Source organism: Jatrophihabitans endophyticus (assembly GCF_900129455.1).
GTDB lineage: Bacteria > Actinomycetota > Actinomycetes > Mycobacteriales > Jatrophihabitantaceae > Jatrophihabitans > Jatrophihabitans endophyticus.
The window spans coordinates 1-114876 of record NZ_FQVU01000002.1 but is presented as its reverse complement, the minus strand read 5'-3'; the positions used below and the strand labels follow the sequence as shown (position 1 = coordinate 114876).

Below are 114876 nucleotides of genomic sequence, written 5' to 3'. Positions count from 1 at the left end.
GTCACGATCACGACGGTCTGGCCGAGCTGGTCCACGGCCTCGCGCAGCATCCGCAGCACCTCGCCGCTCGAACGCGAGTCCAGGTTGCCGGTGGGCTCGTCGCCGAACACGATCTCGGGACGTCCCGCGAGCGCCCGGCCGACCGCGACCCGCTGCTGCTGGCCGCCCGACAGCTCGCTCGGCCGGTGGGTGAGGCGGTCGCGCAGCCGCAGCGTGTCGATGACGACGTCGAGCCACTGCGGGTCGGGCGCGCGGTTCGCGATGTCCATCGGCAGGGTGATGTTCTCGAGCGCGGTCAGCGTCGGGACGAGGTTGAAGGACTGGAACACGAAGCCGATCCGGTCGCGCCGCAGCGTGGTCATCCTCCGGTCCGAGAGCCCGCGCAACTCGACGTCGCCGATCGCGACGCTGCCCAAGTCGATCGAGTCGAGGCCGGCGAGGCAGTGCATCAGGGTCGACTTCCCCGAACCGGAGGGCCCCATGATCGCGGTGAGCTCGCCCCGGCGCAGCTCCACGTCGACGTGGTCGAGCGCGACGACGGCGGTCTGGCCGCTGCCGTAGCTCTTCACCACGTCGACGCCGCGCGCGGCGACCGTGTCCGACGGTGCGGGGTGCGGGGCGGCGCTGGTGGACGACATGGCGCAAAGGCTCCCGCCCGGGGCGCCGCCGCACCATGGGGTGCGCCCCGGAGCGGACCCTGAACCGCCCCCCGAGGGGTCGCTGGGTCGACGTACGATGGAGCCTCAGCGAGCGCAAGGAGTGTCGATCGTGCCCGACGTCTCGTCCGACGACCTGTCCGCGGGCCTGCCGGCCAAGTTCGCGCCCATCGGGCTGACCTACGACGACGTGCTGTTGGTGCCCGGCGAGACCGACGTGGTGCCGGCCGAGGTCGACACCCGCGCCCGGCTCACCCGCGAGATCGACATCGCCGTCCCGCTGCTGTCGGCGGCCATGGACACGGTCACCGAGTCGCGGATGGCGATCGCGATGGCCCGTCAGGGGGGCATCGGGGTGCTGCACCGCAACCTGTCGATCGAGGACCAGGCGCGGCAGGTCGACCTCGTCAAGCGCACCCAGACCGGCCTCATCCCGAACCCGGTCACCATCGGCCCCGACGCGACGCTCGAACAGCTCGACGAGGTCTGCGGCGAGTACCGCATCTCCGGCCTGCCCGTGGTCGACGCCGACGAGCGGCTGCTCGGCATCATCACCAACCGCGACCTGCGCTTCGTCCCGGTCGGCGAGTGGGCGACGACCAAGGTCGACGAGGTCATGACGCCGATGCCGCTCATCACCGCACCGGTCGGCATCTCGCACGAGGACGCCACCGCCATCCTGCGCCAGCACAAGCGGGAGCGGCTGCCGCTCGTCGACGAGGGCGGCCGGCTCGCCGGGCTCATCACCGTCAAGGACTTCGTGAAGTCCGAGCAGTATCCGAACGCCGCCAAGGACGCCCACGGCCGGTTGCTCGTCGGCGCGGCCGTCGGGTACTTCGGCGACGCGTGGGAGCGTGCCACGACGCTCGTCGAGGCCGGTGTGGACGTCCTCGTGGCCGACACCGCGCACGGTCACGTCCGATTGCTGCTCGACATGGTGCGCCGGCTCAAGACCGACCCCGCGACCCGCCACGTCCAGGTGATCGGCGGCAACGTCGCCACCCGGTCCGGTGCGCAGGCCTTCGTCGACGCCGGCGCTGACGCCGTCAAGGTGGGCGTGGGGCCGGGCTCGATCTGCACCACGCGCGTGGTCACGGGCGTCGGCGCGCCGCAGGTCACCGCCGTCTACGAGGCGTCGCTCGCCTGCAAGCCGGCCGGCATCCCCGTCATCGCCGACGGCGGCCTGCAGTACTCCGGCGACATCGCCAAGGCCATCGTGGCCGGTGCCGACACCGTCATGGTGGGCTCGCTGCTCGCCGGTTGCGACGAGTCGCCCGGCGACCTGATCTTCGTCAACGGCAAGCAGTACAAGAGCTACCGCGGCATGGGCTCGCTGGCGGCGATGAGCTCACGCGGCAAGAAGTCCTACTCGAAGGACCGCTACTTCCAGGCCGAGGTCACGAGCGACGACAAGATCGTGCCCGAGGGCATCGAGGGACGTGTCGCGTACCGCGGCCCGCTCGCCGCCGTCGTGCACCAGCTCGTGGGCGGGTTGCGGCAGTCGATGTTCTACGTCGGCGCGCGCACCACCGCCGAGCTGGCCGAGCGGGGTCAGTTCATGCGAATCACGCAGGCCAGCCTCAAGGAGTCGCACCCCCACGACATCCAGATGACGGCCGAGGCGCCCAACTACACCGGCTGACGCCGGCCCGCGTGGATCTTCCTGCGCGGCAACCGACGGGCGGTGCGGGCTAGAACGAGTCGCCGTCGTCGCGCAGGTTGGCGCCGAAGACGGCGGCCTGGGTGCGGCGCTGCATGCCGAGCTTGGCGAGCAGGCTCGACACGTTGTTCTTGACCGTCTTCTCGGCGAGGAAGAGCCGCTCGCCGATCTGGCGGTTGGTGAGCCCCTCGGCGATGAGTGCGAGGATCTTGCGCTCCTGGGCGTTGAGGGAGGCGAGGCGGGCGTCCTCCTGCTTGCCCTCGCGGATGCGGCGCAGGACGCGGTCGGTCACCGACGGGTCCAGCAGCGACTGCCCGGCCGCGACCTGCCGGACGGCGTCGATCAGGTTCGAGCCGCGGATCTGCTTGAGCACGTACCCGGCCGCGCCGGCGAGGACGGCGGCGAAGATCGCCTCGTCGTCGTCGTAGGAGGTCAGGATCAGGCAGCGGACGTGCGGCTGCTCCTCGCGCACGACCCGGCACACCTCGATGCCGCTGCCGTCGGGGAGGCGACCGTCCAGGATGGCGACGTCGGGGTTGACGGCGGGGATGCGACGCAGCGCCTCGGCCACGGTGCCGGCCTCGCCGACCACGTCGAAGTCCTCCACGCCGTTGAGCAGTTCGGCCAGCCCGCGGCGGACGATCTCGTGGTCGTCGAGCAGGAAGATGCGGGTGATCGACGCGGGCGTCTCCGCTGCCGTCATGGGCTCGAACCCTTTCGTGGAACGTCGGGCACGGCGACGACGGTGCGGCGGGGCCCGGGTGCAGTACGAAAGTAGCCAAGCCGCGTACCTGCTGTCGATTCGGACACTCGCACGGATTGCGTCGGGGGCACGCCGGCCGCGGGACGGGGCGGTGGCTCGGCGGGACGCGGGGGGTGGGGCAGACTCGACGTCATGCCCGAGACAGTCGAGATAGGCCTGGGTCGCAGCGCCCGGCGCGGCTTCCACCTGGGCGAGATCGCCCTCGTGCCGACGCGGCGCACCCGCGGGTCGGCGATGGTGTCGACCGCCTGGCAGATGGACGCCCACTCCTTCGACCTGCCGTTCGTCGCCGCCCCGTCCGACGCCGTCGTCTCACCCGGGACGGCCGCCGAGATCGAGCGGCTGGGCGGGCTGGCGGTCCTCGACGGCGAGGGGCTGTGGACGCGGTACGAGGACGCCGCGGTCGAGCTCGACCGGCTCGACAGCGAGACCACGGACCTGCAGCGGGTCTACGCCGCGCCGGTCGTCCCGGAGCTGCTGCGCGCGCGCATCAAGGAGCTGCGCGCCGGGGGCGGGCGGGTCGCGGTGCGGCTCTCGCCGCAGCACACCGCCGAGCTCGCCCCGCACGCGCTCGCCGAGGGCGTCGACCTGCTGGTCATCCAGGGGACCGTCATCTCCGCCGAGCACGTGCTCGCCGAGGACGTCCCCGGGTTGAACCTCAAGACGTTCATCGCCGACCTCGACGTGCCCGTCCTCGTCGGCGGGGTGTCGAACTACCAGACCGCGTTGCACCTGATGCGCACCGGCGCGGCCGGCGTGATCATCGGCTACGGCGCGCACCTCGGCTCGACGACGCACTCCGTGCTCGGCATCGACGTCCCCATGGCCACGGCGCTGATCGACGCCGCGGCCGCGCGACGCGACTACCTGGACGAGACCGGCGGTCGCTACGTCCACCTGGTCGCCTACGGCGATCTCGCGACCGGCGGCGACATCGCCAAGGCGCTGGCGTGCGGCGCCGACGCGGTCATGCTCGGCGAACCGCTCGCGGTGGCGTCCGACGCCCCCGGCCGGGGGCGCTACTGGGACGCCACGGCGGCCCACCCGCGCGTGCCCCGCTCCCGCGTCACCGAGCTCGCGTTCGACGGCGACGACGAGCGCCGCCCGACGCTCGAGGAGCTGCTGCTCGGCCCCACCGCCGACCCGTCCGGCGAACGGAACCTCTTCGGCGCGGTGCGCAGGGTCATGGGCAAGTGCGGGTACTCCACCCTCAAGGAATTCCAGAAGGCCGAGCTGATCGTCACAGGGGAGCGCTGAAGCGCATCGTGAGCAGGGAACTCAAGCTGGGGTACAAGGCGTCGAACGAGCAGTTCCCGCCGCAGGAGCTGCTGCGCTACGGCGTGCTGGCCGAGCAGAACGGGTTCGACTCGGTCTTCGTGTCCGACCACCTGCAGCCGTGGCGTCACGACGGCGGGCACGCGCCGTTCGCGATGACGTGGCTGGGCGCGCTCGGCGCGAGCACCGAGCGGATCACGATCGGGACGTCCGTGCTCACCCCGACGTTCCGCTACCACCCGGCGATCGTCGCGCAGGCGTTCGCCACGCTGGGCTGCCTCTACCCGGGCCGGGTCGTGCTCGGCATGGGATCGGGCGAGTCGATGAACGAGGTGCCGCTCGGGGTCGAGTGGCCCGACGGCAAGGAGCGCTTCGCCCGCTTCCGCGAGGCCGTGAAGCTCATCCGCGAGCTCTGGAACGGCGAGCGCGTGACGTTCGAGGGTGACTTCTACTCCACGGACAAGGCGACGATCTACGACCGGCCCGAGCAGGACGTCCCGATCTGGCTGGCGTCCTCGGGCCCGGCGGCCACCCGCTTCGCCGGACGGCAGGGCGACGGCTGGATCACCACCTCGGGCAAGGACCCGGAGCTCTACACCGACACCCTCATGCCGGCGATCGCCGAGGGCGCGGAGAAGGCCGGTCGCGACGTCGGCGACATCGACATGATGATCGAGGTCAAGGTGTCCTTCGACCACGACCGCGACAAGGCCATGGACGCGACCCGGTTCTGGGGTGCGCTGGGGCTCACGGCCGAGCAGAAGTCCGGTGTCGAGGACCCGGTCGAGATGCAGCGCCTCGCCGACGACCTGTCCGTCGAGCAGACCGCGAAGCGCTTCATCGTCTCGACCGACCCCGACGAGCACGTCGAGAAGATCAAGACCTACCTCGACCTGGGCTTCAACCACCTGGTCTTCCACGCGCCCGGCCCGGACCAAGCGACGTTCCTCGAGCTCTACGGCAAGGAGATCCTGCCCCGGCTCCGCGCGCTGTAGGTCTCGCCGGCGCGAAGCGCGGGGTCGGTCGGCCCCAGGTGCGCGTGCCTACTGCGTCGGTTGGCCCCATGCGAGCGCGGCTGTCGACGCGTTCCCACCGCGCGGGGATGGGGCCAACCCGAGAGGCTCAGGCGGCGACGGCGAGGGCGGGCAGGGTGAGCGTGAACGTCGCGCCCTGCCCCGGCCGCGAGCGGACGTCGACGGCTCCGCCGTGCTGGGCGACGAGCTCGCGGACGATGGCGAGGCCCAGGCCACTGCCCGGGACACGACCGGCGCGGGCGGCGTCGGCCCGGTAGTAGCGCTCGAAGATGCGGTGCTGCTCGCGGGCCGGGATGCCCGCGCCGGTGTCGGTGACCTCGACGACGACGCTGCCGCCCTCGGCACGGCCGTGCACCGTGACCGACCCGCCCTCGGGGGTGAACTTGACCGCGTTCGAGAGCAGGTTCGTGAGCACCCGGTCGAGCTGGACGGCGTTGCCGGTGACCCGCGCGCCGTCGAGCCGCGCGTCGACGGCGAGCGTCAGACCGCGACGCCGGGCGCTCGGCCCGATGGAGCGGACGGCTCGGGCGAGGACGTCCTCGACCAGGACGGCCTCGCGGGCGTGGCTGTCGGCACCGCGCAGCTCGATCAGGTCGTCGGCGATCGCGTAGGCGCGCTGGACGTTCTCCTCCACGACGTCGAGCATCTGGCGCTGCTCGCCGCTGAGCTCGCCGGCGTCGCCGGCCTCGAGCAGTTCCACGTAGGCGCCGATCGTCGCGAGCGGGGTGCGCAGGTCGTGCGACACCGCGGCGATCAGGTCGGTGCGCGCCGGCGCGGCCTCGGGACGCGTGGTCACCGCCGCGGGCCGCGTGCTGGCGGCGCCGAGGCGCCACGCCGCGACGACGGTGACCGCGACGGCCGCGGCCACGGCGACGACGGTCGGCCACCAGCCCGGGGTGCCCACGGCGGCCACGGCGGCGGCGACGGCCACGACCGCGAGCAGCAGCACGAGCGGCCCGGGCCGTGCCGGGCTCACCGCCCGTCCCGGGCCGTCGCTGCGGGCAGCAGCAGAACGCTGCCCCGTCGCCTGCCGAATCATCGCCCCCGCGTCCCCGGCGTCGTGCGTACTGGTCTCACACCAGTGTTACACGCCGGCGAGGGTGATGTCCGCGACGCGCTACAACCAGTCGCGCTTCTTGAACGACACGTAGAGCACGGCCGCCATCACCACGATGACGATGACGCTCACCCAGAAGCCCCAGGGCTGGTCGAAACCCGGGTAGGGGACGTTCTGCCCGTACCAGCCCGTCACCGCCGTGGGGACGGCGATGATGGCGGCCCAGCCGGTCAGCTTCTTCATGATCTGGTTCATGCGGTTGTCCGACAGCTGCATGTTGGTGTCGAAGACGGACGTGATCTCGTCGCGCAGCGTGTCGGTCCAGTCGACTGCGCGCAGGACGTGGTCGGAGAGGTCCTCGTAGTAGGGCTGCAGCTCGGCGGTGCCGTCGTCGGCGAGTGTCCGCCGCACCACGGTGCCGACGACCTCGCGCATCGGCAGGATCGCCCGCCGCGCCTGCACCAGCGAGCGGCGCAGCTCGTACACCGTGCGCGAGACGTCCTTCGCCGCGGCGGCGTCCTCGTCGAACAGGACGTCCTCGATCGACTCGATCTCGTCGTCGAGCACCTGCAGTGCGTCGAAGTAGTCGTCGACCATCTGGTCGAGCACGCCGTGCAGCAGGGCGCGGGTGCCGAACTTGAGCAGATCGGCGTTCTCGTCCCACCGTCGCGTCACCGCCGTCATGTCGATCGCGTCGTCCAGGCGGACGGTCACGAGCGCGTGCCGCGTGAAGAAGATCGAGATGCGGCCGACGGTGAGGTCGCCGTCGGCGTCGCGCCGCAGCGAGTACGCGGTGAGGAACAGGTGGCTCTGGTAGCGCGTCGCCTTGGGGCGCTCGCTCTCGGCCAGCGCGTCCTCGACGGCGTGCGGGTCCAGCCCGAGCTCCTCGGCGAGGCTCCCCACGGTGGCGGAGTCGGGCGAGACGAGATCGGCCCACACGAGGGTGTCGGGCTCGGCGAGGTAGTCCGAGACCTGCTCGAAGGGGAAGTCCTCGCGCTCGAGCGTGGCGTTGCGCCAGACCCGGGTGCGGATCGGTGGAGGAGGTGCCATCTGTGCATTGTCGCGTGCCGCTCGCCTGCGCCTGCAGGCGCGCGTAGCGTCGATGCCGTGTCGTGGACGGCTGACGCGCTGCCGGACCTCGCCGGTCGCGTCGCCGTGGTCACCGGTGCCAACTCGGGCATCGGGCTGCAGACCGCGACGTCCCTCGCCGGCCACGGTGCGACGGTCGTGCTCGCCGGGCGCAACCCGAGCGCCGTCCGGGACGCCGCCGCCCGGGTCGGCGACGCGGTGCGCGGGACGGTCCGGCCGGCGGAGCTCGACCTCGCGTCGACGGCGTCGGTCCGGTCCTTCGCCGAGAGCTGGCGCGGGCCGCTGGACCTGCTCGTGAACAACGCCGGCGTGATGGCGCCGCCCCGCCCGACGACCACCACCGACGGCTTCGAGCTGCAGTTCGGCACGAACCACCTGGGGCACTTCGTGCTCACCGGTCTGCTGCTGCCCGCCTTGGCCGCGGCCGAGGGGGGCCGGGTGGTGACGGTGTCGTCGGTCGCGCACCACTCCGGCGACGAGAGCGTGCTCGACGCCAACGCCGGCACCGCCTACAACGCGCAGCGCACCTACGGGAACTCGAAACTGGCCAACCTGCTCTTCGCGATGCAGCTGCACCGCGAGCTCACCGCCCGCGGCTCGTCGGTGACCTCGACCGCAGCCCATCCGGGCGTGGCGGCCACGCGGCTGTTCAGCAGCCGGCAGGGCATGGGGGCGAAGGTGGCGGTGCGGCTGCTCGCGCCGCCGCTGCTCAAGCTCACCACGCAGTCGCCGGCGACCGGTGCCCGCGCCGTCCTCTACGCGTCCTGCGTGGCCGAGCCGGGTTCCTACACCGGCCCGCAGCGCCTGGGCGAGACCCGCGGGCCGCTCGGGCCGGCGCGGCTCTCGGCGTACGCGGACGACGAGCGCCTGGCGCGCCGCCTCTGGCACGTCAGCGAGGAGCTCACCGGGTACAGCTACGACTGGCGGCCGAGGCCCACCGCCTAGACTTCCGCCGTGGACCAAGACCTCGTCCTCGTCGTCGACTACGGCGCGCAGTACGCCCAGCTGATCGCCCGCCGCGTCCGCGAGGCGCACGTGTACTCCGAGATCGTGCCGAGCTCGATGCCGGTGGCGCAGATGCTGGCCCGTCGGCCGAAGGCGATCATCCTGTCCGGTGGCCCGTCGTCGGTCTACGTCGAGCACGCGCCGCGCACCGATCCCGCGCTCTTCGACGCCGGGGTGCCGGTGTTCGGCATCTGCTACGGCTTCCAGTCGATGGCGCTGGCGCTGGGCGGCGAGGTCGCGCACACCGGTGGCTCGGAGTTCGGCCGCACCGCCCTCTCGGCCACCGGCTCGGGCGTGCTGCTGCACGGGTTGCCGCAGGCGCAGCAGGTGTGGATGAGCCACGGCGACGCCGTGACCCGGCCGCCGGCCGGCTTCGTCGTCACCGCGGCGACCGCCGGGGCGCCCGTCGCCGCCTTCGAGGACGTCGCACGGGGGCTGGCGGGCGTCCAGTTCCATCCCGAGGTCCTGCACACCGAGCACGGCCAGACCGTGCTGCGACGCTTCCTGCACGACGTCGCGGGGCTGCGGCCGTCGTGGACCGAGGCCAACATCATCGACGACCAGGTCGACGCGATCCGCGCGCAGATCGGCGGCAAGCAGGTCGTCTGCGGGCTGTCCGGCGGGGTCGATTCGGCCGTCGCGGCGGCGCTCGTGCAGCGTGCGGTCGGCGACCAGCTCACCTGCGTCTTCGTCGACCACGGGCTGCTGCGCGAGGGTGAGGCCGAGCAGGTCGAGCGTGACTTCGTCGCCGCGACCGGTGTGAAGCTCAAGGTCGTCGACGCCACCGACCAGTTCCTCGCCGCGCTCGCCGGGGTCAGCGACCCCGAGCAGAAGCGCAAGATCATCGGTCGCGAGTTCATCCGCTGCTTCGAGGCGGCGGCCCGCGAGATCGTGGCCGAGGGCGAGGCCGTCGAGTTCCTGGTCCAGGGCACCCTCTACCCCGACGTCGTCGAGTCCGGTGGCGGCACGGGCACCGCCAACATCAAGAGCCACCACAACGTGGGCGGCCTGCCCGACGACCTGCAGTTCGCGCTCGTCGAACCGCTGCGCACGCTGTTCAAGGACGAGGTGCGCCGCGTGGGCGAGCAGCTCGGCCTGCCCGCGGACATGGTGTGGCGCCAGCCCTTCCCCGGCCCCGGGCTCGGCATCCGGATCGTCGGCGCGGTGACCGCCGACCGGCTCGACATCCTGCGCCGCGCGGACGCGATCGCCCGGGCCGAGCTGTCGGCCGCCGGCCTCGACCGCGACATCTGGCAGTGCCCCGTCGTGCTGCTCGCCGACGTGCGGTCGGTGGGCGTGCAGGGCGACGGTCGCACCTACGGCCACCCGGTCGTGCTGCGGCCGGTGTCCAGCGAGGACGCCATGACCGCCGACTGGACCCGCGTCCCCTACGAGGTGCTCGAGACAATCTCGACCCGCATCACCAACGAGGTGCGCGAGGTCAACCGGGTCGTCCTGGACGTCACGTCCAAGCCGCCGGGCACCATCGAGTGGGAGTGAGCAGGGTGCGCGCGCCCGAACGTTTGGGTCGTGGTCGTTGCCCTATGGGTTTGGTCGGTTAGAGGGCACGCTTCTAGCGACCGAGCTCGGCGGTTAGAGGTGCGACACTGACTATCAGGAGCCGTAGGAGCCAGGCTGTCGCAAATGCTTGCCAGGAAGGACAGCGTGGAGCCAGGGCAGCTACGGACAGAGCTCCAAATCCGCGGCGTGCTCGAGTTGCTGATAACCCCGGAGGGGCGTAAGACTGCCCCATGTCAGGCTCGCCGATGCTCGAAGTCAAGAAGTCCTACGAGGATATCCGATTTTCTAGTTCGATATTTTCGGCCCTATTCGTTCAGTTTCAAGACTTGATGCGAAGGTGGGAAGATGAAGGTCTTGAGAAGGCTGCCCGCGGTGAAAGACGTCTAAGTTTTCGCGAGGAGGCCGAGCTGGATACCCACCTCTCTGTGACCCGAGACGGTGAGTACTGGGACTACGACTCTATCGACGAGTACGTGGCGGCCTATAAGGCCGGCTTCAGTCAATACATATTCGGCCTATATTGGCGTTCATCACTTCCAGATTTTAGTCTCCGCGCTCCTCGATTGGTCATGCAGACGTCGATCGGACCTGCATCTACAATCGTCAATATTGAAGTCGCCGAACGGGTTCACGGTCTGAGACTACTGCAAACGCTCGATAACGATGCGCGTCTTCCGGGAAGCCAGGTTCCGAAGAAGCGCGCGAAGTCAAAGATCTTCCTCGGCCACGGCGGGGCACCCGACTGGCGCGAGTTGCAAGCCGATCTTCGCGACAAACACGATATCGACATAATCGCTTTTGAGTCGGGTGCGCGTGAAGGGCACGCGGTTCGCGATGTAATCTCCGAAATGCTTCAATCAGCTGATTTCGCATTGCTCGTAATGACGGCAGAAGACGAACAATCCGACCATACATTCCGGGCTCGGCAGAACGTCATTCACGAAGCGGGCCTTTTTCAGGGACGCCTCGGGTACCACCGGGCAATTCTAATGGTAGAAGAAGGTGTAGAGCATTTCTCAAACGTAGCGGGAATCGTCTATATGTCATTTGAGCGGGGGCGGATATTGGCAAGAACGGGCGACATTCTCGCCGTATTGCGACGCGAGGGCCTCTATCCGTAACGTCGCCGCGGTGGGTGCGTTCCAAGGTCTTGAGATGCGGTAGACGGTGGGCCATGGTCCTGCAGAAGGCGCTGGTCGGTGCGCCGATCTGGCGCCGTCCTCACCCGCGCGGGCTGACCGGCCTCGGATCCTCGCGGCGGCGCTCCGGCCGCCGCGAGGGGTCGGCCGGGGTGGCGGCAAGGCGGTCGCGTCCGGTGGTCTCGTGCAGGCTCCACCACCGGACGACGTCGTTGAGACTGGTGGGCACGCGCAACGCCCTTCCGAGCAGCACCGCACGTGTTGTGTCGACCGGTCCCGGCGCTACGTCGCCCGTTCCGTGCCGGGCAACGGGCCTTTCGGTTCGGGGACGGCGCGATCAGTCCCTGACCACGATCAGTCCCTGACCACGATCAGTCCCTGACCACGATCAGTCCCTGACCACGATCAGTCCCGAATCACGTCGACCTGCCCGTCGGCGAGGTGGACGTCGACGGTGGTCCGCGCGCCGGTCGCGCCGGCCGGCGGCAGCACGCTCTGCCGCAGCCCGACGCCCTCCACGTCGTCGTCGTAGTAGCCGTCGCGCCGCCCGTCGTCGGGCGTGCTGACGCGACCGAGGTGGACGTTGGCCACGACCTCCACGTTCGCGGTGCGGGGGAGGAGCACCCGGATCCGTCCCGCGGCGGCGGTGACGCGCACCGTGCGCGCCGTGGTCTGGGCGGGCAGCGAGCGCAGGTCCAGCACGCCCTGCCCGAAGGCGAGCCGGTACTCGCGGACGGGGACGTCCGTGGGACGCCAGACCCGGTCGCCGGCACCGTCGTGCAGGCTCGCGTGGCTGCCGGCGAAGGCGACGAGACCGGCCACGGTGACCGGCAGCAACGCGGCGATCGACCACGGTGCCCGACGCAACGCCGCCCCCACCAGCAGCCCGGCGCCGACGAAGCCCAGCGCCGTCCAGAAGTAGACGGGCAGGGCGATGCCCGACGCGGCGTCGACGATGCCGAGGACGACGAGGGACGCGGCGAGGCCGCCGAGCGCGGCGATCTTCACCGGCAGCGCCCGGCGCCGTCGCCGGCGTGACGCCTCGCGGGACTCGTCCCACCACGACCGGACGTCACCCACCCAGGTCGGTGTCGACGGGCTCATCGGCGTGGCGGGCGGCGTGGTCGGTGTCGTCGGCGTGGCAGGGCTCGCGGGAGCCGCGGCTCCCGCGGTGACGTGCTTGGTCAGGTCGACCGTCGCGCCGGCGGCGGGATCGGCACCGGCCGGGGCGACCGGGGCGGCAGCCGACCGGCCCTGCAGGTCCCGCCGGCCGAAGAGCACGACGATCACGACGACGACCGCGACGACCGGGACGAACGGCCCCGGCGCCCACCAGCTGAACGCCACCGCCCACACGAGCAGGCCGATCGCGACCGCGACGGCCCACGGCGGCACCCGCCGGCGGCGCAGCTCGGCGAGCATGCCGTCGATCGGTGCCCGTGCGGTCCCCTGCTCGGGGATGGCCGCCCAGGCGAGCAGGTAGGCGAGGATCCCCGCGCCGCCGAAGAAGGCGGACGTCGCGAAGAGCACCCGGAACAGCACCGGGTCGACGCCGAAGTACTCGCCCAACCCGCCGGCGACGCCCGCCCCGACGCGACCGGCGCGGCTGCGGCGCAGCACGCGTCCCGACGGCGGTGTCGTCGGGGTCTCGGGCACGTCAGTCGTGGTCATGGCACCGAGGCTGCCCCGGCGCGGCCGCCGTGCGCATCGGGCGCGGCCCTGACGCCGACCCTGAAATCGGCCCCGGGGGCGTCACCTGATGCGCGGGCACGAGCACGCCCGCAATCATGGTCCGGTGACCACCGCCGCCGCACCACCGGCCCGACGCCTGACGCGGCGGCCCGGCGGGGGCCGCGTGCTCGGCGTCGCCGCCGCGATCGCCGACCACGTCGGCATCCCGACGTGGGCGATCCGGCTGGCCTTCGTGGCCCTGGCCCCGGCCGGCGGGCTGGGGGTCGCGCTGTACGGCGTCTACTACATCGTCCTGCCCGTGGCGGGCCGGCCCGACCGGCCGCGCGTGGCCCGGTGGCTCGAGCACGTCCTCGCGGTCGTCATCGGCCTGGTGTGCGTGGGCATCGCCGGCGAGTCGCTGCCGCAGGCCGGCGTGGTGGTGCCGGTGATGCTGGCCTGCATCGGCGGCGCGCTGATCTGGCGGCAGGCCTCCGAGACCGACCGCACCCGGATGATCTCGCTGTCGCGCCACTCGCTGGTCGCGGGCTCGGGCGACCGGGTGGGTCGCGCCCGCCTCGCCGCCGGTGCCGGCCTCGTCGTGGCGGGTGGCGTCCTGGTGCTGGCCCGGGCCGACGTCACCGCGGTACGGGACGGCACCATCGCCGTCCTCGTCACCGTGGTGGGCGTCGCCCTGATCACCGGGCCGTGGTGGGTGCGGCTCGTCGGGCAGCTCTCGACCGAACGCGAGGAGCGCATCCGGACTCAGGAACGCGCCGACATCGCCGCGCGGCTGCACGACTCGGTGTTGCAGACCCTCGCCCTGATCCAGCGCAACGCCGAGTCCCCGCGCGAGGTGCTCCGGCTCGCGCGGGGCCAGGAGCGCGACCTGCGGGGGATGCTGTACGACTCGCCGTCGACGCACGGGCAGTTCGGCGAGCGGCTGCGCGCGGTCGCGGCCGAGGTCGAGGACGCCTACGCCGTCTCGGTCGAGGTCGTGGTGGTGGGCGACGTGCGCCTCGACGACCGGTTGCGGGCCGCGGCCGACGCGACGCGCGAGGCGCTCGTGAACGCCGCGAAGCACTCCGGCGTCGAGAGCATGTCGCTGTACGCCGAGATCGAGGACCGCGAGGCCGCGGTGTTCGTCAAGGACCGCGGCTCGGGCTTCGAGATGGCCGACGTCGCCGAGGACAGGCAGGGCGTGCGTGGTTCGATCATCGGCCGGGTGGAACGACACGGTGGGACGGTGCGGCTGCGATCCGTGCAGGGCACCGGTACCGAGGTCGTGATCCGGATGCCGGTCGGGAACGAGGAGGACTCATGAGCGCCACGGTGGTGCTGGTCGACGACCACGCGATGTTCCGCGCCGGGGTGCGTGCCGAGCTGGGTGGACGCGTCTCGGTGCTGGGCGAGGCCGGTTCGGTGGCCGAGGCGCTGGCAGCCATCGCGCAGCATCGTCCCGACGTCGTGCTGCTCGACGTCCACATGCCCGACGGGGGTGGGCTCGCGGTGCTCGAGGCGGTGCGCGACTCCGCGCCCGCCACGCGATTCCTGGCGCTGTCGGTGTCCGACGCGGCCGAGGACGTGATCGCGGTGATCCGGGCGGGCGCCCGCGGGTACGTGACCAAGACGATCTCGGCCGGCGAGCTCGCCGACGCGGTCGAGCGGGTCGCCGACGGCGACGTCGTCTTCAGCCCCCGGCTCGCCGGATTCGTGCTGGACGCCTTCCGCGACGCGCCGGTCGCGCCGTCGATCGACCCGGAGATCGACCAGCTGACGCCGCGCGAGCGCGAGGTGCTCCGCCTGCTCGCGCGCGGTTACGCCTACAAGGAGATCGCGGCGGAGCTGTTCATCTCGATCAAGACCGTCGAGACCCACGCCTCGAACGTCCTGCGCAAGCTGCAGCTCAGCAACCGTCACCAGCTCACGCGCTGGGCTGCGGACCGCCGGATGCTCTAGCGGGTGCCGCGGCAGACGCGCAGGACGGCGTCGGCGAGCTCGGGCCCGTGCGCACCGAGGCCGGTGCGGTAGGCGTCCATGATCACGCGTTCGCGGCCGAGCTGGACGCGGGTCCCGCCGGCGCTCATGCGAGCGGTCTGGACCCGCGTCGAGAGCTTCGCCCGCTCCGCGACCAACCGCATGATGGCCTCGTCGAGGCTGTCGATCTGGCGGCGCAGCACGGGGATGGTGTCGAGCTCGGCCTCGGCGCTCATCTCGGTCACGGACATCGGTGTTCCTTAATCTGGTGGGCGGGCCGGCCCGGACATGCGAAACGCCCCGGGCTCGGGCCCGGGGCGTCGGTTGGTCGATCGATCAGCCAGCAGCGACGGGCACCGGACGGTGGTACCCGTAGGAAAATCGGACGGTGCTGGACACGAGACCATCCTGACACGCGCGCGCGGCGGTCGGCAAGCCGCACGCTGACGGTGCCCCGCCGTAGGCTGGAGACGCGATGAGCCAGCCCGCCCTGTTCACCCCGACGAAGCCGAGTGCCCTGCTCGACGGCCTCAACCCGCAGCAGCGGGCCGCGGTCGTTCACGAGGGCGGCCCGCTGTTGATCGTGGCCGGCGCCGGATCGGGCAAGACCCGCGTCCTCACCCACCGCGTCGCCTATCTGCTCGCCGAGCGCGGCGCCACTCCGGGGCAGATCCTCGCGATCACCTTCACCAACAAGGCCGCAGGGGAGATGAAGCATCGCGTGGGGGCGCTGGTCGGCAGCCGCGCGAAGGCGATGTGGGTGTCGACGTTCCACTCGATGTGCGTCCGCCTGCTGCGCGCCGAGGCGAGGCATCTCGAGCTCAAGACGTCGTTCTCCATCTACGACGCCGACGACTCGCGCCGGCTGATGACCATGGTGGCGCGCGAGCTCGACCTCGACACGAAGCGCTACCCGGCCCGCTCCCTCGCCGCGCAGGTGAGCAATCTGAAGAACGAGCTGGTCACGCCCGTGGCCTGGGCCGACAAGGCGACCAACGCCACCGAGAAGGTGCTCGCCGACGTCTACACCCGCTATCAGGCCCGGTTGCGTGACTCGCACGCGTTGGACTTCGACGACCTGATCATGACGTCGGTGCACCTGCTGCAGAACTTCCCCGACGTGGCCGACCACTACCGGCGGCGGTTCCGGCACGTGCTCGTCGACGAGTACCAGGACACCAACCACGCGCAGTACACGTTGGTGCGCGAGCTGACCATGCCCGAGCCGAAGGCGCCGTACGAGCCGGCCGAGCTCGCCGTCGTGGGTGACGCCGACCAGTCGATCTACGCCTTCCGTGGCGCGTCGATCCGCAACATCCTCGAGTTCGAGCGCGACTACCCCGAGGCCACGACGATCCTGCTCGAGCAGAACTACCGCTCCACGCAGACGATCCTCAACGCGGCCAACGCCGTCATCAGCCGCAACGCCGACCGGCGGCCGAAGAACCTCTGGTCCGACGCCGGCCAGGGCGAGAAGATCGCGGGCTACGTCGCCGAGAACGAGCACGACGAGGCCGCGTGGGTGGCGCAGCGAATAGACGAGCTGGCCGACGCCGGCGACGCCAAGTCGCAGGACGTCGCCGTCTTTTATCGCACCAACGCGCAAAGTCGTGTGTTCGAGGAGGTGTTCATCCGGGTCGGCCTGCCGTACCGCGTGGTCGGTGGCGTCCGCTTCTACGAACGCAAGGAGATCCGCGACGCGCTGGCCTACCTGCGGGTCATCTCGAACCCCGACGACGTCGTCTCGTTGCGCCGCATCCTCAACACCCCGCGGCGTGGCATCGGCGACCGGGCCGAGGCGTGCGTCGAGATCTTCGCCGAGCAGGAGCGCATCTCGTTCGGTGCCGCGCTCGAGCGGGCCGACGTCGTGCCCGGCCTCGCGCCGCGCTCGCTCAATGCCATCCAGGACTTCACGGCGCTCATGACGGAGTTCCGCGGCATCGCCGCCGGGCCGGACGGCGTCCCCGGTGCGATCCTCGAGGCCGTGCTCGACCGCACGGGCTACCTGCGCGAGCTCGAGGCGTCGCGCGACCCCCAGGACGAGTCGCGTGTCGACAACCTGCGCGAGCTCATCAACGTGGCGCGCGAGTTCGAGGAGCAGCGCGCGGCGGCTGACGAGGAGCCCACCCTCGACGCGTTCCTGGAGCAGGTGTCGCTCGTCGCCGACGCCGACTCCATCCCCGACGCAGACGGCGGCGTCGTCACCTTGATGACGCTGCACACCGCGAAGGGGCTCGAGTTCCCGGTCGTGTTCCTGACCGGCCTCGAGGACGGCGTCTTCCCGCACATGCGCACGCTCGGCGACCCGGGCGAGATGGCCGAGGAGCGCCGCCTCGCCTACGTCGGCATCACCCGCGCGCAGTCGCGGCTGTACCTGTCCCGGGCGCTGTCGCGCTCGGCGTGGGGCGCGCCGCAGTGGAACCCGCCGTCGCGCTTCCTCGACGAGGTGCCCCCCGAGCTCGCTGCCTGGACCGGCGCCGTCGACCGCGCCCCGTTCGTCAACAGCTACGGCGACGAGCGGGAGAGCCCGTCGCGGTACGGCGACCACGGCTACCGCGCCCGCCCGCGCCGTCCCTCGGCGCAGGAGCAGCTGGCCGCCTCCGGCCGGGCCCGTGGCGGTGTCGGCAACCGGGCGATTCCGTCGCTCGACGCCGGCGACCGGGTCACGCACGACTCGTTCGGCATGGGCACCGTCGTCGCGACCCGCGGCACGGGTGAGGGCTCGCAGGCCCAGATCGACTTCGGTGGCGACACCGGCCTGAAGTGGTTGATGCTGCGCTACGCACCCGTCCAGAAGCTCTGACGCGAGGTTGTCCACAGGCTCCTACGGCATCGGCCGGGAGTAGCCAGGATGGCGCGGTGCCGGTCAGACTGGAGCCGAAGGGGCGGTGGTGCGCATGTCAGCGGTGTTCGACCTCATCGAGCGGCGGGAGTGGACGCCCGAGACCCTGCACGCGCTGCTCGCCGAGCCGCGCGACCACGATCTCGACTGGCGTCGCTTCGAGATCGTCGACGGGGTTCTTCTCGTGAGCCCGCAGTCGACGCCGCGCCACGAGCTCGTCGTCGCGAAGCTGATCGTCGCGTTGGGTGCGGCGGTTCCCGCCGGGCATCGGGCCATCGGTGCCGTGGGCATCGGCATCGGCCGCTCGTACCGCGTCACCGACGTCACCGTCGTCGCCGATCGGGTCTTCGGCCGCCACGACGCCACGACGCAGCCGGGCGACGTCCTGCTCGCCGTCGAGGTCGAGTCGCCGAGTTCCGTCACCACCGACCGGATCACCAAGCCCGCGCAGTACGCGGCCGCCGGCATCCCGCACTTCTGGCGCATCGAGACCTCGCCGCTCGTGCTGCACGCCTACCGGCTGGTCGACGGGGTGTACGCACCGGCCGGCTCCTGGCGGGCCGGCGAGACCGCACGCGTCACCGAGCCGTTCGCCGTCGACCTCGATGTCGCGGGGCTGCTGCCGGCCTGACGCGCGCTCAGCGGCGGGTGATGCCGAGCCGCCGTGCCTCGGGCAGCCAGCTGCCGAAGAACTCGCCGATGATGTCGTCGAAGAACTGCTGGTCGGTCATCTCGAGGGTGTCCTCGTACTCGGTCAGACCGACGTTGTCGACGACCCGGTTGCCCATGTCGTCGAGCTTTCGCAGGAACGAGGGCGAGTAGCCGAGCCCGACGAACTGCCAGAAGACGGGCCGGCCGGCCGCCTCGACGAGCAGCCGGGTGGTCTCGCCACGGTCGCTCGGCGCGCCGTCGGTGACGAACAGGACGAACTTCGGCGGCGCGTCCTTCTCCGCCTCCAGCGCGTCGGTGTCCGGGCGGGAGCGGCCGAACAGCCGCTTCTTCTTCGCGGTGCCGTCGAGGACGGCGCGGATCGTCGGGGCGTAGGCGGTGCCGCCCATCCGGTGCCGGCCCGCCCACGCGTCCACGAAGCCCTGGTAGTTGTCCCGGTCGACCAGCTCGGGCGGGAAGCCGCTGCTGTGGAAGAAGTGGACGGGCACCACGCCGTCGTCGTCCAGGCCCGACAGGCTCAGCGCCAGAGCGCGCTCGACGACGGCCTGCACCTCGCCGTTCTTGTAGCGCCTGTTCATCGAGCCGGAGAAGTCGATCGCGATCTCGACCTGAGCGACGAGCTCGCCCAGGTCGGTGCCGCGGTCCTGTTCCTTCTTCAACAGGCTGATCAGCGAGGCCTCGGCGTCCGACGTCCGCTTCTCCAGAGAGATCGTCATGGCCGGTGATCATGCCCGACGACCCGGGTGACGTCACCCGGGCGCGGGAATACGCTGCGGCGGTGGCAGTCAGTGCGCACCGTCTGCGCATCGTCGTCGCGCACGCGGGTGCCGAGGACCAGGATCGCGGGGCGACGGCCATGGCGCACGCGCTGCGGGACGCGGGCACCGAGGTCGTCTACACCGGTGGTGGGCAGACCGCCGCGCAGATCGTGCGCACCGTGATCCAGGAGGACGCGGCGGCGCTCGGGCTCGCCGTGCCCGCCGCGGCGTCGCTGCCCGCCGAGATCGTCACGCTGCTCGCCGAGGAGGGGGCCGAGGACGTGGTGGTCTTCGTCGGCGCCGACCCCGCGGGCGTCGCCGGACCTGCGGATCCCGGCGCCGCGGCGGTGTTCGTGCCCGGCGGCGCCGACCGCGACGACGTCGTCGACTGGATACGCCGGAACCTCGTGTCGGCGGAGCCCGGCTGACGGGGCGCGTGAATCGAGTCTCAGCCGCCGACCCCGCCTCGCGGGCGGTGGCTAGGGTCGGAAAGTTGGCTTCGATATCGACTGTCGTGGATGAGGACGTGTCAGCGTGGATCTGTTCGAGTACCAGGCCAAGCAGTTGTTCCAGGAGCACGGGGTACCCGTGAGCCTCGGCGAGGTCGCCACGACGCCGGACGAGGCGCAGGCGATCGCCGAGCGCATCGGCGGCGTCACCGTCGTCAAGGCACAGGTGAAGATCGGCGGACGCGGCAAGGCCGGCGGCGTCAAGGTCGCGAAGACCGCCGACGACGCACGCGCCAACGCCGAGCAGATCCTCGGCATGGACATCAAGGGCCACACCGTGCACCGGGTGCTCGTCGACCCCGGCGCGGACATCCAGGAGGAGTACTACGTCTCCTACCTGCTCGACCGCTCGAACCGCACCTTCCTGGCCATGGCGTCCTACGAGGGCGGCATGGAGATCGAGCAGCTCGCCGTCGAGCGGCCGGACGCGCTCGCCAAGGTGCCCGTCGACGCGCTGCAGGGTGTCGACCTCGCCAAGGGTCAGGAGATCGCCCGCGCCGCGAAGTTCCCCGCCGAGCTCGTCGACCAGGTCGCCGACGTGCTCGTGAAGCTGTGGGACGTCTTCGTCAAGCAGGACGCGACCCTCGTCGAGGTCAACCCGCTGGCCAAGGTCGGCGACGGCAGCATCGTCGCGCTCGACGGCAAGGTGAGCCTGGACGACAACGCCGACTTCCGGCAGCCGAAGAACACCGAGTTCGCCGACCTGAGCGCCACGGACCCGCTCGAGCTGAAGGCCAAGGAGAAGCACCTCAACTACGTCAAGCTCGACGGCGCGGTCGGCATCATCGGCAACGGCGCCGGCCTGGTCATGAGCACGCTCGACGTCGTCGCGTACGCCGGCGAGAAGCACGACGGGGTGAAGCCCGCGAACTTCCTCGACATCGGCGGCGGCGCCAACGCGCAGGTGATGGCCGACGGGCTGGACGTCATCCTCGGCGACACGCAGGTCAAGAGCGTCTTCGTCAACGTCTTCGGCGGCATCACCGCCTGCGACGAGGTCGCCAACGGCATCAAGGGCGCGCTGGAGATCCTCGGCGACCAGGCGACCAAGCCGCTCGTCGTGCGGCTGGACGGCAACAACGTCGACAAGGGCCGGGCCATCCTGGACGAGTTGAACCATCCGCTCGTCACCCAGGTCGACACCATGGACGGCGCGGCCGACAAGGCCGCCGAGCTGGCTGCGAAGGGCTGAACCGATGTCGATCTACCTGAACAAGGACTCCAAGATCATCGTCCAGGGCATCACCGGCGGGATGGGCTCGAAGCACACCACGCTGATGCTCGACGCCGGCTCGAACATCGTCGGCGGCGTCAATGCGCGCAAGGCCGGCACGAGCGTCGAGCTGGGCGGCAAGGACCTGCCGGTGTACGGGACGGTGAAGGAGGCGATCGCCGAGACCGGCGCCGACGTCTCCGTCGTCTTCGTGCCGCCGGCCTTCACCAAGGACGCCTGCATCGAGGCCATCGACGCCGGCATCGGCCTGCTCGTCGTCATCACCGAGGGCGTTCCCGTGCAGGACACCGCCGAGGTGTGGTCCTACCTGCAGGGCAAGGACACCCGCATGATCGGCCCGAACTGTCCCGGCATCATCACGCCCGGCGAGTCGCTCGCCGGAATCACGCCGCACACGATCGCGGGCAAGGGCCCCATCGGCCTCGTGTCGAAGTCCGGCACGCTGACCTACCAGATGATGTACGAGCTGAAGGACCACGGCTTCTCGACCGCCATCGGCATCGGCGGCGACCCGATCATCGGCACCACGCACATCGACGCGCTCGAGGCGTTCGAGAACGACCCCGACACGCAGGCGATCGTCATGATCGGCGAGATCGGGGGCGACGCCGAGGAACGCGCCGCGGCCTACATCAAGGAGCACGTGACGAAGCCCGTCGTCGGCTACGTCGCCGGATTCACCGCGCCCGAGGGCAAGACGATGGGGCACGCCGGCGCGATCGTCTCCGGCTCGTCGGGCACCGCGGCGGCCAAGAAGGAGGCGCTGGAGGCGGCCGGGGTCAAGGTCGGCAAGACGCCGAGCGAGACCGCGGCGCTCATGCGCGAACTGCTGGGCTGACCCGTCCGGCCCGGCGGCTCCGGCCGCCGGGCCGGGCCGATCGACGAGGTGCGGCGGCCCGCGGCGGCCCGCGGCGGCCCGCGGCGGCCTTCGCCCGGTTCGTCCCGCTTCGACCGTCGGTGCGATCGGCGACTTCGCCACGCGGACGTTCCCGGCGCGGCGTGGCCGGTTTCGTTCGGCGGTCAGGGGCGCTAGCTTCCGTTCAGGAAATCGCCAGGTTCCGCCGTCGAGGAGAACGTCATGACCTACCAGTCACCCCCACCGCCGCCCGGGGGCACACCGCCGCCCCCGCCCGCCGGCCGGCCGGCCGGGTTCGACCCGAAGTCGGTGAACCCGCTCGACTGGGGGATCATCGGCGCCGGGGTGCTCGCCTTCATCTTCTCGTTCATCAGCTTCTTCACCTACTCCTCGAAGGCGGGGCTGGGGGAGTCGTTGAGCGAGAGTGCGTGGAGCGGGTTCGTCAGCCTCCTCGCGATCCTGCTCATCATCGCCGGCACCGCGGCGACCGCGCTCGTGCTCTTCGCGCCGCAGGTGTCGCTGCCCGTCCCGGGCCGGCTGATCGCGCTTGGCGCCTTCGCGCTGGCCGTGGTGCTGCTCGTCATCCAGCTGTTCTACGTCCCGAACTACGCCGGTGTGGGTGGGGCGGGGTACGACGCAGCCGTCGACGAGGGTCACGGTTTCGGCTACTGGGCCACGCTCGTCCTCGCGATCGCCGGCACGGCGCTCGCCCTGATGCGCTTCCAGGCCACCGGGGGCCAGCTGCCGGCCAACCTGCAGGGCAGGGTCCCGAACATCGGCGGCTACGGACCGCAGGGCGGCATCGCCGGCGGCACCGCCACGCCGCCGCAGGGTGGCGCCGCCACGCCGCCGCCCGGTGGCGTGACGCCGCCCCCGTCCGGGTACGGGCCGCCGGCCGGCGGTGGCACCCCGCCGCCGCCCGCGGGGGGCACCCCGCCCCCGCCTGCCGGTGGCACCCCGCCGCCGCCCCCGCCGGGATACGGCCCGCCCCGCTGATCGGGGCTCCCCGAACGTCCGCGAAGCCGGAGCGCCGCCACGCGCTCCGGCTTCGCGTCTTCCGCGCGTGTGGCCGCGTGTGGGAACCACTCCCCACGGGTAAGTCGGACAGGTCCGCCCCGTTGCCCTAGGGTCGGTCGAACGTGTTCAGGCGTTCTCACGCTGCAGAGAGGAACCGGTCCGATGACCTACGGTCCCCCCGGCAACCCGCCCCCCGGCCCGCCGTCGGGCGGTGGGTACGGCCCGCCGCAGGGCGGCTACGGCCCGCCGCCGCAGTCGCCGCAGTCGCCGCCCGGCGGGTACGGGCAGCCGCCCCAGGGCCCGCCGCAGCAGGGCGGCGGGCATGGCCAGCCGCAGCAGGGCGGTGGCTATGGCCAACCGCAGCAGGGTGGCTATGGCCAGCCGCAGCAGGGCGGCTATGGCCAGCCGCAGCAGGGCGGTGGCTATGGCCAGCCGCAGCAGGGCGGCTATGGCCAGCCGCAGCAGGGTGGCGGCTATGGCCAGCCGCAGCAGGGCGGCTACGGCCAGCCGCAGCAGGGCGGCGGGTACGGCCAGCCGGCGAGGCGGTCGGGGGGTGTCGACCTCGCGGCGGTCAACCCGCTCGACTGGGCCGCGATCGGCGCGGGTCTGCTCGCCTTCATCTTCTCCTTCTTCGCCTACTACTCCTACTCGGGCAAGGGCTCCTACTCCGGTGAGAGCGAGACCGAGGGTGCCTGGAACGGCTTCTTCGGCTGGTTCGGCGTGCTGCTCGCCCTGGTGGGTGCTGCGGCCGTCGCGGTCGCCGTCTTCGCCCCGCACGTCCGCCTCCCCGTCCCGGCACGATTGATCGCACTGGGTGCGTTCGTCCTGGCCGTGATCTCCACCGTGCTGGCGCTCTTCCTCGTCCCCGACCTCAACGGCGGCGGCGGCGCGTACGACGAGGTCGTCGACGAGGGTCACGGCTTCTCGTACTGGGTCGTGCTGGCCCTGCTCGTGATCGGCGCGGTGGTCTCCTTCCTGGGCTTCCAGCAGACCGGCGGCGACATCTCCAAGGTGCTCAGCGGCGACCTCGGCGCCGGTGGCGCGGGCGGGAGCGGCTACGGCCCGCCGCCCGGTTACGGCGCGCAGGGCGGGTACGGCGGCGGCTCGCAGGGTCAGCCGCAGGGTCAGCAGCCCGGGTACGGCCAGCCGCAGCAGGGCGGCTACGGCCAGCCGCAGCAGGGCGGTTACGGCCAGTCCTCGCAGGGCGGCGGCTTCGGTCAGCCCGCGCAGCAGGGCGGCGGCTACGGTCAGCCGCCCTCGGGTTACGGCCCGCCCCCGTCTGGCCCGCAGGGATCGTCGTCGCAGCAGCAGGGGCAGCAGGGCCCGCCGTCGGGTTACGGCCCGCCGCCGGGGCAGCAGGGTGCGCCGTCGGGTTACGGCCCGCCGCAGGGCTCCTCGACTCAGGGCTCCGCCGCGCAGGGCCAGCCGTCGGGGTACGGCCAGCCGCAGTCGGCGCCGCAGGGACCGCCGGCGGGTTACGGCTCCTCGTCGCAGCAGTCCGGTGCCGCAGCCGCACCGCCCTCGCCCGGCGCGAGCCGGCCGGGGAGCGAGTCGTTCGGCCCGAGCGAGCATTTCGGCCGCGGCGAGTCGGCCGAGTCGGGCGAGCGCTCCGGATCGTCGGCGATCTCGCCGTCCGGTGGGCAGGACGCCGCCGCCCCCGACGCCGCTCCCGACGACGAGACCCGCTTCTCGCGACCGGAGGGCTTCGACCAGGGCCGCCAGTACGATCGCGGCCACGACGAGGGACCCCACCAGCCCGGGCAGAACCCGCCGCCGCCCCCGCCGGGGTACGGCAGCTGACACCACCGACCGATGCCGGGACGCGGAACACGCGTCCCGGCATCGGCGCGTCTGCGGCCGTTCACCCGTGCCGTTTGCCAGCCTGGGACGATGCCCGTCCCGCGCCCGTCCGACCCGCGCGGCACCCGACATCCTGATCGCGCCGGTCGGGCTGGTCGGGGTGGACGGTTCGGACCGGCCGGCCGGGACGCGACGCCGCGGCCGCTTTCGCTCACCGCGGCCTGGGCCGGCGTCGCGAGCGCGCTCGTCGCGGCCGTCGTCGTCGTCGCCGGTGTCGCGGTGGTCTGGTTGCCCGCCTCGGGCGGCTCCGGCAGTGCCGGATCGGCAATCCGGGCGGGGGCGCTCACGTTCCTCGCCGCCGTGCACGGCGGGGTGACGGTCGACGGTCTGCCGACGTCCTTCGTCCCCCTCGGGCTGACCGCCCTGGCGGCGGTGTTCGTCTGGCGTGCGGCCACCGCGGTGGCCGGCGCGGCCGAGGAGGCCGGCGAGAACCGTCCCGTCGCGCTGCTGGTCGCGCTCGCGACCCAGTGCGGGAGCTTCGCGGTCACCTGCGCGCTGCTCGCCGCGGCCTCGACGCTGGGCTCGAGCAGCGCGTCCGTCCCGGGCGCGTTCGTCGCCGGCTTCGTGCTCAGCGCGGTCATCGCGGGGCCCGCGCTCCTCCGTCACAGCGCGCTCGGCGACGGGCTGGTCGCGGTCGTCCCGCCGTGGCTCATCACCGCGGCGCGCGTCGCCGGCGCGACGCTCGCCGTGCACCTCAGCGCCGGCGCCCTGCTCGTGGGCGGCGCCCTGGTGCTGCACCACGACCGGGTGACCGCGCTGTCACACGAGGTCGGCGGAGGCTGGTCGGGCGTGCCGGTGCTCCTGCTCGGCGTCCTCGCCGCACCCAACGCGACCGTGGCCGGCGCGGGCTACCTCTCCGGCGCCGGCTTCGCGGTCGGCACCGGGACGACGGCGGGCCTCACCGGGACGACCACCGGCCTCGTGCCCGCATTCCCCGTCCTCGGCGCACTGCCCACGGGGGACGGTGCCGCCGCGCCCGTCTGGATCCTCGCCGCCGTCACCCCGCTGGCCGCCGGCGCGTGCCTCGCCGCCCTCGCCGGCCGCGCGACCACGCCGTCGCAGCGTTGGCGGGACGCCGCGGGCGCGGTGGCCGGCGTCGCCGTCCTCGGTGCCGCCGTCGCCTGGCTGGCCGGCGGGGGCGTCGGGACCGCCCGGTTGCAGACCCTCGGCGTCCCGCCGCTGCGCTTCGGCCTGCTGCTCGCGCTGTGGACCGGAGCCGTCGCGGCCGCGCTGCTCGCCGCCCGGGCCGCGGTGGCGGCACTGCGTCGACACGAGGGGCCGCAGCGGCCGGGGCTGCGGGCCACGTTCGCCGCGCTCGCCTCGGTCGAGCAGTACGACGACGCCGACTCCGACGACGACATCGACGACATCGACGACACCGACACCGACCACGAGGACGATGCGAACGGCGCCACCGACCCGGCGGCCGCCGCCGGGGCCGGCCGGACCGCGCCGCGCCGCGGCGACGGCGAGGCCCAGGGCGAGCGCCGGGAGGGGACCGCGCGCGGACGCGGGCGCGGCGACCTCGCCGGGTAGTGTTGCCCGGTGCCCAGCACGCCCGAGCGCTCCCGCATCGTCGTCCTCGCCTCGGGCAGTGGCACCACCGTCCAGGCCCTGCTCGACGCGCCAGAACTGCGTCGGCACATCGTCGCGGTCGGCACCGACCGACCGGGGTGCCGCGCCGTCGACCGGGCCCGCGCGGCGGGGGTCGACACGTTCGCCGTGGCGCTGCCCGACCAGCCCGACCGGGCGGCGTGGAATCGTGCGCTCGAGGCCGCGATCGCCGCGCACGAGCCGGACCTCGTCGTGCTCGCGGGGTTCATGCGCATCCTCGACGTCGGCGTGGTGCAGCGGTTCCGCATCGTCAACACCCATCCGGCGTTGCTGCCCGCCTTCCCCGGCGCCCACGCGCTGCGTGACGCGCTGGCCGCCGGGGTGTCGCACACCGGGGTGACCGTGCACTGGGTCGACGAGGGCGTCGACACCGGGCCGATCCTCGCCCAGGTCGCCGTACCGGTGGAGCCGGGCGACGACGAGGACTCCCTGCGCGCGCGGGTGCAGGCCGCCGAACGACCGCTCTACGTCCGTACCGTCACCGGGTTGGTCGCGCGGGCCGCGACCGCCGCCACGACCCAGAAAGGCGCCCGCACATGACCAGGATCGCCGTCCGCCGCGCGCTCGTCAGCGTGTACGACAAGACCGGCCTCGACGAGCTCGCGCGCGGCCTGCACGCCGCCGGTGTCGAGATCGTGTCGACCGGGTCGACCGCGGCGCGCATCCGCGAGCTGGGCGTGCCGGTGACGGCGGTCGACGAGGTCACCGGTTTCCCGGAGATCCTCGGCGGTCGCGTCAAGACGCTGCACCCGCACGTCCACGCCGGCCTGCTCGCCGACCAGACGGACGACACCCACGTCGAGACGATCACCGAGCTCGGCATCGACGCCTTCCAGCTCCTGGTCGTCAACCTCTACCCGTTCGCGCAGACCGTCGCGTCGGGTGCCGCGCAGCCCGAGGTCATCGAGCAGATCGACATCGGCGGTCCGGCCATGGTGCGCGCGAGCGCGAAGAACCACGGCTCGGTCGCCGTCGTCACCGACCCGTCCCGCTACGCCGACGTCCTCGACGCCGTGACGGCCGGGGGGTTCGACCTGCCGGCGCGGCAGCGGCTCGCGCTGGCGGCGTTCCGCCACACGGCCTCCTACGACATCGCGGTCGCCTCGTGGCTGGGCAGTGTCGTCGCCCCGGACGACGAGCACGCCGGCGAGCCGAGCGGCTTCCCCGGCTGGGTGGCGAGCAACTACGAGCGGGCGGCGGTGCTGCGCTACGGCGAGAACCCGCACCAGCGGGCCGCGCTCTACGTGACGCCCGGCGGCGGTGGCGTGGCCGGAGCGGAGCAGCTGCAGGGCAAGGAGATGAGCTACAACAACTACGTCGACGCCGACGCCGCATGGCGCGCCGCCTACGACTTCGCCGACCCCTGCGTGGCGATCATCAAGCATGCGAACCCGTGCGGCATCGCCGTCGGCGCCGACATCGCCGAGGCGCACCGCAAGGCACACGCGTGCGACCCGGTGAGCGCCTACGGCGGTGTCGTCGCGACGAACCGGCCGGCGACCCTGGCCCTGGCCGAGCAGCTCGCCGACATCTTCACCGAGGTCGTCGTCGCGCCGTCCTTCGAGCCCGAGGCGCTGGAACGCTTCGGACGCAAGAAGAACCTGCGCCTGCTCGTCGCCGCGCCGCGGCCGGACGCCGAGGTGGTCGAGCAGCGTCCGGTCTCGGGTGGGCTGCTGCTGCAGACCGCCGACCGGATCGACGCGCCCGGCGACGATCCCGCGGCGTGGACGCTGCAGGCGGGCGAGCCGGCCGACCCCGCGACGCTCGCCGACCTCGCCTTCGCGTGGCGGGCCGTCCGGGCCGTCAAGTCCAACGCGATCCTGCTGGCCGCCGACGGCGCCACCGTCGGCGCCGGCATGGGGCAGGTCAACCGCGTCGACTCCTGCCGCCTCGCCGTGGCGCGGGCGGGGGAGCGGGCGGCCGGAGCCGTCGCGGCCTCCGACGCGTTCTTCCCGTTCGCCGACGGCGCGCAGGTGCTGCTGGACGCGGGCGTCAAGGCGATCGTCGAACCCGGCGGCTCGATCCGCGACGAGGACGTCGTCGCGGCGGCGAAGGCGGCCGGCGTGACGCTGTACTTCACCGGGACGCGGCACTTCGCGCACTGAGCGGCGCGCCGGCGGCCGGGCGACTTGGCAGCGGATGTTGATGTTGCGTAAAGTCCGCGCCCGTACGCCCATCCGAGAGACCGGAGTTCCGTCGTGAGCGTCGCCCCCGGCCCGTCCGACCAGGCCGCCTACCCTCCCGCGCCGACCGGCGAGTACGGCGCACCCGCTGCCCAGGGCCCGAAGGTGTCGGTCACCTGGACCGATGCCCTGCTCGTGCTCGGGGCGCTCGTCGCCGCGGTCGGGAGCTTCCTGCCCTTCGAGAAGCTGACGTACCACGGCGGCTCGTACTCGGTCACCGGCTTCGGCTCGGCGTCGACGTCGGGCTCGAAGGAGATCGCGCAGGGCTACACCACGGACCTCCTGACGCCGGGGCACGGCGGCGTGATCGTGCTCGTCGGCGCCCTCGTGGTGCTGCTCGCGGGCCTGCTCGTCCTCGCCGGCAAGGGGCGGCTGTGGGTCAGCATCGTCTCGCTCGTCGTCAGCGTCGTCGCCGGCTTCATCGCGCTCGTGGCGCTCGGCGTGCCGGCGAGCGACGCCAAGGACCTCAACAACCTGCGCGACGACTTCGACGTGTCCGGTTCGGTCCAGATCGGAGCCGTGCTCTGCGCGATCGGGATGATCGTCGCGCTCGCCTTCTCCATCGTCGCGCTCTGCGTCCGGCGCCGCCGGGGCTGACCCCGTCCCGCCGGCGCCCGACCGGCGGGGAGTTCTCCACCTCGCCGAGATCGGTCGCGGCCCGTTACGGTCGTCCGGCTCGGCTCGATCCTCGACTGCGAAAGGCCCTCGTGACCTCCTCCACACCGCCGCCCCCTCCGCCCGGACCCGCCGGCTCGCCGGTCCCGCCGCCCCCTCCGTTGCGGCCTCACGAGAACGAGGAGAAGGCGCACGTGGTTGCCTGGCTCGTGCCGGTGGCGGCTGCGCTCGCCGTGATCGGGGCATTCACGCCATGGTTCAAGCCGCAGGTGTCGGCCACGATCGGCGGCACGACGCGCTCCGCGGACGCCGTGGACGACGCCCTCTACTCCTGGAAGGAAGGCAAGCTCGGCCTCGTCGCGCCGATCGTGCTGGTGCTGCTCGCGATCGGTGTCGTGAGCCTGCTGCGCGGCGGATCGAACACCCGCTTCCACCGCGGTTCGTCGAGCCCGGTCGCGAACGCGGCGAAGGGGGCCCTCATCGCCGGCGTCGTGGCCATCGCCGCCGTCGTCGTCACTTACTTCCTGCTTCCCTCGCAGTACACCTTCACCGACGGGTCGAGGAAGTACTCCTGGGACGAGGCGCTCAAGCTGTTCAAGTCGCAGACCGGCGCGTCCGACACCGAGCTGAGTCAGGGTCCCCAGATCGGCTTCTGGCTGACCGCTGCTGCCGGCGTCGTCGCCGTCGTCGCCGGCATCCTGATGCTCGTGTTGCGGTCCAAGCAGTCGGCCGCTCCGAGCGGGCAGCAGCCGCCGGCGGGGTACGGGCAGCAGCAGCCGCCGGCGGGGTACGGGCAGCAGCAGCCGCCGGCGGGGTACGGCCAGCAGCAGCCGCCGGCGGGGTACGGCCAGCAGCAGCCGCCCGCCGGGTACGGCCAGCAGCAGCCGCCCGCCGGGTACGGCCAGCAGCAGCCGCCGGCCAACCCGCCGCATGGCTGATCGGTCGTGCCGGGGTGTCCCTGGCAAGATGACCAGCCGTGGTAGCCAATGTCCTCGACGGTGCCGCGACGCTCGCGGCGATCAAGTCCGAGCTCGCGGTCCGCGTCGCCGCGCTCGCCGAGCGCGGCGCGCGGCCGGGCCTCGGCACGGTCCTCGTCGGTGACGATCCCGGCAGCCGGTGGTACGTCAACGCCAAGCACAAGGACTGCGCCGAGATCGGCGTCGCGAGCATCCGGCACGACCTGCCCGCGACCGCGACGCAGGACGAGGTCGAGGCGCTCGTCGGCGAGCTCAACGCCGACCCGGCCTGCACCGCGTTCCTCGTGCAGCAGCCGACCGGTCTCGACGAGTTCGCGATCCTGTCTGCCGTCGACCCGGCCAAGGACGTCGACGGCCTCCACCCGGTGAACCTCGGCGCGCTGGTCCTCGGCCGGCGTGCACCCCTGCCGTGCACGCCCACCGGCATCATCGAGCTGCTGCGCCGTTACGAGGTCCCCATCGCCGGGGCGCACGTCGTGATCGTGGGTCGCGGCATCACCGTCGGCCGACCGCTCGCGCTCATGCTCACGCGCCGCTCCGAGAACGCGACCGTGACCGTGTGCCACACCGGCACCCGCGACCTCGCCACCCACGTGCGCAGCGCGGACATCGTGGTCGCCGCCGCCGGGTCGGCGTCGCTCGTCACCGCCGACATGGTCAAACCCGGCGCGGCCGTGCTCGATGCCGGGGTGAGCCGGGTGGACGGCAAGATCGCCGGCGACATCGCACCCGAGGTCGCCGAGGTGGCGGGCTGGCTCTCGCCCAACCCCGGCGGCGTCGGCCCGATGACCCGGGCGATGCTGCTCACCAACGTCGTCGAGGCCGCGGAGCGACGGCTCGCAGAACGGGCGTGACGTGCTCGCTCGCTCCTGGCGCTGGATCCGCGAGCAGCTCGCCTTCCTGATCGTCCTGGCCGGGGTCGTGGCCGCCTTCGGCTACCTGCTGGTCGAGCCCGGCCACTGGCGTCGCGGCACCATGGCGCTCGGCGTCGTCGTGCTGGTCGCCGGGGTGCTCCGGCTGACGATGCCCACCGCGCGGGTGGGCCTGCTCGCCGTCCGCAGCCGGTGGCTGGACACCGTCGTCTACCTCGTCCTCGGTGGGCTGATCCTCGCCGTCGACATCCGCCTGCATCCCTGAGGCCCGGCCGGGCTAGCCTGCGACTAAGCAGTCATCCGTCGAGGGAGATACGCAATGGCCGACAACCGTCGTGGCAAGGTGACCGTCGTGGGCGCCGGTTTCTACGGCTCGACGACCGCGCAGCGACTTGCCGAGTACGACGTCTTCGAGACCGTCGTGCTCACCGACATCGTCGAGGGCAAGCCCGAGGGTCTGGCGCTCGACCTCAACCAGTCGCGCCCGATCGAGGGCTTCGAGACCACCGTCGTCGGTGCGACCACCACCCCCGAGGGCGGCGGCTACGAGGCCACCGCGGGGTCGGACGTCGTCGTCGTCACCGCCGGCCTGCCGCGCAAGCCCGGCATGAGCCGCATGGACCTGCTCGAGGTCAACGCCAAGATCGTGCGCAGCGTCGCCGAGAATGTCGCGAAGCACTCGCCCGACGCGGTGATCATCATCGTGTCGAACCCGCTCGACGAGATGACGGCGCTGGCGCAGCTCGCGTCGCAGTTCCCCAAGAACCGGGTGTTCGGCCAGGCCGGCGTGCTCGACACTGCGCGCTTCACCAACAACGTCGCGACCGAGCTCGGTGTGCCGGTCGGGTCGGTGCAGACGCTGACGCTCGGCTCGCACGGCGACACGATGGTGCCGGTGCCGTCGGCGTGCTTCGTCGACGGCAAGCCGCTCGCCGAGACGCTGCCCGCGGACAAGATCGAGGAGCTCGTCACCCGTACCCGCAACGGCGGTGCCGAGGTCGTCGCCCTGCTCAAGACCGGTTCGGCGTACTACGCGCCGTCGGCCGCCGCGGCCCGTATGGCCCGCGCGGTCATCGAGGACTCCGGCGAGGTCATCCCGGTCTGCGCCTGGGTCGACGGCGAGTACGGCATCGACGGCGTGTACCTCGGCGTCGAGGCCGAGATCGGCCGCCAGGGCGTCAAGAAGGTCGTCGAGCGCGACCTCACCGACTCCGAGGTCGCCGGTCTCAAGGAGGCCGCCGAGGCCGTCCGCGCCAAGCAGGCCGACGTCGCCGACCTGTAACGGCACACCCCGCACGACCACCGGCGCAGGCCCGTCCGTCGCGGACGGACCTGCGCCGTGCCGTTGACCCGGCGGCGGATACGCGTGATCCTCGGCTGAGTCCCCGCGGTGCAGCCCAGCGCCGAGGTGCAGTCGGTCGACGACGACCGGGATTGCGACGGCGCGACGTGACCACTGCGACGACCCCACGCCGGACCAGGCGCACCGAGCTCGACACGTATCCCGGGGGCGCGCGGCGTTACGCCTGCCTGGGGATCGTCGTCGTCGCGACGGTCGTCCTCTACTACCAGTTCTACCTCGCCGGGGCCGTGGCCGCGGGGACGGACGGCCGCAACGGCATCCTCGTCGACTACGACATGTCCTTCGTGTACTACGTCAACATCGCCGTGGTCGGGTACGTCCTCGGGGCGCTCGCCTCGTTCGTCACCGGCGTGGCCGACCGCTACGGGCGCGTCACCATCATCACCACCGGGCTGTTCGTCGTCGCGCTGCTGTGCCTGCTCGGCATCCCGCTCGCGGACAGCAAGATCGGGTTCGCGGTCGTGTTCGGCGCCATCGGCCTCGTCGAGGGCGTCATCCTCGTCGCGACCCCGGCGCTGATCCGGGACTTCAGCCCGCAGCTGGGGCGGGCCTCGGCGATGGGGTTCTGGACGCTCGGCCCGGTCATCGGCTCGCTCGTCGTGAGCATCCAGGTCAGCAGCCTCGGCGACGACACCCCGTGGCACGACCAGTACGTGATCGCGGGCGCCGTCGGGCTCGTCCTGGCGGTGGTGTCCGCGCTGTTCCTGCGTGAGCTGTCGCCGCGGCTGCGCGATCAGGTGATGGTGAGCGCGCGCGACCGCGCGCTCGTCGAGGCGCGGGCGAAGGGCATCGACGTCGAGGCGTCGCTGCGTCGACCGTTCCGGCAGATGCTCAAGCCGGACATCCTCGGCTCGGCGTTCGCGATCAGCGTCTTCCTGATCATCTACTACACCGCCGTCGGCTTCTTTCCGGCGTTCTTCCAGACCGTCTTCGGCTACACGCAGTCCAAGGCGAACTCGCTGGGCAACTGGATCTGGGCCTGCAACGCCGGCGCGCTGCTGCTGATCGGCTACCTGTCGGACAAGGCCCGCGTCCGCAAGCCGTTCATGGTGGTCGGCGCGGTCGGCGCCATCGTGTGCACGATCGTGTTCCTCAGCCACGTCACGGAACCGGACACGTCCTACACCTGGTTCGTGGTCGTCCTCAGCGTGCTGGCGGTCTTCCTCGGCCTCGCGTACGCGCCGTGGATGGCGAGCTTCACCGAGACCGTCGAGCGTCGCAATCCCGCGCTCGCCGCGACCGGGCTGGCGGTGTGGGGCCTGGTGATCCGGGTCGTCATCGCGGTGTCGGTGTTCGTCGTGCCGCACGTGGTCGACACCGTCTCGACGCTCGTCGAGAAGGGTCCGGCCGCCGTCGCCCTGCAGGAGAAGTACCCGCGCGAGATCGCAACCGCCCAGAAGCTCGACGAGAAGACGTCGGCGGCGCTCGCGGCCACCCCGAACGACGTGCCGACCCAGCTGCGGGCCGTCAGCGAGGTGTCCGGCGTGTCCGTGGCCGACGTCGGGGTCGTCGCCCGGCTGAACGCCGAGCACCGCGACGCCCTCGCCGCGGCGCAGGTGGTCGACCCCGCCACGCGCAGCGCCATCGTGCAGAACCCGAGCGATCGTGCCGCGGGTGCCCGCGCCGTGGCGCAGGTGGTGAGCAAGCTCGGCACCACGCCCGCGCGGGCCGGGCAGCTGCTGCGCGAGCTCACCACGATCCCGACCGGCCAGCTGCTGCTGCTGTCGCAGAGCGGGACGAAGGTGCAGGCCGCGCAGGCGTCACTCGTCGCGTTGGGCAAGGTGCCCGCCTCGGACCTCGCCGTGCTCAAGGAAGCGGGTGACGCGGCCGAGAAGTCGCCGACGCAGTGGCAGCACTACTTCTGGGTCGCCGTCGGCGGGCAGCTCGTGTTCATCCCGCTGATCTTCCTGCTGGCCGGCCCGTGGAGTCCGCGGGCCGCGCGCCGGGCCGAGGCCGAGCACGAGGCGAGGATTCAGCGCGAGCTCGCCGACCTCTGACCGGGAAACGGCGGGTTGTGCCCGCTGGCGGGATCAACCCACCGCGCTTCGCGTGAGCATGGCGCGGATCGACGCGATGACGTACCCGGGTCGCTCGGTCAGGTCGGCCCAGGTGAAGCGCAGTACCGTCCAGCCCAGCGCCACCAGGCCGTTCTGTCGCGACCGGTCGCGACGGAAGCGGTCGACATCGACGTGGTACGCCATGCCGTCGACCTCGACGGCCAGTCGGTGCAGCGGGAACGCGACGTCGACGACGCCGAGCAGTTCGCCCGCGTGCCACACCTCCTGGTTCGGGGTCCATCCTCGGATGCCGGCGCGGCGCAACAGCCGATGGAGGACTCGCTCGGACTCGGCCGCCGCTCCATCCGCCAGCTGCGCGGCGATCCGGCGCAGCTGCGGGTTCCCGCGAATGCGGGGTTCCCGCGTCAGCGCGGCCGTGCACGTCGAACGCTCGATCCAACCGCGCTGCAGTGCCCGGTCGGCGAGCCGCGTGGCCTGCGTGAACGGCAATTCGCGCAGCAGGGCGACCACGGTGCCGCGACGGTCGAGGACGGGGAGGCCGGACCGGATACGGGTCTGCCCGGCCAGCAGATCGTGGCGCCGCAGCCGGACGCCCTGGGGGGCCACGACGTGACGGTCACCGGGCACCACCACGTGGACCGCGTCGCCGTCCGCCGGGTCATCCCTGACGCCCCAGAGGCGGCCCGCGGTGAAGGACCCGAGCACGCCGTCGGTGGCGAGGACCGCGGCCCAGAGTCGCGCCTGCCAGGTGAGCGGAGCACCGCCGAGGACGTGCACGCCGCGACTGAGCCGGGTGAGCTCACCGCTCGCGGTCATCCGGGCGACGGTCGAGGCGGAGACGCCGCAGCGCCGCAGTTGCGCGTGGGAGATCACGCCCGCCTGCGGGCGCGCGACCTCCCACCACTGCATCGCGCCAGCCTGCCCGAGCGCGCGGCCTGAACGGCGTTGTCCACAACTGCTTCGCGAAAGCGGTGGGTTGTGCCCGCCGGCGGGATCAACCCACCGCTGTTGTCAGAGCGTGCCGAGGACGGCGGCGCGCAGGACGTCCAGGCCGACGGAGCCGACGTCGAGGGCGCCGCGGTGGAAGGCCTTGACGTCGAAGGCGTCGCCCGCGGCCGCGCGGGCGTCGTCGCGCAGCTGCAGCCAGAACCGTTCGCCGATCTTGTACGACGGCGCCTGTCCCGGCCAGCCGAGGTAGCGATCGAGCTCGAAGCGGCGGAAGCCCTCGGCGGTGTTCGCGTGGGCGGTGAGGAAGCGCCACGCCTTGTCGTAGTCCCACGCGCCGCCACCGACCTCGGCCGGTGCGGGGAGCTCGCAGTGGATGCCGATGTCGAGGACGACGCGGGCCGCGCGCAGCGACTGCCCGTCCAGCATGCCGAGGTGGTCGGCCGGGTCGTCGAGGAAGCCGAGGTCGGCCATCAACCGCTCCGCGTAGAGCGCCCACCCCTCGCCGTGCCCGCTCACCCACGACCCCAGCCGGCGCCACCGGTTGAGCAGCGCGGCGCGGTAGACGGTCTGCGCGACCTGCAGGTGGTGGCCCGGGACGCCCTCGTGATAGACGGTCGTGCGCTCCCGCCACGTGCCGAAGTCGTCGACGCCCTTGGGCACCGACCACCACATCCGGCCCGGACGCGTGGTGAGGTCCTCGCTCGGACCGGTGTAGTAGATGCCGCCCTGCTGCGTCGGCGCGATCAGGCACTCGATGCGCCGGATGGGCTCGGGGATGTCGAAGTGGACGTCGGCGAGCGCGGCCACGGCCTCGTCGGACGTGCGCTGCATCCAGCGCTGCAGTTCCTCGGTGCCGGCGAGCCGATGGGCCGGGCTCGCGTCGAGGTGGGCGATCGCGTCCGCCACCGAGCCGCCGGGGACGATCCGCTCGGCCGTCGCGGCCATCTCCGCCTCGATGCGCGCGACCTCGGCCTGCCCCCACTCGTAGGTCTCCGCCAGGTCGAGCCGGGTGCCGAGGAACGCGCGCGAGTGCACCGCGTACCGCTCCCGGCCGACCGGGTCGCGCTCGGGAGCGGCGGGCAGCAGTTCGTCGCGCAGGAAGGCGGCCAGCCGCTCGTACGCCTCCCCTGCCTGCCGGGCCGCGCGGTCCAGGTCGCCCCGCACCGAGTCGGGCACGTCGGCGTCGGTCGCCTGCGCGGCGAGGGAGACGAAGAAGCCGTCGTCACCCACGTTGTCCGCGCACTGCTCGACGCCGATGCGGACCTGCCGGACGGGTGGCACCGTGCCGGCGACCGCGGCGTCGCGCAGCGAGGCGACGTACCCGCCCAGCGCGTCGGGCACCGCCGCCAGCCGGGCGGCGATCGTGGCCCAGTCGTCGACGGTCGCCGTCGGCATGAGATCGAAGACGTCGCGCACGAACTGCAGCGGCGAGTCGATGTTGTTGAGTCGCGCGCTGTCCGCGCGGATCGCGCGCAGGTCGTCCTCGGTCTCGAGCAGGTCGCGCAGCGCCGCGGCGGTGACGCGGTCGGTGTCGTCGACCGCCTCGGTCGCCGCGAGCGCGGCCAGGGTGGCGCGCCGCAGCTCGGCGACCGCGGCCAGGCCGTCCGGGCTCAGATCGGGCAGCGCGTGGTCGTGCCCGGCGATGCCGGCGAAGGTCGCGTAGACGGGGTCGAGCGCGGCCTGCCGGTCGAGGTACTCGTCGGCCACCCGGTCGACGGCGGTGGGGCGCCGCGCGGCGTCCGGTGCGGGAGTGCTCATGGCTGCACCCTAGGACGCCCGCCGGCCGGGGCGCCTCGTCACCACGCGTGTCGATTTGTCCGTGACAACGTGTCATATTCGGCTGGAGACGATGACTGTGACGACATGTCTGGGTAACGTCGCGGTGATCCGACCGACTCGCGCACGGGGAAGGACGACGATGCTGGCCCACGAACGACACGGTTCGGGCGAGCCGCTCGTGCTGATCCACGGCGTCACCCACCGCCGACAGGCGTGGTACCCGGTGCTGGACCAGCTCGCCGAGCACCGGGAGGTCGTCCTCGTCGACCTGCCCGGCCACGGCGAGTCGCCGGACCTCGTCACCGCCGGCCGGCCGGTCCCCGACGTCCTGCGCGACGAGTTCAAGGCGTTCCTCGACGGCCTCGGGCTGGTCCGGCCCCACGTCGCCGGGAACTCCCTCGGCGGCCTGGTCGCGCTCTACGCCGGCGCGAACGGCCACGCGCGCTCGGTCACCGCCCTCTCACCCGCCGGCTTCTGGCGTACCCCGGCCGAGTTCGTCTACACCCGCCAGATCTTCACCCGGGCCTGCGTCCTCGCCGCCCGGCTCGGCCCGCGCGCCGAGCTGCTCGCCCGTAGCCGCGGGGGCCGCACGGTGATGTACGGCCTGCTCACCGCCCGTCCGGGGCGGGTGTCGCCGGACCAGGCCGTCGGCGACCTGCGCGGCTTCCTGCGCTCCCGGCCGGCGCTGGCCACGCTGCTGGCCGCGGCGGAGCCGTTCACCGCGACCATCCCCGCCGACGTCCCGGTGACGATCGGCTGGGCGGCCCGCGACCTCGTCCTGCCGGCCTGGCAGGCCGAGACCGCCCGGCGCCGGCTGCCGGCGGCCGAGCACGTCACCCTGCGCGGCGTCGGGCACGTCCCGATGAGCGACGATCCGCGCCGCGTCGCCGACCTGCTGCTGCGCGGCAGTGCACCCGCCGCGACGGTCGCGCCCCTCGCGCGTCCCGCCCGCCGTCGGACGGACGCCGCCACCGCCTGACCCTCGTACACTCGGCCCCCATGGGCGAGCTGTTCGTGAACATCGGCATCGTCCTACTGCTGATCCTGGTCGAGGGCGTGTTCGTCGCCGCCGAGATCGCGCTCGTCTCGCTCCGCGAGGGGCAGGTGCGCGCGCTGCAGGAGTCCGGCCGGCGCGGCGGCGCGGCCGTGTCGCGTCTCGTCGGTGACCCGAACCGCTTCCTCGCCGCCGTCCAGATCGGCGTCACCTCGACCGCGCTGCTGTCCTCCGCGTTCGGCGCCGTCACGATCTCCGACGAGGTCAGCGACTTCCTCGTCGACCACGGCTGGAGCGACGGCCTCGCCTCGGTCGTCGGCGTCGTGGGCGTCACGCTCGTCATCTCCTTCGTGACGCTGGTGGTGGGCGAGCTCGCGCCGAAACGGCTGGGCCTGCAGCGGGCCGAGGGTGCGGCGCTGTTCTTCGCGCCGCCGCTGGAACGCATCGCGGCCGTCTTCCGGCCCATCATCTGGTTGCTGTCGCGCGCGACGAACGGCATCGTCCGCGCCCTCGGCGGCGACCCGGAGGCCGGTCGCGCCCCCATCACCGACGAGGAGCTGCGCGGGCTGGTCGCCGCCCACGAGTCGCTCGGCTCCGACGAGCGGACGCTGATCGACGACGTCTTCGCCGCCGGCGAGCGGTCGGTGGACGAGGTCATGGTGCCGCGCACCGAGGTCACCTTCCTCGAGGGGACGATGACGGTCGCCCGGGCCGCCAAGGTCGCCAGCGACTCGCCGCACTCGCGCTACCCCGTCGTCGGCCGCGGCCACGACGACGTCGTGGGCTTCATCCACATCCGCGACCTGCTGGTGCCCTCCGTCCGGCACGAGCGCGACCGGACGGTCGCCAGCCTCGTGCGCGAGGTCAAGGCGCTGCCCGGCAGCAAGCACGTGCTCGCGGCCATGTCCGAGATGCGCCGCGAGGGCCACCACCTCGCCATCGTCGTCGACGAGTACGGCGGCACGGACGGCATCGTGACCCTCGAGGATCTCATCGAGGAGGTCATCGGCGACATCCGCGACGAGTACGACACCGACGCCGACGACTCCAGCCGGCTCGCGAGCGGCGAGCTGGAGGTCAACGGCCTGCTCAACCTGGACGAGGTCGCCGAGCTCGTCGACGTCGAGCTGCCGGAGGGGCCGTACTCGACGCTCGGCGGCTACGTCATGGCGGCCCTGGGGCGGCTGCCGCAGACCGGCGACGCCGTCGACTACGAGGGTCTGCAGCTCACGGTGCTGCGCGTGGAGGGACGCCGGGCGGCACGCATCCGCCTGTCGCCGCGGCCGGACGCCGCGGCGGCCCCGGTGGCCGCGGAGGCGGGCTGACCCGCCCGAGGGCAGGGCGGACCGGGTGGGACAATCGAGGGATCATGGCGCCGAAATCCTCGTCCCGCCCTCGCGTGCTCTCCGGCATCCAGCCGACGTCCGCGTCGTACCACCTCGGCAACTACCTCGGGGCGCTGCAGCAGTGGGCCCGGCTGCAGGACGAGCCGTACGACGTCTTCTACTTCCTCGCCGACCTGCACGCGATCACGCTCAACCCGCCCGACCCGGCGGTGCTGACGCAGCGGTCCCGCGGTGCCGCGGCCCAGCTGCTGGCCGCGGGTGTCGACCCCGAGCGCAGCGCGATCTTCCTGCAGAGCCACGTCCAGGGCCACACCCAGCTGTCCTGGGTGCTCGAGTGCCTCACCGGCGAGGGTGAGGCCCGCCGGATGACGCAGTTCAAGGACAAGTCCGGCCGCGGCGAGTCGGTGAGCGTCGGGCTGCTGACGTACCCGATCCTGCAGGCGGCCGACATCCTCATCTACCAGGCCAACTTCGTGCCGGTCGGCGAGGACCAGCGCCAGCACGTCGAGCTCACCCGCAACCTCGCGCAGCGCTTCAACGGCCGCTACGGCGAGACGTTCGTGGTGCCGGACGCGCTGATCCCGAAGGCGACCGCACGCGTGCTCGACCTGCAGGACCCGACGTCGAAGATGAGCAAGTCGCTGCCCGACGCCGGCACGCTGAACCTGACCGACCCCCCGGCCGTGCTCACCAAGAAGATCAAGCGCGCCACCACCGACTCCGAGACCGAGATCCGTTACGACCCGGCGGCCAAGCCGGGGGTGTCGAACCTCGTGGCCATCCTCGCCGCGGTCACCGACCAGCCGGTCGAACAGGTCGCGGCGGGCTTCGCCGGGCAGGGGTACGGCGCGCTGAAGGGTGCCGTCGCCGACGCGGTCGTGGCCTTCGCCGAGCCCTTCGCGCGGAGCCTCGCCGGCTACCTCGACGACCCCGCCGAGCTGGACCGCATCCTGGCCCGCGGCGCCGAGCGCGCCCGGCCCATCGCCGCCGAGACGGTGCGCGACGTCTACGAGCGGGTCGGCTTCGTGGCTCCGGTGGCGCTCGGGCATGAGTGAGGTCGTGGTCGGGGTCGCGGTGGCGATCCCGCAGCCGCACGCCACCGTGCTGACGAACTGGCGGCGGCACGTCGGTGACCCGGCCGCCGACCTCGTCTTCCCGCACGTCACGCTGCTGCCGCCGACGCCCGTCCCGGCCGACGCGATGGACGACGTCGAGGCCCATCTCGCGGTCGCGGCCAAGGAGGTCGAGCCGTTCTCGATGCACCTGGCCGGCACGGGCACGTTCCGACCGCTGTCGCCGGTGGTGTTCATCCAGGTCGCGACCGGGGTGTCGCAGTGCGAGACCCTGGAGGGGGCGATCCGCACCGGTCCGCTCGAGCGCGAGCTGGCCTTCCCGTACCACCCGCACGTCACCGTCGCGCACGACATCCCCGACGCCGGGCTCGACGACGCCTACGACGGGCTCTCGACGTTCGTCGCCCGGTTCGCCGTCGGCAGCTTCGTGCTCTTCTCGCGCGAGGACGGCGGGCGCTGGACGTGGCGCACGGAGTTCCCGTTGGGCGGTACGGAGGGCGACGCCGCCGGGTAACACGCTCGTGTGAGCGACACCGCGCAGCCGCCGGACGCCGGCCAGGACGCCGACGCCCCGGGACGTCTCGCGCGCGTCAAGGCCGGCGCCGCCGGACGGTGGCAACGAGCCCAACAGGATCACCTCTGGCTGCGCCACGTCGTCGACGCGTGGGGTCTGCTGACCCGCAACCACGGCAATCAGTACGCCGGGGCGATCACGTACTTCAGCTTCCTCGCGCTGTTCCCGATGCTGCTGCTCGCGGTGTCGGTCACCGGTTTCGTGCTCTCGTCCCACCCGGGGGCCGAGGCCGACCTGTTCCGGCACATCACCGACGAGGTGCCGGGCGAGTTCGGCACCACGCTCAGCGAGTCGGTCCAGACCGCCATCGACAAGCGCACGGGGGTCGGCATCGTTGGCCTGCTCGGCGTCCTGCTCACCGGGCTGGGATGGATCGGCAACCTGCGCGAGGCCATCGACGCGGTCTGGGGCCGTGCCAAGCCCAAGCGCAACTTCCTCGCCGAGCGGCTGTCGAATTTGCTGGTGCTGGCGGGGCTGGGGGTCGGGATCCTCGTCTCGCTCGCCCTGACCGTCGTGGGCACCTCGCTCACCGACCAGATCCTCGACTTCGTCGGCCTCGACGAGCTGCCGGGCTCGACGATCGTGCTGAAGATCCTGGGCATCGCGATCGCGGTCGCCGGCGACTCGGTCATCTTCTGGTGGCTGCTCGTCCGGCTGCCCGACGTCGAGGTGGACAAGCGCATCGCGCTGCGCGGCGCGATCCTCGCCTCGGTGGGCTTCGAGATCCTCAAGATCCTCGGCACCTACACCATCGCCCACAGCGCCGGCAGCGCGACCGCCGGACCGTTCGCCGGCATCATCGCCGTCCTCGTGTGGATCCAGCTGGTCATGCGCTGGATGCTGTTCTCCTGCGCGTGGATCGCCACGGTGAACACCGCGGCCCGCACCGCCAACAGCGTGCCGGTCATGCCGGTGCGCGGGGTCGACGGGACGGCCGCGGCCGGGCCGGACACCCCGCAGTCGGCGGTCCGGCCCGCGACGGTCGGCGCGACGCTCGTGGGCGCCGGGGCCATCGCGGGAGCGGTCGCGACCTGGGCGGCGACCCGCGATCGCCGCGACCGCGAGGACTGAGCTCGGGTCAGTGCCGACGGGCCATGCGCTGCGCGAGGCCGAGCACGCCGGCCAGCAGGACGGCCGCGATCGCGGCCTGGGCCCACAGCGGCACCGACGACCCGCCGGTCGGGGCGGCCGCGGCCGTCGCGCCGGGCGCGGCGGTGGTCGCCCGTGCCCGCGCGTCGCCCTCGGCGCGGGCCGGGGTGGCCAGCGTGCCCACCCGGGCGGTGGCGGGTAGCGAGCGGGCCCAGCTCACGAGCCGCTTGGCCTGCACCCACTGGTCGACCGGCCAGCGCTGTGCCCGCAGCAGGACGACGCCGTAGCGGTGACCGCCGCGTTCGATCGCGCCGACGAAGGTGTGCTGGGCCGCGTCGGTGTAGCCGGTCTTGGCGACCAGCGCGCCCTTGACCGTGGTCAGGAACTCCTGGTTCTGGTTGTACAGCGTCACCTTGCCGACGACGTCGTGGAACGGCAGCGTCGACTTCGCCACGCGGTCGTAGGCGGCGAAGCGGGGCTGCGCGAGCGCGGCGCGCAGGAACAGCGTCATGTCGTAGGCACTCGTGAGCTGCTGCCAGCCGTCCAGTCCCGACGGCGTCTGGACGTAGGTGTCGTAGGCGCCCAGCGCCCGGGCCGTGCGGTTCATCAGCGCCACCGTCTTCGCACGCCCCCCGGCCGCCGCGGCCAGCGCCTCCGCGCAGTCGTTGCCCGACACCAGCAGCAACCCTCGGAACAGCTGGTCGACGGTGTACCGGCCGCCCGCGACGAGCCCGGCGTGCGAGCCCTCGGTGTCGGCCGAACGGCGTGACACCGTCACCGTGCGGGGTCCGGGCAGGACGGGCAGCAGGGCGACCGTGGTGAGGACCTTCTGGATGCTGGCGGGCTGGTAGCGCCCGTGCGGGTCGCGAGCGGCGACGACGCGACCGGTGTCGAGATCGGTGACCATCCACGCCTGCGCGGTGATGTCGGCGGGGAGCGCGGAGCGCTTCGTCCCGGCCGGCAGCACCTCGCCGCGGCCGAGCAGCTGCGTCCCGCCGACCGGCTCGCCGTCGGGACCGATCCCGCCGCGACGCGGATGCGGGTCGGGGGCGGCGGGCGAGTTCGCGCCGTCGGTCGGGCTCGGAGCGGCCGGCGGGACCGAATGCGACCCGGCGGCCGCCGCGGGGGCCGCGAGCACGGCGGTCAGCAGGGCCGTCGTCAACGCCGCCGTGATCGTCCGTGCCCGCACCGGACGAGGGTAGGTGCCGCCGGGTTACCCGCCGGTCACCGACATGCCTACCGGTCGACGATGATCTGGAAGTTGACCGGTCGGCTCGCCGGGAAGGTCGTCCGGCCGGTGGCGTCGACCATCTTGAAGCGGACGAAGCAGAACGTCGCGCGCGTCGGCGTGCTGATCGAGACCGCGACGTCGACCGTCCGTCCGGGCAGCGTCGTGGGCACCGGGACGTCGGCGATGGTCTGGCAGTCGCCGCGCCGCTGCGGCAGGTCGATGCGGTGCAGCGCGTACCCGCGCCAGGTGACCGTGCCGATGTTGCGGAAGCGCCACACCTTCTTCACCGTCGAGCCGGCGACGACATGCGTGCAGTCGGTCAAGGACACGTCGCGGACGAAGACCTCGGCGTCACCCTGGTGCGCGGGCGGCGCCGACGGCGGATCGGTCTGTCGGACCGAGCAGTCCGCCGCCGTGTAGCGCGTCGCGGTGCCGCCGGACGACCCGCCGTCCGATCCGCTCGTCAGCCCGAGCACGACCAGGACGGCGGCGGCGAGGACCACGACGACGCCGCCGGCCACGGCGTAGGGCAGCCAGCGCGGGCGGCTCCCACCCGTCCGTGCCGCTGCCGGCGCGGCGGCGGCCGGGGTCGCCGGATCGGCCGGGGTCACCGGGTCGTCGTCGGTGGCGCTGACGACCCGATCGGCGGCCTGCCACCGCTCCCGGTACGCGTCCGGGTCGCCGCCGCAGGCCTTGACGAACTCGACGGTGGTGGGCCAGCTGGGCAGCCGGTTGCCCTGCGCGGCCTCGTGCAGCGTGGTGTGCGAGATGGCGCGTGAGCGCCCGGCCAGCTCCCGGAACGACGGGTTGCCCGACCCCGCGCGCAGCTCGCGCAGCCGGTCCGCGAACGCCTCGATCGCCGCTGCCCGCGTCGCCTGGTCGGCCACAGCCTCGCCCTCTCCCTTCCGTGCAGCCGGTGCGCTGCGAGGGGGAGGCTACCGCCCGGGGAGCGGGACCAAACGCCCGATACCGGGCGCCGGTGCCGGTCGCGGCATCGCCCGCCGCCCCCGCAGGACGGGAGACGACGGGCGACGGGTCCGCGACGGGCTCAGCCGGTGAGGGTGACCCCGTCGTAGTACGACCGCAGGATGGCGGCGTAGCCGGTGCCGGCCTTCGCCTTGTCCCGGGAGCCGGTCTGCGACAGCCAGTCCCCGTCGACCCAGCCCGGGCACGCGGTGCTGGTCGAGCAGTAGTGCGCCTGCAGCACGTTGCCGCTGCGGGTCAGCCGGGTGCTCCACGTGTCGTCCACGGCGGCGCTGGTGGCCGCCACCGCCGAGCCGGGTTCGTAGACCTGGCTGCTGGTGTTGTCGTACACGTCGAAGCACTGGCCGCTCGACGTCTTGCGCGTCGAGTGCAGGGCCCAGTACCAGCCGTAGCTCTTCACGGCCACGGCGCCGGCGCGCAGGGACTCCTTCGGCCAACTGGCCGGCCACTCGTTGGGCAGCACGTTCTTGACGTAGGTCTTGAACGCGACCCGTTGCACCGTCCCGAGCGACTTGCGGTAGACCAGGATCGAGCTCGGCAGCGTGGTGTTGCTGCCGTCGGTCTTGCAGCCGGTCGGCGGCGCCGCGCTGAGCAACTGGTGCGACGCGTTCTGATTCTTGAGGGTGGCGTTCAGGTTGCCCTTCGCGCCCGTCGCGAAGTCCTGGTGGGCGCCGGCGTAGTTGCTGTTGAAGTAGACGCGCACGGTCTTGCCGGTGCGGTTCCACACCGCGGCGGCGTTGTTCTTGACGCACTTGCCCTTGCCGTTGCCCGTGCCCTTGAACTCGTAACAGCTGGGCTGCTTGGCGCCGTAGTCGTCGAGGGAGTCGGTGAAGTCCGAGACGGACCCCTTCTCGCCGCTGTTGAAGTAGTAGCAGAACTCCCCGTTGTCGCACGTGCCGTCACGCCCCGCCGCGCTGGCCGGCGCGGCCAGCACGGTGGTGGCGCCGAGCAGCAGGGCGGCGGCTGCGAACAGCGAGATCAGTGGTGATCGCCTGTGCACGACGCGGCCCTCAGTGGTTGAACCACGGCTGGGTCCAGCCGAGGTAGGACTCGCCGAAGCTGGACTCGATCGTGGCGATCGTGGTCGTGCCGTAGCGGCCGGCGTGGTACCGGCCGTCGGTGCCGACGTCGGTCGAGGCGAACTTTCCACCACCGAGGGAGAGCATCACGTGCCCGTAGCCCTTCGAGCCGCCCTTGAAGAAGGCCAGGCCGCCGGCCGGGACGGTCTTGGAGCCCGCGTGCTTGTACTTGGCGGGCACCTGGGTCCAGTGCGCGTACGCGTCGTGCGACCCGCTGTTGGACCAGCCGTAGGCCAGGCCCACGACGTGGTCGCAGGTGCCGACGCCGAGCGAGGTGCTGCCGATGTGGTTCTTCGCCCACGCGACGGCCTGCGCGCACGTGTTCGGGTCGCCGAGCCCGCTCGTGGAGCACGACCCGCCACCGCCCCCGGTGGTGCCGACCTGGTGCGAGGCGTTGTTGTTCTTCAGCGTGGCGTTGAGGTTGCCCTTGGCCGCCGAGGCGAAGGCCTGGGAGGCGCCCCCGTAGTTGCTGTTGAAGAACACGTGCACGGTCTTGCCGGTGCGGTTCCACACCGAGGCGGCGTTGTTCTTGACGCACTTGCCCTTGCCGTTGCCCGCGCCCTTGAACTCGTAGCAGCTGGGCTGGGTCGCGCCGTAGTCGCCGAGCGATCCGGAGAAGTCCGAGATCGAGCCCTTCTCGTCGCTGTTGTAGTAGTAGCAGAACTCCCCGCTGTCGCACGTGCCGTTGCGGGCGGACGCGGCGACGGCCGGGTCGGCGAGGACGAGGGCGGGTGCCGCGAGGGCGGCGGCGGTGGCGGCCACGGCCGCGCGCTTGCTGATCCGATTCACGATCGATCTCCTTGGGGTGTCGAGCGAGCTGGTGGGTGGGTGTCGGTCAGTGGGCGTCCTGGTACTCCTCCCAGGTGCGGATCGGGACCTTCGGGCCGTCGTCGGCGGCGCCGTTGGCCAGGCCGTTCTTGCCGAGGTAGTAGTCACCGGTCTGGTGCTGGGCCGCCGGCGACAGATCGGTGTCGCTGATCGCGGCGGCGTGGATGTGGTACGGCCAGTCGCCCTGGCTGGGGTCGCGCACCCAGGCCGCGAAGCCGACCTGGCGCAGCGCCTTCGCCACGGCCGTCCGGGTGGCCGCGGACATCCCCGTCACGGAGATGTCGACGACGCCACCGCCGTCGTGCGTGCCGGCCGACGTCGTGTCGCCGCCGGGGTTGTACGACCCTTGGCTCAGGGTCAGCGTGCGCTTGGCCAACCGGCCGGCCTCGGCGAGCATCTTGTCGGTGCGGGTGTCGACGACGATGTCGTCGCCGGCATCGACCCGCTTGCCGGGCGCAACCTTGTCGGTGACGGTGAAGCGGCCGCTGCCGAGCTTCGTGAGCGACGCCGTGCCCGGCAGGCCGTTCGCGCCGAGGCCGGTGTAGCCGAGCGACTTCTGGTACCGGGTGTACGCGGCGACGGTCTCGGTGCCGAAGTAGCCGTCGACCCATTTCGCCGCCAGCAGGTGGTGCGCCTGCAACGCCTTCTCGACGCGCAGCACACTGCTCTTCGCGCCCGGGGTGAGCGTGTCGTCCGCGCGGCGTGGGTCGATCTGGGCCGCCTTGACCGTCGCCGCCATGTCGACGCTCGGCAGCGCCGCGGCGCGCGTGGGTTCGGCACTCGCCGCCACGGCGGGTAGTGGGACCAGCGCCGCGGCCATGGCGAGGGCCACGGCTCGGGGTAGGGACGTCATGGGAGCACCTCCGCGTCGGGAACGTCGACGACCCTCCCGTCCCCGCGGCCGTGTCCGACAGGGGCGACGTCCGTCAGGGGACGGCGAAGCCTCGCCAGCCCCCTTGTCCCGGGGGCTGCGGGGTGTTGTCAGGCGCCGTCAGGACGTGGCTGACAGCCGGGGTGAGGTGACCGCCGGTCATACTCGGACGCGTGGTCGTCTCGAAACGGGTCGCGTGGTTCCTCGTCGCGTTCGGCGTGTGGAGCTGGATCATCTGGCCGACGTTCCTCAAGAACATCTGGGTCGACAAGCGCTCCTGGAACCACGGCATGACGGCGTTCTTCGGTGTCCATCTCGTGCTGGTGATCGTCTCGCTCACTCTCGGAACGATCATCGGCGTGCTCGGCGTCCGCGCGCTGCGGGCACGGTCGACCCCGACCCGGGGGAACGAGGGCGAGCGCCGGGCGGACGGGTCGCGGCGGTGACGGCATCCCGGTGTGGCAATAGTGCTACATTGTGCCACATGACGTCGGTGGCCTCGCGGGACCTGCGCAACCACACGGCCGAGGTGCTCCGGCAGGTGGCCGACGGCACCCGGGTCACCGTCACCGTCAACGGCCGGCCCGTCGCGGAGATCGGTCCAGTGCGCGCGCTGCGCCCGCAGTTCTTCAGCAAGGCCGACCTGCTGACGCTGGTCGTCGCGCACCAGGCCGACGCCGGCCTCACCGCGGAGCTGGAGGCGCTCGCCGGCGACACGACCGACGACCTGGACGCGCTGTGAGCACCGCGCCGGCCGTGCTCGACACCAGCGTGCTGATCGCGCGCGAGTCGGGCCGAGCACTGGACGTCGACGCGCTGCCCGACCGCACGACCGTCTGCGTCGTCACCATCGGTGAACTGCAGGCCGGCGTGCTCGCGGCGCCGGACACGGCAACGCGTGCTCGCCGGCTGTCGACCCTCGGTGCCGCCATGACCGTCGAGGCGTTGCCCGTCACGGCCGAGGCGGCGCGTCGGTGGGCGGAGCTACGGGTGCGGCTCGCCGAGCTGGGTCGCCGCGCCAAGGTGAACGACCTGTGGATCGCCGCCGTCGCCCTCGCCAACGGCATGGACGTCGTCACGCAGGACGACGACTTCGACGTCATCGCACTCGCCGGCGGCCCGGAGATCGTTCGCGTCTGACGCGGCCGCGCCCGGCTGTCACCGTCGCGTCGCCCGGCTGAGCTGCCGGCTGCCGCCCCGCTGGTACCGGCGCGGCTCACTCCCGGGTGATGCCGCCGAGGACGAGGTCGATGCCGGCCAGGAACTGTTCGCGGTCGTCGTGGCCGGGAAGCTGTGCCGCGATCCGGCGCACGAACGGGAACTCGGCCTCGTCGAGCTCGGCCCACTGCCGGGCGATGGCGGACAACGCCGTGTCGCGGTCCGTGTCCCGGGGCGCGTGCCGGGCGTTCGCGGCGTTCTGGGCCGCGGCGCCGAGGACGTAGCTCGCCAGCGCGGTCACCACGTGGAAGTGACGTTCCGCCGGCACCTCGAGATCGTCCAGCGGACGCCCGAGCGCCTCGACGATGCGCATGCTCGCCAGCTGCCAGGGCTCCTGGGAGAGCTGCGAGCCGATCCAGGGATGCGCGTCGATCGTGTCGAAGAGACCGAGCGCGACCCGGCGGATCCGCTCGTGCGGCGTGGCCCGCGTCGGGCCGGCTCCGGTGGCCTCGGCGACGAGCGCGTCCGTCGCCGCCGCGAGCAGCTCCTTCTTGTTCGCGACGTGCCAGTAGATCGCACCGGGACCGGTGGCGAGGGTCGCCGCGAGGGTGCGGAACGTCAGGGCGCGCTCGCCCTCGGTGTCGAGGATGGTGATCGCGGCCGCGATGATCCGCTCGCGCGACAGCGCGTCCGCGCGTCGCGACGGTCGGCCCACGGCAGCGTCCACCCGGCCATCTTGACACAGCCTGGAATGACGTTCCACCATGAGGGTGGAACGACGTTCCATCCTGAGTCGAGAGGAGGCCGGCCATGGCCGCCACCACCACCGCGTCCGCGCCGACGCGCACCTATCCGTCGCTGCGTGCCGCATGGATCCCGCTCTTCGCGCTGTGCCTGGCGTTCTTCGTCGAGATGGTCGACAACACCCTGCTGGGGATCGCCCTGCCCACCATCGGCCGCGATCTCGGCGGCAGCACCACGGCGCTGCAGTGGGTGACCGGCGCGTACTCCCTGGTCTTCGGCGGTCTGCTGCTGTCGGCCGGATCGGCCGCGGACCGGCTCGGTCGCCGCCGCGTCCTGCAGGTGGGACTCGTGCTCTTCGGCCTGCTCAGCCTCCTCGTCGTCTGGGTCGACTCGATCGGGCAACTGATCGCGCTGCGTGCCGCGCTCGGCATCGCCGCGGCCATGATGGCGCCGATCACCAACTCGCTGGTGTTCCGGCTCTTCGACGACCAGGCGCTGCGGATGCGCGCCATCACCGTGATGATCACCGTCGGCATGACCGGTTTCATCCTCGGCCCGCTTCTCGGCGGCACCGCCTTGGCGCACGTGCGATGGGAATGGCTGCTGGTGGTCAACGCCCCGATCGCGCTCGTCGCCTTCGTCGGCGTCCGCTTCGGGGTCGCGCCCGACGACCCCGACGGCCTCACCCGGGACCGGCTCGACCTGCCCGGCGCCCTGGCCAGCATCGCCCTGATCGGCCTCGGCTGCTACACCGCCACCAGCGGCACCGACCACGGCTGGGCCGCACCGGCGACCATCGCGTCCGGGGTCGGTGCGGTGGCCGCCCTGATCGTGTTCGTCCGGCACGAACGGCGTACGCCCGAGCCGATGCTCGACCTCGCCGTCTTCCGCCGCGGCGCCGTCCGGGGCGCCAGTCTCGCCCAGGCCGGCACGGCCATCGCCATGGCCGGGGTGATGTTCTCGCTGATCATCCACTTCCAGTACGCCTACGGGTGGAGCCCCGTCCGTGCCGGGCTGGCGAACCTGCCGCTCATCGTCACCATGATCGCCGCGACGCCGGTCTCGGAGGGCCTCGGCAAGCGCTTCGGCCACCGCATCGCGTGTGTCGTCGGCGCCGCCCTGCTCGCCGGCTCGCTCGCCGGGCTCGCGTGGGCCGTCCCGCACGGCTACCTCGCCGTGGCCGTGTTCATGGTGACCTTCACCGTCGGGCTGCGCACCGTCATGACGATCTGCGCGGTCGCGCTCGTGGACGCGATGCCGCACAACCGCACCTCGCTCGGCGCGGCGCTCAACGACGCCGCCCAGGAGGTCGGCACGAGCGTCGGCACCGCGGTCGTCGGCACGCTCATCGCCACCCTGGTCGTGCGGGCGCTGCCGAACGGGACGTGGAGCGAGCACCTGGTCGGGTCCTTCTTCCACGGCGAGCGCGTCATCTTCGCGGTGCTCGCGGTCGTGGTCGGGATCCTGGCCGGCTGGGGGGCGCTCACGCTCACCGACTCCCGCAACGTCGAGGAGCCCCACTAGGGTCACCGGCGCGCGATCCGCGGTGTCGTAGGCGGCGGGCACGATGGCCCCATGACGACTCTCGGCGTGATCTTCCCGCCCAGCCGCCCGCCCGAGGAGCTGCGCGAGGTGGCCGTGGCCGCCGACGACGCGGGCGTCGAGCAGCTCTGGTTGTGGGAGGACTGCTTCTTCGAGAGCGGGGTGGCCGCCGCGGCGGCGGCGCTGGGCTGGACGCAGCGCATCGCGGTGGGCATCGGGCTCATGCCCGTCCCGCTGCGCAACGTCGCGCTGACCGCCATGGAGATCGCGACCATCGAGCGGCTCTTCCCGGGGCGGTTCGTGCCGGGCATCGGGCACGGCGTGCTCGACTGGATGGGCCAGGTGGGTGCTCGGGCGGCGTCGCCGATGACGTTGCTGCGCGAGTACGGCACGGCGCTGCGTGCGCTCCTGCACGGCGAGACGGTGTCGACCGACGGGCGCTACGTCCAGCTCGAGGACGTCGCGCTCGACTGGCCGCCGTCCCCGGCCCCGCCGCTGCTCGTCGGCGCGGTCGGCCCGAAGACCCTCGAGCTCGCCACCGAGGTGGGCGATGGTGTGATCCTCACCGGCGCCACCACGCCGCAGGCGTTGCGCGATGCGGCCGAGCCCCTCGCCGCCGGGCAGGCCCGCAGCGGGCGTGCCGCGGCCGACGTCGTCGTGTTCGTGACGGTCACCGACCGTGCCCCGGCCGCCGAGATCGCGGCCCGGGTCGGCGACTACGCCGCCGCCGGTGCCACCCACGTCGCCCTGCACGCCGTGGGCGACGACTCCTACCCGTTGCCCGAATTCGCCGCATTGGTCGGCAGAGAGGTGCGGCCCGCGGTGCGCTGAGCGCCGATGGGTGCGCCGCTCGTGGGCGTCGGCAACGATCCGGTTTCAGACCTCCGGGCGCCGCGGGTGGTGCTCGGGGCGCGGCTATGGTGTCGGCATCACACGCTCGCGGCGGTCCCTGACTGCCCGTAAATAAGGGGAAAGACTTGGTTCGCAAGGGTTGCGTGGCGTTCGTCGCCGCGGTGTCTGCGCTCAGCCTCGGCCTCAGTGCCTGTGCGAAGACCGACTCCGGGGACGACTCGTCCGACAGCCAGAAGCCGGCCGTCATGTGGGTGGACTCCGACGGCTGCACGACCGCCAAGCAGTACTGCAACGTCTTCCTGACGACGGTGCTGAAGAACGACAAGCAGGCCGTGCAGCTCGCCGTCGAGAACGCCTCGGCCGGGATCTTCCCCAAGGTCGACACCGTCGGCGACCTCAAGAACGGCGGCACCGGGCTCGCGTCCTACCACCAGTTCGACGGCAAGGTCGACGACAGCCTGAAGTCCGAGGTGAACAAGGTCAAGGCCGACATCATCGCCGGCAAGATCACCATCACCTCGAAGGCCCAGCCCAAGGGCAAGACCGAGCTCACCCCGCCGAGCTCCGGCAAGACGGACGCCAGCTTCTCGGCCTGCATGGTCACCGACACCGGCGGCATCGACGACAAGTCCTTCAACGCCGCGTCGTGGTCGGGCATGCAGGCCGCGCAGACCGCCGGCAAGGCCAAGGTGCAGTACGTGTCGTCCAAGACCCAGGCCGACTACGCCCCGAACATCCGCGCGCTCGTGAACAAGGGCTGCAAGCTCATCGTCGGCGTCGGCGGCCTGATGGGCGAGGCGATCAACAACGCCGCCAAGGCCAACCCGAAGCTGCACTTCGCGCTCGTCGACGGCGCCGGCAACGGCTCCAACGTGCAGGGCCTGCAGATCAACACCGCGCAGTCGGGCTTCCTCGGCGGCTACCTCGCCGCGGGCTACTCCAAGAGCGGCAAGGTCGCGACCTACGGCGGTCTCGCCATCGCCCCGGTGACGGTCTACATGGACGGCTTCTACGAGGGCGTGCAGTACTACAACAAGCAGAAGAGCAAGAAGGTCCAGGTGCTCGGCTGGAACGAGTCCACGCAGAAGGGCACCTTCGCCGGCAGCTTCACCGACCAGGGCAAGGGCCAGCAGATCACGCAGAACTTCATCCAGCAGGGTGCCGACGTGATCTTCCCGGTCGCGGGCGGCACCGGGCTCGGCAGCGCCGCCGCCGCGCAGGCCGCCAAGTAACGCCGCCGACGGCCCGGGGACACTCGTCCCCGGGCCGTCGCGCGTCCCGTGGGGGTCTCGACATCGAGGTGACGAGGGTTTTGAGTGTTCAGGGTGACTGACGAATCGCCGGCACGGCGGACGGAACGGCGATCGTGAAGCTGGAACTGCGGGGCATCACGAAGCGGTTCGGCTCGCTCGTCGCGAACGACGCCATCGACCTCACCGTCGAGCCGGGCGAGATCCACGCCCTGCTCGGCGAGAACGGCGCCGGCAAGTCGACGCTGATGAACGTCCTCTACGGGCTGTACCACCCCGACGCCGGCGAGATCCTGCTCGACGACCGGCCGCAGCACTTCGCCGGGCCCGGCGAGGCCATGGCCGGCGGGATCGGCATGGTCCACCAGCACTTCATGCTCGTCCCCGTCTTCACCGTCGCCGAGAACGTCATGCTCGGCAACGAGTGGACGACCGGCCCCCTCGGCTTCCTGTCCCAGAAGCAGGCCCGGGCGAAGGTGCGCGAGCTGTCCGACCGCTACGGCCTGCAGGTCGATCCCGACGCCGTCGTCGGCGACCTGCCGCTGGGCGTGCAGCAGCGCGTCGAGATCCTCAAGGCCCTCATCCGCGACGCCAAGGTGCTCATCCTGGACGAGCCCACCGCCGTGTTGACGCCGCAGGAGATCGACGACCTCATCCGCGTGATGCGCGAGCTGGCCGCCGCCGGTACCGGCATCGTCTTCATCACCCACAAGCTGCGCGAGGTCAAGGCGGTCGCCGACCGCATCACCGTCATCCGGCGGGGGAAGGTCGTGGGCGAGGCAGCGGCCGCGGCGTCCGAGGCCGAGCTCGCGTCCCTGATGGTCGGCCGCGACGTCGCGCTCGTGGTCGACAAGCCACCCGTCGAGACCCGTGACGTCGCCCTGCGCATCGCCGACCTGGTGGTCGAGGACGACCGGGGCAGCACCACCGTCGACGGCGTCACGCTGGACGTCCGGGGCGGGGAGATCGTCGCGCTCGCCGGCGTGCAGGGCAACGGCCAGGAGCAGCTCGTCGAGGTCCTGCTGGGGCTGCGCCCCGCCGAGCGCGGGACGGTGGAGCTCGACGGCGAGTCCGTGCTCGGCCGGAGCACCCACAGCATCCTGCAGCGTTCCGTGGGCTTCGTGCCCGAGGACCGCCAGCACGACGGCCTCGTCGGCTCCTTCAGCGTGGCCGAGAACCTCGTCCTCGACCTCTTCGACCGGCCGCCCTACGGCGGCCGGCTCGGCATGGACAACGCCGCGGTCGCCGACAACGCGCAGCAGCGGGTCACCGAGTTCGACGTGCGGCCACCCGAGCCGGCTGCGCCGGCGAACACGCTGTCCGGTGGCAACCAGCAGAAGGTCGTCATCGCCCGGGCGATGTCGCGCCCGCTGCGACTGCTCGTCGTCTCGCAGCCGACGCGCGGCGTGGACGTCGGCGCGATGGAGTTCATCCACCGGCGCATCGTCGCCGAACGCGAACGCGGCACGGCGATCGTGCTCGTGTCCAGCGAGCTGGACGAGGTGCTGTCGCTGGCCGATCGCATCGCGGTCATGTACCGCGGCAAGATCATCGGCGTGCTCCCGTCGGGGGCGACGCGCGACGAGGTGGGGTTGATGATGGCCGGCGTGCCGCAGGAGCAGGCGCAGCAGGAAGCGCTCGAGAAGCCCTCGCTGCTCGCGGGCCTCGACGCGGACGGAGGCACCGCGTGACCGCGTCGGTCCTGACGAAGCCGGGCGCGCCGGAGCCCGCCGACGCGTCGCCGCCCTCGCGGTGGCGCACGATCGCGGGCAGCGAGGGACTCGTCACCGTCCTGGCCATCGTCGTCGCGCTGGTGATCGGCGCGGTGTTGATGGTCTTCTCCGACGACGAGGCCCGACGCGATCTGGGCAGCGACTTCGGCAAGTTCTTCCCGCGGGCGTGGGAGGTCGTGTCGGGCGCCTACAGCGCGCTGTTCCAGGGCTCGATCTTCAGCCTGCACGGCGACGGCTCGCTGAGCGGCGCGCTCGGCCCGATCGCCTCGTCGATCACGCAGGCCGGCCCACTCATCCTCGCCGGCCTCGGCGTCACGTTGGCCTTCCGGGCCGGGCTGTTCAACATCGGCGCCGAGGGCCAGATCACCGCGGGCGCCACCGTCGCCGGGGCGGTCGGCTTCGGGATCTCGCTGCCCCCGCTGCTGCACCTCGTGGTCGCGATCGTGGCAGGCATGCTCGGCGGCGCCGTCTGGGGCCTCGTCGCCGGTGCGCTCAAGGCCAAGACCGGTGCGCACGAGGTCATCACGACCATCATGCTCAACTACGTCGCGTCGTTCGGGCTGCTGTTCATGCTGCAGCAGACCTGGTTCCAGGGGAAGGACAACCAGCAGAGCAAGGTCGTCCACGGCACCGCCCGGCTGCCGCACCTGTGGGGCAATGCCCTGCCCGTCGACTTCGCGATCGTGCTGGGCATCGCGGCCGCGGCGTTCCTGTGGTGGCTCCTCTCGCGCAGCACCGCCGGCTTCCGGCTGCGGGCGGCCGGCGCCAACCCGGCCGCCGCACGCACCGCCGGCATGAACATCGGCAACACCACGATGCTCGCCATGGCGATCGCGGGCGGTCTCGCCGGCCTCGCCGGGGTGGCGCTCGCCCTCGGCAGCTCGAACTCCTACCAGGTCACGCAGGGCATCTCGTCCAACATCGGCTTCGACGCCATCACCGTCGCACTGCTCGGGCGGATGCGGCCGTGGCCGACGTTCTGGGCCGGCATGCTGTTCGGCGTGCTGCGCGCCGGTGGCACGGCGATGCAGGCACAGGTGCAGATCCCCGTCGACATCGTGCTGGTCATGCAGGCCGTCATCGTCGTGTTCATCGCGGCGCCGCGGCTGACCCGAGCGACGTTCCGGATCAAGGCGACCGGGCGGGCGCTGCAGACCGCGGCCACGAACCTCGCCGTGGTCGTCAACGAACGCGCGGCGTCCCCCGACCGCAAACGCCTCGTCGCCGGCGTGACGCAGCTCGTGCTCGGCGTCCTGGGGCTGCTCGTCTTCGGGCTCGGCAGCCGCTCGGCGGGCACCGCGGCCTTCCAGCTGTCGGCGCCGGGCGCGGCCATCGACCTGGGCGGGGTCGCGATCCAGGCCCGGCCGGTGACCCTCGTGCTGTGTGCGCTCGTCGTGCTCGCCGGCGTCGCCCGGCTCACCGGCCGGGCAAGCGGCCGGTGGACGGCGACGGTCACCGTCGTCGGCCTGCTCGTCGCCTTCATCTTCTGGTCCGTCGCCGGCTCGCCGAACGGGCTGAACGTCGTGAGCCTGCTGCAGGGCACGATCTTCCCCGGCGCCATCCCGATCATCCTCGGCGCGATGGCCGGCGTGCTCGGCGAGCGTGCCGGCGTCGTCAACGTCGCCATCGAGGGCCAGCTGCTGTTCGGGGCGTTCCTGGCCGCGCTCGTCGGGACGATCGCGGCGAGCGCGTGGATCGGCGCGATCGCCGGTCTCGTCGGCGGCCTGATCGTGGCGGCGCTGCTGGCGGTGCTCGCGATCCGCTACCTCGTCGACCAGGTCATCGTCGGCGTGGTGCTCAACGTGCTGGTGCTGGGGCTCACCACGTTCCTCTACAGCAAGGTCATGCAGCCCTCGGCCGACACCTACAACCAGCCGCCGCACTTCCCGATCGTCGAGATCCCGGGGCTGTCAGACATCCCGATCATCGGTCCGGCGCTCTTCGAGGGGACGATCTTCCTGTTCCTGACCTACGCGATCGTGATCGTGGTGGGTGTCGCGCTCTTCCGCACCCGCTGGGGATTGCGGGTCCGCGCCGTGGGCGAGCACCCGCGCGCGGCCGACACGGTCGGCATCAAGGTGCTGCGGACCCGCTACCGCACGGTGTGGCTGGCCGGGGCCATCGCGGGTCTCGGTGGCGCGTTCCTGGTGCTGGGCAGTGGCGCGGCGAACACCTTCCAGATCAACATGTCGTCCGGCAAGGGCTTCATCGCGCTCGCCGCGGTGATCTTCGGCCGGTGGCACCCGCGCGGCGCCGTGCTGGCCGCGTTGCTGTTCGGCTTCGCCGACCAGCTGCAGTCGCTGCTGCAGCAGGCCGACTCGCCGATCGACTCCAACTTGCTGCTGATGGCGCCCTACCTGGTCACGCTGTTGGCGGTGGCCGGCTTCATCGGCCGCTCCCGTCCGCCCGCCGCGGACGGCCAGCCCTATACGAGCAGGGGATAGCGCACGCATGAGTGACATCGACTGGGGCACGCTGCGGCGTGCCGCCCTCCAGGCCATGGGCAACGCCTACGCGCCGTACTCGCAGTACCCGGTGGGGTGTGCGGCCCTCGTCGACGACGGCCGCATCGTCACCGGCTGCAACGTCGAGAACGCGTCCTACGGCGTGGGACTGTGCGCCGAGTGCGGGCTGGTGTCGGCACTGCACGGCAGCGGCGGCGGCTCGCTCGTCGCCTTCGCCTGCGTGGACGCGCGTGGCGACGTCCTCATGCCGTGCGGCCGGTGCCGCCAGCTGCTGTGGGAGCACGGTGGGCCCGACCTGCTCGTCGACACCCCCGACGGCGTCAAGCAGATGATCGAGGTCCTGCCGCTCGCCTTCGGCCGCGAGAGCCTCGGCTGAGGTGGCCGAACAGTTCGACGCCGTCGACGTCATCCGCACCAAACGCGACGGCGGCCGGCTCGACGACGCCCAGATCGACTGGGTGATCGACGCCTACACCCGCGGCGCCGTCGCCGACGAGCAGATGTCGGCGCTGGCGATGGCCATCCTGCTGCGCGGCATGGCGATGCCCGAGATCGAGCGCTGGACGGCGGCGATGATCGCGTCCGGCGAGCGGCTGGACCTGGGCTCGGTCACCCGGCCGACCGTGGACAAGCACTCCACCGGCGGCGTCGGTGACAAGATCACGCTGCCGCTCGCGCCGCTGGTCGCGGCGTGCGGTGCCGCCGTGCCGCAGCTGTCGGGGCGCGGCCTCGGCCACACCGGCGGCACGCTGGACAAGCTGGAGTCGATCCGTGGCTGGCGGGCGGGGCTGACCAACGCCGAGTTCCTCGCGCAGCTCGACGACGTCGGCGCGGTGGTCTGCGCGGCCGGTGCCGAGCTGGCGCCGGCCGACCGCAAGCTCTACGCGCTGCGAGACGTCACCGGCACCGTCGAGGCGATCCCGCTCATCGCGTCCTCGATCATGAGCAAGAAGATCGCCGAGGGCTCGTCCGCGCTCGTGCTCGACGTCAAGGTCGGGACGGGTGCGTTCATGAAGTCCCGCGACGACGCCGCGGAGCTCGCCCGCACCATGGTCGCGCTCGGCACGGCCGCGGGCACCCACACCGTCGCGCTGCTCACCGACATGTCGACCCCGCTCGGGCTGACGGCCGGCAACGCGCTCGAGGTGCGCGAGTCGGTCGAGGTGCTCGCCGGGGGCGGCCCGGCCGACGTCGTCGAGCTGACGCTCGCGCTCGCCCGCGAGATGCTCGCCGGTGCCGGGATCGACACCGACCCCGCGGACGCCCTGCGTGACGGCCGGGCGATGGACGTCTGGCGCGCGATGATCGCCGCGCAGGGCGGCGACCCAACCGCGCCGCTGCCGACTGCCCGCGAGACGCACGTCGTCACCGCACCGTCGTCCGGGGTGCTGACCCGCCTCGACGCGCTCGCCGTCGGCGTCGCCGCCTGGCGGCTCGGGGCCGGTCGCGCCCGCAAGGAGGACCCGGTGTCGGCCGGCGCCGGTGTCGTCCTGCACGCCAAGCCGGGTGACCAGGTGACCGCCGGCCAGCCGCTGCTGGAGCTGCACGCCGACGAGCCCGTCCGCTTCGAGCGGGCCCTCGCCGCCCTCGAGGACGGTTGGGAGATCGGCGACACCGCCCCCGCCCGCAAGCTCGTCCTCGACCGCATCGCCTGACTGGCGACTTCCCAGGTCGACTGGCGACTTCGGGGCCGACTGGCGACCTATAGGTCGCCAGTCGGCCCGAAGGTCGCCAGTGAACATGCAAGGTCGCCAGTCGGCCCCCACGTCGCCAGTCGGCCCCACGTCGCCAGTCGGCCCCACGTCGCCAGTCGGCCCCGAGGTCGCCAGTCGACATGCGAAGTCGCCAGTGAACATCGAGGTCGCCAGTGACGATGCGGGGGAGCGGGTCGATACGGTGTGAGGATGCCCGTACCTCTCAGCGCCGAGACCATCCGGCAGGCACCCAAGGTGCTGCTCCACGACCACCTCGACGGGGGGTTGCGGCCCAGCACGATCGTCGACATCGCCGGGCGCATCGGCTACCGGGCGCTGCCGACCACCGACGTGGACGAGCTCGCGACCTGGTTCCGGGACGCGTCGTCCTCGGGGTCGTTGGAGCGCTACCTCGAGACCTTCTCGCACACCGTGGCCGTCATGCAGACGGTCGAGGGGCTGCGCCGCGTCGCGCGCGAGGCGGTCGAGGACCTCGCGGCCGACGGCGTCGTCTACGCCGAGATCCGCTGGGCCCCCGAGCAGCACACCGAGGGCGGCCTGACGCTGGAGCAGGTCGTCGAGGCCGTGCTGTCGGGCTTCCGCGAGGGAGAGGCCGCCGCGGCGGCCGCCGGGCAGACGATCCGGGTGGGCGCGATCGCGACCGCCATGCGGCACGCCGCCCGCTCGCTGGAGATCGCCGAGCTGGCCGTGCGCTACCGCGACGACGGCGTCGTCGGCTTCGACATCGCCGGCGCCGAGGCGGGCTACCCGCCCACGCGGCACCTGGACGCGTTCGAGTACCTGCGCCGCGAGAACGCCCACTTCACCATCCACGCCGGCGAGGCGTTCGGGCTGCCCTCCATCTGGGAGGCAATCCAGTGGTGCGGCACCGACCGGCTCGGGCACGGCGTGCGCATCGTCGACGACATCACCGCCGGCGGGAAGCTCGGCCGGCTCGCCCAGTACGTGCGCGACAAGCGCATCCCGCTGGAGATGTGCCCGTCGTCCAACGTGCAGACCGGCGCGGCGAACTCGATCGAGGAGCACCCCATCGGGATGCTGCGGCGCCTGCAGTTCCGGGTCACCGTGAACACCGACAACCGGTTGATGAGCCAGACGTCGATGACCCGCGAGCTGACGCTGCTCGCCGAGGCCTTCCACTACACCTGGGCCGACCTGCAGTGGTTCACCGTCAATGCGATGAAGAGCGCGTTCATCGGCTTCGACGAGCGGCTCGCCATCATCAACTCCGTCGTCAAGCCCGGCTACGCGCGGCTGACCGCCTGAGCCGCGTCACCGGCACGGCGGGTCGTACGGGACTCCCGGCGCGTACAGCGCCCATTCGTCGCGCGTGATCGGGTCGCCCACCCGCGTGCACAGCCGGGCGCCGTACGCGGCGACGTCGACGTCCCACACGGCCACCGAGGCCGCGCGGCCGGCGCCGAGCAGATGCGTGCCGTCGGACGTCCAGGCGAGGGCGAAGACGTTCCCGCCGAGCGACTCGAGCGTCTCGACGGGCACCCGGATCGGCGTCCCCGCGACGTCGTAGAGACGGACCGCGTCGTCGGAGGAGCCGACGGCGAGCTGCGTGCCGTCGGGACTGAACGCCAGCGCGAAGTTGTAGCCGGTCGAGCCGATGAGGCGCGGCCCCACCGGGACCACCGTGGCGCCGCCGAGCCGCCACACGCGCGTCGTGTGATCGGCGCTGCCCACGGCGACCCGGTCGGACGCCGGGGCGAAGGCGACGGAGTACGCGTAGCTGGCGAAGCCGCCGAGCCGTGCCCGCAGCCGCGGCCGGGCGGGTGTCGAGATGTCCCACACGTAGCCGTGCGCGTCGGCGCTCGCCGCGGCCAGGTATCGCCCGTCGGGGCTGATCGCGGTGTTGAGCACCAGCCCGCCGGTCATCACGGTGGCGACCTGCCGCGGGCGGGCCGGATCGCGGACGTCGAGCAGGCGCACGGAGTCGTCGTCGCCCCCGACGGCGAGCAGCCGACCGTCCGGCGACCACGTCAGGGACTCGACCAGCGAGCCCGACCGCAGCGCCTGCAGCACGTGCCCGAGGACGGCCGGGTGGGCCGGCTCGTGCACGTCGAACAGCGCGACCCGACCCTCGGGGTTCCCGGCGGCGACGACGGCGCCGTCGCGGCGCAGCGCCACCGTGCCGGTGATCGGCGCGCTGCCGGCCGGCATCGTGACGAGGGGCGACATCCGTCGTGGCCGGTCGGGGTCGCGCAGGTCCCACAGCCGCAGCCCGCCGGCGGTGCCGCTGGTCGCGACGGCGAGCCGGCGGCCGTCCCGGGACGCCGCCAGGTTGTAGACGCTGTCGTCCGTGGGCAGCCCGGCCGAGGCGGGATAAGTGCGCAGCGTGCCGTCGGCGGCGGTGGTGAGCAGGGTCGTGCCGTCGGGGGTGTAGGCCACGCCCGTCACCGGGCCCGGATGGCCGAGCGAGGACAGCGCGGTCCAGCTGACGGTGGACCACTGGCTGACCGCGCCCTCGGAGGTCGCGGCGACGAAGCCGGCGCCGCCCGGCGCCGCGGCCAGCGCGTTGACGTTGCCGGTGGTGACGGTGACGGCGGCGTGCCGGGGTCGCATCGTGGCGGCATCGAGCGCGACGACCTTGCCGCCGACGTCCCCGACGAAGAGGTCGCGGCCGTCGTGCGACCACGCCGCCGCGAGCAGCGCGTCGCCCAGCGGCGCCGCCCTCCGGCCGCCGGTCACCGCCGTGCCGGCGACGCGCCAGGTGCGGACCGCGCCGTCCTTCGCGGCGACGGCGAGCCGCCGTCCGTCCGGGGCGAAGCGCACTCGCATCGCGGTGACGCCGGCCGCGGGTGCTCCGGCGGGAACCGCGAGGGCGCGTGGGGTCGACGGGTCCCGCACGTCCCAGACGCGCACCGGGTGCGGGCCCGTCCCGGCGACGGCGAGCAGGGTCCCGGCGGGCGAGAACGCGACGTCCTGGACGTCGTCGGTGAAGCCGGTCGCCACCACGCCGGTGGGCTGGGGCCGACCCGGGTCGCGGACGTCCCACAGCCGGACCACCTGGTGCGCCTCGCCGCCGACCGCGAGCGTGTGCCCGTCGGCGGAGAACGCCAGCGCGAAGACCTGGTGCCGCGCCGCGTCGGCGGCCGGTACGACGCCGAGCGCGACCGGCACCGCCGCGGTCCGGCGGTACAGGTGCACCGTGCCGGTGTCGGCGTGCCCGACCGCGAGCAGTCGGCCGTCGGCCGAGAGCGCGAGCGGTGTCGGCCCCTGGGAGCCCAGGACGCGGGTGATCGCCGGTCGGCTCGACTGGTCCACGAGCGCGCCGCGCGCGTCGTCCGTGGGCGCCTCGCGGTACGCGACCAGGGCCAGCTGCGCAGCCAGCGCCGGATCGGCGGCGGACAGCTCGCGGGCACGGCCGGCGATCTGCCGCGACACCGCCTCGTCCCGCGCGTCACGGGCCCTGCCCTCCGCGGTGGCGGCGTGCGAGCGGGCGTCGAGGGAGTACGCGGCGAGGCCGGCGGCGACCAGGGCCAGGGCGGCGACCGCGGCGAAGAGTCGCCGCAGCCGGCGGGTGCGGCGGCGGGCGCGGTGCCGGGCCGCGTCGCGGGCGGCGGTCCCGGCCGCGACGTAGTCGCGCTCGAGCGGGTTGAGCCGGGTGCGCAGGGTGGGGCTGGCGGCGAGCTCGGCCGCGGCCGCGAGTCGGGTGCCGCGCAGCAGCAGCGCGTCGTCGCGGTCGGTGGCGTCCCACTCGTTGGCCGCCTGCGTCACGGTGCGCGACAACCGCAGCCCGTCGCGGTCGGTGTCGATCCAGTCGCGCAGCCGCGGCCAGGCGGTCAGCAGCGCCTCGTGACTGATCTCGACGGTGCCGTCGCCGGACGTGAGCAGCCGGCGCCGCACGAACTCGGCGAGCACGCCGCGGAGGGCGGAGTCGGCGTCGAGCAGCGCCGCCAGCTCGGCGCCGGCCACCCGGCGCCGGGTGACGGCGACGTCGTCCTCGATGCGGACGAGGCGCAGGAACAGATCCCGCGCGGCGTCGCGACCGGCCGCGTCCAGGCTGTCGTAGGCCTGCTCGGCGGTGCGCTGGACCGCGCCGTCCAGGCCACCCGCGGTGCGGTAGTCGGCGACGGACAGCAGCCGACCCGTCCCGAGCTCCCACGCGGTGAGCAGGGCGTGCGACAGCAGCGGGAGGGATCCGGCGTCGTGGGCCGCGGTGGGGGAGTCGCGCGGCGCGAGGTCGGCGAGGACGAGGTCGGCGAGGCCGGGCTCGACCGTGACGCCCACGGCCCGGGCCGGCCCCTCGACGGCGTCGCGCAGCGCGTCCGCCCCGAGCGGACCGAGCAGGATCTGCCCGTGCTGCAGCGTGGTCACCAGCGCGGGCTCCGCCGCGGCGCGGGCGTAGAAGTCCGCGCGCATGCCGAGGACCACCCGTACGCCGGCGGGCGGGGTGGTCAACCGGTCGAGGAAGGCGGCGCGGGTGGCGGCGTCGTCGGTGGCGGTGAACAGCTCCTCGAACTGGTCGAGGACGAGGACACCGGCCGATCCCAGCTCCGCCAGCGCCTCGTCGAGTGCGCGGTGCGGGTCGTCGCCCGGTGTGGTGACGACGCACGAACCGGCGCCGTCACGGGCGAGCACCGCCGCCGCGACCCCCGCGCGCAGCAGGGAGGACTTCCCGGACCCGGACGGCCCGATCACGGCGAGCAGCGAGCCGGCGGGCTGCTCGTGCCCGGCCACCAACCGGGCCAGCACCGCCTCGGTCTCGCTCGTCCGGCCGAAGAAGACGTCGGCGTCCGCGACGTCGAAGGACGCGAGACCGGGGTAGGGCGACCCGGGGCGCGTGACCCGCGCCGGTGTGGCACGGACCCGGCGGGCCGCGTCGAGCCACGCCGCCACCTCCGCCTGGCCGAGCCCGCACTCGCGCAGCATCGCGGCGAGCGTGGTCAGCTGCCCGGGGGTGGGCAGGTTGCGCCCGCTGAACCATCCCCCGAGCGTCGCGTGCGGGACGCCCACGCGCCGGGCCAGCTCGCGGATCGACAGGTCGGCTCGCGCGCGGACGGTGCGCAGCCCCGCCGCCAGGTCCGCCCTCGTCAACACGTCCCGCGGCTCGGGCGACGACCCAGCCTCCATGACGTTCCCCTCCGCCCCCGGACCGGTCGGCGAATCGTAAGTCACGTCGCGGGTGCGCGCCGGTCGGGTGTACGGGGTCGTACGGGTATCGCCGCTCGCCCTCTGGCCGGGCCCGCCGGTTGCCATAGTCGAAACCGCCGGCGGGGCCGCCGCCGACGTCGATCGCGGGGGGAACGTGACGGTGGGCGAGTCAGGGCTGCGAGGGGATCCGGGTGCCGACCTGCGCGCGGACCCGCGGGTCGCGGCCGCGCCGCACGCCACCCGTCACGACGCGGGGCCGGCGGCGGGCCCGGCCGAGCGACTGTGGGGTCGGCTCGGAGCGTCGATGCGGGCGATGCGCACGGCCGCGGGGCTGTCCCTGCGCCAGGTCGAGAGCGAGACCGGGACGGGGCGCGGGACCCTGTCGCAGATCGAGACGGGCAAGGCCAGGCCCAACCGTGCCGTGGTGGAGTGGTACGACACCGTGCTGGGTGCCGACGGCCTGCTGCTGTCGGTCTTCGCCGAGGCGCGCGGCGCCTACGCGACGGCCGGGCACCGGGACGCGAGGCGGCGCGCCGTCCCCGGCGACGCGATGGTCGTGACCGATCCGGCGTTGCCCCACGGCCTGCTGCTCGACCCGGGCGCCGTCGTCGCGGCGGCCTGGACGTTGCACAACATCGGCGTCGTGCCGTGGTCGGGGCGCCGGCTGGTGCGTGTCGGCGCGCACGCGGCGCCGGGTCTGCCGGCGAGCGCGCGTGACGCCCCCGTCCCGGCGTGCGGACCGGGGGAGCGGGTGCGGGTCGAGGTCGCGATCCGGCTGCCGGTCCTGCCCGGCAGCTTCGCCGCCTACTGGCACCTGGGCGACGAGGCCGGCCGGGACTGCACCCCCGCCGGTGCCGAGCTGCCGTGCGTGCTGCTGGTGGTGGCTGCCGGTCTCAGAGCGTGAAGCTGCCGACGATGCGCTGCAGTTGGGCCGAGGCCGACCCGAGGTCGCCGACGGCGCGGCGCGCGGCGTCGACGCTGCGGGCGCTCTCGCCGGTGGCGTCGGCGACGCGGTCGACGTTGTCGGCCACCACCTGGGTGCCGGTCGCGGCGGCACCGATGCTCGCCTCGATGGCGCGGGTCGCGGCGGTCTGCTCCTCGACGGCGGCGGCGATGATCGTCTGGAACGAGTTGACCTCGGCGATGACCTCGCTGATCCGGGAGATCGCGGCGACGGCGGCGGCGGTGTCGGTCTGGATGTCGCCGACCCTGCTGGTGATGCTCTCGGTGGCCTTGGCCGTCTCCTGCGCCAGGTCCTTCACCTCGCCCGCGACGACGGCGAAGCCCTTGCCCGACTCGCCGGCGCGTGCCGCCTCGATGGTGGCGTTGAGGGCGAGCAGGTTGGTCTGCGAGGCGATCGAGGTGATGACCTCGACGATCTCGGCCACCTCGCGCGAGGACGTCGCGAGCTTCTCGATGAGCACGCTCGCCCCGCCGGCGGCGTCGACGGCGCGGGACGCGACGTCGGTGGCCTGCGAGGCGCTGCGCGCGATCTCGTCGATGGCGCCGCCCAGCTCGACGGTGCCGGCGGCGACCGCGGCGACCTCACCGGTGACGTCCTGCGAGGCCGACGCGGCCTCGCGGGCCCGAGCGGAGGTCGCGACCGAGACGGTGTTGAGGTCGTCGGCGACGGTGCCGACCTGGGCGGCGGCGCCCTCGACGGACCGCGACGAGGCCACGATCGTCGACACCGTCTCGCGCAGCCCCGCCACAGCGTCGTGCAGGGCGCGCGACATGTCGGTGATCTCGTCGTGACCGGCAGCGGCGTCCACGGTGTCGGCTGCGCGGGCCGGGCCCGGCACGGCGAGGTCGCGGCCGGCCAGCCGGCGCAGCTGGTCACCTGCGGCCCGGACCGGGCGGACGATGCTGGCGGTGACCAGCGTGACGAGCAGGCCGGCGAGCACCAGCGCGAGACCGAACACGGCGAGCATGACCGAGCGGGCGTGCGTCGTGGCGGAACGACCGTCCGCGACGGCCTGCGCGACGCGGGCGGACGTCGCCTGGATCGTCTTGTCGGTGAGCGCGAGGACCTTGTAGTACACCGGGTAGCTGTCGTCGACGGTGACCTTGCTGGCCGCGGTCTGCTCGTTGCGGCGCAGCAGCGCCACGATCCGGTCGTCGACGGCGAAGAAGGTGTCGACCTCGCTGCGCAGCTCACGGAACGTCGTCCGGTCGGCCGCGGTCATGGCGCCGACGTCGATCCGGCGCAGCAGGGCGAGCAGGTCCTGCTTGTCCTTGAGGTAGCCGGCGCGGTTCTCCGAGGTCGGGTCGACCGACTTCGGGCCGCCGAGTCGCGCGGCGTCGCCGAGGTAGGCGACCTGCCAGCCCGACACGTCCGCGTCGAAGAACTTGATGGTGTCGATCTGGTGGGCGAGCTGCTGCAGCCGGGCGAGGTGGTTCGCACGGTCCTGGGCCGACGACAGCGTGCCCAGCCCCACGGCCACGGCGGCCCCGAGCAGCGCGCTCACGACGGCGAAGCACAGCCCGAGTCGCCAGCCGATACGGACCCTGCGTACTGCGCCGATCATGTCTGCCTCTCCCGGCCCGTCCCTGGACCTTCGACGCAGACATCGGCCGGATTCCGCCAGACCTGAGCGAACCCGGCAGACGGTCGGGCGATCAGTGCACCAGTCCGCGTGCCTGCTTGGCCTGCAGGACCCGCAACACCGCGGCGTCGACGAGCTTTCGGAACGACGCGTCGGAGCGTGCCTCGGCCAGGAGCGCCGTCGTCATCGGGCCGGCGTCGCTGCCGACGACCGACAGCGCGATGTCGCCGCCGGCCCGCACGAAGCGCACCGCGCGTTCGCCCGGCGGGTACGCGGCGACCTGGTCGGCGGCACCGATGTCGTCGCTCACGACGACGCCGCGGAAGCCGAACCGCTCGCGGAGCAGCCCGGTGACGATCCGCGTCGAGAACGCGGCCGGGGTCCCTGGATCGATGCGCCGGTAGATCGCGGTCGACATCATCACGAACGGCACCCCGGCGGCGACGGCCGCGCGGAACGGGCCCAGGTCGGCGTCGTCGGCCTCGGTCACGGTGTCGGTGACGCCGGCCGCGACGTCGGTGTTGCCGCTGACGCGGCCGAGGCCGGGGAAGTGCTTCACCACCGGGTCGACACCCGCGTCGGCCATGCCTTTCGCGAACGCCAGCCCGTGCGAGGTGACGACGCGCGGCGTCGAGCCGTACTGCCGGTCGAGATCGCCGATGGGCGGGTTCGCGCCGCCACCGGCGGGCACCACGTCGAGGACCGGGCCGAGGTTCACGTTCACGCCGGCGTCGCGCAGCTGCGCCCCCCACCGCGCCGCGTCACGGCGCAATGCGGTCGCCGACCGCTGCCCCTGCACGGTGCCGCTCGGGATGCGGTCGAAGCCCTCGCCCTGCAGCCGCTGGACGAGCCCACCCTCCTGGTCGGTGGCGACGAGGAGGCCGACCCGATCCCCGGCGAGCGAGCTCAGCTCGCGGGTGACGCCCCGCGTGGCCGACGCGCCGGCGCGGCTGGTGCCGTCGAGGATGACCGAGCCGACGTCGTAGCGCGTGAGGGCCGTCCGGGTCGCCGGGGCGACGCCGGTGCTCGGACAGTCGATCATCACCAGCTGCCCGACGCGCTGCCGCAGGCTCATGCGCGCGAGCGCGCGCTGCGCCGCCGTGGCCGGGGTCGAGGTCGACGCCGGGGTCGACGCAGGTGTCGAGGTCGGTGCGGGGGTCGGTGTCCCCGGCGGCGTCGTGGTCGCCCCCGCGGTGGTCGGCGCGGACGTCGCCGGGGTCGTGTTCGGCGCCCCGTCCCCGTCGGAGCCGGAGCAGCCGGCCAGCGCGACGACCGCGACGGCGGACAGGACGACGGCGGCGGCACGCATCCCCCGACCCTAGGTCGGCGCACGGCACGGTGCCGGGTCAGCCCTGCTGCAGCCCGAGCGGGGCGTCGTCGAACAGGCCGCGGACCAGCTCCAGCGACCGGATCCGGTCGGCCAGGTCGTACACCTGCGTGGTGATCATCAGCTCGTCGGCCTCGGTGTCGGCGAGCAACCGCCGCAGCGAGGCGGCGACGGTCTGCGGCGAGCCGATGGCCTGGCCGTCGCGGCGCTGCAGGACGAAGTGCTGCTCGGCCGGGGACCACGGGTACGCCGCCGCCTGCTCGGCCGTCGGCAGCTTGCCGGGGTTGCCCTGCCGCAGCCGCAGGAACGACAGCGCCGACGGCAGCGCGAGCCGGTCGGCCTCCTCGTCGGTGGGCGCGCAGACGGCCTGCACGGTGACCATCGCGTACGGCTTGGTGAGCAGGCCGCCCTCGCGGAACGCGGAGCGGTACCGCTCGAGGGCCGGCAGTGTGTGCGTGCCGGCGAAGTGGTGCGCGAACGCGAACGGCAGCCCGAGCATCCCCGCGAGCTCGGCGCTGAACAGGCTCGAGCCGAGCAGCCACAGCGGCGGCTGCTGCTCGGGCGCCGGGACCGAGACCACCCGGTCGCGGTAGGGGTGGTCGGCGGGGAAGTCGTCGGCGAGGAAGCAGGCGAGCTCGCCGAGCTCCTCGGGGAAGTTGTCCGCGGCGAGGTCCTGCCCCCGCCGCAGGGCGTGGGCGGTGAGCTGGTCACTGCCCGGGGCGCGGCCGAGGCCGAGGTCGATGCGGCCGGGGTGCAGCGCGGCGAGGGTGCCGAACTGCTCGGCGATCGCGAGCGGTGCGTGGTTGGGCAGCATCACGCCGCCCGAACCCACCCGGATGCGCTCGGTCGCCGCGGCGATCGCGCCGATCAGGACGGCCGGCGCCGAGCTGGCGATGCCGGGCATGCTGTGGTGCTCGGCGACCCAGAACCGGCTCAGGCCGAGCTCGTCGGCGCGACGCGCGTGCGCGATCGTCGCCTGCAGGGCCTCGGTCGGGCCGGTGCCCTCGGCGACCGGCGCGAGGTCGAGGACGGACAGCGGCGTCGGCGGCAGCGGCTCCGCCGTTCCTGGCTTCATTGCCGGTCCAACGCGCGCCGGCCGGTCGGTGTTCCTCAGCTGCTCTCGTCGCGCAGGCAGCTGCGCACCTCGGCCACGAGGTCGGCCCAGTCGTCTTTGTCGACGTCGGGGCCGTCGAGGACGTCGGTGTCGGCCTCGAGCCCGCAGAACTCGGCGAGCTGGCGCAGCACCCCGGCACCGGCGGACGACGGCTTGCGCAGGTCGAACGCGGCGTCCGCCGCGGGGGCGAAGTCGGCGTCGTCGGTCACGTCGGCGAGCTCGGACCACCACTCGAGCTTGACCAGCCGGTGCTCCTCGGCCTCGCGGCAGTAGCGGGCAAGGTCGGCGAGGTCGGTGAAGACGACGACCTGCTGGTCGTCGCCGAGGAAGGCGGTGGCGGTCTCGTCGCCGTCGGCGTCGACGGAGACGTCGCCGCGCACGGTCAGGTAGGTGGCGTCGGCGAAGCGCAGCTCGATCGGTTCGGCGCCGACCCGCTCCCAGACCGAGGCCTGCTCGTCGAACTCGCTCTCGCTGAAGTCGCCGCGCCAGTTCAGCCAGTCCTCGACGCGGGCGATCGCGCGCTCCCAGGACTCGGCGATGGTGTCGCCGAGCTCGTTCCAGCGCTTGCGGCCGTCACGTCCCTGGTAGGTGTTCTCCTCGTCGACGAGCTCGGCGAACGCGGGCGTGCCCTCGACCAGCCGGCGCAGCTTGCCGTCGTCGCAGCAGTCGGCGATCTTGGCCACCATGTCGACGACGTCGGCGAGCGCCGACACGTGGACCGGGTCGGGCTCGCCGCCGGCCCACTCGTACACGGCGTCGAGGTCGTAGCGGTCCTCGGTGCTCGGCCGCAGCTCGTCGGGCGTCGCCTTGAGGACCTGCCCCCACCCGGGGTGGTCGGACAGGTCGTTCTCCTCGCCCGAGGCGATGAAGGCCGCCAGGTCGGCGGTGTTGGGGTAGAGCAGGATCTTCTGGCCGTCGCCGAGGAAGCCCTGCCATTCGTCGCCGTCCTCGTCCTCCCACGGCGGCGCCCACAGCGTGAGGCCCGTGCGGTCGTTCACGGTGAGCGTGATCGGGATGATGGCGGCAGCCGACGACGTCATAGTCGCGAACCTACCGGGCGCGCCGGAGCTCTTCGAAATCGTCGTACCGCGGTGGATGATCGGCGGTATGACCGATTCGCGCATCCCGTTCACCGGCAGCCTGCGGCAGTGGTGGGACGACGCCACCGTCGTCGGCGCGCTCGCGCCCGCCACGACCGTCGAGGCGACGCTGGTGCTGCGGCGGCGGGCCGAGCCCGACGCCGCGGCGTTCGGCGGAGCGCCGCTGCGCCGGGAGGAGCTGGCCGAACGCTTCGGGGCCGACCCGGCCGATCTCGACGCGGTGCGCGCCGCGGTCGAGGGGGCCGGCGCCGAGGTGGTGTCGGCCGATGCCGCCACCCGGCTGGTACGGGTGCGCGGCGAGGCCGATGCGCTCGGCGCCCTGTTCGGCACGACGCTGCGCGAGGTGCGTCTCGCCGGTGGCGGTTCGGCGCGGCAACCCGCCGGCGAGCTCGCCGTCGCCGGCCCGCTGGCCGACCCGCTCGTCGCCGTGCTGGGGCTCGACGACCGGCCGCAGGCGCGGGCGCGGTACCGCGTCGCCCGTGCCGACGCCGCGGTCACCAGCTACACCCCGCCCCAGCTCGCCGAGGTCTACGGCCTGCCGGAGGGGGACGGTGCAGGCCACACGATCGCCGTCGTCGAGCTGGGCGGCGGCTTCGGTCAGGACGATCTCGACGCCTACTTCGGCGGTCTCGGGCTGGCCACGCCGAGCGTCACCGCGGTCGGTGTCGACGGCGCCGAGAACCAGGCGGGGCAGGACCCGGACGGCGCCGACGGCGAGGTGCTGCTCGACATCGAGGTCGCCGGCGGCATCGCCCCGGCCGCCGCCCAGGTCGTGTACTTCGCGCCCAACACCGACGACGGGTTCCTCGACGCCGTCACCCAGGCCGCCCACGCCACGCCCGCACCGACGGCGATGAGCATCAGCTGGGGGCAGAGCGAGGACCAGTGGAGCCCGCAGGCCCGCGACGCGATGGACCAGGCCTTCGCCGACGCGGCGCTGCTGGGCGTGACCGTCACCGTGGCCGCCGGCGACGACGGCAGCTCCGACCGGCAGGCCGACGGGAACCCGCACGCCGACTTCCCGGCTGCGAGCCCGCACGTCCTCGGCTGCGGTGGCACCACGCTGCAGCTGGACTTGGCCGGGCGCGTCGGCAGCGAGGTCGTCTGGAACGACGGCGGCCAGGGCGGCTCCACCGGCGGCGGGGTCAGCACCGCGTTCGCCCTGCCGGACTGGCAGGCGGGCGTCGGGGTGCCCGCCGGCCCTGCCGGAAAGGCCGGGCGGGGCGTCCCCGACGTCGCCGCGGTCGCCGATCCGCAGACCGGCTACCAGGTCCTGGTCGACGGCCGGCGCAGCACGATCGGGGGCACCAGCGCCGTCGCCCCGCTCTGGGCCGGGCTGGTCTGCCGGCTGGCGCAGGCGACCGGGCGTCCCCTCGGCCTGCTGCAACCCACCCTCTACGCCGGCGTGCAGCCCGACGCCCCCGCCGCCGGCTTCCGTGACATCACCCAGGGCAGCAACGGCGTCTACCGTGCGCAGCCGGGTTGGGACGCCTGCACCGGTCTCGGCGTCCCCGACGGTCCGGCCCTGCTCCAGGTGGTCGACGGCGCGGGATGAGGGGCGCGGGACGAGGTACGGGTCGCGGCGAGGCGATCAGCCGGTGGCCGCGGCGATCGACGCGTAGAAGGCCCCGGGGTCCTCGGCGAGTCCTGCCTTGACCGTCCGGCTCCAGTCGTCGACCAGCACCTCGACCTCGCCGGCGGCGAGTCCGTCGAGCGCGATGCGGACGACGTCGGCCGGGTCGAGGAGCGGGCCGTCGTAGCCGGCCATCATGTCGGTGTCCGCCGCGCCGAGGTGCACGCCGACGACCTGCGTGCCCTGTGCGGCGAGCTCGACCCTGGTGGCGTTGGTCAGGCTCCATTCCGCCGCCTTGGCCGCGGCATAGGAGGTCGCGCCGTCCCAGGAGAACCACGACAACGCGGAGAGGAGGTTGACGACGGCCCCACCGCCGTTGCGGGCGAGGACGTCGGCGAAGGCGCGGGTCACGCCGAGCGTGCCGAAGAAGTGGGTGTCCATCTCGCGCCGGATCTCACTCAGCTCCCCCCGGACGAGGTTCTGGTAGGCCGAGATGCCGGCGTTGTTCACCAGCAGGTCGACGTCGGGAGCCGCCGCGGCGACATCCTCGATCGAGCGGGGATCGAGCAGGTCGAGCGTGAGGGGCCGGACGCCCGGGGTGGTGATGCTCCCCGGATCGCGCGCGGCGCCGTAGACCGTGGCGGCGCCGCGTTCGAGCAGCTGCTCGGTGAACCGGCGACCCAGGCCGCGGTTCGCTCCGGTGACGAGCGCGACCGATCCTTCGATGTCCATCGTTGTCTCCTGCGTCAGGTGGTGGGGTGGAACCCCGTCGACGCTAGAATCTGACGTTGACGTCAGAGGCAACTCCGTGAGACGAGGGTCACCCATGCGGATCGGTGAGCTGTCCCGGCAGACCGGCGCCAGCCCGCGAGCGCTGCGGTACTACGAGGAGCAGGGGTTGCTCGTCCCCGAGCGCAGCTCGAGCGCGCAGCGCCACTACGCCGCCGCCGCCGTCGATCGGGTGATCCTGCTGCGCCGCCTCTACGCCGCCGGCCTCACGAGCCGCACCATCGCCTCGCTGCTGCCCTGCGTCGACGCCCCGTCACCGGCCGTGACCCGCGAAGCCGTCGGGCTCATGCGGCGCGAGCACACCCGCCTCGGCGATCAGATCGCCGAGTTGACCACCACCCGCGACCAGCTCGCCTACCTGATCGACGCGGCGCAGGCCTACCACGACGGCCAGACCACCGACCCGACGTGCGAGGGAACGGGGAGCAGCGCCGCCTGACTCGTGGCGGTACGGGTGATGCTGCCGAGTCACACGCCGATCGGGTGCCAGACGGTCTTGGTCTCGGTGAACGCGGTGAGGCGCTGCAGGCCGGGGTCGGCCGCCCAGTCCCGCGACCGCGGGACGTGCACCCGCTTCACGTTGTCGGCGGCGGCGCGCTGCAGCTCGACGACGTCCTCGGCCGGGGCGCCGGTGAGGTCCAGGGCGTTCACGTCGCGGTGCGAGGCCAACCACGGGGCGAGCTCGGCGGGGTGCCCGGTGAGCAGGTTGACGACGCCACCGGGCACGTCGGAGGTCGCGAGCACCTCGGCGAGCGTGATCGCCGGCAGCGGGTGGCGCTCGGCCGCCACGACGACGGCGGTGTTGCCGGTCGTCAGCACCGGCGCGAGCACGGAGACGAGCCCGAGCAGTGAGGAGTCATGCGGCGCGAGCACGCCGACGACGCCGGTCGGCTCGGGCAGCGAGAACGTGAAGTACGGCCCGGCCACCGGGTTGGTCGAGCCGACGACCTGGGCGAACTTGTCGGCCCAGCCGGCGTAGTGCACCCAGCGGTCGATGGCGCGGTCGACCTGCTCGCCCGCCCGGGCCGAGGGCACGCCCTCGCTCGCGGCGATCTCGGCGACGAACTGCTCGCGCCGCCCCTCGAGCACCTCGGCGACCCGGTACAGGACCTGGCCGCGGTTGTAGGCGGTGGCGCCGGACCACGCCCCGAACGCGCCGCGCGCGGCGACGACGGCGTCGCGGAGGTCCTTGCGCGACGCCTGAGCGGCGTGGGCGAGCAGCGTGCCGTCGGCGCCGGTGACCGGGTACGAGCGCCCGGACTCCGAGCGGGGGAAGGCGCCGCCGAGGTAGAGCTTGTACGTCTTGCGCACGTCCAGCCGGTCAGACATCGAGGTACGCCTCCAGCCCCTGCCGGCCGCCCTCGCGGCCGAACCCGGACTCCTTGTAGCCGCCAAACGGCGCCGTGGGGTCGAAACGGTTGAACGTGTTGGCCCAGACGACGCCGGCGCGCAGCCGGCCCGCCATCGCCAGGATTCGCGACCCCTTCTCGGTCCACACCCCGGCCGAGAGCCCGTAGGGCGTGTTGTTGGCCTTGGCGATCGCCTCGTCGGGCGTGCGGAACGTGAGCACGGACAGGACGGGGCCGAAGATCTCCTCCTGCGCGATGCGATGCGCCTGCGAGACGTCGGTGAAGACGGTGGGCGCGAACCAGTAGCCGCGCTCCGGCAGCTCGCAGGGCGGCGACCAGCGCGTCGCACCCTCGTCCTCGCCCGCATCGGTCAATGCGCGGATCCGCGCTAATTGAGCAGCGGAGTTGATGGCGCCCACGTCGGTGTTCTTGTCGAGCGGGTGACCCACCCGCAACGTCGTCAGCCGGCGCTTCAACGCGGCGACGACCTCGTCGGCGACCGACTCCTGGACCAGCAGCCGCGATCCCGCGCAGCAGACCTGGCCCTGGTTGAAGAAGATGCCGTTGACGATGCCCTCGACCGCCTGGTCGATGGGGGCGTCGTCGAACACGATGTTCGCGGCCTTGCCGCCGAGCTCGAGGGTGACCTTCTTGCCGGTGCCCGCGATCGTGCGCTGGATGATCTTGCCGACCTCGGTCGAGCCGGTGAAGGCGATCTTGTCGACGTCGTCGTGCTCGACGATCGCCTGCCCGATGGCAGGCCCGCCGGCGAGCACGTTCACCACGCCCGGCGGCAGGTCGGCCTCGGCCACGATCTCGGCCAGCACGAGCGCGGTCAGGGGCGTGGTCTCGGCCGGCTTGAGGACGACGGTGTTGCCCGCGGCGAGCGCCGGCGCGATCTTCCACGCCGCCATCAGGAGCGGGAAGTTCCACGGGATGACCTGACCGGCGACACCGAGCGGTCGGGGCGCCGGGCCGAGCCCTGCGTAGCCGAGCTTGTCGGCCCAGCCGGCGTAGTAGAAGAAGTGCGCGGCGGCCGAGGGGATGTCGACGTCGCGCGACTCGCGGATCGGCTTGCCGTTGTCGAGCGACTCGAGCACGGCCAGTTCGCGACCGCGCTCCTGGATGGCCCGGGCGATGCGGAACAGGTACTTGCCGCGCTCGGCCCCCGACATCGCCGACCACGGGCCGTCGTAGGCGCGTCGCGCGGCCCGCACGGCGTCGTCGACGTCGGACGGCCCGGCCTCGGCGACCTCGGCGAGCGGCTGCTCGTCGGCGGGGTCGATCGTCTTCACGGCCTCGCCCGCGCCGTCACGGAACGCACCGTCGACGAAGATCTGGTAGCTCGGCCGCAGCCGCGCGATGTCGCGCGACTCCGGCGCCGGCGCGTAGTCGAAACGCGGGCCTGTCTCGGTCGTCATGGTCTCAGTCCACCGTCACGTAGTCGGGGCCGTCATAGCTGCCGGTGGCGAGCTTGTGTCGCTGCAGCAGCAGGTCGTTGAGCAGGCTGGACGCGCCGAAGCGGAACAGCCGCGGGTCGAGCCATTCGTCGCCGGCGACCTCGTTGACCATCACGAGGTAGCGCACCGCCTCCTTGGCGGTGCGGATGCCGCCGGCCAGCTTGACGCCGCGCCGCTCGCCGGTGGCGGCGAAGTAGTCGCGCACCGCCTCGAGCATGACCAGCGCCACCGGCGGCCGGGCGGCCGGGTTGATCTTGCCCGTCGAGGTCTTGACGAAGTCGCCGCCGGCGAGCAGGGCGAGCCACGACGCGCGGCGGACGTTGTCCAGCGTCGCCAGCTCGCCGGTCTCGAGGATCACCTTCAGGTGCGCGGCCCCGCACTCGCGCTTGGTCGCGACGATCTCGTCGTAGACCTGGCGGTACCGGCCGGCGAGGAAGGCGCCGCGGTCGATCACCATGTCGATCTCGGTCGCACCGGCGGCCACGGCGTCGCGGACGTCGTGCAGCTTGGTCGCGAGCGCGGCGCGCCCGGACGGGAAGGCGGTGGCCACCGAGGCGATCTCGACGCGGGTGCCGCGCAGCGCCGTGACCGCGGTCTCGACGAGGTCGGGGTAGACGCAGACGGCGGCGACCGGCGGGGCGGACGGGTCGGTGGGGTCGGGGCGCGCGGCCTTGGCGCACAGCGAACGCACCTTGCCGGGTGTGTCGGCGCCCTCGAGCGTGGTGAGGTCGACCATCCCGATCGCCGCGTCGACGGCCCACGCCTTGGCGGTGGTCTTGATGCTGCGGGTGGCGAGCGACGCGGCGCGGGCGTCGGCGCCCACCTGGTCCACCCCGGGCAGGCCGTGCAGGAACCGGCGCAGCGTCGCGTCGTCACGGGCGACGTCGCTCGTCGCCGTGTCGGTGAGGGCAGTCACCCGGCCATCCTAGGAGCCGAGACGGCCCGGAACACACGACGGCCGGTGACGCAGTGCGCCACCGGCCGTCGGTCGAACGACTCGATTACCCCACGGTGTAGCTGTAGTCGAGCGTGCGCAGGGTGTCACCCGTCGTGTTGAACGTCGGGTAGGCGAACGACGGCGGCGTGTACACGTACAGCTGGCCGCTGACCTTCGTCCCCTTCGTGGCCGTCGGCTTGATCGTGACGGTGATGGTGGCCGACGCGCCCGGCGCGATGGTCACCGGCGCCCCGGTGCTGGCCGTGGAGTCGGTCGCCACGTTCCAGAAGTCGCCGGTCGACGAGGTCACCGTCCGGTCGAAGTCCTGGGTCCGCGCGGTCAGCTGCACGTGGGCGTCGCCGCTGGGTGCGCCGTCCTCGTCCACCGCACCGATCTCGTTGAGGTCGGTGTACCAGATGCCGCTCGACACCGTCGCGTTCGCACCCTCGTCCACGGTGGCCGTGGAGATGGTGCTGCCGGCCTTCGCCGCCGGCAGGTCACCGACGACGTCGATGCCCTGCGAGCCGGAGAGCAGGTCGACGATCGCCGGCACGTCCGACGTCGAGACCGCGGTGAGGCCGTGCGTGCCCGGCGGCACGATGAACGTCGGCGAGTTGTGACTCGGCAGTTGGACGTTCTGCGTGCCGAACGGCGAGGTGAGCTGCATGGCCCCGACCGACTTGGTGCGGGGATCGACCTGCACGTTGATCGGCGCCTTGCCGGTGTTGCGCACCGTGACCTTCGCGGTGGTCGCCTTGCCGGCCGGCAGCACCGTCTTCGTCGACGTGGGCAACCCGGTGGCGCTCACGTTGTTGGCGTCGAAGGCGATCGTGCCGGAGAAGGGCTGGCTGATGGCCGTGCCCGGGACCGGGTTCACGACCAGGATCACCAGCCGCCAACGCCCGGCGACGGGGTTGGCCGAGGTGAGCTGCATGCTCAGCCCGCGTCCTGCGATGTTGCCGTCGGCTCCGGTGTAGACGTTGCTGCCGATCGACTGCGTCTCGTCGTTGGGGTCGACGAGGACGCCCTCGAGCTCGTAGTTCGGATCGCTGCGCAGCGTGACGCCGACGCTCACGTCCTTGCGTCCCGAGGGCACGTCGAAGGCGTAGGTGAGGCTCTGCGCCGCCGACCCGGCTCGGGCGTTGCCGCCGGTGATGGTCCCGTTGAACGAGCCCTTGCCGCTCGACGTCGGGATCACCGCCCGCAGGATCACCGGGATCGCGGTCCGGTGGCCGTTCGAGGTGGCGACGGTCAGCGCGTAGGCGGTGTCACCGTTGTTCGGGGTGGTGAAGGTCGCCTCCACGTTGCGGTACTGGCCCGCGGCGAGCGTCATGCTCGGCGTGGCCACCTTGGCGACGTCGATCGCGCTCTGGTGGTAGAGCCGGAGGTTGACGTCACCGGTGTACCCGGACGCCGAGCCGGCCGTGTAGATGACCGCGGTCCAGTTGCCCGCCGTCGGCCGCCGCACGTCGAGGTTGGCGTAGTTGGCCGAGACGGCACCGCCCTGGGGGCGGCTGTTGGCCACGTACGTGCCCGACGGGTCGAACAGCGAGATCCGCACGACCGGCGTCACCGTGGCCGAGCCGACCTGCTTCGGTGCGCCCTGCCAGATCATCTTGGCCGCGAGCCGGTCCTCACCGGACGGCACCGTGAACGGCACCTTCTTGTACACCCACGACGTGCCGTTGGTCGGGTACGGGAAGGTCTGCGGCGAGCTCGCGTCGATGCTCGTGTTGATGGTCGCGACCGAGTCGGTCCGGTAACGACGGCTGCCCGTCGCCACCGTCAACGGCTCGGCGCCGACGTTGCGGACGGCCACCTTGACGGTGTGCGTGCTGCCCGGCGCGCCGGAGACCGAGATGAGGTGCGGATTGGTGACGATCTGCGACTGCACGCCCGCCGGGGCGGCGGTGGTGGCGCCGTTGTAGGTCAGCGCGGCCTCGACCGCGGAGCGGGCGTCGAGCAGGCCGGAGCCCTGCTCGTCGGTCGGCAGGCCCAGGTCGGTCGCGGTGCCCTTGAGCAGCTGCTTGACCAGGGCCGGCGACGGGGAGTTGCCGGAGTGCGTGGAGCGGTAGGCCGAGATGACCAGGGCCGCGGCGCCCGCCGTCAACGGGGCGGACTGGCTGGTGCCGCCGAAGAGCTGGATGTCCGACGAACCGCCGCGATAGTTGGCGCACTCGGCCGATCCGGCGTCACACACGGCCCAACCGGACTCGCCGGGTGCGGTCAGGTCCACCGTCCCGCCGCTCTGGGTGACACCGCCCGAGGACAGCGACGAGACCTCGTCGTTGACCCACTGGCCGTTGCCGAAGGTGCGCGCACCGGCGTACCCGGTCTGCTGGTAGCCACGGGAGTTGGTGTTGGCCGCGACCGAGATGACGTTCGGGTCGGTGGCGGGGTTGCCGATCGTGCCGGTCGTGCCGGCGTCGCCGGAGGACACGACCACGGTCGCGCCCGCCGCGATGGCGGCGTCGTTGAAGCTCTGGATGGCGCTGCGGGCCGACGCGTCGGGCACCACGTTGCCGCCGAAGGACTCGTTGATGACGTCGACGTGGTCGTTGCTCACCGCGTAGTCGATGGCCTGGATGATCGACGTGGTGTAGAAGTCGATCTTGAGGGCCACGATGCTGGCGCCCGGAGCCATGCCCAGGACGCGGATGTTGCAGCCGCTCGGCAGCGGGTAGGCCGGGTTGACGAAGGTCGACAGGTCGTGCGACACGAGGCCCTGGGCCGCGATGGCCGAGGCGTCGCCGTAGGCCTCCGCGCCGCCCTCCTCGGGGGCGGGGCCGTCGGCCGAGAACGCCTTGTAGTCGGTGATGACGTGGTCGCCGTTGGCGCGGATGAAGTCCGGGTTGTCGGGGTTGATCCCGTCGGCGATGTAGGCGACCTTCACCCCGGAGCCGGTGGTGAGCTGCTGGGCGGTCTTGGCGTCGGCGTCGTCCGAGGCGGTGTGGGTGTCCTCGAGCGCCTCGGGCTCGAGCAGCGGCTTCGACGGGTCGGTCGGGCAGACGGCGCTCGAGTTCGGCTCGCCGATCGCCTTGGCGCTGCGCTTCGCGCCGGCCGGTTCCTCCTGCTTGCGCGGGATGAACGCCACCTTGGTGTTCGGGATGACCGCCGAGACCGCCGGGTCGGACTTGAGCTCCGACACCTGCGACGGGTTGACCGTCATCGACACCACGTTCGCCGCGGTGTAGTGGACGACCTTCGCGGCCTTGTGGGAGGTGACCCGGTTGGCGCGGTCGACGACCGCGTTCTGGGCCGAGCGGGCCGCGGCGCGGCGGGCGGCGACGTGCGCGCGGGTGGCGGGCTTGCCGCGGAGCTGGTCACGCAGCACGACGATGACCGACTGCGGCTTGCCGCTCGTGGCCGGAGCGGCCGACGAGGACGACGCGATCGCGAGCTGTGCGCTGCACAGCGCCGCGACCGTGGCCGCGGCGGTACCGGCCGCGACCAGGGGAATACGTAGGGACGACAACGGGCCTCCACGAAGGGGAATCTGGCTCTACCAGATGCAGAGCGCGGCTGACTATGACCTCGCTGTGTAATGCGCGTCAAGCGGGCTGCGGAAATCGGTGGCGCGCCGTGACCTTCGGCTGCGGTTCGGCGCCTCGGGTGGCACCGCCCGGCCGGCACCGGATCGCTAGGGTCTGCTCGTGAGTTCTCTGCAGACGACCGTGGTCGACCATCCGATCGTCCAGGCGCGCCTCACCGTCATGCGCGACGAGACCAGCAGCAACGCCGAGTTCCGTGCCGCGCTGCGCGAGATCGCGTCGCTGCTGGTCTACGAGGCCACCCGTGAGCTCGAGCGCGCCGACGTCCCGATCTCGACCCCGGTCGCGCCGACCACCGGCACCGCCATCGCGAATCCGCCGTTGCTCGTGCCGGTGCTCCGGGCCGGGCTCGGGATGGCCGAGGCGGCCTTCAACCTGCTGCCGGAGTCGCAGATGGGCTTCGTCGGCCTCGCCCGCGACGAGGAGACGCACGAGCCCACGCCCTACATGGCCTCGCTGCCCGAGTCGCTCGCCGGTCGGCCGGTGCTCGTCCTGGACCCCATGCTGGCGACGGGCGGATCGCTGCTGCACTGCCTGCACCTGCTCGCGAGCCGGGGCGCGACCGACCTCACCGTGATCTGCGCGCTGGTGGCGCCGGAGGGGCACGCCGCGCTGGGCGGGTCGGGACTGCCCATCCGGCTGTTCACGGCCAGCATCGACGAGCGGCTGAACGAGAACGCCTACATCGTCCCGGGCCTCGGGGACGCGGGCGACCGGCAGTTCGGGCCGCGCTGACCCGGCCGAGGCGGTCGCCGCTCAGCAGTGGGAGTAGCGGTAGGCGCGGTTGCCGCGCGGCACGACGTCGCGGTCGCGCAGGATGATCGACATGGTGCCGGCGCGCGCCGTGCACGCGCGGGTGTAGGCCGAGCGTGGCGTGTCGGTGTACTCGACCTCCAGGACGCGTGCGCCGTAGGAGCGGGTGTAGCCGCCGCACTCGCGGTACACCTCGCACTCCTCGGCGATCGCGAAGTCGAAGCCGATCGAGCGCGCCCGCTTCGACACCTCGACGGTGTTCTTCTGCGCGATGGCCAGGCCGCGGGCGTGGGCCCGCTTCACCAGCGCCCGGGCGTAGGCGAGGTTGTCGGCCTTCGTGATGGCCCCGGACACGCCCCGGCGGGTCCACGAGTCGAGGTTGTCCGGCTCCACGGCGTCGAACCCCTTGCGGGCGCAGCCGTCGAACCAGGCGCCGACCACCCGGACGAGCGCCGCACGCTTCGCGGCCGTCGAGGTGTCTAGGACGTACTCGCCGGGCCAGTCGGGGTCGGTGACGTAGCGGCCGTGCACCCGCAGCAGCAGGGAGCGGTGCTTGCTCGTCCAGAACCGCTTCTCCTCGGGCTGGGTCTGAAAGGCGTTGACGTAGCAGATGTTGTAGCGCTTCGCGGCGGGCTTCGCCGAGCGGTCGCGATCGACGATGCGCACCGCGGCCGCGGGCCGGTAGGCCCCGCCGATCTGGTAGTCGAAGACACCGGCCTTCGGCGGCTGCGCGACCTTCGGCGCGGCCGCGGCGACGCCCCCACCCGACGTGCAGGCGGCGAGCAGCATCGTCAACGCCACCACTCGTGCGGCCAGTCGTGCCACCGTCGTCATCCGGTCACTCCTCGCTCGGCGCGTCGGCGATCCGTGTCGGTGCCGCGACGACGTCATCATCGCAACATCGGCAGCGGCCGGCGTCACATGAGCCCCGGCAACCCCGCACGACCCCCGCGCGTCCTACCCATGTGACAACCTTGGTCCCCGTGACTGCCGAGGAGGGTCTGCGCGCCGTGCCGGCCGCCTCCGCGGGCGCGTCGCCCGCCCCGTCCGGGCCGGACGTCGACGCGCTGTACCAGGCGCACTGGCGGTACCTGGTGCGCCTCGCGACCCTCATGGTGGACGACGTCGCGAGTGCCGAGGACGTCGTGCAGGACGCCTTCGTCGCCCTGCACCGGCGCTCGGCGTCGCTGCGTGACCCGGACGCCGCGCTCGGCTACCTGCGGACCTCGGTCGTGAACCTGTCCCGCTCGGTGCTGCGGCGGCGTCAGACCGCCCGCAAGCACCTCAAGGTGGCCGAGCCCGAGGCGACGGCGGGAGCGGACCACGACGTCCTGCTCCGCGACGAGCACCGGGCCGCGCTCGAGGCCGTACGCCGGTTGCCACGCCACCAGCGGGAGGTCCTGATCCTGCGGTACTGGTCCGGCCTGTCCGAGCGCGAGATCGCCGACACCCTCGGCATCTCGGCCGGCGCGGTCAAGTCCGCGGCCAGCCGGGGCATGGCGACGCTGCACACGACCCTGCGCACGACGCTGGGCGGTGGCTCGTGACCGACGACGACCTCGGGCGCTTCCTCGCCGACGCCTTCGACGCGCGGGCCCGCGCCGGTGTCGGCGACCACGCGGTGCCGCCGCCACCCCGGTACGCCGGCGCCGACGACGCGCCGACCGGAGCCCGTCCCGCCGCGGCCGCACCGCACCGCCCCGGCCGCGCCCGGTGGTGGGCCCCGCTCGCCGCCGCGGCCGCCGTGGTCGCGATCGTGGCCGGCGCCCTCGCCGTCACCCGCGGCGACGAAGACCGCCGCGGATCGGTCGAGGCGGCGCGGCCGTCGGTGTCCGCGGCCCGCTCGTCGACGCCGCCGGCGGGGGCGACGTTCGTGCGGGTCACCACCGCCAACAGCGACGGCGCGGTCTACGGGGTGGGCATGCCCGTGATCGCGTACTTCTCCCAGCGGATCACCGACGCCCGCGCCTTCCAGCAGGGCACCACCGTCACCGCCAACGGCCGCCCGCTCGACACGGCGTGGTACTTCCAGCGCTCGGCCGCCGGGCACGGCCCGATCGAGGCGCAGCTGCGGCCCAAGGACTACTGGCCGGCGCACGCGAAGATCCACGTCACCTTCCCGGCCCGGGGCACGGCCCTCGGCGGGCGGCTGGCGACCGACGGCCGGCTGAGCACGCTGGACTTCTCGACCGCCGCGCGCACCATCACGACCGTCGACAACACGACGCACCGGGTCACCGTCGTGTCCGACGGCACGAGGTACGGCAGCTTCCCCACGTCCCTGGGCTCGACGGCGACGCCGACGATGCGTGGCATCAAGGTCATCATGGAGAAGGGTCGGCAGATCCCGATGAAGGGGCCGGGCTACTACACGGCTCGCGTGCAGGACACGCAGCGGTTGACCTTCGGCGGCGAGTACCTGCACTCCGCGCCGTGGAACGTCGACAACATCGAGGCCGGCGTGAACTCCTCCAACGGCTGCACCAACCTGCTGCCGCGCGACGCCCGCAAGCTCTACGGCGAGCTGCGGGTCGGCGACGTCGTGACGTTCCCGAACGCGACCGGCCCCAGGATGCAGATGGGTCAGGGGTACGGGCTGTGGAACGTGGCGTGGAACGAGTACCGCACCGGCGGCCTCGTCCCGACCCGGTGACCGGGCCGGTGCCGGACGCCGCGGTGGGGCGTCAGGCGCCGACGAGCGCCGCGACCTCGTCGCGCAGCCGGGCGAGCGCGTCCGCCGCCGCGCCCGCGTCGCCACCGGGCTCCACGACCTCGAGGTAGGCCTTGAGCTTGGGCTCGGTCCCGGACGGTCGGACGACGACCCGGCCACCGTCGACGCGCCACCGCAGCCCGTCCGTCGCGGGCAGCAGGTCCTCGACGGTCACCGGTCGGCCGAGCAGCGTCGCCGGCGGGGACGTGCGCAGCCGCGTCATGGTGTCGGCGATCAGCGAGAGCTCGGCGACGCGGAGCGACACCTGGTCGGTGGCGTAGCGGCCGTGCTCGGCGGCGATCTCGTCCAGCCGGGCGAGCAGGGACGACCCTTGGGCCGCGAGCGTCGCGGCGAGCTCGGCGAGCCGGAGCGCCGCGCTGACGCCGTCCTTGTCGCGTACCAGCTCCGGCGCCACCGCGTACCCGAGCGCCTCCTCGTAGCCGAAGACGAGGTCGGGCGCGGCGCGCGAGATCCACTTGAAGCCGGTCAGCGTCTCGGCGTAGTCGACGCCGTGGGCGGCGGCGAGGACGCCGAGCAGCGAGGACGACACGATGGTCGTGGCGTAGGTGCCCCGCATACCGGCACGCATCATCGCGTCACCCAGCAGCACGCCGACCTCGTCGCCGCGCAGCATCCGCCAGTCGCCACCGGGCACCGGCACCGCCGCGGCGCAGCGGTCGGCGTCGGGGTCGTTGGCGATGACGAGGTCGGCACCGCTCCGGCGGGCGAGGGCGAGCGCGAGGTCCAGCGCGCCCGGCTCCTCGGGATTGGGGAAGGCGACGGTCGGGAAGTCGGGGTCCGGGCGCTGCTGCTCCGGGACCGGGGTGACGTCGGCGAACCCGGCCCGGGCCAGCACCGCCAGCACGGTCTCGGTGCCCACGCCGTGCATCGCGGTGTGCACGATCCGCAGGGCGCGGGGTCCGTCGCCGGCGACGAGCCCGGCCACCGCGTCGACGTACTCGTCGACGATGCCGTCGGCCAGCACGGTCACGTCGTCGGCGAGCGCGATGTCCCGCACCGCGCCGGTCGCCTCGATCGCCGCCTCGATCTCGCGGTCGGCGGGCGGGACGATCTGCGCGCCGTCGTCGGCGTAGACCTTGTAGCCGTTGTCCTGCGGCGGGTTGTGCGACGCGGTCACCATGACGCCGGCCGCGGCGCCGAGCCGGCGCACGGCGAACGCGAGCACCGGCGTCGGCAGCACCCGCGGCAGCAGTCGGGCCTCGAAGCCGGCGGCGGCGAGGATCGCGGCGGAGTCGCGCGCGAAGTCGGCCGAGCCGTGCCGGGCGTCGTAGCCCACCACGACCGGACGGCCGGCATGGCCGTGCTCGGTCAGCCAGGCCGCGAGACCGGCCGCCGCGCGGCGCACGACCGCGCGGTTCATCCCGTTCGGCCCGGCGCGCAGCGGGCCGCGCAGGCCGGCGGTGCCGAAGGTCAGGGTGGCGCCGAAGCGCTCGGCCAGCTCGACGTCGTCCCCGGCGTCGAGCAGCGCCTGCAGTTCGCCGGCGTCCCGATCGGAGACCTCGTCGGCGATCCAGGCGCGGACATCGTCGTGCAGGGTCACCGGTCGCTCCCGATCTCGTCGATGCCGTACCCGGCCGAGGTGAACTCCCCGCCGACCAGCGCGTCGGTCGGCCGCGGCTCGACGTCGGTCAGCCGCGCCGCGAACCGCTCCGCGTCGTCGCGGGGCTCGTAGCCCAGGGCCCGACCGGCCGCGTGGTCCCAGGTGTTGCGTGCGTTGGCCGACACACCCCAGACGATCGCGAAACCCAGGTCGGGGCTGCGCAGGCAGGCGTCGACGAGCCGGGCGCCGTCGTCGGGCGACAGCCAGGTGGCGAGGGCGCGTGCGTCGTGCGGGGCGGGTGCGAACGTGCCGATGCGCAGGCACGCCACCCGCATCGCGTACCGGTCGTGGTAGTAGCGCCCGAGCGCCTCGCCGAAGGCCTTGGTGACGCCGTAGAGGGTGTCCGGACGCGGCGCGGTGTCGGCCGCCGGGCCGGGCGTGTTGGGCGTGAACCCCGCGGCGTGGTTGGACGACGCGAACACCAGCCGCGGCACGCGGTGGCGGCGAGCGGCCTCGAAGACCTCGTACAGGCCGTCGACGTTCGCGGCCCGCAACTGCGGCCACGGCGCCTCGGTCGGGACGCCCGCGAGGTGGACGATCGCGGTGACGTCACCGTCGGCCAGGGCGCCGTCGAGGTCGCCGGCCGAGCCGATGTCACCCGCGACACCGCCCGGCACCGCCTCGCGGTCGAAGCCGCGAACCTCCCAGCCGAAGGACGGCAGGCGCTCGCGCAGCGCCGTCCCGATGCGACCGGCGGCGCCGGTCAGCAGCACCGTCATACGCGGGGGACGACCCGGCGCAGCAGTTCGCCCATGCGGGTCGCGGCGGCCTTGCCGACGGCGAGGACCTCGTCGTGGTCGAGCGGGTCGCCCAACCCGGCGGCCAGGTTGGTGACGAGGGAGATGCCGAGCACCTCGCAGCCCTCGGCGTGTGCCGCGACGGCCTCCAGCACCGTCGACATGCCGACCAGATCGGCACCGAGCACGCCCGCCATGCGGACCTCGGCCGGCGTCTCGTACTGCGGGCCGGGGAACTGCGCGTACACGCCCTCGGCGATGTCCGGGTCGACCTCGCGGACCAGGGCGCGCAGCCGGGCCGCGTAGACGTCGGAGAGGTCGACGAAGCGGGCCCCGACGAGCGGGGTCCGGCCGGTGAGGTTGAGGTGGTCGGCGAGCAGGACCGGGTCGCCGACGGACAGCCCCGGCCGCAGCCCGCCGCAGGCGTTGGTCAGGACGACGACGCGGCACCCGGCGGCGGCCGCCGTGCGCACGCCGTGCACGACCGGCTCGACGCCGCGGCCCTCGTAGAGGTGGGTGCGGCCGAGGAAGGCGAGGACGCGCTTGCCCCCGACCGACAGCGAGCGCACCCGGCCGGCGTGACCCTCGACGGCGGGGGGCAGGAAGCCGGGCAGCTCGGTGACCGGGAACTCGACGACGTCGGAACCGGGGTCGGGCAGCACGTCGATCGCGGGCACCCAGCCCGAGCCGAGGACGATCGCGAGGTCGTGGCTCGCGACGCCCGTGCGCTCGGCGAGGGCGGCGGCCGCGGCGCCGGCCGCCTCGGCCGGGCTACCAGGGGTGGGGGCGGCGCTGGGGGACGCTGCGGGGGGCGCTCCGGTCACGCCCGCCGACCCTACTCGGATCGTGCCGCGCACTCCGCACGCGCGGCGTGCCGCCGAGTGGCCCCGGCCGGCGGGCGTGACGGCCCTCCCGTCAGCCGCCCGTCCGGGTGTCGCGGACGGGCGCGCCGCCGACGGAGCCGGTACCCCCACCGGGCTGTCCGTCGGCGGCGTCGCGGCGCTGGCACGGCATGCACAGCGCCGCCTGCGGCAGGATCTCGAGTCGCTCGAGGCCGAGCGCGGTGCCGCACTCGGTGCAGCGGCCGTAGGTGCCTCGCACCATGCGGCGCAGTGCGGCCTCGATGTCGCCCAGCGCGGCGTGCGCGCCGGTCGCGAGCGACGCCGAGATCTCGTCGTCGGCGCTGCCGAGCGGTCCGGGCGTGCCGGGGCGCCGCAACGCGGCGAGCTGTTCGAGCCGGAAGCCCCGCTGCTCGTCGAGCATCATGCGCAGCTGGGCGAGCTCGGTCGCGGTCAGCGTGCGCGGCCCGGTCGACTCGGACGTCCACGTCGTCGGTGTCCACATCGTCCCCGTCGCCATGCATCGATCCTGCGCGGCCCGTCTTCGAACCCGCGGTGAGAGACCTGTGCGTCGTATCGGTAGCCGACGTCGGGGGTGGCTCAGCCGGCGGAGCGGATCTCCAGCTCGGCCCACACCGTCTTGCCGTCGCCGGCCAGCCGGACACCCCACGACGCGCACATCGCGCTGACGAGTGCCAGCCCGCGGCCGTTGACGTCGTGGATGCCGGCGTCGCGCGGCTCGGGCCAGCCGGTGCCCTCGTCGCCGACCCGCAACACGATCCGGCCACGTTCGGCGGTCACGCCCACCGTGACGGTGGGACTGCCGGCGCGCACGGCGTTGGTGACGAGCTCGCTCACCACCAGCTCCAGGTCGTCGCGCAGTGTGGGGTCGAGCCCACCGGGCAGCAGCTCGACCACCGTGGCCATGACGTACGCGCGTGCGCCGGCCGGTGCGGCCGTGTCCCCGAGGAATTCCCGTCCGGTCGGCACGCCCACCTGGTCGACCCCGCCCTTCGTACGCGCACGGGCCCTCGTCCGCGGCGTCGCGGACCCCTGCTCCGCGGCCGACTGTGCCACAGTGGATCGGTGAGTTCACTGTCCCTCAGCGCGCGTCGCGAGAACGGCACCGCCGTCCTCAGCCTGGACGGCGAGCTCGACCTGGCCACGGTGCCGGCGCTGCGCGACACCGCGCTCGCCGAGCTCGGCGAGCCCGGGACGGCGACGCTCGTCCTCGATCTCGCGCGGCTGACCTTCCTCGACTCCACCGGCATCGGGTGCTGGATCGAGTTGCGCAATCACGCCGAGGGAGCCGGCAAGGAGCTCGCGTTGCGGGCGGTGCCGGCCGCGGCGCGGCGCACCGTGACGATCGCCGGCCTGGCGCCGGTGTTCGGCATCGACGCGTCCTGACGCCGCCACCAGCACGGTCGGGCCGCCCCGGACCGGTGCGTCGCGCACCGCGAGAGATCGACCACCTCCCGCCTCCTCGGGGCGCTTCCGGGACCTAGAGTCGGCAGACATGCCCGACGAGCCGGCCGACCCGCAGCCCCCGCGCGCTCTCGCCCTCGCCGCCGACTTCCCGACACCCACCCGGGACGACTGGCGCGCCCTCGTCGCCGCGGTCCTGGCGAAGTCCGGAGCCGGTGCCGACGTCGATCCCGAGGCCGCGCTGACGTCCACGACGTACGACGGCATCGCGATCAAGCCGCTCTACACCGCCGACGACCTGCCCGCGGGCGACGCCGCCGGCCTGCCCGGCCGGCCCCCCTTCGTCCGGGGCGCCACCACCGCGGACGCCACGGCGGCGGGGTGGGACGTCCGCACCCGGCACGCCGGCTCCGCGCAGCCGGACGCCGACCGGACCAACGCGGCGGTGCTGAACGATCTCGAGACGGGCGCGACGTCGGTGTGGCTCGTGCTGGGGGCCCAGGGGATCGCCGTCGACGACCTGCCGGCCGTCCTGGCCGACGTGTACCTCGACCTCGCGCCGGTCGTCCTCGACGCGGGCGCCGACACCGTGGCCGCCGCCTCGGCGCTGCTCGCCCTGGCCGAGCGGCGCGGCGTCGCCGCCGCGGACCTGCGCGGATCGTTCGGCGCCGACCCGATCGGGCTGCGAGCGCGCACCGGCGCCGACGCGGAGCTCGGGATGCTGCGCACCCTGGCCGAGCAGGGCGGCGCGGCCGCGGGCATGTGCCTGGCGACGGTCGACGGCACCGTCTACCACGACGCCGGGGCCAGCGACGCGCAGGAGATCGGCATCGCGACCGCCGTCGGCGTCGCCTACCTGCGTGCGCTCACCGAGGCCGGGCTCGACGTCGACGCCGCGCTCGCCGCGCTCGAGTTCCGCCTCGCCGTCACCGCCGAGCAGTTCCCGGCGATCGCCAAGCTCCGCGCGGCGCGTCGGGTCTGGGACCGCGTCGCCGAGCTCTGCGGTGCGTCCGCCGAGCGGCGCGGCCAGCGGCAGCACGCGGTGACGTCCGCGGCCATGCTCACCCGGCGCGACCCCTGGGTGAACCTGCTGCGCACGACGATCGGCTGCTTCGCGGCCGCCGTGGGCGGCGCCGACGCCGTCACCGTGCTGCCCTTCGACCACGCCCTCGGCGCGCCGGACGACTTCGGCCGCCGGATCGCCCGCAACACGCAGTCGGTGCTGCACGACGAGTCGTCCCTCGCCCGGGTGGTCGACCCCGCGGGCGGCTCGTGGTTCGTCGAGTCGCTGACCGATCAGCTCGCCGAGGCAGCCTGGGCGGTGTTCGCCGGTATCGAGCGTGCCGGCGGCGCGCTGGCCGCGCTCGACGACGGCACCGTCGAAGGCCTGCTCGCCGACACCCGCGCCGGGCGGGACGACGACATCGCCCACCGGCGCGCGCCGATCACCGGTGTGAGCGAGTTCGCCCACGTCGACGAGGCGCCGGTCGAGCGGACGCCGTGGCCCCCCGCCGCCGGCGGCCCGTTGCCGCCGCGGCGCTACGCCGAGCCGTTCGAGGCGTTGCGCGACCGGGCGGACGCGCAGGCCGAGCGTCCCGCTGTGTTCCTGGCGACGCTCGGGCCACCCGCGGTGCACAGCGCCCGCGCGGGCTTCGCCGCCAACCTCTTCCAGGCCGGCGGCCTGGCGTGCGTCACCGGGCCCGTCGAGGAGTTCGCCGACGCGGGAACGACCGTCGCCTGCCTGTGCTCGTCGGACAAGACGTACGCCGACGAGGCCGAGGTCGCGGCCAAGGCGCTGCGTGACGCCGGGGCGACGCAGGTGTGGCTGGCGGGCAAGGGCGAGTACGAGGGCGTCGACGACACCCTGTTCGCCGGCTGCGACGCGCTCGCCGTGCTGCGTCGGACCCACGACGAGTTGGGAGTCAGCTGATGGCCGCCACGATCCCGGACTTCTCGACCGCCTCGCTCGGCGCCGCGGCCCCGGCGCCGACCCCGCCGAGCGGGCCGGCCGGCACCGCCGCGTGGGAGACGCCAGAGGGCATCGAGGTGCCGCCGCTCTACACCGCGGCCGACCTCGCCGATCTCGACACGCTCGGCACGTACCCGGGCGTCAAGCCCTACCTGCGCGGCCCCTACCCGACGATGTACGTCAACCAGCCGTGGACGATCCGGCAGTACGCGGGCTTCTCCACGGCCGCGGAGTCGAACGCGTTCTACCGCCGCAACCTCGCGATGGGGCAGAAGGGGCTGTCGATCGCGTTCGACCTGCCGACCCACCGCGGCTACGACAGCGACAACCCGCGGGTCGTCGGCGACGTCGGGATGGCCGGGGTCGCGATCGACTCCATCTACGACATGCGGCAGCTCTTCGACGGCATCCCGCTCGACCGCATGTCGGTGTCGATGACGATGAACGGCGCGGTGCTGCCGGTGCTGGCGCTGTACGTGGTGGCGGCCGAGGAGCAGGGAGTGCCGCCGGAGCAGCTCACGGGGACGATCCAGAACGACATCCTCAAGGAGTTCATGGTCCGCAACACCTACATCTACCCGCCGCAGCCGTCGATGCGGATCATCAGCGACATCTTCGAGTTCACCTCGCAGCGCATGCCGCGGTTCAACTCCATCTCGATCTCCGGCTACCACATCCAGGAGGCCGGCGCGACGGCCGATCTCGAGCTCGCCTACACCCTGGCCGACGGCGTCGAGTACATCCGTGCGGGCATCGCCGCCGGGCTCGACATCGACAGCTTCGCTCCCCGGCTGTCGTTCTTCTGGGCGATCGGCATGAACTTCTTCATGGAGGTCGCGAAGCTGCGGGCGGGGCGACTGCTGTGGGCGAAGCTCGTCCGCGAATTTGCGCCGAAGAGCGATAAATCGTTGTCGCTGCGGACCCACTCGCAGACCTCGGGGTGGTCGCTGACCGCGCAGGACGTCTTCAACAACGTGACCCGCACCTGCATCGAGGCGATGGCGGCGACGCAGGGGCACACCCAGTCGCTGCACACCAACGCGCTGGACGAGGCGCTGGCCCTGCCCACCGACTTCAGCGCCCGCATCGCCCGCAACACCCAGCTCGTGCTGCAGCAGGAGTCCGGCACGACGCGGGTCATCGACCCGTGGGGCGGCTCGGCCTACGTCGAGAAGCTGACCTACGACCTCGCCCGGCGCGCGTGGGCGCACATCCGGGAGGTCGAGGACGCCGGCGGCATGGCGAAGGCCATCGACCAGGGCCTGCCGAAGCTGCGCATCGAGGAGGCCGCGGCCCGTACCCAGGCGCGCATCGACTCGGGACGGCAGCCGCTGATCGGGGTCAACAAGTACCGGCTCGCCGAGGAGGACGCCCTCGACGTGCTCAAGGTCGACAACGCCGGTGTCCGCCGCGAGCAGGCCGAGAAGCTGGCCCGGCTGCGCGAGGAGCGTGACGCCGACGAGGTCGCGGGGACCCTCGCGGCGCTGACGGAGGCGGCCGGCGGCCGGTCGGCCGGCGGCAACCTGCTGGCGCTCGCGATCGACGCCGCCCGGGCCAAGGCGACCGTGGGGGAGATCTCCGACGCCCTCGAGAAGGTCTACGGTCGGCACTCCGCGACGATCCGGACCATCTCCGGGGTCTACCGGGAAGAGGCGGGAGCCGGGGTGGACGTCATCGAGCGGGCGCGGGCCGCCACCGACGAGTTCGCGGAGCAGCACGGTCGTCGGCCGCGCATCCTGATGGCCAAGATGGGTCAGGACGGCCACGACCGCGGTCAGAAGGTGCTCGCCACCGCGTTCGCCGACCTAGGTTTCGACGTCGACGTCGGCCCGCTGTTCCAGACGCCGGCCGAGGTCGCCCGGCAGGCGGTCGAGGCCGACGTGCACGTGGTGGGCGTCAACTCGCTCGCGGCGGGGCACCTCACCCTCGTGCCGGAGCTGCGCGACCAGCTGGCCGAGCAGGGCGGTGACGGCATCATGATCGTCGTCGGCGGCGTGATCCCGCCCGGCGACTTCGCCGCGCTGCGCGAGGCCGGCGCCGCGGCGATCTACCCGCCCGGCACCGTCATCGCCGAGGCCGCCGTCGAGCTGCTGACCACCCTGAACGATGCCCTCGCCACGGACTGACTGGCGACGTCCCACGTTGACTGGCGACTTCGCAGCCGACTGGCGACCTACAGGTCGCCAGTCGGCGCGAAGGTCACCAGTCAACCCACGAGGTCGCCAGTGAGCGCGCGACCGGTGGACGTCGGGGCGCTGGCCGACGGCGTCCGGGCGGGGCGGCGGGCGTCGGTCGCGCGGGCGATCACCCTCGTCGAGTCCCGGCGGGCGGATCACCGCGAGCGCGCGCAGGAGCTGCTGGCCGGGCTGCTCCCCGACACCGGCGGTGCGCGGCGGGTGGGCATCACCGGCGTCCCGGGTGTCGGCAAGTCGACGTTCATCGACCAGCTCGGCGTCAACCTGATCGCCGACGGGCACCGGGTGGCGGTCCTCGCGGTCGATCCGTCGTCCGGACGCACCGGCGGGTCGATCCTCGGCGACAAGACGCGCATGGCCCGCCTCGCCGCCGACGAGAACGCGTTCGTCCGACCGTCCCCGTCCGCGGGCACGCTCGGTGGGGTGGCGAAGGCGACGCGGGAGACCATGCTGGTCATGGAGGCCGCCGGCTACGACGTCGTGCTCGTCGAGACCGTCGGCGTCGGCCAGTCCGAGTACGTCGTCGCCGACATGGTCGACACGTTCCTGTTCCTCACCCTGGCCCGCACCGGGGACCAGCTGCAGGGCATGAAGCGCGGCATCCTCGAGCTCGCCGACGTCATCGCCGTCAACAAGGCCGACGAGCAGCACGAGACCGAGTCCGAACGGGCCGGCCGGGAGCTGTCGGCGGCGCTGCGGTTCCTCCGCGACGGCGAGGACGACTGGCAGACGCCCGTCGTCACCTGCAGCGGCCTGCACGACCTGCACCTCGATCGCGTCTGGCAGCACGTCGAACGCCACCGTGCGTGGCTCGAGGAGCGTGACGGGCTCGGCCGCAAGCGCAGCGAGCAGCTCGTCGCGTGGACCCGCGACCTGGTGCGGGACCGGTTGCTGACCCGGCTCGCCCGGCCGGGCGTGCGCGACGAGGTCGCCGCCGCCGAGGACGCCGTGCGGGCCGAACGGCTCACGCCGGACCAGGCCGCCACCAGGATCCTCGCGGCGGTGGACGGCGCCGTCGCGAGCGACGCCGGGGCGGGCGGCGCTCAGCCGTCCTGACGCGTTTCCCGACGCACGGCGTCGTGACGCGCCGCGCCGAGCCGGACGAGCACGAGCGCGACGGCCGAGCCGCTGATCGCGCCGGCGAGCCGGTCGAGCAGCGCCCGGCCGGGAGTGGTGGTGAACATGCGCACGGTGACCTCCGTCGTCCCGTCCGTGCTTCGGACGGCAACCGGTCGGTGTCTGGGGCGGCACCGCGCCGGGATCGCCGGCCGCGGGGCCTGCTGTCGACTGTACGAACCGGTTTGCCGCTCCCGCCGCCCGCGCGCGGGGCGCTGTACGCACCGTCACAGCGTGCGTGAACGGCGGGTGACGGGACGCCGTCGGAGCGTCGTGCCTTCGGCGACTAGGCTGGGTCGCGGTGTGCCGGGAAGTCTGGTCGGCGAGCAGCTCCGTCGTCCCCGTTCGTCGAGAGGCCCATCGTGCACGACCTCCTGCCCTACGGACGGGTCGTGCTCTACGCCGCGCTCGCCGTGCTCCTCGCCGTCGCATCCAACCGACTCACCGAGTGGACGCGGATCCCGGCGCCGGCGCTGTTCCTCGCCGCCGCGGCGGTGGCGTCCAACCTCGTCCCCGAGCTCGGCCACCTCGACATCGTCACCGACCAACGCATCGTCACCATCGCGCTCGTCGTCATCCTCTTCGACGGCGGGATGCACATCGGTTGGCGCCGGATGCGGCCCGCGCTCGGCGGGGTCCTGTGGCTGGGCGTGGCGGGGACGCTGGTCACGACGGCCGCCCTGGCCGTGGCGGTGCACCTGGTGCTCGGCTGGCAGTGGCAGACCGCGCTCGTCCTCGGCGCGGCGCTGGCGCCCACCGACCCGGCGGTCGTGTTCTCCGTCCTGGGGCGCCGGGAGATCTCCGGCCGTTCGGGCACCCTGTTGGAAGGGGAGTCCGGCGCGAACGACCCGGTCGGGATCGCGTTGATGATCAGCCTGCTGGGCGCGACCGGAGGTGGGCTCGGCGCGGTCGGCAGCGGCGTCGGGCACTTCGCGCTGCAGCTGGTCGTCGGTGGCGTCGTCGGGGTCCTCGGCGGCTGGTTCCTGCTGTACCTCATGCGCCGCATGCCACTGCCCAACCCGGCGCTATACCCGGTGCAGACGCTGGCCGTGGCCTTCGCGCTGTTCGGCGTCGCGACGGTTGCGGAGGGGTCCGGATATCTCGCCGTGTTCGTGGCCGGCATCCTCGTCGGCGACGAGCGGGCCCCCTACAAGCGCGAGATCGAGCACTTCGCCGGCGCGCTGGCCGGGCTCGCCGAGATCGTGGCCTTCACCGTGCTGGGGCTGTCGGTCGACCTGCACGACGTGCTCTCGGCCGATCGGCTGTGGACCGGCCTGCTCGTGGCGGCGGTGCTGATCCTCCTCGCCCGGCCGTTGTTCGTCGGGCTCGTCCTCGCGCCGCTGTCCCTCACGCGTGGCGAGCGCGGTTTCGTCCTGTTCGCCGGGCTGAAGGGTGCCGTGCCCATCCTGCTCGGCACCTACGTCCTCGTGGAGGGCGGCGAGCGGGCGCACGAGATCTACGACATCGTCTTCGTCGTGGTGCTGGTCTCGGTGGTCGTGCAGGGCGGTCTGGTCCCGACCGTCGCGAAGCTGCTGCGGGTGCCCATGCGGACCGTCGAGGCCGAGCCGTGGGCGCTCGGCATGCGGTTCCGTGACGAGCCGGAGGGGCTGCACCGCTACGTGGTCGCCGCCGGCTCCCGTGCGGACGGCTGCACCGTCGCCGACCTGGACGTCGGCCAGAACTTCTGGATCAGCATGGTGAGCCGCCAAGGGCGGCTCGTGCAGGTGCGCGGGGAGACCGTGCTGCGGCCCGGGGACGAAGTGCTCGCGCTGGCCGACGCCGACGACGCCCCGGACGACGTCTTCGCCCCCTAGGGTGGGCAGAATGCACATCGACTTCTCGCCCTCGCCGCGGACGAGCCTCGGCGTCGAGTGGGAGCTCGAGCTCGTCGACCTCGACACCCGTGAGCTCACCGGCGCGTCCGACGCGCTGCTGGCCGCGATCTCGCCGGAGGGCGACGGCGAGCACCCGAAGGCGAAGCACGAGCTGCTGCAGTCCTGCGTCGAGGTCATCACCGGCGTGTGCACCACCGTCGCCGAGGCCCGCGCCGACCTCGCCGGCACCGTGGGCGAGCTGCAGGGGCCGGCTGCCGAGCGCAACGTCGGCCTCATGTGCAGCGGCACCCACCCGATGACCGACTGGTCCACGCAGCGTGTGACCGACACCGAGCGCTACCACCAGCTCATCGAGCGCAACCAGTGGTTGGCCCGCCAGCTGCAGATCTTCGGCGTGCACGTCCACTGCGGCGTGCGGGCGCCGGAGAAGGCGATCCCGATCGTCAACGCGCTGCTGGGCTACCTGCCGCACTTCCTGTCGCTGTCGGCGTCCTCGCCGTACTGGATCGGCTCCGACACCGGACTCGCGTCCTACCGCTCCAAGGTGTTCGAGGCGCTGCCGACCGCCGGCTTGCCCTACCAGCTCGGCGGGTGGGAGGAGTTCGAGAAGTACATGGACATCCTCATCCACTCGCACGCGATCGAGTCGATCCGCGAGGTGTGGTGGGACATCCGGCCGCACCCCAACTTCGGGACGGTCGAGCTGCGCATCTGCGACGGCCTGCCCTCGCTGGACGAGATCAGCTGCGTCGCCGCACTCGCGCAGTGCCTGGTCGAGCGCTTCGACCACCAGTTGGACGACGGCTACACGCTGCCGGAGCCGCGGCCCTGGCTGGTGCGCGAGAACAAGTGGCGCGCGGCGCGGTACGGCCTCGACGCCGAGATCGTCGTCGACAACACCGGCCGCGTGCAGCCGGTCACCGAGGCGATCACCAACCTGGTCGAGGATCTGCTGCCGCTCGCGCGCCGGCTCGACTGCGCCGCCGAGCTCGAGCTCATCCCCAAGCTCATCGAGCGCGGCGCGAGCTACCAGCGACAGCGTGCCTGCGCGGCCGCGCACGAGGGCAAACTGGAACCCGTGGTGGATCTGCTCATCGGCGAGATGCGGGACGGATTGAATTTGTGAGCGCGGTCGAGAACCTCGAACCGATGGACGTCGTGGCGCTGCGACGCGAGCTGCACGCCCATCCCGAGCTCGCCTTCGAGGAGCACCGCACGACGGCGTTGATCGTCGGGCAGCTCCGGGCGATCGGGCTCGACCCGGCGGTACTGCCCATCGGCACGGGCGTGGTGTGCGACATCGGCGTCGACGTCGCGGCCGACGGTCCCACGATCGCGCTGCGGGCCGACATCGACGCGCTGCCGCTCACCGACCAGAAGTCGGTGCCCTACCGCTCCACCGTCGACGGCATGTGCCACGGGTGCGGGCACGACGCGCACACCGCGATCCTGCTCGCCGCGGCGCGCGAGCTGGCCGCGGCACCGCCGACCGCCGGCTGCGTCCGCCTGCTGTTCCAGCCCGCGGAGGAGACCGTCCCCGGCGGCGCGCCGCGGGTCATCGCGTCGGGCGTCCTCGAGGGCGTCGACCGGATCTTCGCGCTGCACTGCGACCCGCGGCTCGAGACCGGGACGGTCGGTGTCCGCGTGGGGCCGATCACCGCGGCCTGCGACCACATCGAGGTCACGCTGCACGGCAGCGGCGGCCACACCGCCCGCCCGCACCTGACGCAGGACGTCGTCTACGCCGCGGGCCGGCTGATCACCGACCTGCCGGGTGTCCTGTCGCGGCGGGTCGATCCGCGCTCCGCGCTCTCGCTGGTCTGGGGCTCGGTGCAGGCCGGCCGGGCCGCCAACGCCATTCCCATGTCCGGGCGGCTGCGCGGCACGCTGCGCGTCTTCGACCGCGACGCGTGGGACGCCGCCGGCCCGCTCGTCGAGGCGCTGGTCGACGAGCTGCTGACGCCGCTGCAGGTCGGGGCCGAGACCAACTACACCCGCGGCGTCCCCCCGGTCGTGAACGACGCCGAGGCCGCGGAGCTGCAGCGCGTGGCGGTCGTCGACGCGCTGGGTCCCGCGGCGCTCGTCGACACCGAGCAGAGCATGGGCGGGGAGGACTTCGCCTGGTACCTCGACACCATCCCGGGCGCGCTGGCCCGGCTGGGCGTGCGGGCGCCCGGTGGCCGCGCCTTCGACCTGCACCAGGGCACCTTCGACCTCGACGAGGCCGCGCTCGGCGTCGGTGTGCGGTACACCGTCGCGCTGGCGCACGCCGCCCTCGCCGCGACGTCCCAAGCTCAGCGCCCCGCGAGGTCGATGACGTAACGCCGTACGCGTCCGTCGTCCGGGGCCTCGAGGCGGCCGCCGTGGTGCTCGGCCACGCGGGCCGACGCGACGTTGTCGCGGGCGCAGACGACGCGGACGGACTCCCGCCGCTGCGACCGTGCCTCGGCGAGCACCTGCCCCAGGGCCCAGGTCGCGAGGCCGCGGCCGCGGAACGACGGCCGGATGCCGTAGCCGACGTGGCCGTGCCGGCCCGCCATCGGATGATCGTCGGCGCGCAGCGCTATCCCGCCGGCGACCGCGGCCCCGTCGAGGATCCACCACAGTTGCCCCGGGTCGCGTTCCAGCGCCGCCAGCCACGTCGCGAAGCCGGCGCGGTCGCTCACGTCGTCGTCGGCGCCCAGGCCGAAGCCGTCCTCGTGCAGCCCGGGGCCCCACTCCTCGTGCGCCGCCCGCCACGCGTCGTGGAGCGTCGCGGTCGGGGCCACGAGCCGGGGTCCGCCGTCGTGGGTCATTCGCCGAGCGACCGGCACTCGCGGTTGCGCAGCTCCGCGACGTACTCGTCGGGGGCGCCTGCGGCCTCGGCGGCGTCGGCGATCAGGCCGATCATCCGCGCCGACGGCAGGCCGCCCTCGAACCCGTCGAGCACGTAGCAGGTGGCGAGCACGTCCTCGTCCAGCGTGGAGACGCGCAGCCGGATCTTGTCGTAGAGGCCGGTGTCGGCGGCCTCCCAGTAGTCGAGCTTCTTCCAGTCCTGCGGGGAGACGTCGTAGAGGGCGACGAAGACCTGGCCGTCGGGGTCCGGGCAGACCATGGGCAGCGAGCCGTCCCACCCGAGGTCCTCGCCGCCGAAGGTGAGCCGCCAGCCGCCCAGCCAGCCCGTCCCCGCCGCGGGGGAGTGCGGGCAGCGCTCCAGCATCTGCTCGGGATCCATGTTGGAGCCGTATGCGGCGTAGAGGCCGCGCGCGCTCACGCCGGCCTCCGGCTGACCCACCTCGAAATGCTCATCGACTGGGCAGCGTACCGACGCTCGGGGCCGCGCGGGACAATGGCGGGGTGACCGTGCTGCGAATCGTCATCCTCGGCGGCGGCCCCGCCGGGTACGAGTCGGCCCTCGTCGCGGCCCAGCTGGGGGCCCGGGTGACCGTCGTCGACCGTGACGGCATCGGCGGGTCCGCCGTGCTCACCGACTGCGTGCCCAGCAAGACGCTGATCTCGACGAGCGACCGGGTGACCGCGATGCGCGACGCCTCGCGGGTCGGGGTCGGCACCGGCGGCGGCGAGGTCGTCGTCGACTTCGCGGCGGTGAACCAGCGGATCAAGGAGCTCGCGCAGCAGCAGTCCGAGGACATCGCCGAGCGGTTGGTGCGCGAGGGGGTGACGGTGCTGACCGGCAGCGGCCGCTTCAGCGCGTCACAGCCGGGACGCACGCACCGCATCGAGGTCGTGGACGCCGCCGGTGGCGTCGCCGACACGATCGAGGCCGACGTCGTCCTGCTGGCCACCGGCGGGACGCCCCGCGTGCTGTCGACCGCCGTCCCCGACGGGGAGCGGATCCTGTCGTGGCGCGACGTCTACGACCTCACCGAGGTGCCGGAGCACCTGATCGTGGTGGGGTCGGGGGTCACCGGCGCCGAGTTCGCCAGCGGCTACAGCGAGGCCGGTGTCCCGGTGACGCTGGTGTCGAGCCGCGACCGCGTGCTGCCCGGCGAGGACCCCGACGCCGCCGACGTCATCGAGCAGGTGTTCACCCGCCGCGGCGGCACGCTCGTGAAGCAGGCCCGGGCCGCGGCCGTGCGCCGGTCCGGTGGGGGCGTCGAGGTCGAGCTGACCGACGGGCGGGTCGTCACCGGGTCGCACGCGCTGATGTGCGTCGGGTCGGTGCCCAACGTCGAGGGCCTCGGGCTCGAGCACGCCGGCGTCGCGCTCGACGAACACGGCTACATCGCCGTGGACCGCGTCTCGCGGACCAGCGTCCCGTCGATCTACGCGGCGGGTGACTGCACCGGCGTGCTGCTGCTGGCCTCGGTGGCCGGCATGCAGGGACGCATCGCGATGTGGCACGCCCTCGGTGAGGCCGTCGCCCCGCTGCGGCTCAAGACGGTGGCGGCGAACATCTTCACCAATCCCGAGATCGCCTCGGTGGGCATTCCCTACTCGGTGGTGGCCTCGGGCGAGCTGCCGGCGCGCATCGTCAAGCTGCCGCTGGCCACCAACGCGCGGGCCAAGATGCAAGGCCACCTGGACGGCTTCGTCAAGCTCTACTGCCGGGCCGCCACCGGCCACGTGATCGGCGCGGTCATCGTGGCCCCGAACGCCTCGGAGCTCATCTTCCCGGTGACGCTCGCGGTGCAGCGCTCGTTGACGGTGAACCATCTCGCGGCGACGATCGGCGTCTACCCGTCGCTGTCGGGGTCGGTGGCCGAGGCCGCCCGCCAACTGATGCTGCACGACGACCTGGACTGACCACGCGGACCTGACGAGGCTGACATGACGACGAACCACGGCGACTACTCACCCGAGGCGCGCGAGGCCGCCCACGGCAAGGCCCGGGCAGCCGGGGTGTTCGCCGAGCACGCCGAGCACATCGTGGCCGCGCTCCCCGACGTCCCCGACGGGCACGTGCTGGTCGCCGTCGTCGACGACGGTCACGAGTTCGCGGGCACGCACCACGTGGCGCAGACCGACATCGTCGAGCGGGTGCCCGAGCTGGAGGCGGGGACGGGTTGGGCCATGGTCTTCACCCCCGGCACCGACGCGAGCGAGATCCGCCGGCGTACCGACGAGATGGGCACCCTGGCCCGCCGCCGCGCCGAGATGATCACACGCATCCTGGCCCGCCGCGGCCCCGCTTAACGCCTTCCTCGGCGAGTTGGTTGATCAACAGGCGTGTTGATCAACCAACTCGCCGAGGAAGGCGGGATCAGACGCCGAGGCGGACGTCCGGGGCGCCGAGCCGGGCGGCGTCCGCGGTGAGGTCGTCGCCCTGGTGCTGCGACTCGAGCTCGGCGGCGACGCGCTGCTCGTAGTGCTCCAGCTCGCGGGCGACGGTGTCGTCGTCCCAGCCGAGCACCGGCGCCACCAGGGTCGCGATCTCGCGGGCCGCGGCGACGCCCCGGTCGGGCACCTCGATCGAGATGCGGGTGCGGCGGGTCAGCACGTCCTCGAGGTGCCGGGCGCCCTCGTGGGTGGCGGCGTAGACGGCCTCGACCCGCAGGTACTCCGGCGCACCGGCCAGCGGCTCGCCGAGCTCGGGCCGTTCGTCGACCAGCGCGAGCAGCTCGTTGATCAGCGAGCCGTAACGACCGAGCAGGTGCTCGACGACGGACAGCCGCAGCCCGGTCCGGGTCGCGATGACGCGCCGTGAGTTCCACAGCGCGTGGTAGCCGTCGGCCCCGGCGAGGGGGACGTCCTCGGTGATGCAGTCGGGGATCTTGCGTTCCATGTCGTGCACGGCGAAGTCGACGGCGTCCTTGGCCATGACCCGGTACGTCGTGTACTTGCCGCCGGCGATGACGGTCAGCCCTCGCACGGGCGAGGCGACCGCGTGGTCGCGCGACAGCTTGCTGGTGGAGTCGGACTCGCCCGCGAGCAGCGGCCGCAGCCCCGCGTAGACGCCGACGACGTCGTCGCGGGTGAGCGGGTCGGCCAGCAGCCGGTTTGCCTGGTCGAGCAGGTAGTCGATGTCGGCCTGGCTGGCGGCCGGGTGCGCGAGATCGAGGTCCCAGTCGGTGTCGGTCGTGCCGATGATCCAGTGGCTGCCCCACGGGACGATGAACAGCACGCTCTTCGCGGTGCGCGCGATGATGCCGGTGGCGGAGTTGATCCGGTTGCGGTCGACGACCACGTGCACGCCCTTGGACGCGCGGACGCGGAACTCGCCCCGGCCGCCCACCATCTGCTGGATCTCGTCGGTCCAGACCCCGGCGGCGTTGATGACGTGCGTGGCGCGGATGTCGAACTCCGAGCCGCCCTCGAGGTCCTTGGCGCGCACGCCGACCACGTGGTCGCCCTCGCGCAGGAACCCGGTCGCCCGCGTGCTGTTCGCGCAGAGCGCGCCGAACTGGGCCGCGGTGCGCGCCAGCATCATCGTGTGCCGGGCGTCGTCGACCTGGCCCTCGTAGAAGCGGATCGCGCCGCGGATCGCGGTGCCCTTGCCGGACGGGAAGGACTGCATCGTCTTGCGCTTGCCCATGTGCTTGAGGTGGTGCGGCACTCCGCGGCCGCCGCCCATGACGTCGTAGACGCCGATGCCCATGCCGACGTAGGGCCGGTCGAGCCACTTCTCCAGCGGATAGATCAGCGGCACCGGCTTGGCGAGGTGCGGGCACAGCTTGTTGAGGACGAGACCGCGCTCCTTGAGCGCCTCGAAGACCAGGTGGAAGTCGAACTGCTCGAGGTAGCGCAGGCCGCCGTGGAAGAGCTTGGTGGAGCGGCTGGACGTGCCCGACGCGTAGTCACGCGCCTCGATCAACCCGACGGTCAACCCGCGGGTGACGGCGTCGAGCGCCGCCCCGGCACCGACGACGCCGCCGCCGATGATCAGGACGTCGAGTTCCTCGGCGGCGAGACGCCGCAGCGCCTCGTCACGGTCGGCGGGGCCCAGGGTCGGTGCAGAAGTACTCACCCCTCCATCTTGCCCGCGGATCAGTCGACGTCCACCCAGTCCAGCGTGCGTTCCACCGCTTTCTGCCATCCCGCATAGCCGTCGCGGCGCTGCTCGTCGGACCAGTCGGGCTCCCAGCGCTTGTCCTCGTTCCAGTTCTCGCGCAGCTCGTCGGTGTCGTTCCAGAACCCGACCGCGAGCCCCGCGGCGTAGGCGGCGCCGAGGGCGGTGGTCTCGGCGACCACCGGCCGGCTCACCGGGACGCCGAGGATGTCGGCCTGCAGCTGCATGCACAGGTCGTTGGCGGTGACGCCGCCGTCGACCTTGAGGACGTCGAGGTGCACCTTGGAGTCCGACTCCATCGCCTCGGCGACGGCACGGCTCTGATAGCAGATCGCCTCGAGCGTGGCCCGCGCGAGATGGGCGTTGTTGTTGTAGCGCGAGAGGCCGACGATCGCGCCGCGCGCGTCGCTGCGCCAGTAGGGCGCGAACAGGCCGGAGAAGGCGGGGACGAAGTAGACGCCGCCGTTGTCCTCGACACGGCGGGCCAGCCCCTCGATCTCGGCGGCGCCGGAGATGATGCCGAGCTGGTCGCGCAGCCACTGCACGGCCGAGCCGGTGACGGCGATCGAACCCTCCAGCGCGTACACGGGCGCCTCGTCGCCGATCTTGTAGTTGACGGTCGTCAGCAGGCCGTTGTCGCTGCGCACCAGCTCGGTGCCGGTGTTGAGCAGCAGGAAGTTGCCGGTGCCGTAGGTGTTCTTGGCCTCGCCCGGTGCGAAGCAGACCTGGCCGAACATGGCGGCCTGCTGGTCGCCGAGATCACCGGTCAGCGGGATGCCGCGGAACGCCGCGATCGTCGTCTCGCCGTAGCCGTCGGCCAGCGACGACGGCTTGATCTCGGGCAGCATGCCGCGGGGGATGTCGAACAGACCGAGCAGCTCGTCGTCCCATTCGAGGGTCTCGAGATCCATCAGCATGGTGCGGCTGGCGTTGGTGACGTCGGTGACGTGGACGCCGCCCTCGGGGCCGCCGGTGAGGTTCCACAGCAGCCACGAGTCGGTGTTGCCGAAGATCGCGTCGCCCTTCTCGGCGGCCGCGCGTACCCCGTCGACGTTCTCGAGGATCCACTGGATCTTGCCGCCGGAGAAGTACGTGGCCGGCGGGAGGCCGGCGCGCTGCCGGATCAGGTCGCCCTTGCCGTCGCGTTCGAGCTTGCTCGCGATCCGGTCGGTGCGGGTGTCCTGCCAGACGATCGCGTTGTAGTACGGGCGGCCGGTGTTCTTGTCCCACACGACCGTGGTCTCGCGCTGGTTGGTGATGCCCATGGCGGCGAGGTCGGACGGGTCGAGGTTCGCGCGTGACAGCGCGGTCTGGATGACCGAGCGGGAGCGGTCCCAGATCTCGACGGGGTTGTGCTCGACCCAGCCGGCCTGCGGCAGGATCTGCTCGTGCTCGAGCTGGTGCCTGCCCACCTCGTTGCCGTCGTGGTCGAAGATCATGAATCGGGTGCTCGTGGTGCCCTGGTCGATCGCTCCGACGAAGTCCGCCATGAGTGCTCCTTCGGTGGGTGGGTCGTTGCCGCGGATGGATGGCCGGGCGTCAGCCGCGCGGCAGGAAGCGCTTGATGCCGTGGGTGTAGGCGGCACCGCCGATCGCGCCGCCCAGCAGTGGCCCGACTATCGGCACCCAGAAGTAGAAGTTGCCGTACTGGTCGCGCATGGCCGTCCCGTACCCGGTGAAGAAGGACGCGAGTCGCGGCCCGAAGTCGCGGGCGGGGTTGATCGCGTAGCCGGCGTCGGTGCCCCAGGCCATGCCGATGGCGACCACCAGCAGGCCCACCAGCAGCGGCGTCAGGTTCGCGAGCGGCGGCGAGTTCTTCACGTCGGTCAGCGCGAAGACGATGAACACGAGGATCGCGGTGCCGATCAGCTGGTCGCGTAGCGCGCCCCACTCGCTCACCGGGAACGAGCCGTTGCCGGGCAGGGTCGAGAAGACACCCTGGGTCTTGATGGTGTTGCCGGGGTCGACCAGGGCGAGGGTCTCGCTGTAGTTCCAGCGCACCAGCAGCGCGGCGACGAAGGCGCCGAGGAACTGGGCGACGACGTAGGGCGCGACCTTGCGCCAGGGGAAGTCCTGGAACAGCGCGAGCGAGAGCGTCACCGCCGGGTTCAGGTGCGCGCCGCTGAGCCGGCCGGCCACGAAGATGCCCAACGTGACGCCGAGACCCCACGCCCACGCGATGCTGTCGTGGTCGCCGAGCGAGCCGTCCTTGGCCGAGAGCACCTGTGCGACGACGCCATTGCCGAAGAGGATGAGGATCAGCGTGCCGAAGAACTCACCGGCCAGCTCGCCCGCGGGGGACGCGACGAAATCCTCGTCCGACGGTAGTTCGGTGTTGACCTCGGGCTCGGGCACTCTTGCCCCTTTCGACGGCGTCGTCGACGTCCCGGCGGGCGTCGTCCTCTGACGCTATTGCTCGGTTCGTCCGCAGGGCAAGGGCAGGCGGACGGCCTACTCCGCATCCTTGATGTCGCAGATGACCGAACCGGCGGTGACGACGCCGCCGACCTCGGCCTGCAGGCCGGTGACGGTGCCGGCCTTGTGCGCGTTGATGGGCTGCTCCATCTTCATCGCCTCGAGCACGACGACCGCCTGGCCGGCCTCGACGGTCGCGCCGTCCTCGACGGCGATCTTGACGATGGTGCCCTGCATGGGAGCGGTGAGCGAGTCACCCGACGCGGCCGCGCCGGCCTTCTTGCCGGCCGAACGCTTGGGAGCCGCCTTGCGGGCACCGCCGCCACCCCCACCGCCGAAGCCGGCGGGCAGCGAGACCTCGAGGCGCTTGCCGCCGACCTCGATGACGACCGTCTCGCGCGGCCCGGCGTCCTCCTCGGCCTCGGCCGCGGCGCCGAACGGCTCGATCGTGTTGTCGAACTCGCTCTCGATCCAGCGGGTGAAGATGGTGAACGGGGTGTCGTCGTCGGTGGCGAACGCGGGATCGCGGACGACGGCGCGGTGGAACGGCAGCGCGGTGGCCATGCCGTCGACGACCATCTCGTCGAGCGCGCGGCGAGCACGTTCGAGGGCCTGGATGCGGGTCTCGCCGGTGACGATCAGCTTGGCCAGCAACGAGTCGAACGCGCCGCCGATGACCGACGTGCCCTCGATGCCGGAGTCGACGCGCACGCCGGGGCCGGCGGGCTCGCGGTACTCGGTGACCGTGCCGGGGGCGGGGAGGAAGTTGCGACCGGGGTCCTCGCCGTTGATGCGGAACTCGAAGCTGTGCCCGCGCGGCGTCGGGTCCTCGGTGAAGCGCAGCCGCTCGCCCTCGGCGATGCGGAACTGCTCGCGGACGAGGTCGATGCCGCTGGTCTCCTCGGTGACCGGGTGCTCGACCTGCAGCCGCGTGTTGACCTCGAGGAAGCTGATGACGCCGTCGTTGCCGACGAGGTACTCGACCGTGCCGGCGCCGTAGTAGCCGGCCTCCGTGCAGATGTCCTTCGCGCTCTGGTGGATTCGCGCGCGCTGGTCGTCGGTGAGGTAGGGCGCGGGCGCCTCCTCGACCAGCTTCTGGTTGCGGCGCTGCAGCGAGCAGTCGCGGGTCCCTACGACGACGACGTTGCCGTGCTGGTCGGCCAGCACCTGCGCCTCGACGTGGCGGGAACGGTCGAGGTAGCGCTCCACGAAGCACTCGCCGCGGCCGAAGGCCGAGACGGCCTCGCGCACCGCGGACTCGTACAGCTCCTCGACCTCGGCCATCTCGCGGGCGATCTTCATGCCGCGCCCGCCGCCGCCGTAGACCGCCTTGATCGCGATCGGCAGGCCGTGCTCCTCGGCGAAGGCGACGACCTCCTCGGCACCGGCGACGGGATCCTTGGTGCCGGCGACGAGCGGCGCGCCCGCGCGCTCGGCGATGTGGCGGGCCACCGCCTTGTCGCCGAGGTCCTTGATCGACTGCGGCGACGGGCCGATCCAGGTCAACCCGGCGTCGAGGACCGCCTGCGCGAAGTCGGAGTTCTCGGAGAGGAAGCCGTAGCCGGGGTGCACGGCGTCGGCGCCGGACTTGCGGCAGGCCTCGATGACCTTGTCGATGACCAGGTAGGAGTCGCCGGGCGTGGTGCCGCCGAGCGCGTACGCCTCGTCGGCGACCTTCACGTGCAGGGCGTCCCGATCGGGATCGGCGTAGATCGCGACGGAGGTGTACCCGGCGTCGCGGCAGGCCCGGATGACCCGGACCGCGATCTCGCCGCGGTTGGCGATCAGCACCTTCTGCACCGTGGAGCCCCCAGGAGGTCGAGTGGCGGGTGCGTGCCTCTGACGGATCCGTGCGGATCCGCCCCTCGACACGCCGTCGGGCGCAGATTACCGGTCGCCCGGTCCGCGTCCGACGGCGTGTCGCCCCCCGGTCCAGCGGGTCACGTCGGCGGGGTTGCCCGGGTACGGTCCGGGCGCATGCCCCGCGGTCGCGGACGTCCGCCGGCAGTTCGGCGTACGGAACGGGTCGGCCGGCTGTGCCGTGGCTGGGGCATCGGTCGCGCCGTCCCGTCCTGTGTCGTGACGGAACGCGTCGCGCGAGCGGGCGTGCCGTCTGGCCGTTCCCCCGCGGTGGTTTGACGTCGTCCCTCCCGAGCGACGTCAACTAACAGAAAACTAACACACGCTGGATTGCGGCACAAGACCTACGCGGCGCGCGCGGTGTCAGTCGAGCTCGGCGAGGCGGTCCCGGCAGCGGGCGGCGACCTCGTCGACCTCGGTCACGGTGCGGGCGAGGTCGGCCTGCCGCCGGCGCAGGTCGGCGGCGATCTCGTCGAGGCGGCCGAGCAGGGTGCTCAGTTGCCGTCGTTCCGAGGACGCGGCGCCGTCGTACATGTCGACGATCTCGCGGCACTCGGCGAGCGTCATGCCAAAGCGGCGACCCCGCAGGATGAGCCGCAGTCGGGTGCGGTCGCGCTCGTCGTAGACCCGGTTCGGCCCGGCGCGGCGGGGCGTGACGAGCCCCTCGGCCTCGTAGTGGCGCAGCGTGCGGGTCGTGACGCCGAGCTCGGCGGCGAGCTGCCCCACCGTCCAGGTCCGCGGGGCCGACGGGGTGGTGCGTGGGGCCGCCATCCGGCTATGGTTGCCGGACCTTTACGTAAACGTCAAGGGAGCGCGCATGACGTTCGAACTGAGCGAGGACCACGAGACGTTCCGCAAGGTCGTCCGCGACTTCGCCGAGCGCGAGGTCGCGCCGCACGTCGCCGCGTGGGACCGCGCGCACCACCTGCCGTTGGAGGTCGTGCGGGGGATGGGCGAGCTCGGCCTGTTCGGCCTGGTGGTGCCCGAGGAGTACGGCGGCAGCGGCGGCGACTTCACCTCGCTGTGCGTCGCGATCGAGGAGCTCGGCCGCGTCGACCAGTCGATCGGCATCACCCTCGAGGCCGGGGTCGGCCTCGGCATCAACCCGATCCTCACCTACGGCACCACCGAGCAGAAGGAGCGGTGGCTGCCCGACCTGGTCGCGGGCCGGGCGCTCGCCGGCTTCGGGCTCACCGAGCCCGAAGCGGGATCGGACGCCGGTGCCACCCGCACCCGGGCCGTCCTCGCCGACGGCGAGTGGACCATCGACGGCGCGAAGGCGTTCATCACGAACTCCGGCACCGACATCACCTCGCTCGTCACCGTGACCGCGCGGACGGGCGAGGACGAGATCAGCTCGCTCATCGTCCCGGCGGGCACGCCCGGGTTCACCGTGGAGCCCGCGTACGACAAGCTCGGCTGGCACATCTCCGACACCCACGGCCTCACCTTCGACGGCTGTCGCGTCCCCGAGGCCCACCTGCTCGGCCGGCGCGGGGACGGCTTCCGGCAGTTCCTCGCCGTACTCGACGACGGCCGCATCGCCATCGCCGCGCTCGCCGTGGGACTCGCCCAGGCCTGCCTCGACCACTCGCTGCGCTACGCGGCCGAACGACGCACGTTCGGCGCGCCCATCGGCTCCCGCCAGGCCGTCGCGTTCTCGCTCAGCGATCTGGCCGTGTCGGTCGAGGCCGCGCGCCTGCTCACCTACAAGGCGGCGTGGCTCAAGGACGCGGGCCGGCCCGCGGCGCAGCTCAAGCAGGCGGCCGCGATCGCCAAGCTGTACTCCACCGAGGCCGCCGTCGCCGCGACCCGCGTGGCGACGCAGGTCTTCGGCGGCAACGGCTTCATGGAGGAGTTCCCGGTCGCCCGCTTCTACCGCGACGCCAAGATCCTCGAGATCGGCGAGGGGACCTCCGAGGTGCAGCGCATGCTCATCGCCCGCGGCCTCGGGCTGCCGGTCAGCTGATGACCACCACCCCGGAGGGCATCGCCGCCGCCCGCGAGGCCACGCTGCGCCCCACGCCGAAGGCGGCGGACAAGCTGGCCGAGCAGGGCAAGCTCTACGTCCGCGACCGCATCGCCCTGCTGTGCGACGAGGGGAGCTTCGTCGAGGACGGCCAGCTGGCCAATGCCCTCGCCGGTGACCTGCCCGCCGACGCCGTCGTCACCGGGCAGGTGATGGTCGACGGTCGCCCCGCGCTCGTCGTCGCCAACGACCCGAGCGTCAAGGCCGGCTCGTGGGGCGCGCGCACCGTCGAGAAGATCGTGCGGATCACCGAGCGCGCGCTGGTCGAGGAGCTGCCGATCTTCTGGCTCATCGACTCCGGCGGCGGCCGCATCACCGACCAGGTGCAGATGTTCCCCGGCCGGCGCGGCGCCGGTCGCATCTTCCACAACCAGGTGGCGCTGTCGGGCAAGGTGCCGCAGCTGTGCTGCCTGTTCGGCCCGTCCGCCGCCGGCGGTGCGTACATCCCGGCCTTCTGCGACTTCGTCGTGATGGTCGAGGGCAACGCGTCGATGTACCTCGGCTCGCCGCGCATGGCCGAGATGGTGGTCGGCGAGAAGGTGACGCTCGAGGAGATGGGCGGCGCGCGCATGCACGCGTCGGTCTCGGGCTGCGGCGACAACCTCGCGAGCGACGACGCCGACGCCATCGAGCAGGCGCGGCTGTTCTTCTCCTACCTGCCGACGTGCTGGCGCGAGCCCGCACCCGAGGTGGAGCCCGAGGCGCCGGCGGTCGAGCTGGCGGCCGACGCCGTGCCGGCCGCCGAGTCGGTGCCCTTCGACATCCACGACGTGGTGGACGGCCTCGTCGACGCCGACTCCTTCTTCGAGGTCAAGCCGCTCTTCGCCGCCGAGGTCGTCGTCGGACTCGCGCGCGTCGACGGCCGTCCCGTCGGCATCGTCGCCAACAACTCCGCCGTGCGCGGCGGCGTGCTGTTCGTCGACTCCGCCGACAAGTGCGCGCGCTTCATCTGGCTGTGCGACGCGTTCAACGTGCCGCTGCTCTACCTCGCCGACGTCCCGGGTTTCATGATCGGCAGCGACGTGGAGCGTCAGGGCATCATCCGCCACGGCGCCAAGATGATCACCGCGGTGTCGGAGGCGACGGTGCCGCAGGTGTCGGTCATCGTGCGCAAGGCCTACGGCGCCGGGCTCTACGCCATGGCCGGCCCCGGCTTCTCGCCCGACGTCTGCCTCGCCCTGCCGACGGCGAAGATCGCCATCATGGGGCCGCAGGCGGCGATCAACGCCGTCTACGCCAACAAGATCGCCGCCCTCGCCGACGACGACGCGCGGGCGGAGTTCGTCGCGGTCAAGCGTGCCGAGTACGAGGCGGACGTCGACATCCTGCGCCTCGCCGCCGATCTCGTCATCGACGGCATCGTCGAGCCCGGCGAGCTGCGCCGGGAGCTCGTCGCCCGCTACCGCGTGCTGGTCGGCAAGTCCCGCGACATCGCGGCCAAGCGGCACGGGGTGCCGCCGGTATGACGGCCGACGGCGTGCGCGTGCGCGGTGCGGCGACGGCCGAGGAGCTCGCCGCGGTCGTCGCCGTCGTCCGGGCACGCGGCGAGGGGCCGTCCCGGCCGGACGATCCGTACCTGCGCTGGCGCCGCACGCGGCTGGCGGCGCTGCGCGAGGACGGTCCCGGCCCGCGGCCGTGGTGCAGAATCGAGCGGTGACGACGCCAGCCGACGGTCCGCCCGACGGCGCCGCCGGCCGACCGATCGACGTCGCGCACGTCGCGGCCAACGTCCCGCTCGTGGTGCGCACCGCGGGCGGCATCGCGCTGCTCGGCATCGGCCTCAACGTGATCGGCGTGGTCGTCGTCGCGCTGCTCGTCACCGCGATGAACACGTCGGTGCCCGACGACCAGCTGCGCGTGCTGTTCACGACCACGATCGTGCTCACCGCGGCCAGCGTGGTGTGCGGCGTCACGCTCGCCACGCTGGTGCAGCGCAGGACGCTGCGGTGGCTGCTGCGCGGTGAGGCGCCGGGTGCCGACGACGCGCGTCGGGCGCTGCGGATGCCGCTCGACCTCGCCGTCATCACGGCCGGGCTGTGGACGATCGGCGCGGTGGTCATGGCGACCGTCGCCGGCGTCGTCGGGACGGGAACGCAGCGCGCGGCGGGCCTCGCCGGCGGCCTGGTGGTCGCCGGCTTCGTGTCCGCCGGCCTCATGTACCTCGTGCTCGGGCGCTTCAACCAGCCGGTGCGACGGCTCGCGCTGGCCGCGAGCCCGCCGCGTACCGCCCCGCTGCTCGGCGTGCGCTGGCAGCTGCTCATCAACTGGGTGCTGACCAGCGGGCTGCCCCTGGTCGGGGTCGCGCTCGTGCTGACCGCGCCGCCCGGCCAGCGCAACAAGGTCGGCGTCAGCCTCGTGGTCGTGGCGATCGCGATCCTCGTCGGCGTCGTGTCGACCGGGCTGATCGCGCGCGCGATCGGCGCCCCGCTGCGATCGGTCGTCGACGCCCTGCGCCGCGTGGGTGACGGCCGGCTCGACCTCGACCTCCCCATCGAGGACGCCGGCGAGATCGGGCTGCTGCAGAACGGCTTCAACGAGATGGTGGCCGGGTTGCGCGAGCGCGACCGGGTCACCGATCTGTTCGGCCGGCACGTCGGGCCGGCGGTGGCGGCCGAGGCGATCAGCAGCGGCGTGACGCTCAGCGGCGAGGGGCGCGAGGTCGTCGCGCTGTTCGTCGACATCACCGGGTCGACGGCGCTCACCCGCACGACGGCGCCGGCGGACTTCGTCGCGATGCTCAACCGCTTCTTCGAGGTGGTCGTGGACGAGGTCGAGGGCAACGGCGGACTACTGAACAAGTTCGAGGGCGACGCAGCGCTGTGCGTCTTCGGCGCGCCCGCCGAGGTCGACGAGCCGGCCGCCGCCGCGCTGCGCACCGCCCGTGGCATCCGTGACCGCGTGGCCCTGATGGGCGAGCTGGAGATCGGGATCGGCGTGGCGTCGGGACCGGTGGTCGCCGGCCAGATCGGGGCGGCGAGCAGGCTCGAGTACACCGTCGTCGGCGACGCCGTGAACGAGGCGTCCCGCCTCACCGACCTCGCCAAACGGACCGACGGACGCATACTGGCGAGCGCCACGACGGTCGAGGCGGCCGACCCCGACGAACGTGGGCACTGGACGAAGGGCCGCGCGATGCGGCTGCGCGGTCACGACGCGCCCGTCGAGACCTATCGCTGCACGGACGGCCCGCGGCCCGCGACCCCGTCGCTCGTCCGGCGGCTCGGCGACGTCGCCAAGGCGGTCAGCGAGCTCCCGCCGCGGCCCCCGCACCTGCCCGGGGCCCGGCGCGGCTGAGACGGGCCGGCGCGGAGCGGGTCAGCGCGGGGGTCAGCGGGGGGCGGGTCAGCGGGGAGCGGGCCAGCCCAGGTCGGCCAGGCCGAGGCCGAGCTCGCGGGTCATCGAGCGCAGGGCCGGCAGCGAGACGCCGACGACGTTGTGCGGGTCGCCGTCCACCCCGTCGACGAACCAGCCACCCAGACCGTCCAGGGTGAAGGCGCCGGCGACGGCCAGTGGCTCTCCGGTTCCCACGTACGCGTCGATCTCGGCGTCGTCGGCGTCGGCGAAGCGGACGACGGTCGAGGCGGCACGCGAGGTGCTGCGCCCGTCACCGGTGACGAGCAGGTGGTGACCGGTGTGCAGCACGCCGGACCGCCCCCGCATCGCACGCCAGCGCTCGATCGCGACGTCCGCGGCGAGCGGCTTGCCGAGCACGGCGCCGTCGAACTCGAGCATCGAGTCACAGCCGAGCACCACCACGTCCGCGGGGAGCTCCGCCGCCACCGCGACGGCCTTGGCCGTGGCCAGGGCCGCGACCAGCCCCGCCGGGGTGTCGGCGGTGACGGCCTCCTCGTCGACGCCGCTGACGATCACCTCGGGTTCGACGCCGGCGGCGCGCAGCGTCGCGAGCCGCGCCGGTGAGGCCGACGCGAGCACGAAGCGCATGCCTCAGATCCCGAGCGACTTGGAGATGACCGACTTCATGATCTCGCTCGTCCCGCCGTAGATGCGGGTGATGCGGGCGTCGGCGTAACGGCGCGCGATCGGGTACTCGGTCATGTAGCCGTAGCCGCCGTGCAGCTGCAGGCAGCGATCCACGACCCGGCCCTGCAGCTCGCTGCAGTGGTACTTGGCCTTCGAGGCGTCCGCGGCCGACAGCTCGCCGGCGTTGAGCCGGTCGACGCACCGGTCGACGTAGGCCTGTGCGACGTCGATGTCGGTCGCCATGTCGGCGAGCGCGAACTTCGTGTTCTGGAAGGACGCGACCGGCTTGGTGAACGCGGTGCGGTCCTGGACGTACCGCAGCGTCTCGCGGAACGCGGCGGTGGCCTCGGCGATGGCGGCGATCGCGATGGAGACGCGCTCCTGCGGCAGCTTCGCCGCGAGGTAGCCGAAGCCGCCGCCGTCCTCGCCGAGCCGGTTGGCCGCCGGCACCCGCACGTCGGTGAACGACAGCTCGGCGGTGTCCTGCGAGTGCAGACCGAGCTTCTCCAGGTTGCGGCCGCGCTCGAACCCGACCATGCCCCGTTCGAGGACGAGCAGGGACATGCCGCCGCGGCGGTCGTCCGCCTCGCCGCCGGTCTGCACCGCGGTGATGACGAGGTCGGCGTTGATGCCGTTGGTGATGAACGTCTTGGCCCCGTTGACCACGTAGTCGTCACCGTCCCGCTCGGCGCGGGTGCGCATGCCGGCGAGATCGGACCCGGCGCCGGGCTCGGTCATGGCGATCGCGGTGACGAGCTCGCCGGACGCGATGCCCGGCAGCCAGCGCCGCTTCTGCTCCTCGTCGGCGTAGGAGAGGAAGTAGGGCAGGCAGATGTCGTTGTGCAGCGTGAGGCCGAGCCCGGAGCCGGTGATCCCGGCGTCGGCGACCTCCTCGCCCAGGATCTGGTTGAACCGGAAGTCCGCACTCCCGCCGCCGCCGTACTCCTCCGGCACCGCCATTCCGAGGAACCCGCTGCGACCGGCCTCGGCGAAGATCTCGTGCGGCGTGATGCCGGCGCGCTCGTAGTCGGCGAAATTCGGCACGACCGACTTGTCGGCGAACGCTCGGAAGGCCTCGCCGAACGCGTGGTGGTCGTCGTCGTAGTGCTTGCGGTCCATGTGCGGATGATATTCCGCGAGCGGCGCGTTGACGGGGTGCCGCTAGCGTGACCGTATGGCTGCACAGACGGCGCCGATCGGGGTCATCGGCGGCTCGGGCTTCTACTCGCTGCTCGAGGACCCGGCCGAGCACGTGGTCGAGACGCCCTACGGGGCGCCGAGCGACCCGGTGACGGTCGGCTCGCTCGCCGGCCGTCCCGTCGCCTTCGTGCCGCGGCACGGCACCGGACACCGGTTCGCGCCGCATCTCGTGCCCTATCGGGCGAACCTCTGGGCGCTCCGCTCCCTCGGCGTCCGGCAGGTGGTCTCGCTGTCGGCGGTCGGCTCGCTGACCACCGCGCTGCCGACCGGGACGCTCGTCGTGCCCGACCAGGTCGTCGATCGCACTGCCGGCCGTCCGCACACGTTCTTCGACGCCGCCACCGGCGTGGGCCACGCCGGCTTCGCCGACCCCTACTGCCCGCGCGGCCGGGCCGCGGCGCTGGCGGCCGGCGTCACCGCCCACGACGGCGGCACCCTCGTCGTGGTCAACGGGCCGCGCTTCTCCTCGCGCGCCGAGTCGCTCGAGTTCCAGTCGCACGGCTGGTCGATCATCGGGATGACCGCGATGCCCGAGGCGGGGCTCGCCCGTGAGCTGGCCCTCTGCTACACCACGCTCGCGCTCGTCACCGACCTCGACGCCGGGGTCGCGGCGGGCGAGGGGGTGACCCACGCCGAGGTGCTCGAGGCGTTCGCGGCCAACCTGCCCCGCCTGCGCGACCTGCTCGTCGACACGCTGGGCCGATTGCCCGACGAGCAGGACGACTGCCCGTGCGGCGACACGTCCGGGTACCCCGCCTCGCACGTCCTGCCGTGAAGGTGCTGCTCACCGGCGGTGCCGGCTTCATCGGCACGCACGTCCGAGCTGCGCTCGCCGGTCACGACGTGGTCGTCCTCGACTCGCTCCGTCCCGACGTCCACCGCGGCACACCACCGGAACTGCCCGGCCTCGTTCGCGCAGATGTGCGCAATATCGACGCCGTCGAGGCGGCGCTGACCGGTGTCGAGGTCGTGGTGCATCTCGCGGCCAAGGTGGGTCTGGGCGTGGACGTGCAGGACCTGCCGGACTACGCCGACTCCAACGTGCACGGCACCGCCGTGCTGCTCGCCGCCATGGCGCGGCAGGGCGTCGGCCGGCTCGTGCTCGCCAGCTCCATGGTCGTCTACGGCGAGGGGCTGGGTCGCTGCCCCGAACACGGCGCGGTGACGCCGGGAGCGCGCGCCGAGAGCGAGCTCGCGGCCGGCCGGTTCGAGCCGCCGTGCCCGCGCTGCGGCCGGCCGCTGGCGCCGGAGCTCGTCGGCGAGGACACCCCCCCCGACCCCCGCAACGCGTACGCGGTCAGCAAGCTGGGCCAGGAACAGCTCGCCTCGTCGTGGGCGCGGGCTACCGGTGGCAGCGTCGCCGCCCTGCGGTTCCACAATGTCTACGGGCCGGGGTTGCCGGCCGACACCCCGTACGCCGGGGTCGCGGCGATCTTCCTGTCCGCACTGCGGCGAGGTCAGGCGCCCACGGTGAACGAGGACGGCGCGATGCGCCGCGACTTCGTCCACGTGCGCGACGTGGCCCGCGCGGTCGCGGCGGCCACCGAGCGCCACGCCGACGGGGTGCGTGCCTACAACGTGGGATCCGGTACGCCGCGCACCGTCGGCGACCTCGCCGCCGCCCTCGCGACCGCCCTCGGTGGTCCGCAACCGGTCGTCACCGGTGCCTACCGGCTGGGCGACGTCCGGCACATCACCGCCGACTCGGGGCGCGTCGTGCGCGAACTCGGCTGGCGCCCCACGGTCGACTTCACCGAGGGCACCGCCGAGCTCGCGACCGGTTAGAAGCGGAACTGGTTGACGGCGCTGCGGAGGTCGGCGGACATGCGGGCGAGTTCGTCGACGGCGGTGCGGGTTTGGCTGAGTGCTTCGTTGGTGGAGCGGGCGCTGGTGGAGACGTTGTCGAC

The 114876-nt window shown here is 72.9% G+C and carries 103 protein-coding genes and 1 pseudogene (1 of these 104 only partly in view); 62 read left to right on the top strand and 42 right to left on the bottom strand.

Annotated features, from left to right (window positions below):
• On the bottom strand, positions 1 to 638 hold the 5' portion of the coding sequence (locus BUE29_RS05750) for an ABC transporter ATP-binding protein (protein ID WP_073387436.1). The gene continues 127 nt to the left of window position 1, outside the view; 638 of the gene's 765 nt are visible here — the first part of the coding sequence; it begins with the start codon at positions 636 to 638; the stop codon falls past the left edge of the window.
• 130 nt (positions 639 to 768) lie between these two features.
• Here BUE29_RS05750 and guaB point away from each other — a divergent pair, with 130 nt between their 5' ends.
• Positions 769 to 2298: an IMP dehydrogenase gene (guaB, locus tag BUE29_RS05745; protein ID WP_234971378.1), complete on the top strand. Its 1530-nt coding sequence runs from the start codon at positions 769 to 771 to the stop codon at positions 2296 to 2298.
• A gap of 49 nt (positions 2299 to 2347) precedes the next feature.
• Here the strand turns inward: guaB and BUE29_RS05740 are convergent, their stop codons facing one another.
• Entirely contained in the window at positions 2348 to 3019 is a 672-nt protein-coding gene (locus tag BUE29_RS05740) for a response regulator (RefSeq protein ID WP_073387433.1), read from the bottom strand.
• 192 nt (positions 3020 to 3211) lie between these two features.
• Between BUE29_RS05740 and BUE29_RS05735 the strand changes: the two genes are divergently transcribed.
• Both BUE29_RS05735 and fgd read left to right on the top strand, forming a co-directional pair.
• The gene (locus BUE29_RS05735) at positions 3212 to 4336 is read left to right on the top strand and encodes a GuaB3 family IMP dehydrogenase-related protein (RefSeq protein WP_073387430.1); all 1125 of its coding nucleotides are present in this window, start codon (positions 3212 to 3214) and stop codon (positions 4334 to 4336) included.
• Between the two features lie 8 nt (positions 4337 to 4344).
• On the top strand, positions 4345 to 5349 hold the full coding sequence (gene fgd / locus BUE29_RS05730; protein ID WP_073387427.1) for a glucose-6-phosphate dehydrogenase (coenzyme-F420): 1005 nt from the start codon (positions 4345 to 4347) through the stop codon (positions 5347 to 5349).
• Positions 5350 to 5476: 127 nt separating this feature from the next.
• On the opposite strand, the gene BUE29_RS05725 is transcribed toward fgd, so the two are convergent.
• Positions 5477 to 6364, bottom strand: coding sequence for a sensor histidine kinase (locus BUE29_RS05725; protein WP_073387425.1), 888 nt, complete (start codon positions 6362 to 6364; stop codon positions 5477 to 5479).
• A gap of 141 nt (positions 6365 to 6505) precedes the next feature.
• On the bottom strand, positions 6506 to 7495 hold the full coding sequence (locus tag BUE29_RS05720; RefSeq protein ID WP_073387422.1) for a magnesium transporter CorA family protein: 990 nt from the start codon (positions 7493 to 7495) through the stop codon (positions 6506 to 6508).
• 57 nt (positions 7496 to 7552) lie between these two features.
• Between BUE29_RS05720 and BUE29_RS05715 the strand changes: the two genes are divergently transcribed.
• The 3 genes from BUE29_RS05715 to BUE29_RS05705 all read left to right on the top strand — a co-directional run bounded on the left by BUE29_RS05715 (position 7553) and on the right by BUE29_RS05705 (position 11181).
• Positions 7553 to 8479, top strand: coding sequence for an oxidoreductase (locus BUE29_RS05715; protein WP_073387419.1), 927 nt, complete (start codon positions 7553 to 7555; stop codon positions 8477 to 8479).
• 9 nt (positions 8480 to 8488) lie between these two features.
• Positions 8489 to 10039, top strand: a complete 1551-nt coding sequence (guaA, locus tag BUE29_RS05710) for a glutamine-hydrolyzing GMP synthase (protein WP_073387416.1) — start codon at positions 8489 to 8491, stop codon at positions 10037 to 10039.
• Between the two features lie 266 nt (positions 10040 to 10305).
• On the top strand, positions 10306 to 11181 hold the full coding sequence (locus BUE29_RS05705; protein WP_073387413.1) for a TIR domain-containing protein: 876 nt from the start codon (positions 10306 to 10308) through the stop codon (positions 11179 to 11181).
• Between the two features lie 100 nt (positions 11182 to 11281).
• On the opposite strand, the gene BUE29_RS22380 is transcribed toward BUE29_RS05705, so the two are convergent.
• Entirely contained in the window at positions 11282 to 11428 is a 147-nt protein-coding gene (locus tag BUE29_RS22380) for a hypothetical protein (RefSeq protein WP_159440829.1), read from the bottom strand.
• 176 nt (positions 11429 to 11604) lie between these two features.
• Positions 11605 to 12870, bottom strand: coding sequence for a PspC domain-containing protein (locus tag BUE29_RS05700; protein ID WP_073387410.1), 1266 nt, complete (start codon positions 12868 to 12870; stop codon positions 11605 to 11607).
• Between the two features lie 124 nt (positions 12871 to 12994).
• Between BUE29_RS05700 and BUE29_RS05695 the strand changes: the two genes are divergently transcribed.
• The gene (locus tag BUE29_RS05695; protein WP_234971377.1) at positions 12995 to 14191 is read left to right on the top strand and encodes an ATP-binding protein; all 1197 of its coding nucleotides are present in this window, start codon (positions 12995 to 12997) and stop codon (positions 14189 to 14191) included.
• A complete protein-coding gene (locus BUE29_RS05690) occupies positions 14188 to 14826 on the top strand; it encodes a response regulator (RefSeq protein WP_073387407.1) in 639 nt (212 codons plus the stop codon). The genes BUE29_RS05695 and BUE29_RS05690 overlap by 4 nt, the downstream gene beginning before the upstream one ends.
• Here the strand turns inward: BUE29_RS05690 and BUE29_RS05685 are convergent.
• Positions 14823 to 15095, bottom strand: a complete 273-nt coding sequence (locus BUE29_RS05685; protein ID WP_084180767.1) for a chorismate mutase — start codon at positions 15093 to 15095, stop codon at positions 14823 to 14825. The two genes, BUE29_RS05690 and BUE29_RS05685, sit on opposite strands and share 4 nt — an antisense overlap.
• Before the next feature lie 224 nt (positions 15096 to 15319).
• Here BUE29_RS05685 and pcrA point away from each other — a divergent pair, with 224 nt between their 5' ends.
• Together pcrA and BUE29_RS05675 are read left to right on the top strand one after the other, a co-directional pair.
• On the top strand, positions 15320 to 17647 hold the full coding sequence (gene pcrA / locus BUE29_RS05680) for a DNA helicase PcrA (RefSeq protein WP_084180766.1): 2328 nt from the start codon (positions 15320 to 15322) through the stop codon (positions 17645 to 17647).
• A gap of 94 nt (positions 17648 to 17741) precedes the next feature.
• Positions 17742 to 18317, top strand: coding sequence for a Uma2 family endonuclease (locus BUE29_RS05675; protein WP_143168015.1), 576 nt, complete (start codon positions 17742 to 17744; stop codon positions 18315 to 18317).
• A 7-nt stretch (positions 18318 to 18324) separates the two neighbouring features.
• Here BUE29_RS05675 and BUE29_RS05670 read toward each other — a convergent pair whose 3' ends face one another.
• Positions 18325 to 19071 carry a VWA domain-containing protein gene (locus BUE29_RS05670; RefSeq protein WP_073387404.1) on the bottom strand — a complete coding sequence of 249 codons (747 nt, stop codon included), beginning with the start codon at positions 19069 to 19071 and terminating at the stop codon, positions 18325 to 18327.
• A 62-nt stretch (positions 19072 to 19133) separates the two neighbouring features.
• Here BUE29_RS05670 and BUE29_RS05665 point away from each other — a divergent pair, with 62 nt between their 5' ends.
• From BUE29_RS05665 to BUE29_RS05600, 14 genes are all read left to right on the top strand, one after another.
• Entirely contained in the window at positions 19134 to 19541 is a 408-nt protein-coding gene (locus BUE29_RS05665) for a cobalamin-dependent protein (RefSeq protein ID WP_073389364.1), read from the top strand.
• Between the two features lie 106 nt (positions 19542 to 19647).
• Entirely contained in the window at positions 19648 to 20814 is a 1167-nt protein-coding gene (sucC, locus tag BUE29_RS05660; protein WP_073387401.1) for an ADP-forming succinate--CoA ligase subunit beta, read from the top strand.
• Between the two features lie 4 nt (positions 20815 to 20818).
• Positions 20819 to 21694, top strand: a complete 876-nt coding sequence (gene sucD, locus BUE29_RS05655) for a succinate--CoA ligase subunit alpha (protein WP_073387398.1) — start codon at positions 20819 to 20821, stop codon at positions 21692 to 21694.
• A 240-nt stretch (positions 21695 to 21934) separates the two neighbouring features.
• Positions 21935 to 22708: a hypothetical protein gene (locus BUE29_RS22375; protein ID WP_073387395.1), complete on the top strand. Its 774-nt coding sequence runs from the start codon at positions 21935 to 21937 to the stop codon at positions 22706 to 22708.
• Between the two features lie 183 nt (positions 22709 to 22891).
• Complete coding sequence (locus BUE29_RS22745; RefSeq protein ID WP_073387392.1) at positions 22892 to 24529, top strand: hypothetical protein; 1638 nt, start codon at positions 22892 to 22894, stop codon at positions 24527 to 24529.
• 90 nt (positions 24530 to 24619) lie between these two features.
• Positions 24620 to 26125: a cell division protein PerM gene (locus BUE29_RS05640; protein WP_073387389.1), complete on the top strand. Its 1506-nt coding sequence runs from the start codon at positions 24620 to 24622 to the stop codon at positions 26123 to 26125.
• Between the two features lie 9 nt (positions 26126 to 26134).
• On the top strand, positions 26135 to 26743 hold the full coding sequence (gene purN / locus BUE29_RS05635) for a phosphoribosylglycinamide formyltransferase (RefSeq protein ID WP_073387387.1): 609 nt from the start codon (positions 26135 to 26137) through the stop codon (positions 26741 to 26743).
• The gene (gene purH, locus BUE29_RS05630) at positions 26740 to 28308 is read left to right on the top strand and encodes a bifunctional phosphoribosylaminoimidazolecarboxamide formyltransferase/IMP cyclohydrolase (protein WP_073387384.1); all 1569 of its coding nucleotides are present in this window, start codon (positions 26740 to 26742) and stop codon (positions 28306 to 28308) included. Before purN ends, purH begins: the two co-directional genes overlap by 4 nt.
• A 93-nt stretch (positions 28309 to 28401) precedes the next feature.
• On the top strand, positions 28402 to 28983 hold the full coding sequence (locus tag BUE29_RS05625; protein ID WP_073387382.1) for a hypothetical protein: 582 nt from the start codon (positions 28402 to 28404) through the stop codon (positions 28981 to 28983).
• 212 nt (positions 28984 to 29195) lie between these two features.
• Positions 29196 to 29939 carry a resistance to Congo red protein gene (locus tag BUE29_RS22740; RefSeq protein ID WP_200800078.1) on the top strand — a complete coding sequence of 248 codons (744 nt, stop codon included), beginning with the start codon at positions 29196 to 29198 and terminating at the stop codon, positions 29937 to 29939.
• A 38-nt stretch (positions 29940 to 29977) separates the two neighbouring features.
• On the top strand, positions 29978 to 30832 hold the full coding sequence (locus BUE29_RS05615) for a bifunctional methylenetetrahydrofolate dehydrogenase/methenyltetrahydrofolate cyclohydrolase (RefSeq protein WP_073387379.1): 855 nt from the start codon (positions 29978 to 29980) through the stop codon (positions 30830 to 30832).
• 1 nt (position 30833) lies between these two features.
• Positions 30834 to 31115 carry a DUF3017 domain-containing protein gene (locus BUE29_RS05610; protein WP_073387376.1) on the top strand — a complete coding sequence of 94 codons (282 nt, stop codon included), beginning with the start codon at positions 30834 to 30836 and terminating at the stop codon, positions 31113 to 31115.
• 54 nt (positions 31116 to 31169) lie between these two features.
• Positions 31170 to 32132 (top strand): malate dehydrogenase, encoded by a 963-nt coding sequence (gene mdh, locus BUE29_RS05605; protein ID WP_073387373.1) that lies wholly within the window; start codon positions 31170 to 31172, stop codon positions 32130 to 32132.
• Positions 32133 to 32299: 167 nt separating this feature from the next.
• Positions 32300 to 34210 carry an MFS transporter gene (locus tag BUE29_RS05600; protein WP_200800077.1) on the top strand — a complete coding sequence of 637 codons (1911 nt, stop codon included), beginning with the start codon at positions 32300 to 32302 and terminating at the stop codon, positions 34208 to 34210.
• Positions 34211 to 34243: 33 nt separating this feature from the next.
• On the opposite strand, the gene BUE29_RS05595 is transcribed toward BUE29_RS05600, so the two are convergent.
• On the bottom strand, positions 34244 to 35140 hold the full coding sequence (locus tag BUE29_RS05595; RefSeq protein ID WP_073387370.1) for a type IV toxin-antitoxin system AbiEi family antitoxin domain-containing protein: 897 nt from the start codon (positions 35138 to 35140) through the stop codon (positions 34244 to 34246).
• A 102-nt stretch (positions 35141 to 35242) separates the two neighbouring features.
• The gene (locus BUE29_RS05590) at positions 35243 to 36937 is read right to left on the bottom strand and encodes a DUF885 domain-containing protein (RefSeq protein WP_073387368.1); all 1695 of its coding nucleotides are present in this window, start codon (positions 36935 to 36937) and stop codon (positions 35243 to 35245) included.
• 160 nt (positions 36938 to 37097) lie between these two features.
• Between BUE29_RS05590 and BUE29_RS05585 the strand changes: the two genes are divergently transcribed.
• The 5 genes from BUE29_RS05585 to BUE29_RS05565 are packed head-to-tail and all read left to right on the top strand — an operon-like array spanning position 37098 to position 42016.
• Positions 37098 to 37937, top strand: coding sequence for an alpha/beta fold hydrolase (locus BUE29_RS05585; protein WP_073387365.1), 840 nt, complete (start codon positions 37098 to 37100; stop codon positions 37935 to 37937).
• A gap of 20 nt (positions 37938 to 37957) precedes the next feature.
• Entirely contained in the window at positions 37958 to 39277 is a 1320-nt protein-coding gene (locus BUE29_RS05580; protein WP_073387362.1) for a hemolysin family protein, read from the top strand.
• A 44-nt stretch (positions 39278 to 39321) separates the two neighbouring features.
• Entirely contained in the window at positions 39322 to 40353 is a 1032-nt protein-coding gene (trpS, locus tag BUE29_RS05575; protein ID WP_073387359.1) for a tryptophan--tRNA ligase, read from the top strand.
• The gene (locus tag BUE29_RS05570) at positions 40346 to 40885 is read left to right on the top strand and encodes a 2'-5' RNA ligase family protein (RefSeq protein ID WP_073387356.1); all 540 of its coding nucleotides are present in this window, start codon (positions 40346 to 40348) and stop codon (positions 40883 to 40885) included. Before trpS ends, BUE29_RS05570 begins: the two co-directional genes overlap by 8 nt.
• A gap of 9 nt (positions 40886 to 40894) precedes the next feature.
• The gene (locus BUE29_RS05565; RefSeq protein WP_073387353.1) at positions 40895 to 42016 is read left to right on the top strand and encodes a YihY/virulence factor BrkB family protein; all 1122 of its coding nucleotides are present in this window, start codon (positions 40895 to 40897) and stop codon (positions 42014 to 42016) included.
• A gap of 7 nt (positions 42017 to 42023) precedes the next feature.
• Here the strand turns inward: BUE29_RS05565 and BUE29_RS05560 are convergent, their stop codons facing one another.
• The 5 genes from BUE29_RS05560 to BUE29_RS05535 all read right to left on the bottom strand — a co-directional run bounded on the left by BUE29_RS05560 (position 42024) and on the right by BUE29_RS05535 (position 47009).
• Positions 42024 to 43223, bottom strand: a complete 1200-nt coding sequence (locus tag BUE29_RS05560; RefSeq protein ID WP_073387349.1) for a D-alanyl-D-alanine carboxypeptidase family protein — start codon at positions 43221 to 43223, stop codon at positions 42024 to 42026.
• A gap of 47 nt (positions 43224 to 43270) precedes the next feature.
• Positions 43271 to 44152: an NBR1-Ig-like domain-containing protein gene (locus BUE29_RS05555; protein ID WP_073387346.1), complete on the bottom strand. Its 882-nt coding sequence runs from the start codon at positions 44150 to 44152 to the stop codon at positions 43271 to 43273.
• Between the two features lie 161 nt (positions 44153 to 44313).
• Positions 44314 to 45249 (bottom strand): SpoIID/LytB domain-containing protein, encoded by a 936-nt coding sequence (locus tag BUE29_RS22370; RefSeq protein WP_159440828.1) that lies wholly within the window; start codon positions 45247 to 45249, stop codon positions 44314 to 44316.
• Positions 45250 to 45259: 10 nt separating this feature from the next.
• The gene (locus BUE29_RS05540; RefSeq protein ID WP_084180763.1) at positions 45260 to 46117 is read right to left on the bottom strand and encodes a peptidase inhibitor family I36 protein; all 858 of its coding nucleotides are present in this window, start codon (positions 46115 to 46117) and stop codon (positions 45260 to 45262) included.
• Positions 46118 to 46163: 46 nt separating this feature from the next.
• On the bottom strand, positions 46164 to 47009 hold the full coding sequence (locus tag BUE29_RS05535; RefSeq protein ID WP_073387343.1) for a peptidoglycan-binding domain-containing protein: 846 nt from the start codon (positions 47007 to 47009) through the stop codon (positions 46164 to 46166).
• A gap of 191 nt (positions 47010 to 47200) precedes the next feature.
• Between BUE29_RS05535 and BUE29_RS05530 the strand changes: the two genes are divergently transcribed.
• From BUE29_RS05530 to BUE29_RS05520, 3 genes are read left to right on the top strand one after another with little or no spacing between them, the layout of a single operon-like run.
• Complete coding sequence (locus tag BUE29_RS05530) at positions 47201 to 47473, top strand: SCO4848 family membrane protein (protein ID WP_073387340.1); 273 nt, start codon at positions 47201 to 47203, stop codon at positions 47471 to 47473.
• A 38-nt stretch (positions 47474 to 47511) separates the two neighbouring features.
• Entirely contained in the window at positions 47512 to 47769 is a 258-nt protein-coding gene (locus BUE29_RS05525; RefSeq protein WP_073387337.1) for a type II toxin-antitoxin system Phd/YefM family antitoxin, read from the top strand.
• Positions 47766 to 48167 carry a PIN domain-containing protein gene (locus tag BUE29_RS05520; protein ID WP_073387334.1) on the top strand — a complete coding sequence of 134 codons (402 nt, stop codon included), beginning with the start codon at positions 47766 to 47768 and terminating at the stop codon, positions 48165 to 48167. The genes BUE29_RS05525 and BUE29_RS05520 overlap by 4 nt, the downstream gene beginning before the upstream one ends.
• A gap of 76 nt (positions 48168 to 48243) precedes the next feature.
• Here the strand turns inward: BUE29_RS05520 and BUE29_RS05515 are convergent, their stop codons facing one another.
• Positions 48244 to 48912: a TetR/AcrR family transcriptional regulator gene (locus BUE29_RS05515; RefSeq protein WP_073387331.1), complete on the bottom strand. Its 669-nt coding sequence runs from the start codon at positions 48910 to 48912 to the stop codon at positions 48244 to 48246.
• Positions 48913 to 48995: 83 nt separating this feature from the next.
• On the opposite strand from BUE29_RS05515, the gene BUE29_RS05510 reads away from it, so the two are divergent.
• The 9 genes and pseudogenes from BUE29_RS05510 (at position 48996) to BUE29_RS05470 (ending at position 59752) form a co-directional block, all read left to right on the top strand.
• Positions 48996 to 50453 (top strand): MFS transporter, encoded by a 1458-nt coding sequence (locus BUE29_RS05510; RefSeq protein ID WP_073387329.1) that lies wholly within the window; start codon positions 48996 to 48998, stop codon positions 50451 to 50453.
• 51 nt (positions 50454 to 50504) lie between these two features.
• Positions 50505 to 51302 carry an LLM class flavin-dependent oxidoreductase gene (locus tag BUE29_RS05505; protein WP_073387327.1) on the top strand — a complete coding sequence of 266 codons (798 nt, stop codon included), beginning with the start codon at positions 50505 to 50507 and terminating at the stop codon, positions 51300 to 51302.
• Positions 51303 to 51484: 182 nt separating this feature from the next.
• The gene (locus BUE29_RS22735; protein WP_200800076.1) at positions 51485 to 52555 is read left to right on the top strand and encodes a BMP family ABC transporter substrate-binding protein; all 1071 of its coding nucleotides are present in this window, start codon (positions 51485 to 51487) and stop codon (positions 52553 to 52555) included.
• 134 nt (positions 52556 to 52689) lie between these two features.
• Complete coding sequence (locus BUE29_RS05495) at positions 52690 to 54264, top strand: ABC transporter ATP-binding protein (protein WP_073387316.1); 1575 nt, start codon at positions 52690 to 52692, stop codon at positions 54262 to 54264.
• A gap of 140 nt (positions 54265 to 54404) precedes the next feature.
• Positions 54405 to 55388 (top strand): annotated as a pseudogene (locus BUE29_RS23625) (ABC transporter permease); the annotation flags it as partial.
• Between the two features lie 66 nt (positions 55389 to 55454).
• The gene (locus BUE29_RS23620; RefSeq protein ID WP_073389357.1) at positions 55455 to 56750 is read left to right on the top strand and encodes an ABC transporter permease; all 1296 of its coding nucleotides are present in this window, start codon (positions 55455 to 55457) and stop codon (positions 56748 to 56750) included.
• A gap of 7 nt (positions 56751 to 56757) precedes the next feature.
• Positions 56758 to 57147: a cytidine deaminase gene (locus BUE29_RS05480; RefSeq protein WP_073387313.1), complete on the top strand. Its 390-nt coding sequence runs from the start codon at positions 56758 to 56760 to the stop codon at positions 57145 to 57147.
• Position 57148: 1 nt separating this feature from the next.
• Positions 57149 to 58426, top strand: a complete 1278-nt coding sequence (locus tag BUE29_RS05475; protein ID WP_073387310.1) for a thymidine phosphorylase — start codon at positions 57149 to 57151, stop codon at positions 58424 to 58426.
• Positions 58427 to 58675: 249 nt separating this feature from the next.
• On the top strand, positions 58676 to 59752 hold the full coding sequence (locus BUE29_RS05470; RefSeq protein ID WP_073387307.1) for an adenosine deaminase: 1077 nt from the start codon (positions 58676 to 58678) through the stop codon (positions 59750 to 59752).
• A 6-nt stretch (positions 59753 to 59758) separates the two neighbouring features.
• Here the strand turns inward: BUE29_RS05470 and BUE29_RS05465 are convergent, their stop codons facing one another.
• On the bottom strand, positions 59759 to 63535 hold the full coding sequence (locus BUE29_RS05465; RefSeq protein WP_159440827.1) for an nSTAND1 domain-containing NTPase: 3777 nt from the start codon (positions 63533 to 63535) through the stop codon (positions 59759 to 59761).
• Positions 63536 to 63749: 214 nt separating this feature from the next.
• Here BUE29_RS05465 and BUE29_RS05460 point away from each other — a divergent pair, with 214 nt between their 5' ends.
• Complete coding sequence (locus BUE29_RS05460) at positions 63750 to 64493, top strand: helix-turn-helix domain-containing protein (protein ID WP_143168012.1); 744 nt, start codon at positions 63750 to 63752, stop codon at positions 64491 to 64493.
• On the opposite strand, the gene BUE29_RS05455 is transcribed toward BUE29_RS05460, so the two are convergent.
• From BUE29_RS05455 to BUE29_RS05440, 4 genes are all read right to left on the bottom strand, one after another.
• Positions 64483 to 66117, bottom strand: a complete 1635-nt coding sequence (locus BUE29_RS05455) for a methyl-accepting chemotaxis protein (protein ID WP_073387299.1) — start codon at positions 66115 to 66117, stop codon at positions 64483 to 64485. The two genes, BUE29_RS05460 and BUE29_RS05455, sit on opposite strands and share 11 nt — an antisense overlap.
• A 91-nt stretch (positions 66118 to 66208) precedes the next feature.
• Positions 66209 to 67444: a glycoside hydrolase family 3 N-terminal domain-containing protein gene (locus BUE29_RS05450; protein ID WP_073387296.1), complete on the bottom strand. Its 1236-nt coding sequence runs from the start codon at positions 67442 to 67444 to the stop codon at positions 66209 to 66211.
• A gap of 37 nt (positions 67445 to 67481) precedes the next feature.
• Positions 67482 to 68537 carry an LLM class flavin-dependent oxidoreductase gene (locus BUE29_RS05445; RefSeq protein WP_073387293.1) on the bottom strand — a complete coding sequence of 352 codons (1056 nt, stop codon included), beginning with the start codon at positions 68535 to 68537 and terminating at the stop codon, positions 67482 to 67484.
• A gap of 35 nt (positions 68538 to 68572) precedes the next feature.
• A complete protein-coding gene (locus BUE29_RS05440) occupies positions 68573 to 69616 on the bottom strand; it encodes a hypothetical protein (protein WP_073387290.1) in 1044 nt (347 codons plus the stop codon).
• A gap of 67 nt (positions 69617 to 69683) precedes the next feature.
• Here BUE29_RS05440 and BUE29_RS05435 point away from each other — a divergent pair, with 67 nt between their 5' ends.
• Entirely contained in the window at positions 69684 to 71231 is a 1548-nt protein-coding gene (locus tag BUE29_RS05435) for a S53 family peptidase (protein WP_073389355.1), read from the top strand.
• 36 nt (positions 71232 to 71267) lie between these two features.
• On the opposite strand, the gene BUE29_RS05430 is transcribed toward BUE29_RS05435, so the two are convergent.
• A complete protein-coding gene (locus BUE29_RS05430) occupies positions 71268 to 71981 on the bottom strand; it encodes an SDR family oxidoreductase (RefSeq protein WP_073387287.1) in 714 nt (237 codons plus the stop codon).
• Positions 71982 to 72075: 94 nt separating this feature from the next.
• Between BUE29_RS05430 and BUE29_RS05425 the strand changes: the two genes are divergently transcribed.
• Positions 72076 to 72477 (top strand): MerR family transcriptional regulator, encoded by a 402-nt coding sequence (locus BUE29_RS05425; RefSeq protein ID WP_143168011.1) that lies wholly within the window; start codon positions 72076 to 72078, stop codon positions 72475 to 72477.
• A gap of 29 nt (positions 72478 to 72506) precedes the next feature.
• Here the strand turns inward: BUE29_RS05425 and BUE29_RS05420 are convergent, their stop codons facing one another.
• From BUE29_RS05420 to BUE29_RS05405, 4 genes are all read right to left on the bottom strand, one after another.
• Positions 72507 to 73367 (bottom strand): aldehyde dehydrogenase family protein, encoded by an 861-nt coding sequence (locus BUE29_RS05420; protein WP_073387285.1) that lies wholly within the window; start codon positions 73365 to 73367, stop codon positions 72507 to 72509.
• Positions 73360 to 74808 carry an aldehyde dehydrogenase family protein gene (locus BUE29_RS05415; protein WP_073387282.1) on the bottom strand — a complete coding sequence of 483 codons (1449 nt, stop codon included), beginning with the start codon at positions 74806 to 74808 and terminating at the stop codon, positions 73360 to 73362. The genes BUE29_RS05420 and BUE29_RS05415 overlap by 8 nt, the downstream gene beginning before the upstream one ends.
• Before the next feature lie 4 nt (positions 74809 to 74812).
• Positions 74813 to 75763: a deoxyribose-phosphate aldolase gene (gene deoC, locus BUE29_RS05410; protein ID WP_073387280.1), complete on the bottom strand. Its 951-nt coding sequence runs from the start codon at positions 75761 to 75763 to the stop codon at positions 74813 to 74815.
• Between the two features lie 85 nt (positions 75764 to 75848).
• Complete coding sequence (locus BUE29_RS05405) at positions 75849 to 79259, bottom strand: S8/S53 family peptidase (RefSeq protein ID WP_073387277.1); 3411 nt, start codon at positions 79257 to 79259, stop codon at positions 75849 to 75851.
• A 187-nt stretch (positions 79260 to 79446) separates the two neighbouring features.
• On the opposite strand from BUE29_RS05405, the gene upp reads away from it, so the two are divergent.
• Positions 79447 to 80070, top strand: coding sequence for a uracil phosphoribosyltransferase (gene upp, locus BUE29_RS05400; protein ID WP_073389352.1), 624 nt, complete (start codon positions 79447 to 79449; stop codon positions 80068 to 80070).
• A gap of 21 nt (positions 80071 to 80091) precedes the next feature.
• On the opposite strand, the gene BUE29_RS05395 is transcribed toward upp, so the two are convergent.
• Complete coding sequence (locus BUE29_RS05395) at positions 80092 to 80922, bottom strand: endo alpha-1,4 polygalactosaminidase (protein WP_073387274.1); 831 nt, start codon at positions 80920 to 80922, stop codon at positions 80092 to 80094.
• A gap of 149 nt (positions 80923 to 81071) precedes the next feature.
• Between BUE29_RS05395 and BUE29_RS05390 the strand changes: the two genes are divergently transcribed.
• Together BUE29_RS05390 and BUE29_RS05385 are read left to right on the top strand one after the other, a co-directional pair.
• Positions 81072 to 81635, top strand: coding sequence for a SigE family RNA polymerase sigma factor (locus BUE29_RS05390; protein ID WP_200800074.1), 564 nt, complete (start codon positions 81072 to 81074; stop codon positions 81633 to 81635).
• Positions 81632 to 82741 (top strand): L,D-transpeptidase, encoded by a 1110-nt coding sequence (locus BUE29_RS05385; protein ID WP_073387271.1) that lies wholly within the window; start codon positions 81632 to 81634, stop codon positions 82739 to 82741. The genes BUE29_RS05390 and BUE29_RS05385 overlap by 4 nt, the downstream gene beginning before the upstream one ends.
• A 31-nt stretch (positions 82742 to 82772) precedes the next feature.
• On the opposite strand, the gene BUE29_RS05380 is transcribed toward BUE29_RS05385, so the two are convergent.
• The 5 genes from BUE29_RS05380 to BUE29_RS05360 form a co-directional block, all read right to left on the bottom strand.
• On the bottom strand, positions 82773 to 84359 hold the full coding sequence (locus BUE29_RS05380) for a phospho-sugar mutase (RefSeq protein WP_073387268.1): 1587 nt from the start codon (positions 84357 to 84359) through the stop codon (positions 82773 to 82775).
• On the bottom strand, positions 84356 to 85138 hold the full coding sequence (locus BUE29_RS05375; RefSeq protein ID WP_073387265.1) for an NAD-dependent epimerase/dehydratase family protein: 783 nt from the start codon (positions 85136 to 85138) through the stop codon (positions 84356 to 84358). The genes BUE29_RS05380 and BUE29_RS05375 overlap by 4 nt, the downstream gene beginning before the upstream one ends.
• Positions 85135 to 85980 carry a purine-nucleoside phosphorylase gene (locus BUE29_RS05370; RefSeq protein ID WP_073387262.1) on the bottom strand — a complete coding sequence of 282 codons (846 nt, stop codon included), beginning with the start codon at positions 85978 to 85980 and terminating at the stop codon, positions 85135 to 85137. The genes BUE29_RS05375 and BUE29_RS05370 overlap by 4 nt, the downstream gene beginning before the upstream one ends.
• A 91-nt stretch (positions 85981 to 86071) precedes the next feature.
• A complete protein-coding gene (locus BUE29_RS05365) occupies positions 86072 to 86515 on the bottom strand; it encodes a TraR/DksA family transcriptional regulator (protein WP_073387259.1) in 444 nt (147 codons plus the stop codon).
• 80 nt (positions 86516 to 86595) lie between these two features.
• A complete protein-coding gene (locus BUE29_RS05360; protein ID WP_084180759.1) occupies positions 86596 to 86991 on the bottom strand; it encodes an ATP-binding protein in 396 nt (131 codons plus the stop codon).
• A gap of 90 nt (positions 86992 to 87081) precedes the next feature.
• On the opposite strand from BUE29_RS05360, the gene BUE29_RS05355 reads away from it, so the two are divergent.
• The 4 genes from BUE29_RS05355 (at position 87082) to meaB (ending at position 92640) form a co-directional block, all read left to right on the top strand.
• Positions 87082 to 87402 carry an STAS domain-containing protein gene (locus BUE29_RS05355; protein ID WP_073387256.1) on the top strand — a complete coding sequence of 107 codons (321 nt, stop codon included), beginning with the start codon at positions 87082 to 87084 and terminating at the stop codon, positions 87400 to 87402.
• Positions 87403 to 87511: 109 nt separating this feature from the next.
• A complete protein-coding gene (locus BUE29_RS05350; RefSeq protein ID WP_073387253.1) occupies positions 87512 to 89350 on the top strand; it encodes a methylmalonyl-CoA mutase subunit beta in 1839 nt (612 codons plus the stop codon).
• The gene (gene scpA, locus BUE29_RS05345) at positions 89350 to 91515 is read left to right on the top strand and encodes a methylmalonyl-CoA mutase (protein WP_073387249.1); all 2166 of its coding nucleotides are present in this window, start codon (positions 89350 to 89352) and stop codon (positions 91513 to 91515) included. The genes BUE29_RS05350 and scpA overlap by 1 nt, the downstream gene beginning before the upstream one ends.
• A 99-nt stretch (positions 91516 to 91614) precedes the next feature.
• On the top strand, positions 91615 to 92640 hold the full coding sequence (meaB, locus tag BUE29_RS05340) for a methylmalonyl Co-A mutase-associated GTPase MeaB (protein WP_073387246.1): 1026 nt from the start codon (positions 91615 to 91617) through the stop codon (positions 92638 to 92640).
• On the opposite strand, the gene BUE29_RS22365 is transcribed toward meaB, so the two are convergent.
• A complete protein-coding gene (locus BUE29_RS22365; protein ID WP_159440826.1) occupies positions 92628 to 92774 on the bottom strand; it encodes a hypothetical protein in 147 nt (48 codons plus the stop codon). The genes meaB and BUE29_RS22365 overlap by 13 nt on opposite strands.
• 288 nt (positions 92775 to 93062) lie before the next feature.
• On the opposite strand from BUE29_RS22365, the gene BUE29_RS05335 reads away from it, so the two are divergent.
• The 3 genes from BUE29_RS05335 to BUE29_RS05325 are packed head-to-tail and all read left to right on the top strand — an operon-like array spanning position 93063 to position 96857.
• The gene (locus BUE29_RS05335) at positions 93063 to 94514 is read left to right on the top strand and encodes a potassium/proton antiporter (RefSeq protein ID WP_073387242.1); all 1452 of its coding nucleotides are present in this window, start codon (positions 93063 to 93065) and stop codon (positions 94512 to 94514) included.
• 10 nt (positions 94515 to 94524) lie between these two features.
• Complete coding sequence (locus BUE29_RS05330; protein ID WP_073387239.1) at positions 94525 to 95661, top strand: glutamate--cysteine ligase; 1137 nt, start codon at positions 94525 to 94527, stop codon at positions 95659 to 95661.
• Positions 95662 to 95684: 23 nt separating this feature from the next.
• The gene (locus BUE29_RS05325; protein WP_073389341.1) at positions 95685 to 96857 is read left to right on the top strand and encodes an amidohydrolase; all 1173 of its coding nucleotides are present in this window, start codon (positions 95685 to 95687) and stop codon (positions 96855 to 96857) included.
• On the opposite strand, the gene BUE29_RS05320 is transcribed toward BUE29_RS05325, so the two are convergent.
• Both BUE29_RS05320 and BUE29_RS05315 read right to left on the bottom strand, forming a co-directional pair.
• Complete coding sequence (locus BUE29_RS05320; protein WP_073387235.1) at positions 96830 to 97330, bottom strand: GNAT family N-acetyltransferase; 501 nt, start codon at positions 97328 to 97330, stop codon at positions 96830 to 96832. The two genes, BUE29_RS05325 and BUE29_RS05320, sit on opposite strands and share 28 nt — an antisense overlap.
• Positions 97327 to 97809 carry a gamma-glutamylcyclotransferase family protein gene (locus tag BUE29_RS05315; RefSeq protein ID WP_234971374.1) on the bottom strand — a complete coding sequence of 161 codons (483 nt, stop codon included), beginning with the start codon at positions 97807 to 97809 and terminating at the stop codon, positions 97327 to 97329. Before BUE29_RS05315 ends, BUE29_RS05320 begins: the two co-directional genes overlap by 4 nt.
• Positions 97810 to 97877: 68 nt before the next feature.
• Here BUE29_RS05315 and BUE29_RS05310 point away from each other — a divergent pair, with 68 nt between their 5' ends.
• Both BUE29_RS05310 and BUE29_RS05305 read left to right on the top strand, forming a co-directional pair.
• A complete protein-coding gene (locus BUE29_RS05310; protein ID WP_073389338.1) occupies positions 97878 to 99281 on the top strand; it encodes an NAD(P)H-quinone dehydrogenase in 1404 nt (467 codons plus the stop codon).
• Between the two features lie 24 nt (positions 99282 to 99305).
• Positions 99306 to 99671 (top strand): hypothetical protein, encoded by a 366-nt coding sequence (locus tag BUE29_RS05305; protein ID WP_073387232.1) that lies wholly within the window; start codon positions 99306 to 99308, stop codon positions 99669 to 99671.
• A gap of 67 nt (positions 99672 to 99738) precedes the next feature.
• Here the strand turns inward: BUE29_RS05305 and BUE29_RS05300 are convergent, their stop codons facing one another.
• The 5 genes from BUE29_RS05300 to BUE29_RS05280 all read right to left on the bottom strand — a co-directional run bounded on the left by BUE29_RS05300 (position 99739) and on the right by BUE29_RS05280 (position 106530).
• Positions 99739 to 101442, bottom strand: a complete 1704-nt coding sequence (locus BUE29_RS05300; protein ID WP_073387229.1) for a glycerol-3-phosphate dehydrogenase/oxidase — start codon at positions 101440 to 101442, stop codon at positions 99739 to 99741.
• Positions 101443 to 101462: 20 nt separating this feature from the next.
• Entirely contained in the window at positions 101463 to 102974 is a 1512-nt protein-coding gene (gene glpK / locus BUE29_RS05295) for a glycerol kinase GlpK (RefSeq protein ID WP_073387226.1), read from the bottom strand.
• Between the two features lie 49 nt (positions 102975 to 103023).
• Complete coding sequence (locus tag BUE29_RS05290) at positions 103024 to 103770, bottom strand: MIP/aquaporin family protein (protein ID WP_073389335.1); 747 nt, start codon at positions 103768 to 103770, stop codon at positions 103024 to 103026.
• Between the two features lie 165 nt (positions 103771 to 103935).
• Complete coding sequence (locus tag BUE29_RS05285; protein WP_073387224.1) at positions 103936 to 105699, bottom strand: acetyl/propionyl/methylcrotonyl-CoA carboxylase subunit alpha; 1764 nt, start codon at positions 105697 to 105699, stop codon at positions 103936 to 103938.
• A gap of 423 nt (positions 105700 to 106122) precedes the next feature.
• Positions 106123 to 106530: a MerR family transcriptional regulator gene (locus BUE29_RS05280; RefSeq protein WP_073387221.1), complete on the bottom strand. Its 408-nt coding sequence runs from the start codon at positions 106528 to 106530 to the stop codon at positions 106123 to 106125.
• A 46-nt stretch (positions 106531 to 106576) separates the two neighbouring features.
• Here BUE29_RS05280 and BUE29_RS05275 point away from each other — a divergent pair, with 46 nt between their 5' ends.
• The 4 genes from BUE29_RS05275 to BUE29_RS05260 are packed head-to-tail and all read left to right on the top strand — an operon-like array spanning position 106577 to position 111082.
• Positions 106577 to 107728, top strand: coding sequence for an acyl-CoA dehydrogenase family protein (locus tag BUE29_RS05275; RefSeq protein ID WP_073387218.1), 1152 nt, complete (start codon positions 106577 to 106579; stop codon positions 107726 to 107728).
• Positions 107728 to 109254 (top strand): acyl-CoA carboxylase subunit beta, encoded by a 1527-nt coding sequence (locus BUE29_RS05270; RefSeq protein ID WP_073387215.1) that lies wholly within the window; start codon positions 107728 to 107730, stop codon positions 109252 to 109254. The genes BUE29_RS05275 and BUE29_RS05270 overlap by 1 nt, the downstream gene beginning before the upstream one ends.
• Complete coding sequence (locus tag BUE29_RS05265) at positions 109251 to 109445, top strand: acyl-CoA carboxylase epsilon subunit (RefSeq protein ID WP_073387212.1); 195 nt, start codon at positions 109251 to 109253, stop codon at positions 109443 to 109445. The genes BUE29_RS05270 and BUE29_RS05265 overlap by 4 nt, the downstream gene beginning before the upstream one ends.
• Entirely contained in the window at positions 109442 to 111082 is a 1641-nt protein-coding gene (locus tag BUE29_RS05260) for an adenylate/guanylate cyclase domain-containing protein (protein WP_073387209.1), read from the top strand. The genes BUE29_RS05265 and BUE29_RS05260 overlap by 4 nt, the downstream gene beginning before the upstream one ends.
• 48 nt (positions 111083 to 111130) lie before the next feature.
• Here the strand turns inward: BUE29_RS05260 and BUE29_RS05255 are convergent, their stop codons facing one another.
• Together BUE29_RS05255 and BUE29_RS05250 are read right to left on the bottom strand one after the other, a co-directional pair.
• Positions 111131 to 111730, bottom strand: a complete 600-nt coding sequence (locus tag BUE29_RS05255) for a Maf family protein (protein ID WP_073387206.1) — start codon at positions 111728 to 111730, stop codon at positions 111131 to 111133.
• A 3-nt stretch (positions 111731 to 111733) separates the two neighbouring features.
• Positions 111734 to 112888 (bottom strand): acyl-CoA dehydrogenase family protein, encoded by a 1155-nt coding sequence (locus BUE29_RS05250; RefSeq protein WP_073387203.1) that lies wholly within the window; start codon positions 112886 to 112888, stop codon positions 111734 to 111736.
• A 55-nt stretch (positions 112889 to 112943) separates the two neighbouring features.
• Between BUE29_RS05250 and BUE29_RS05245 the strand changes: the two genes are divergently transcribed.
• Together BUE29_RS05245 and BUE29_RS05240 are read left to right on the top strand one after the other, a co-directional pair.
• Complete coding sequence (locus BUE29_RS05245; protein WP_073387200.1) at positions 112944 to 113744, top strand: S-methyl-5'-thioadenosine phosphorylase; 801 nt, start codon at positions 112944 to 112946, stop codon at positions 113742 to 113744.
• Positions 113741 to 114754: an NAD-dependent epimerase/dehydratase family protein gene (locus BUE29_RS05240; protein ID WP_073387197.1), complete on the top strand. Its 1014-nt coding sequence runs from the start codon at positions 113741 to 113743 to the stop codon at positions 114752 to 114754. The genes BUE29_RS05245 and BUE29_RS05240 overlap by 4 nt, the downstream gene beginning before the upstream one ends.
• The last annotated feature ends 122 nt before the right edge of the window (positions 114755 to 114876 follow it).

Bases quoted from the DNA above. Each gene is read 5' to 3' on its own strand.
- BUE29_RS05740 (WP_073387433.1), bottom strand. From the start codon at position 3,019: ATGACGGCAGCGGAGACGCCCGCGTCGATCACCCGCATCTTCCTGCTC.
- BUE29_RS05735 (WP_073387430.1), top strand. From the start codon at position 3,212: ATGCCCGAGACAGTCGAGATAGGCCTGGGTCGCAGCGCCCGGCGCGGC.
- BUE29_RS05720 (WP_073387422.1), bottom strand. From the start codon at position 7,495: ATGGCACCTCCTCCACCGATCCGCACCCGGGTCTGGCGCAACGCCACG.
- BUE29_RS05705 (WP_073387413.1), top strand. From the start codon at position 10,306: ATGCTCGAAGTCAAGAAGTCCTACGAGGATATCCGATTTTCTAGTTCG.
- BUE29_RS05700 (WP_073387410.1), bottom strand. From the start codon at position 12,870: ATGACCACGACTGACGTGCCCGAGACCCCGACGACACCGCCGTCGGGA.
- BUE29_RS05690 (WP_073387407.1), top strand. From the start codon at position 14,188: ATGAGCGCCACGGTGGTGCTGGTCGACGACCACGCGATGTTCCGCGCC.
- BUE29_RS05685 (WP_084180767.1), bottom strand. From the start codon at position 15,095: ATGTCCGTGACCGAGATGAGCGCCGAGGCCGAGCTCGACACCATCCCC.
- pcrA (WP_084180766.1), top strand. From the start codon at position 15,320: ATGAGCCAGCCCGCCCTGTTCACCCCGACGAAGCCGAGTGCCCTGCTC.
- BUE29_RS05675 (WP_143168015.1), top strand. From the start codon at position 17,742: ATGTCAGCGGTGTTCGACCTCATCGAGCGGCGGGAGTGGACGCCCGAG.
- BUE29_RS05670 (WP_073387404.1), bottom strand. From the start codon at position 19,071: ATGACGATCTCTCTGGAGAAGCGGACGTCGGACGCCGAGGCCTCGCTG.
- sucD (WP_073387398.1), top strand. From the start codon at position 20,819: ATGTCGATCTACCTGAACAAGGACTCCAAGATCATCGTCCAGGGCATC.
- BUE29_RS22375 (WP_073387395.1), top strand. From the start codon at position 21,935: ATGACCTACCAGTCACCCCCACCGCCGCCCGGGGGCACACCGCCGCCC.
- BUE29_RS22745 (WP_073387392.1), top strand. From the start codon at position 22,892: ATGACCTACGGTCCCCCCGGCAACCCGCCCCCCGGCCCGCCGTCGGGC.
- BUE29_RS05640 (WP_073387389.1), top strand. From the start codon at position 24,620: ATGCCCGTCCCGCGCCCGTCCGACCCGCGCGGCACCCGACATCCTGAT.
- purH (WP_073387384.1), top strand. From the start codon at position 26,740: ATGACCAGGATCGCCGTCCGCCGCGCGCTCGTCAGCGTGTACGACAAG.
- mdh (WP_073387373.1), top strand. From the start codon at position 31,170: ATGGCCGACAACCGTCGTGGCAAGGTGACCGTCGTGGGCGCCGGTTTC.
- BUE29_RS05595 (WP_073387370.1), bottom strand. From the start codon at position 35,140: ATGCAGTGGTGGGAGGTCGCGCGCCCGCAGGCGGGCGTGATCTCCCAC.
- BUE29_RS05590 (WP_073387368.1), bottom strand. From the start codon at position 36,937: ATGAGCACTCCCGCACCGGACGCCGCGCGGCGCCCCACCGCCGTCGAC.
- BUE29_RS05585 (WP_073387365.1), top strand. From the start codon at position 37,098: ATGCTGGCCCACGAACGACACGGTTCGGGCGAGCCGCTCGTGCTGATC.
- BUE29_RS05580 (WP_073387362.1), top strand. From the start codon at position 37,958: ATGGGCGAGCTGTTCGTGAACATCGGCATCGTCCTACTGCTGATCCTG.
- trpS (WP_073387359.1), top strand. From the start codon at position 39,322: ATGGCGCCGAAATCCTCGTCCCGCCCTCGCGTGCTCTCCGGCATCCAG.
- BUE29_RS05570 (WP_073387356.1), top strand. From the start codon at position 40,346: ATGAGTGAGGTCGTGGTCGGGGTCGCGGTGGCGATCCCGCAGCCGCAC.
- BUE29_RS05535 (WP_073387343.1), bottom strand. From the start codon at position 47,009: ATGACGTCCCTACCCCGAGCCGTGGCCCTCGCCATGGCCGCGGCGCTG.
- BUE29_RS05525 (WP_073387337.1), top strand. From the start codon at position 47,512: ATGACGTCGGTGGCCTCGCGGGACCTGCGCAACCACACGGCCGAGGTG.
- BUE29_RS05510 (WP_073387329.1), top strand. From the start codon at position 48,996: ATGGCCGCCACCACCACCGCGTCCGCGCCGACGCGCACCTATCCGTCG.
- BUE29_RS05505 (WP_073387327.1), top strand. From the start codon at position 50,505: ATGACGACTCTCGGCGTGATCTTCCCGCCCAGCCGCCCGCCCGAGGAG.
- BUE29_RS05480 (WP_073387313.1), top strand. From the start codon at position 56,758: ATGAGTGACATCGACTGGGGCACGCTGCGGCGTGCCGCCCTCCAGGCC.
- BUE29_RS05470 (WP_073387307.1), top strand. From the start codon at position 58,676: ATGCCCGTACCTCTCAGCGCCGAGACCATCCGGCAGGCACCCAAGGTG.
- BUE29_RS05455 (WP_073387299.1), bottom strand. From the start codon at position 66,117: ATGATCGGCGCAGTACGCAGGGTCCGTATCGGCTGGCGACTCGGGCTG.
- BUE29_RS05450 (WP_073387296.1), bottom strand. From the start codon at position 67,444: ATGCGTGCCGCCGCCGTCGTCCTGTCCGCCGTCGCGGTCGTCGCGCTG.
- BUE29_RS05445 (WP_073387293.1), bottom strand. From the start codon at position 68,537: ATGAAGCCAGGAACGGCGGAGCCGCTGCCGCCGACGCCGCTGTCCGTC.
- BUE29_RS05440 (WP_073387290.1), bottom strand. From the start codon at position 69,616: ATGACGTCGTCGGCTGCCGCCATCATCCCGATCACGCTCACCGTGAAC.
- BUE29_RS05435 (WP_073389355.1), top strand. From the start codon at position 69,684: ATGACCGATTCGCGCATCCCGTTCACCGGCAGCCTGCGGCAGTGGTGG.
- BUE29_RS05430 (WP_073387287.1), bottom strand. From the start codon at position 71,981: ATGGACATCGAAGGATCGGTCGCGCTCGTCACCGGAGCGAACCGCGGC.
- BUE29_RS05425 (WP_143168011.1), top strand. From the start codon at position 72,076: ATGCGGATCGGTGAGCTGTCCCGGCAGACCGGCGCCAGCCCGCGAGCG.
- BUE29_RS05420 (WP_073387285.1), bottom strand. From the start codon at position 73,367: ATGTCTGACCGGCTGGACGTGCGCAAGACGTACAAGCTCTACCTCGGC.
- BUE29_RS05415 (WP_073387282.1), bottom strand. From the start codon at position 74,808: ATGACGACCGAGACAGGCCCGCGTTTCGACTACGCGCCGGCGCCGGAG.
- BUE29_RS05395 (WP_073387274.1), bottom strand. From the start codon at position 80,922: ATGACGACGGTGGCACGACTGGCCGCACGAGTGGTGGCGTTGACGATG.
- BUE29_RS05375 (WP_073387265.1), bottom strand. From the start codon at position 85,138: ATGACGGTGCTGCTGACCGGCGCCGCCGGTCGCATCGGGACGGCGCTG.
- BUE29_RS05365 (WP_073387259.1), bottom strand. From the start codon at position 86,515: ATGGCGACGGGGACGATGTGGACACCGACGACGTGGACGTCCGAGTCG.
- BUE29_RS05350 (WP_073387253.1), top strand. From the start codon at position 87,512: ATGCCCGACGAGCCGGCCGACCCGCAGCCCCCGCGCGCTCTCGCCCTC.
- scpA (WP_073387249.1), top strand. From the start codon at position 89,350: ATGGCCGCCACGATCCCGGACTTCTCGACCGCCTCGCTCGGCGCCGCG.
- BUE29_RS05330 (WP_073387239.1), top strand. From the start codon at position 94,525: ATGCACATCGACTTCTCGCCCTCGCCGCGGACGAGCCTCGGCGTCGAG.
- BUE29_RS05325 (WP_073389341.1), top strand. From the start codon at position 95,685: ATGGACGTCGTGGCGCTGCGACGCGAGCTGCACGCCCATCCCGAGCTC.
- BUE29_RS05320 (WP_073387235.1), bottom strand. From the start codon at position 97,330: ATGACCCACGACGGCGGACCCCGGCTCGTGGCCCCGACCGCGACGCTC.
- BUE29_RS05305 (WP_073387232.1), top strand. From the start codon at position 99,306: ATGACGACGAACCACGGCGACTACTCACCCGAGGCGCGCGAGGCCGCC.
- glpK (WP_073387226.1), bottom strand. From the start codon at position 102,974: ATGGCGGACTTCGTCGGAGCGATCGACCAGGGCACCACGAGCACCCGA.
- BUE29_RS05280 (WP_073387221.1), bottom strand. From the start codon at position 106,530: ATGGCGGCCCCACGCACCACCCCGTCGGCCCCGCGGACCTGGACGGTG.
- BUE29_RS05275 (WP_073387218.1), top strand. From the start codon at position 106,577: ATGACGTTCGAACTGAGCGAGGACCACGAGACGTTCCGCAAGGTCGTC.
- BUE29_RS05270 (WP_073387215.1), top strand. From the start codon at position 107,728: ATGACCACCACCCCGGAGGGCATCGCCGCCGCCCGCGAGGCCACGCTG.
- BUE29_RS05265 (WP_073387212.1), top strand. From the start codon at position 109,251: ATGACGGCCGACGGCGTGCGCGTGCGCGGTGCGGCGACGGCCGAGGAG.
- BUE29_RS05255 (WP_073387206.1), bottom strand. From the start codon at position 111,730: ATGCGCTTCGTGCTCGCGTCGGCCTCACCGGCGCGGCTCGCGACGCTG.
- BUE29_RS05250 (WP_073387203.1), bottom strand. From the start codon at position 112,888: ATGGACCGCAAGCACTACGACGACGACCACCACGCGTTCGGCGAGGCC.
- BUE29_RS05245 (WP_073387200.1), top strand. From the start codon at position 112,944: ATGGCTGCACAGACGGCGCCGATCGGGGTCATCGGCGGCTCGGGCTTC.